The organism is Streptomyces sp. NPDC045846, assembly GCF_056431605.1.
On record NZ_JBWKKJ010000005.1, the window covers coordinates 111,335 to 223,724 of the forward strand.

100 protein-coding genes and 2 pseudogenes (2 of these 102 cut by a window edge) are annotated in these 112,390 nt (G+C 71.1%); 51 read left to right on the forward strand and 51 right to left on the reverse strand.

Annotated features, from left to right (window positions below):
• On the reverse strand, positions 1 to 332 hold the 5' portion of the coding sequence (locus AC07F3_RS15570) for an STAS domain-containing protein (RefSeq protein WP_479114262.1). 73 nt of this gene lie to the left of the window's left edge; 332 of the gene's 405 nt are visible here — the first part of the coding sequence; the start codon lies at positions 330 to 332; its stop codon lies beyond the left edge, outside the window.
• Positions 333 to 467: 135 nt separating this feature from the next.
• Here AC07F3_RS15570 and AC07F3_RS15575 point away from each other — a divergent pair, with 135 nt between their 5' ends.
• Positions 468 to 785: a helix-turn-helix transcriptional regulator gene (locus AC07F3_RS15575; protein WP_479114264.1), complete on the forward strand. Its 318-nt coding sequence runs from the start codon at positions 468 to 470 to the stop codon at positions 783 to 785.
• Between the two features lie 232 nt (positions 786 to 1,017).
• Here the strand turns inward: AC07F3_RS15575 and AC07F3_RS15580 are convergent, their stop codons facing one another.
• The 5 genes from AC07F3_RS15580 to AC07F3_RS15600 all read right to left on the reverse strand — a co-directional run bounded on the left by AC07F3_RS15580 (position 1,018) and on the right by AC07F3_RS15600 (position 6,999).
• Positions 1,018 to 1,860: an alpha/beta fold hydrolase gene (locus tag AC07F3_RS15580; RefSeq protein ID WP_479114266.1), complete on the reverse strand. Its 843-nt coding sequence runs from the start codon at positions 1,858 to 1,860 to the stop codon at positions 1,018 to 1,020.
• 302 nt (positions 1,861 to 2,162) lie between these two features.
• On the reverse strand, positions 2,163 to 3,353 hold the full coding sequence (locus tag AC07F3_RS15585; RefSeq protein ID WP_479114268.1) for a cytochrome P450 family protein: 1,191 nt from the start codon (positions 3,351 to 3,353) through the stop codon (positions 2,163 to 2,165).
• 159 nt (positions 3,354 to 3,512) lie between these two features.
• Entirely contained in the window at positions 3,513 to 4,442 is a 930-nt protein-coding gene (locus AC07F3_RS15590) for an alpha/beta fold hydrolase (RefSeq protein WP_479114269.1), read from the reverse strand.
• A 92-nt stretch (positions 4,443 to 4,534) separates the two neighbouring features.
• On the reverse strand, positions 4,535 to 5,431 hold the full coding sequence (locus AC07F3_RS15595; protein ID WP_479114271.1) for a sporulation protein: 897 nt from the start codon (positions 5,429 to 5,431) through the stop codon (positions 4,535 to 4,537).
• Positions 5,432 to 5,595: 164 nt separating this feature from the next.
• Positions 5,596 to 6,999, reverse strand: a complete 1,404-nt coding sequence (locus AC07F3_RS15600) for a sporulation protein (protein WP_479114273.1) — start codon at positions 6,997 to 6,999, stop codon at positions 5,596 to 5,598.
• A 921-nt stretch (positions 7,000 to 7,920) separates the two neighbouring features.
• On the opposite strand from AC07F3_RS15600, the gene AC07F3_RS15605 reads away from it, so the two are divergent.
• Complete coding sequence (locus tag AC07F3_RS15605) at positions 7,921 to 8,142, forward strand: hypothetical protein (RefSeq protein WP_479114274.1); 222 nt, start codon at positions 7,921 to 7,923, stop codon at positions 8,140 to 8,142.
• 145 nt (positions 8,143 to 8,287) lie between these two features.
• Here AC07F3_RS15605 and AC07F3_RS15610 read toward each other — a convergent pair whose 3' ends face one another.
• Positions 8,288 to 8,989, reverse strand: coding sequence for a metal-dependent hydrolase (locus tag AC07F3_RS15610; RefSeq protein WP_479114276.1), 702 nt, complete (start codon positions 8,987 to 8,989; stop codon positions 8,288 to 8,290).
• A 61-nt stretch (positions 8,990 to 9,050) separates the two neighbouring features.
• Positions 9,051 to 9,554, reverse strand: coding sequence for an LURP-one-related/scramblase family protein (locus AC07F3_RS15615; protein ID WP_469836334.1), 504 nt, complete (start codon positions 9,552 to 9,554; stop codon positions 9,051 to 9,053).
• A gap of 372 nt (positions 9,555 to 9,926) precedes the next feature.
• Between AC07F3_RS15615 and AC07F3_RS15620 the strand changes: the two genes are divergently transcribed.
• Complete coding sequence (locus AC07F3_RS15620) at positions 9,927 to 11,297, forward strand: hypothetical protein (RefSeq protein ID WP_479114278.1); 1,371 nt, start codon at positions 9,927 to 9,929, stop codon at positions 11,295 to 11,297.
• Positions 11,298 to 11,485: 188 nt separating this feature from the next.
• Here AC07F3_RS15620 and AC07F3_RS15625 read toward each other — a convergent pair whose 3' ends face one another.
• Positions 11,486 to 12,475 carry a PI-PLC domain-containing protein gene (locus AC07F3_RS15625; protein WP_479114280.1) on the reverse strand — a complete coding sequence of 330 codons (990 nt, stop codon included), beginning with the start codon at positions 12,473 to 12,475 and terminating at the stop codon, positions 11,486 to 11,488.
• Positions 12,476 to 12,955: 480 nt separating this feature from the next.
• Between AC07F3_RS15625 and AC07F3_RS15630 the strand changes: the two genes are divergently transcribed.
• Complete coding sequence (locus AC07F3_RS15630) at positions 12,956 to 13,495, forward strand: ArsR/SmtB family transcription factor (protein WP_479114282.1); 540 nt, start codon at positions 12,956 to 12,958, stop codon at positions 13,493 to 13,495.
• The gene (locus AC07F3_RS15635) at positions 13,492 to 14,766 is read left to right on the forward strand and encodes an MFS transporter (protein ID WP_479114283.1); all 1,275 of its coding nucleotides are present in this window, start codon (positions 13,492 to 13,494) and stop codon (positions 14,764 to 14,766) included. Before AC07F3_RS15630 ends, AC07F3_RS15635 begins: the two co-directional genes overlap by 4 nt.
• Before the next feature lie 119 nt (positions 14,767 to 14,885).
• Here the strand turns inward: AC07F3_RS15635 and AC07F3_RS15640 are convergent, their stop codons facing one another.
• The 5 genes from AC07F3_RS15640 to AC07F3_RS15660 form a co-directional block, all read right to left on the reverse strand.
• Complete coding sequence (locus tag AC07F3_RS15640) at positions 14,886 to 15,131, reverse strand: hypothetical protein (RefSeq protein ID WP_479114284.1); 246 nt, start codon at positions 15,129 to 15,131, stop codon at positions 14,886 to 14,888.
• 88 nt (positions 15,132 to 15,219) lie between these two features.
• On the reverse strand, positions 15,220 to 15,516 hold the full coding sequence (locus tag AC07F3_RS15645) for a DUF3817 domain-containing protein (protein WP_479114285.1): 297 nt from the start codon (positions 15,514 to 15,516) through the stop codon (positions 15,220 to 15,222).
• Positions 15,513 to 15,992, reverse strand: a complete 480-nt coding sequence (locus AC07F3_RS15650; RefSeq protein ID WP_479114287.1) for a DUF2269 family protein — start codon at positions 15,990 to 15,992, stop codon at positions 15,513 to 15,515. The genes AC07F3_RS15645 and AC07F3_RS15650 overlap by 4 nt, the downstream gene beginning before the upstream one ends.
• Position 15,993: 1 nt before the next feature.
• Positions 15,994 to 16,314: a hypothetical protein gene (locus AC07F3_RS15655; protein WP_479114289.1), complete on the reverse strand. Its 321-nt coding sequence runs from the start codon at positions 16,312 to 16,314 to the stop codon at positions 15,994 to 15,996.
• Between the two features lie 61 nt (positions 16,315 to 16,375).
• On the reverse strand, positions 16,376 to 17,053 hold the full coding sequence (locus tag AC07F3_RS15660; RefSeq protein ID WP_479114291.1) for a DJ-1/PfpI family protein: 678 nt from the start codon (positions 17,051 to 17,053) through the stop codon (positions 16,376 to 16,378).
• Positions 17,054 to 17,262: 209 nt separating this feature from the next.
• Here AC07F3_RS15660 and AC07F3_RS15665 point away from each other — a divergent pair, with 209 nt between their 5' ends.
• The 5 genes from AC07F3_RS15665 to AC07F3_RS15685 all read left to right on the forward strand — a co-directional run bounded on the left by AC07F3_RS15665 (position 17,263) and on the right by AC07F3_RS15685 (position 23,536).
• Positions 17,263 to 18,201: a GlxA family transcriptional regulator gene (locus tag AC07F3_RS15665; protein WP_479114293.1), complete on the forward strand. Its 939-nt coding sequence runs from the start codon at positions 17,263 to 17,265 to the stop codon at positions 18,199 to 18,201.
• Positions 18,202 to 18,470: 269 nt separating this feature from the next.
• On the forward strand, positions 18,471 to 19,277 hold the full coding sequence (locus AC07F3_RS15670) for a VOC family protein (RefSeq protein WP_479114295.1): 807 nt from the start codon (positions 18,471 to 18,473) through the stop codon (positions 19,275 to 19,277).
• Between the two features lie 249 nt (positions 19,278 to 19,526).
• Entirely contained in the window at positions 19,527 to 20,522 is a 996-nt protein-coding gene (locus AC07F3_RS15675) for a phospholipase D-like domain-containing protein (protein ID WP_479114297.1), read from the forward strand.
• 1,756 nt (positions 20,523 to 22,278) lie between these two features.
• Positions 22,279 to 22,440 (forward strand): hypothetical protein, encoded by a 162-nt coding sequence (locus AC07F3_RS15680; RefSeq protein ID WP_479114299.1) that lies wholly within the window; start codon positions 22,279 to 22,281, stop codon positions 22,438 to 22,440.
• 16 nt (positions 22,441 to 22,456) lie between these two features.
• Positions 22,457 to 23,536, forward strand: a complete 1,080-nt coding sequence (locus AC07F3_RS15685) for a mechanosensitive ion channel family protein (RefSeq protein WP_479114301.1) — start codon at positions 22,457 to 22,459, stop codon at positions 23,534 to 23,536.
• 60 nt (positions 23,537 to 23,596) lie between these two features.
• Here the strand turns inward: AC07F3_RS15685 and AC07F3_RS15690 are convergent, their stop codons facing one another.
• Positions 23,597 to 24,607, reverse strand: coding sequence for a hypothetical protein (locus AC07F3_RS15690; protein ID WP_479114930.1), 1,011 nt, complete (start codon positions 24,605 to 24,607; stop codon positions 23,597 to 23,599).
• A 116-nt stretch (positions 24,608 to 24,723) separates the two neighbouring features.
• On the opposite strand from AC07F3_RS15690, the gene AC07F3_RS15695 reads away from it, so the two are divergent.
• Both AC07F3_RS15695 and AC07F3_RS15700 read left to right on the forward strand, forming a co-directional pair.
• The gene (locus tag AC07F3_RS15695) at positions 24,724 to 25,380 is read left to right on the forward strand and encodes a TetR/AcrR family transcriptional regulator (RefSeq protein WP_479114303.1); all 657 of its coding nucleotides are present in this window, start codon (positions 24,724 to 24,726) and stop codon (positions 25,378 to 25,380) included.
• A gap of 592 nt (positions 25,381 to 25,972) precedes the next feature.
• Positions 25,973 to 27,058, forward strand: coding sequence for an ABC-2 transporter permease (locus AC07F3_RS15700; protein WP_479114305.1), 1,086 nt, complete (start codon positions 25,973 to 25,975; stop codon positions 27,056 to 27,058).
• A gap of 146 nt (positions 27,059 to 27,204) precedes the next feature.
• Here the strand turns inward: AC07F3_RS15700 and AC07F3_RS15705 are convergent, their stop codons facing one another.
• Positions 27,205 to 27,711, reverse strand: coding sequence for an ArsI/CadI family heavy metal resistance metalloenzyme (locus tag AC07F3_RS15705; protein ID WP_479114307.1), 507 nt, complete (start codon positions 27,709 to 27,711; stop codon positions 27,205 to 27,207).
• A gap of 89 nt (positions 27,712 to 27,800) precedes the next feature.
• Between AC07F3_RS15705 and AC07F3_RS15710 the strand changes: the two genes are divergently transcribed.
• Genes AC07F3_RS15710 through AC07F3_RS15725 form a run of 4 tightly spaced genes read left to right on the forward strand, consistent with a single transcriptional unit; the run spans position 27,801 to position 29,870 of the window.
• A complete protein-coding gene (locus AC07F3_RS15710; RefSeq protein WP_479114309.1) occupies positions 27,801 to 28,178 on the forward strand; it encodes an ArsR/SmtB family transcription factor in 378 nt (125 codons plus the stop codon).
• Positions 28,175 to 28,951, forward strand: a complete 777-nt coding sequence (locus AC07F3_RS15715) for an aquaporin (protein ID WP_479114311.1) — start codon at positions 28,175 to 28,177, stop codon at positions 28,949 to 28,951. Before AC07F3_RS15710 ends, AC07F3_RS15715 begins: the two co-directional genes overlap by 4 nt.
• Positions 28,948 to 29,367 carry an arsenate reductase ArsC gene (locus AC07F3_RS15720; RefSeq protein WP_479114313.1) on the forward strand — a complete coding sequence of 140 codons (420 nt, stop codon included), beginning with the start codon at positions 28,948 to 28,950 and terminating at the stop codon, positions 29,365 to 29,367. Before AC07F3_RS15715 ends, AC07F3_RS15720 begins: the two co-directional genes overlap by 4 nt.
• Positions 29,368 to 29,396: 29 nt before the next feature.
• The gene (locus tag AC07F3_RS15725) at positions 29,397 to 29,870 is read left to right on the forward strand and encodes an N-acetyltransferase family protein (protein WP_479114932.1); all 474 of its coding nucleotides are present in this window, start codon (positions 29,397 to 29,399) and stop codon (positions 29,868 to 29,870) included.
• A 238-nt stretch (positions 29,871 to 30,108) separates the two neighbouring features.
• Here the strand turns inward: AC07F3_RS15725 and AC07F3_RS15730 are convergent, their stop codons facing one another.
• Positions 30,109 to 30,666, reverse strand: coding sequence for a hemerythrin domain-containing protein (locus AC07F3_RS15730; protein ID WP_479114315.1), 558 nt, complete (start codon positions 30,664 to 30,666; stop codon positions 30,109 to 30,111).
• A gap of 184 nt (positions 30,667 to 30,850) precedes the next feature.
• On the opposite strand from AC07F3_RS15730, the pseudogene AC07F3_RS15735 reads away from it, so the two are divergent.
• Positions 30,851 to 31,097, forward strand: a pseudogene (locus tag AC07F3_RS15735) (CBS domain-containing protein); the annotation flags it as partial.
• Positions 31,098 to 31,152: 55 nt separating this feature from the next.
• Here AC07F3_RS15735 and AC07F3_RS15740 read toward each other — a convergent pair.
• Positions 31,153 to 31,530, reverse strand: a complete 378-nt coding sequence (locus AC07F3_RS15740; RefSeq protein ID WP_479114317.1) for a MerR family transcriptional regulator — start codon at positions 31,528 to 31,530, stop codon at positions 31,153 to 31,155.
• A 116-nt stretch (positions 31,531 to 31,646) separates the two neighbouring features.
• On the opposite strand from AC07F3_RS15740, the gene AC07F3_RS15745 reads away from it, so the two are divergent.
• Both AC07F3_RS15745 and AC07F3_RS15750 read left to right on the forward strand, forming a co-directional pair.
• A complete protein-coding gene (locus tag AC07F3_RS15745) occupies positions 31,647 to 32,720 on the forward strand; it encodes an alkene reductase (RefSeq protein WP_479114319.1) in 1,074 nt (357 codons plus the stop codon).
• A gap of 153 nt (positions 32,721 to 32,873) precedes the next feature.
• A complete protein-coding gene (locus AC07F3_RS15750) occupies positions 32,874 to 33,833 on the forward strand; it encodes a hypothetical protein (RefSeq protein ID WP_479114321.1) in 960 nt (319 codons plus the stop codon).
• Between the two features lie 67 nt (positions 33,834 to 33,900).
• Here AC07F3_RS15750 and AC07F3_RS15755 read toward each other — a convergent pair whose 3' ends face one another.
• The gene (locus AC07F3_RS15755) at positions 33,901 to 34,437 is read right to left on the reverse strand and encodes a hypothetical protein (protein WP_479114323.1); all 537 of its coding nucleotides are present in this window, start codon (positions 34,435 to 34,437) and stop codon (positions 33,901 to 33,903) included.
• Positions 34,438 to 34,948: 511 nt separating this feature from the next.
• On the opposite strand from AC07F3_RS15755, the gene gyrB reads away from it, so the two are divergent.
• Both gyrB and AC07F3_RS15765 read left to right on the forward strand, forming a co-directional pair.
• Positions 34,949 to 36,979, forward strand: a complete 2,031-nt coding sequence (gyrB, locus tag AC07F3_RS15760; protein ID WP_479114325.1) for a DNA topoisomerase (ATP-hydrolyzing) subunit B — start codon at positions 34,949 to 34,951, stop codon at positions 36,977 to 36,979.
• A gap of 57 nt (positions 36,980 to 37,036) precedes the next feature.
• Positions 37,037 to 39,115 carry a DNA gyrase/topoisomerase IV subunit B gene (locus AC07F3_RS15765; protein ID WP_479114327.1) on the forward strand — a complete coding sequence of 693 codons (2,079 nt, stop codon included), beginning with the start codon at positions 37,037 to 37,039 and terminating at the stop codon, positions 39,113 to 39,115.
• Positions 39,116 to 39,220: 105 nt separating this feature from the next.
• On the opposite strand, the gene AC07F3_RS15770 is transcribed toward AC07F3_RS15765, so the two are convergent.
• Positions 39,221 to 39,397, reverse strand: coding sequence for a DUF6381 family protein (locus AC07F3_RS15770; RefSeq protein ID WP_479114329.1), 177 nt, complete (start codon positions 39,395 to 39,397; stop codon positions 39,221 to 39,223).
• Positions 39,398 to 39,515: 118 nt separating this feature from the next.
• Between AC07F3_RS15770 and AC07F3_RS15775 the strand changes: the two genes are divergently transcribed.
• Both AC07F3_RS15775 and AC07F3_RS15780 read left to right on the forward strand, forming a co-directional pair.
• A complete protein-coding gene (locus AC07F3_RS15775) occupies positions 39,516 to 40,244 on the forward strand; it encodes a nitroreductase (protein WP_479114331.1) in 729 nt (242 codons plus the stop codon).
• A gap of 285 nt (positions 40,245 to 40,529) precedes the next feature.
• Positions 40,530 to 40,850, forward strand: coding sequence for a hypothetical protein (locus AC07F3_RS15780; protein ID WP_479114333.1), 321 nt, complete (start codon positions 40,530 to 40,532; stop codon positions 40,848 to 40,850).
• Positions 40,851 to 40,859: 9 nt separating this feature from the next.
• Here the strand turns inward: AC07F3_RS15780 and AC07F3_RS15785 are convergent, their stop codons facing one another.
• Both AC07F3_RS15785 and AC07F3_RS15790 read right to left on the reverse strand, forming a co-directional pair.
• Positions 40,860 to 41,810, reverse strand: coding sequence for a hypothetical protein (locus AC07F3_RS15785; protein WP_479114335.1), 951 nt, complete (start codon positions 41,808 to 41,810; stop codon positions 40,860 to 40,862).
• Positions 41,811 to 42,349: 539 nt separating this feature from the next.
• Positions 42,350 to 42,952, reverse strand: a complete 603-nt coding sequence (locus AC07F3_RS15790) for a helix-turn-helix domain-containing protein (protein WP_479114336.1) — start codon at positions 42,950 to 42,952, stop codon at positions 42,350 to 42,352.
• 143 nt (positions 42,953 to 43,095) lie between these two features.
• Here AC07F3_RS15790 and AC07F3_RS15795 point away from each other — a divergent pair, with 143 nt between their 5' ends.
• Positions 43,096 to 44,085: an alpha/beta fold hydrolase gene (locus AC07F3_RS15795; protein WP_479114338.1), complete on the forward strand. Its 990-nt coding sequence runs from the start codon at positions 43,096 to 43,098 to the stop codon at positions 44,083 to 44,085.
• A 123-nt stretch (positions 44,086 to 44,208) separates the two neighbouring features.
• Here the strand turns inward: AC07F3_RS15795 and AC07F3_RS15800 are convergent, their stop codons facing one another.
• Positions 44,209 to 45,879 (reverse strand): serine/threonine-protein kinase, encoded by a 1,671-nt coding sequence (locus AC07F3_RS15800; RefSeq protein ID WP_479114340.1) that lies wholly within the window; start codon positions 45,877 to 45,879, stop codon positions 44,209 to 44,211.
• 241 nt (positions 45,880 to 46,120) lie between these two features.
• On the opposite strand from AC07F3_RS15800, the gene AC07F3_RS15805 reads away from it, so the two are divergent.
• Positions 46,121 to 47,104 (forward strand): phosphotransferase family protein, encoded by a 984-nt coding sequence (locus AC07F3_RS15805; RefSeq protein WP_479114342.1) that lies wholly within the window; start codon positions 46,121 to 46,123, stop codon positions 47,102 to 47,104.
• A gap of 937 nt (positions 47,105 to 48,041) precedes the next feature.
• Complete coding sequence (locus AC07F3_RS15810) at positions 48,042 to 49,757, forward strand: peptidase S8 (protein ID WP_479114344.1); 1,716 nt, start codon at positions 48,042 to 48,044, stop codon at positions 49,755 to 49,757.
• A 166-nt stretch (positions 49,758 to 49,923) separates the two neighbouring features.
• Here AC07F3_RS15810 and AC07F3_RS15815 read toward each other — a convergent pair whose 3' ends face one another.
• Positions 49,924 to 50,790, reverse strand: coding sequence for a tetratricopeptide repeat protein (locus tag AC07F3_RS15815; RefSeq protein ID WP_479114346.1), 867 nt, complete (start codon positions 50,788 to 50,790; stop codon positions 49,924 to 49,926).
• Positions 50,791 to 50,929: 139 nt separating this feature from the next.
• Entirely contained in the window at positions 50,930 to 52,366 is a 1,437-nt protein-coding gene (locus AC07F3_RS15820; RefSeq protein ID WP_479114348.1) for an FAD-dependent monooxygenase, read from the reverse strand.
• A 114-nt stretch (positions 52,367 to 52,480) separates the two neighbouring features.
• On the opposite strand from AC07F3_RS15820, the gene AC07F3_RS15825 reads away from it, so the two are divergent.
• Positions 52,481 to 53,446 carry an Lrp/AsnC family transcriptional regulator gene (locus AC07F3_RS15825; protein ID WP_479114350.1) on the forward strand — a complete coding sequence of 322 codons (966 nt, stop codon included), beginning with the start codon at positions 52,481 to 52,483 and terminating at the stop codon, positions 53,444 to 53,446.
• Between the two features lie 215 nt (positions 53,447 to 53,661).
• Here AC07F3_RS15825 and AC07F3_RS15830 read toward each other — a convergent pair whose 3' ends face one another.
• Both AC07F3_RS15830 and AC07F3_RS15835 read right to left on the reverse strand, forming a co-directional pair.
• The gene (locus AC07F3_RS15830) at positions 53,662 to 55,482 is read right to left on the reverse strand and encodes an Ig-like domain-containing protein (protein WP_479114352.1); all 1,821 of its coding nucleotides are present in this window, start codon (positions 55,480 to 55,482) and stop codon (positions 53,662 to 53,664) included.
• A 101-nt stretch (positions 55,483 to 55,583) separates the two neighbouring features.
• On the reverse strand, positions 55,584 to 56,660 hold the full coding sequence (locus AC07F3_RS15835; RefSeq protein ID WP_479114354.1) for a hypothetical protein: 1,077 nt from the start codon (positions 56,658 to 56,660) through the stop codon (positions 55,584 to 55,586).
• Positions 56,661 to 57,218: 558 nt separating this feature from the next.
• On the opposite strand from AC07F3_RS15835, the gene AC07F3_RS15840 reads away from it, so the two are divergent.
• Positions 57,219 to 57,758: a GNAT family N-acetyltransferase gene (locus tag AC07F3_RS15840; protein ID WP_479114356.1), complete on the forward strand. Its 540-nt coding sequence runs from the start codon at positions 57,219 to 57,221 to the stop codon at positions 57,756 to 57,758.
• Positions 57,759 to 57,815: 57 nt separating this feature from the next.
• Here the strand turns inward: AC07F3_RS15840 and AC07F3_RS15845 are convergent, their stop codons facing one another.
• Positions 57,816 to 58,172 (reverse strand): winged helix-turn-helix transcriptional regulator, encoded by a 357-nt coding sequence (locus AC07F3_RS15845; RefSeq protein ID WP_479114358.1) that lies wholly within the window; start codon positions 58,170 to 58,172, stop codon positions 57,816 to 57,818.
• 88 nt (positions 58,173 to 58,260) lie between these two features.
• Here AC07F3_RS15845 and AC07F3_RS15850 point away from each other — a divergent pair, with 88 nt between their 5' ends.
• Positions 58,261 to 59,070, forward strand: coding sequence for a polysaccharide deacetylase family protein (locus AC07F3_RS15850; protein WP_479114360.1), 810 nt, complete (start codon positions 58,261 to 58,263; stop codon positions 59,068 to 59,070).
• A gap of 11 nt (positions 59,071 to 59,081) precedes the next feature.
• Positions 59,082 to 60,008, forward strand: a complete 927-nt coding sequence (locus tag AC07F3_RS15855; RefSeq protein ID WP_479114362.1) for an NmrA family NAD(P)-binding protein — start codon at positions 59,082 to 59,084, stop codon at positions 60,006 to 60,008.
• Positions 60,009 to 60,125: 117 nt separating this feature from the next.
• Here AC07F3_RS15855 and AC07F3_RS15860 read toward each other — a convergent pair whose 3' ends face one another.
• From AC07F3_RS15860 to AC07F3_RS15885, 6 genes are all read right to left on the reverse strand, one after another.
• Positions 60,126 to 60,494: a hypothetical protein gene (locus AC07F3_RS15860; protein ID WP_479114364.1), complete on the reverse strand. Its 369-nt coding sequence runs from the start codon at positions 60,492 to 60,494 to the stop codon at positions 60,126 to 60,128.
• The gene (locus AC07F3_RS15865) at positions 60,494 to 60,898 is read right to left on the reverse strand and encodes a DUF2690 domain-containing protein (RefSeq protein ID WP_479114366.1); all 405 of its coding nucleotides are present in this window, start codon (positions 60,896 to 60,898) and stop codon (positions 60,494 to 60,496) included. The genes AC07F3_RS15860 and AC07F3_RS15865 overlap by 1 nt, the downstream gene beginning before the upstream one ends.
• 79 nt (positions 60,899 to 60,977) lie before the next feature.
• The gene (locus AC07F3_RS15870; protein WP_479114368.1) at positions 60,978 to 61,493 is read right to left on the reverse strand and encodes a hypothetical protein; all 516 of its coding nucleotides are present in this window, start codon (positions 61,491 to 61,493) and stop codon (positions 60,978 to 60,980) included.
• A 187-nt stretch (positions 61,494 to 61,680) separates the two neighbouring features.
• The gene (locus AC07F3_RS15875) at positions 61,681 to 62,418 is read right to left on the reverse strand and encodes an aggregation-promoting factor C-terminal-like domain-containing protein (protein WP_479114370.1); all 738 of its coding nucleotides are present in this window, start codon (positions 62,416 to 62,418) and stop codon (positions 61,681 to 61,683) included.
• Positions 62,419 to 62,564: 146 nt separating this feature from the next.
• Entirely contained in the window at positions 62,565 to 62,963 is a 399-nt protein-coding gene (locus tag AC07F3_RS15880) for a hypothetical protein (RefSeq protein ID WP_479114372.1), read from the reverse strand.
• A gap of 78 nt (positions 62,964 to 63,041) precedes the next feature.
• Positions 63,042 to 63,458 carry a DUF2690 domain-containing protein gene (locus AC07F3_RS15885; RefSeq protein WP_479114374.1) on the reverse strand — a complete coding sequence of 139 codons (417 nt, stop codon included), beginning with the start codon at positions 63,456 to 63,458 and terminating at the stop codon, positions 63,042 to 63,044.
• Positions 63,459 to 63,711: 253 nt separating this feature from the next.
• On the opposite strand from AC07F3_RS15885, the gene AC07F3_RS15890 reads away from it, so the two are divergent.
• The 3 genes and pseudogenes from AC07F3_RS15890 to AC07F3_RS15900 all read left to right on the forward strand — a co-directional run bounded on the left by AC07F3_RS15890 (position 63,712) and on the right by AC07F3_RS15900 (position 66,418).
• Positions 63,712 to 64,905, forward strand: coding sequence for a sensor histidine kinase (locus tag AC07F3_RS15890; protein ID WP_479114376.1), 1,194 nt, complete (start codon positions 63,712 to 63,714; stop codon positions 64,903 to 64,905).
• Positions 64,906 to 64,926: 21 nt separating this feature from the next.
• Positions 64,927 to 65,586, forward strand: a pseudogene (locus tag AC07F3_RS15895) (response regulator); the annotation flags it as partial.
• Between the two features lie 370 nt (positions 65,587 to 65,956).
• A complete protein-coding gene (locus tag AC07F3_RS15900; protein WP_479114378.1) occupies positions 65,957 to 66,418 on the forward strand; it encodes a nuclear transport factor 2 family protein in 462 nt (153 codons plus the stop codon).
• 64 nt (positions 66,419 to 66,482) lie between these two features.
• On the opposite strand, the gene AC07F3_RS15905 is transcribed toward AC07F3_RS15900, so the two are convergent.
• The 5 genes from AC07F3_RS15905 to AC07F3_RS15925 all read right to left on the reverse strand — a co-directional run bounded on the left by AC07F3_RS15905 (position 66,483) and on the right by AC07F3_RS15925 (position 68,202).
• Positions 66,483 to 66,809, reverse strand: a complete 327-nt coding sequence (locus tag AC07F3_RS15905; RefSeq protein WP_479114380.1) for a DUF1048 domain-containing protein — start codon at positions 66,807 to 66,809, stop codon at positions 66,483 to 66,485.
• Position 66,810: 1 nt separating this feature from the next.
• Positions 66,811 to 67,167, reverse strand: coding sequence for a DUF1048 domain-containing protein (locus AC07F3_RS15910; RefSeq protein WP_479114382.1), 357 nt, complete (start codon positions 67,165 to 67,167; stop codon positions 66,811 to 66,813).
• Positions 67,164 to 67,490 carry a PadR family transcriptional regulator gene (locus AC07F3_RS15915; RefSeq protein ID WP_479114384.1) on the reverse strand — a complete coding sequence of 109 codons (327 nt, stop codon included), beginning with the start codon at positions 67,488 to 67,490 and terminating at the stop codon, positions 67,164 to 67,166. The genes AC07F3_RS15910 and AC07F3_RS15915 overlap by 4 nt, the downstream gene beginning before the upstream one ends.
• A gap of 260 nt (positions 67,491 to 67,750) precedes the next feature.
• Positions 67,751 to 67,954 carry a hypothetical protein gene (locus AC07F3_RS15920; protein ID WP_479114385.1) on the reverse strand — a complete coding sequence of 68 codons (204 nt, stop codon included), beginning with the start codon at positions 67,952 to 67,954 and terminating at the stop codon, positions 67,751 to 67,753.
• A gap of 26 nt (positions 67,955 to 67,980) precedes the next feature.
• The gene (locus tag AC07F3_RS15925) at positions 67,981 to 68,202 is read right to left on the reverse strand and encodes a LexA family protein (RefSeq protein ID WP_479114387.1); all 222 of its coding nucleotides are present in this window, start codon (positions 68,200 to 68,202) and stop codon (positions 67,981 to 67,983) included.
• Positions 68,203 to 68,882: 680 nt separating this feature from the next.
• On the opposite strand from AC07F3_RS15925, the gene AC07F3_RS15930 reads away from it, so the two are divergent.
• Positions 68,883 to 69,104: a hypothetical protein gene (locus AC07F3_RS15930; RefSeq protein ID WP_479114389.1), complete on the forward strand. Its 222-nt coding sequence runs from the start codon at positions 68,883 to 68,885 to the stop codon at positions 69,102 to 69,104.
• Between the two features lie 159 nt (positions 69,105 to 69,263).
• Here the strand turns inward: AC07F3_RS15930 and AC07F3_RS15935 are convergent, their stop codons facing one another.
• The 6 genes from AC07F3_RS15935 to AC07F3_RS15960 form a co-directional block, all read right to left on the reverse strand.
• The gene (locus AC07F3_RS15935; RefSeq protein ID WP_479114391.1) at positions 69,264 to 69,698 is read right to left on the reverse strand and encodes a hypothetical protein; all 435 of its coding nucleotides are present in this window, start codon (positions 69,696 to 69,698) and stop codon (positions 69,264 to 69,266) included.
• Between the two features lie 156 nt (positions 69,699 to 69,854).
• A complete protein-coding gene (locus AC07F3_RS15940; protein ID WP_479114393.1) occupies positions 69,855 to 70,406 on the reverse strand; it encodes a hypothetical protein in 552 nt (183 codons plus the stop codon).
• A 258-nt stretch (positions 70,407 to 70,664) separates the two neighbouring features.
• Positions 70,665 to 71,093: an ASCH domain-containing protein gene (locus AC07F3_RS15945; protein WP_479114395.1), complete on the reverse strand. Its 429-nt coding sequence runs from the start codon at positions 71,091 to 71,093 to the stop codon at positions 70,665 to 70,667.
• 187 nt (positions 71,094 to 71,280) lie between these two features.
• Entirely contained in the window at positions 71,281 to 71,634 is a 354-nt protein-coding gene (locus tag AC07F3_RS15950; RefSeq protein ID WP_479114397.1) for a hypothetical protein, read from the reverse strand.
• Between the two features lie 358 nt (positions 71,635 to 71,992).
• Positions 71,993 to 72,514: an ester cyclase gene (locus AC07F3_RS15955; protein WP_479114399.1), complete on the reverse strand. Its 522-nt coding sequence runs from the start codon at positions 72,512 to 72,514 to the stop codon at positions 71,993 to 71,995.
• 2 nt (positions 72,515 to 72,516) lie between these two features.
• On the reverse strand, positions 72,517 to 75,459 hold the full coding sequence (locus tag AC07F3_RS15960) for an AfsR/SARP family transcriptional regulator (protein WP_479114401.1): 2,943 nt from the start codon (positions 75,457 to 75,459) through the stop codon (positions 72,517 to 72,519).
• Between the two features lie 98 nt (positions 75,460 to 75,557).
• Here AC07F3_RS15960 and AC07F3_RS15965 point away from each other — a divergent pair, with 98 nt between their 5' ends.
• The 7 genes from AC07F3_RS15965 to AC07F3_RS15995 all read left to right on the forward strand — a co-directional run bounded on the left by AC07F3_RS15965 (position 75,558) and on the right by AC07F3_RS15995 (position 85,105).
• Positions 75,558 to 76,058: a hypothetical protein gene (locus tag AC07F3_RS15965; RefSeq protein WP_479114403.1), complete on the forward strand. Its 501-nt coding sequence runs from the start codon at positions 75,558 to 75,560 to the stop codon at positions 76,056 to 76,058.
• Between the two features lie 437 nt (positions 76,059 to 76,495).
• Positions 76,496 to 77,767, forward strand: coding sequence for a phenylacetate--CoA ligase family protein (locus AC07F3_RS15970; RefSeq protein WP_479114405.1), 1,272 nt, complete (start codon positions 76,496 to 76,498; stop codon positions 77,765 to 77,767).
• Positions 77,764 to 79,074, forward strand: a complete 1,311-nt coding sequence (locus tag AC07F3_RS15975; protein ID WP_479114407.1) for an MFS transporter — start codon at positions 77,764 to 77,766, stop codon at positions 79,072 to 79,074. The genes AC07F3_RS15970 and AC07F3_RS15975 overlap by 4 nt, the downstream gene beginning before the upstream one ends.
• Positions 79,071 to 80,207 carry an N-acetyltransferase family protein gene (locus AC07F3_RS15980; protein ID WP_479114409.1) on the forward strand — a complete coding sequence of 379 codons (1,137 nt, stop codon included), beginning with the start codon at positions 79,071 to 79,073 and terminating at the stop codon, positions 80,205 to 80,207. Before AC07F3_RS15975 ends, AC07F3_RS15980 begins: the two co-directional genes overlap by 4 nt.
• The gene (locus tag AC07F3_RS15985) at positions 80,204 to 81,361 is read left to right on the forward strand and encodes a LuxE/PaaK family acyltransferase (RefSeq protein ID WP_479114411.1); all 1,158 of its coding nucleotides are present in this window, start codon (positions 80,204 to 80,206) and stop codon (positions 81,359 to 81,361) included. The genes AC07F3_RS15980 and AC07F3_RS15985 overlap by 4 nt, the downstream gene beginning before the upstream one ends.
• Positions 81,358 to 83,865 carry an acyl-CoA reductase gene (locus AC07F3_RS15990; RefSeq protein ID WP_479114413.1) on the forward strand — a complete coding sequence of 836 codons (2,508 nt, stop codon included), beginning with the start codon at positions 81,358 to 81,360 and terminating at the stop codon, positions 83,863 to 83,865. The genes AC07F3_RS15985 and AC07F3_RS15990 overlap by 4 nt, the downstream gene beginning before the upstream one ends.
• 412 nt (positions 83,866 to 84,277) lie before the next feature.
• The gene (locus AC07F3_RS15995) at positions 84,278 to 85,105 is read left to right on the forward strand and encodes an ArsR/SmtB family transcription factor (protein ID WP_479114415.1); all 828 of its coding nucleotides are present in this window, start codon (positions 84,278 to 84,280) and stop codon (positions 85,103 to 85,105) included.
• 43 nt (positions 85,106 to 85,148) lie between these two features.
• Here AC07F3_RS15995 and AC07F3_RS16000 read toward each other — a convergent pair whose 3' ends face one another.
• Both AC07F3_RS16000 and AC07F3_RS16005 read right to left on the reverse strand, forming a co-directional pair.
• Positions 85,149 to 85,811, reverse strand: coding sequence for a double zinc ribbon domain-containing protein (locus tag AC07F3_RS16000; RefSeq protein WP_479114417.1), 663 nt, complete (start codon positions 85,809 to 85,811; stop codon positions 85,149 to 85,151).
• Between the two features lie 828 nt (positions 85,812 to 86,639).
• Entirely contained in the window at positions 86,640 to 86,777 is a 138-nt protein-coding gene (locus AC07F3_RS16005) for a hypothetical protein (protein ID WP_479114419.1), read from the reverse strand.
• Between the two features lie 366 nt (positions 86,778 to 87,143).
• Between AC07F3_RS16005 and AC07F3_RS16010 the strand changes: the two genes are divergently transcribed.
• The 8 genes from AC07F3_RS16010 to AC07F3_RS16045 all read left to right on the forward strand — a co-directional run bounded on the left by AC07F3_RS16010 (position 87,144) and on the right by AC07F3_RS16045 (position 106,775).
• Complete coding sequence (locus tag AC07F3_RS16010; protein WP_479114420.1) at positions 87,144 to 90,149, forward strand: lantibiotic dehydratase; 3,006 nt, start codon at positions 87,144 to 87,146, stop codon at positions 90,147 to 90,149.
• Positions 90,146 to 91,453 carry a lanthionine synthetase C family protein gene (locus AC07F3_RS16015; protein WP_479114422.1) on the forward strand — a complete coding sequence of 436 codons (1,308 nt, stop codon included), beginning with the start codon at positions 90,146 to 90,148 and terminating at the stop codon, positions 91,451 to 91,453. The genes AC07F3_RS16010 and AC07F3_RS16015 overlap by 4 nt, the downstream gene beginning before the upstream one ends.
• A 507-nt stretch (positions 91,454 to 91,960) precedes the next feature.
• Positions 91,961 to 98,800, forward strand: coding sequence for an SDR family NAD(P)-dependent oxidoreductase (locus AC07F3_RS16020; RefSeq protein ID WP_479114424.1), 6,840 nt, complete (start codon positions 91,961 to 91,963; stop codon positions 98,798 to 98,800).
• A gap of 1 nt (position 98,801) precedes the next feature.
• Positions 98,802 to 103,292 carry a beta-ketoacyl synthase N-terminal-like domain-containing protein gene (locus AC07F3_RS16025; RefSeq protein WP_479114426.1) on the forward strand — a complete coding sequence of 1,497 codons (4,491 nt, stop codon included), beginning with the start codon at positions 98,802 to 98,804 and terminating at the stop codon, positions 103,290 to 103,292.
• Positions 103,289 to 103,642 (forward strand): phosphopantetheine-binding protein, encoded by a 354-nt coding sequence (locus AC07F3_RS16030; RefSeq protein WP_479114428.1) that lies wholly within the window; start codon positions 103,289 to 103,291, stop codon positions 103,640 to 103,642. The genes AC07F3_RS16025 and AC07F3_RS16030 overlap by 4 nt, the downstream gene beginning before the upstream one ends.
• A complete protein-coding gene (locus tag AC07F3_RS16035; protein WP_479114430.1) occupies positions 103,633 to 104,484 on the forward strand; it encodes an alpha/beta fold hydrolase in 852 nt (283 codons plus the stop codon). The genes AC07F3_RS16030 and AC07F3_RS16035 overlap by 10 nt, the downstream gene beginning before the upstream one ends.
• Entirely contained in the window at positions 104,481 to 105,671 is a 1,191-nt protein-coding gene (locus AC07F3_RS16040) for a glycosyltransferase (RefSeq protein WP_479114432.1), read from the forward strand. The genes AC07F3_RS16035 and AC07F3_RS16040 overlap by 4 nt, the downstream gene beginning before the upstream one ends.
• Before the next feature lie 45 nt (positions 105,672 to 105,716).
• Complete coding sequence (locus tag AC07F3_RS16045) at positions 105,717 to 106,775, forward strand: methyltransferase domain-containing protein (RefSeq protein ID WP_479114434.1); 1,059 nt, start codon at positions 105,717 to 105,719, stop codon at positions 106,773 to 106,775.
• 39 nt (positions 106,776 to 106,814) lie between these two features.
• On the opposite strand, the gene AC07F3_RS16050 is transcribed toward AC07F3_RS16045, so the two are convergent.
• The 3 genes from AC07F3_RS16050 to AC07F3_RS16060 form a co-directional block, all read right to left on the reverse strand.
• Positions 106,815 to 107,432 carry a hypothetical protein gene (locus AC07F3_RS16050; RefSeq protein WP_479114436.1) on the reverse strand — a complete coding sequence of 206 codons (618 nt, stop codon included), beginning with the start codon at positions 107,430 to 107,432 and terminating at the stop codon, positions 106,815 to 106,817.
• Positions 107,433 to 107,624: 192 nt separating this feature from the next.
• Positions 107,625 to 109,112 carry a sensor histidine kinase gene (locus tag AC07F3_RS16055; RefSeq protein WP_479114437.1) on the reverse strand — a complete coding sequence of 496 codons (1,488 nt, stop codon included), beginning with the start codon at positions 109,110 to 109,112 and terminating at the stop codon, positions 107,625 to 107,627.
• Positions 109,105 to 109,782: a response regulator transcription factor gene (locus tag AC07F3_RS16060; RefSeq protein WP_479114439.1), complete on the reverse strand. Its 678-nt coding sequence runs from the start codon at positions 109,780 to 109,782 to the stop codon at positions 109,105 to 109,107. Before AC07F3_RS16060 ends, AC07F3_RS16055 begins: the two co-directional genes overlap by 8 nt.
• Positions 109,783 to 109,917: 135 nt before the next feature.
• On the opposite strand from AC07F3_RS16060, the gene AC07F3_RS16065 reads away from it, so the two are divergent.
• Entirely contained in the window at positions 109,918 to 110,496 is a 579-nt protein-coding gene (locus AC07F3_RS16065; RefSeq protein ID WP_479114441.1) for a hypothetical protein, read from the forward strand.
• A gap of 152 nt (positions 110,497 to 110,648) precedes the next feature.
• On the opposite strand, the gene AC07F3_RS16070 is transcribed toward AC07F3_RS16065, so the two are convergent.
• Positions 110,649 to 111,713: an aldo/keto reductase gene (locus AC07F3_RS16070; protein ID WP_479114443.1), complete on the reverse strand. Its 1,065-nt coding sequence runs from the start codon at positions 111,711 to 111,713 to the stop codon at positions 110,649 to 110,651.
• A gap of 285 nt (positions 111,714 to 111,998) precedes the next feature.
• On the opposite strand from AC07F3_RS16070, the gene AC07F3_RS16075 reads away from it, so the two are divergent.
• A protein-coding gene (locus AC07F3_RS16075; protein WP_479114445.1) for a TetR/AcrR family transcriptional regulator crosses the window boundary here: on the forward strand, positions 111,999 to 112,390 show its 5' portion. It continues 172 nt past the right edge of the window; the window shows 392 of its 564 coding nt (coding positions 1–392); its start codon is at positions 111,999 to 112,001; the stop codon falls past the right edge of the window.

The window sequence follows — 112,390 nt, forward strand, 5'->3', positions numbered from 1 at the left end:
GTGCGGGTCATCGCGAGCAGCCTCGCCACCTCCGGGCCTGCACCCTGAATGCTGATCGTTTTGCCTTGCGACAGCGCGCGGTGGCGCAGGCGCAGCAAGGTGTTGAGGCCGGAGCAGTCGCAGAAGGTGACGCCCCGCAGGTCGATGGTCAGCCCTGACGCCGACCGGTCGAGTGCTCCGCGCAGGGCCGCGTAAAGGGTCTGCGCGCCGTCGAGGTCCAGTTCTCCGGCGACCAGGACCAGGCCGTCCCTGGCCACACGATGCACTACCGGCCCGGTCGGCGTGCGCGGCGGGGTGCCGGCGGCCTGCGAGGCCATCTCTGGATCTTTCACGGCAGGCTCCCCACAAGGACTCCACCTGGTTGCGGTCCCTCCAAATGTCCCCCCACGAATCCTCACACGTCAAGTCTTACCGGAAATCTGCTTCATCCTTTTGATTGCGTGAATCAAAATGCCTATGGTGGGCGGATGGCGGGAGTACCTGAAGCGCACACAGGCTGGACCTTTCTCACCAACCATGCCCGCGTGTTGGCGACCATCGCGGGGGATTGCACGGTGCGCATACGTGACATCGCGGCGCACTGCAGACTGACGGAACGGTCCGTGCAGAACATCATTTCCGACCTGGAGCGCGGCGGTTACCTCACGCACACCCGCGAAGGCCGCTCCAACATCTACCAGGTCGCTCCCGACAACCCCCTGCGCCACCCGGCCGACAAGGCCACCGTCGCCGACCTCCTCTCCGTGCTCGCCCAGCACGACAGCATGCGCCCCGACGGCTCGTAGGCCTCCGGGCGAACTCGTCGCCCCCCCAACCCAGCCTGTGCCGCTGTCGCGCCGGGCCGCGAGCGGCACTGGGCGAAGCTCGCGCGGCACCCGGCCCAACCTCGCCGCACGAGTGTCTACGCGGCGCCCGAACAGGCCGAAGGGCGCGGCCTTTTCGGGCGCCAGCGGTGCATGCCTGCCGCTCTCCGGCCTCTGATCAGTGCGTGCGTTGCGGCGCGGCGCCCACCACCCCCTATGCGAGCGCGAGCATCGCCTCGGTGACCTCGGACGCCGCCGTATCGGGGATCGCGGTTGCGGCATCCTTGAGGACCAGGAGGCTCGCTCCGGGGATTTCGCGTGCGATGGCCTCACCGTTGCCCAGGGGGAAGAACGGGTCGCGGTCGCCGTGGACGACGAGCGTGGGGATGTCGATCTCGGGCAGCCGTTCGCGCCAGCGTGGTGCGCAGTCGAGCCTGGAGAACACCAGGCCGATCTGGTTGGCCATGTGGACCGGGGCCGCGGTGCCGGGCGTGCGGTCCCAGACGCGTGCGGCGATGGCGCGCGCGGTGACGGGGTCGTTGCCGAGCACCTCCGCTCCGGCCGCGGCGAACTCCGCGACCGCCTCGCGGTCGGTCCAGTCGGGCAGGGGACACGCGAACAGGCGGCTCATCGTCGCCTGGTCGTGATCGGGGAGGTCATCGTCGGGCGGCCCAGGCGCGACCGCCCGGGTGCCGACCAGCGTGAGGGCCGAGAAGGCGCCCGGGTGGTCGAGCACGGCCACTTGGGCGACCATCCCGCCGACGCCGATCCCCGCGATGTGCGCAGGGCGCCCGCCGAGCGCGTCCACCAGGGCCGCGGCGTCGGCGGCGAGGTCGCGCAGGGTGTAGGCGGGCGCCTCCGGATCTGTCGTCGTCGACTCCCCGCTGTCGCGCAGGTCGTAGCGCACCACACGGCGTCCGCCGGTGGCGAGGCGCCGGCACAGCGCGTCGGGCCAGGAGAGCATCGTCGTCCCGCCCGCGAGCAGGACGAGCGGCGCATCCTCGGGACCGAACGACTCGACACCCACGTCGATCCCGTTGGCGTGGACGATGGTCATCGAATCACCGCAAGACGTCGTGGGCACGGTGCGTCGCGGTCGATACGGACAAGTGCTCCCGCGATCCGGGCCTGGGCGTCGGTGCCCGAGCTGCCGGGGGAGGCCGAGTTGGCTGCGATGTTTCGGGTCATGACAGGGGAGACCCTCACCGCCGTCAGAACTCATCGCCCGGGGCATCAAGCGTGCGGCGCCGGTGAACCCGATCTTGGTGAACCGGGTGCCGCCGCCCACAGGGAATTCGTAACGGACCGGGCGCCTGGCGGGCCCGTCGCTGTTGTCTCGCTGCCAGCCCTCCCGGAGCTTCAGACGGCCCCGTGTGTCAGGACGGGGAGGGCCGCCAGGCCGCGGAGAAGACGAGTGCGTCGCCACGTGAGTTGGTCAGGTGGTACGGCGAGGCGGATTGCGGGAAAGCGGGTCAGAATCGCTCGCAGGGCGATCTCGGCCTCGGCCTTCGCCAACGGCGCGCCCACGCAACGGTGGATGCCGTGGCCGAAGCTGAGGTGGGCTGCGGCGTCCCGGTCCCGGGCGAGGCGGTCGGGCGAGGGGAACCGTTCGGGGTCGCGGTTGGCCGCCCCCAGGGCCACGAGCACCGGGGCGCCCGCCGGGATCTCGGTGCCGCCCAGGGTGAATGCCTCCGTGGCGAATCGGAAGGTCGCCATGCTCACGGGGGAGTCGAACCGCAGCAGTTCATCCAGGGCACCCGCGACGTCGTCCACGTTGCGGCGCAGGTGATCCAGCTCGGCGGGGTGGCGGAGCAGTGCCAAGACCGCGTTGCCGATGAAATTGGTCGTGGTCTCGTGCCCGGCGACCAGCAGGAGTACCGCGAGGGAGAGCAGTTCGTCCTCGCTGAGACGGTCGTCGCCGTCGCGGGCCGAGATGAGGCGGTCGAGCAGGGAGTCGCCGGGCCGTGCGCGCTTGGCTTCGATCAGGGCGGTCATGTGCTCGGCCAGGGCGTGCGACGCCGCGTCGATGAGGTCCGGGTTTCCCGCGGCGAACAGTTCACCGGACCGGCGCTGGACCGCCGGGCGTTCGTCCTCCGGTACGCCGAGCAGCTCGCAGATCACGATGACGGGCAGCGGGACCGCGAGGGCGGCGACGAGGTCGACCTGTTCTCCCTCGTGCCACCGATCGAGCAGTTCGTCGGTGACGCGGGTGATGAAGGGGCGAAGCCTTGCGACGGCCCCGGTGGTGAAGGCGTTGGTCACCAGCTTGCGCAACCGGGTGTGTTGGGGCGGGTCACTGGCCAGCATGGTGTGCGCGACCGCCGGGTGCAGGCGGCGCCGGGACTCCCGGTCGGCGAATAACGCGGCCGTGTCCTTGGAGAGCCGGGTTTCGCCGAGGGCCTCCCGTGCTTCCGCATAGCCGGTGACCACGTAGCTGGGCGGCTTCCCGGCGCCTATGGACAGGGGCTGCACGGGGCACCCGGATCGCAGAGCGGCGAGCGTGGGATAGGGGTCCTGGAGGAAGGACGGGTCCTGGGTCGGATCGGTCATGGTCTCAGGCTCCGATGTGTTCTGGCTGGTCCTCGTCAGCGACACACCCACCATGTTCTCGGTACGCCTCCCGTCCGGCGTCAGCGTCCTTCCCCGCAAGGGTCGTTGGAGCGGTGTCGACCGGCGGGGAATCTCGTACCGGTCGACGCCTCGTATGCCTCACGTTCGGGATGACAGAAGAGCCTGGAGGCTCTCGCCGCCCGAAGGCTGGGCCGGGGTGTGGATGGCCCGGTTCCAGAAGTGGATCAAGGCTTGGGCGGTTGCGGCGGGATTCTCCACGTTGGGTGAGTGCGAGCTGCCGGGGATCACGGCGTGTCGGGCGCGGAGGCGCGTCGCCATGTCGAGCTGCCAGGGGATGGGCCACGCGTAGTCCTCTTGGCCGCAGACGACCAGCAGGGGCAGCGACAGTTGAGCGAGTTCGTTCACCCGGTCCGGCTCCGTCATGAGTTGACGGCCTGTCGTCATCAGTTGATCCGGGTCGGTGTTGAGCCAGCGCTGACGCAGGAAGTCCGCGACGTCGTCGGCGGGGGGTTCTCTCGTCTCGAGCTTCTGCATCTCCTGCCACAACTGCTCCTTTCCGAGAACCGGCAGCAGCTGGATGAGGAGTTCGATCCGTTTGCGCTGTGCGGGCTGGACCGCGGCGGGGCCGGAACTCATCAGGGTGAGCGTGGCCCATGGGCTAGAGGGTGTGGTGTCCAGTACGGCTGCCCGGGCGATGTGGCCGCCCATGGAATGCCCCACGAGGTGCAGCGGGACCGGCCAGGAGGCCTGCGAGATGGCTGCTCCCAACGCTGCTACATCGGCGGCCAGTTCAGGTTGGGCGTAGGCTTCCCTGCTCTGCGGCCCCGGGCTCTCGTGCTGCCCGCGTCCGTCGACGGCGACGGCGCGCATGCCTGCCGCACTCAGCGGCGCGAGCAGGGGCAGGAAGTCCTCCTTGCTGCCGATGAAGCCGGGCAGCATGAGCACGGTGCCCCTGTGGGGCACGCCGTCGGGTGGAGTGCAGTCCAGCGCCGCGAAGGAACCTCGGCTCGTGTCCATGGTGCACGCGCGGGTGCCCGACGGCAGTGTGAGGCTGGGGGGTCGGCTCATGGCGAGAGACTAGGGGACGCCGAGTGCGCGGCAGCAACTCGCCTTGGCGACATCGGCCTTGCGTGGGGTTTTTGGAGGTGCCGAGGGCCTTCTCAGACCGTAAGACCGAGGTCCTCGCGTGCGCGGGTGAGGAAGGCGCGGGCGGGGCGCGCGTCGGCGTGGGGCCGAAGGGCGAGGAGTAGGTCGCGTACGTAGCCGCGGGCGCGGCTTGAGTCGACGAGCCGGAGAATGTCGATCGCCCGATGTCCCGCCGCCAGGCTCGCGTCCAGGTCTCCGTTCTGCAGATGGGCGGTGGCGACGACGGCCTGCCGCATCCCGACCGAACGGGTGAAGGTGTCGGGAGCCATGGTGGTGGCCTGCGTGTTCCACGCGAGGCAGGCCCGGGGATTGCCGAGGTCGCGGTACATCTCGGCCGCGTCGGATGCCAGCCGGGGGCGGGTGAGGAAATCGATCCACTCCGGAGCCTCGTCCTGTCGCGATGCGCGCTCAAGGAGGCGTTCCGAGGCGGCGAGCGCGGTGGCGGCGGAACGAGGGTCGGCGGCCCGTGCGTGGGCGCGGGCCTCGACGAGACGGGTGAAGGCGAGGACGCGGGCGTTCACGCGGCTTCCGCCCGCCTCTACCGAGCCCTCTGCCATGTCGAGGGCTGTGGAGGGGCAATCGCGGAGGGTGGCCAGCAAGGCCATCGTCGCGAGTATGTAGCAGCTCAGGTCGGCGTCGTCCGCCTGCCGGGACCAGGCCAGCGCGCGGTCGAAGTGGTAGAAGGCGGTTCCGTGCCGACCGACGTCGAGGGCGGCCCAGCCCGCGAGTCGCGCCAACTCGGCGCAGACGGCACACAGTTCGGTCTCGGTCTGCGAGGTGAGCTGACGGCTGAACAGCGGCAGTGCCCGCGTGTCGAGCAGATGGACGGCGAGCCGTGCTTGTGCGCTTCCGCCCCCGTGGCGAGAGTCGCCGTGACGGATGGCGTCGGCGGCCCGTCGCAGGGCCGCCACTTCGCTACGGCCCGCCTGATGTACGGGACCTGAGCCTGCGTCGGGCGCGCCGGCCAGGGCTGAAGCGACCACGGAGCCACCAGCTCCCGAAAGCAGTGTGCGACGATCCATGATGCCCATCTCCTGTCGGATCGCTGGTCTTCGTATGAGCACGCCGGGTCAGGTCAGGCGGCCGCCAACGACCGTCCCAGTTCCCGTACTTCGTCGATATAGGTCATCACTGGCTTCTCCTGCTGCCAGGGTTTGAGGGAAGCGGTGAAGATTTTGAGGTAGTCGACTCCGCGCACGCTTTGCAGCCGCGAGAACAGCCGCAGGGACTCTTTGCCCAGCCGCAGGCTGTGGTCGAGATCTCCGGATTGCGCGTGGGCGGTCGCGAGTACGGACAGGCGGATTCCGCGCGACCGCGCGTAGGCGTCACCGGGCATTTCCCCCAGCGCGTGCCACGTGAACGTGGCACGGGGAATCCTCAGATCACGGAAGATCTCGGCGGCGTCGGTAATGATCCGTTGCCTGGTGAAGAAGTCGATCCACGGGCGTTCCCCCTGGCCTTCCGTCATGCCGCGTTCCTGGAGGCGCTCGGCGAGGGAGAGGCACTCCGATGCCGTTCGCCCGTTTCCCTCCCTCGCGTGCGCCCGCGCCTCGATCAGCTTGGCGAATCCCAGCACCCTGGGGTCCGCGGAAGGAACGCGCTCGTACGCGCCCTGTGCCATGTCGATCGCCTCGGAGGTGAAGCCCCGCATCATTGCCTGCATGGCCATGGTGGTGAGAATGTACGAGCCCAGGTGCACATTGCCACCGACCTTGGCCAGGCGCAGGGCCTGAATGTAGTGACGTTGCGCCGTCTGGTGCTTTCCGGCGTCGAACGCCGTCCACCCGGCCAGCCTGGCCATTTCGCTGGTGACGGAGAACAGTTCCCGTCCGTCGCGTTCGGTGTAGCGGCCGCTGAGCAGCGGTGTGACCCGTTCGTACAGGTAGGTGGTGAGGGACTGGGACTTCCAGGCAGCACCTCCGAACCGGGAGTCCCACAGCCGTGCCGCGTCGGCTGCCGCATGCAACTCCTCGATGTGCGACCGCCCGATCGTGGGGCGATCCGGGAAGGCGGTCAGTGGTTCGGTCGGGCTGACCAGCCACCGTGTCACCGGCTCGGAGAACGCAGAGGCGACGAAAGGCGAGGAGGTGAGAAAGTCCCGGCGGTTCAAGGTGCTCCAATACGACGTGGCTTCGGTGAGCGCGTCCTGTTGGTCTCTGGGGAAACGGAGGCCGGAATCCTGATCGAGTCGCCCCGACCATTCCATGCCGATTTCTTCCAGGCCGACCGGCCTGCCCAAGGATTCGGAGAGTACGGCGCATATGTGGCGCGGCACGGGCCAGCGCGGGCGTACGCCGCGACGGCACCAGTTCGCCACGGACGTGTGCGTGTAGTCGCTGACGAGTCCCTGCGAAAGGCAGATCTGATTCAGCCGGTACGCGAGCCGTTTGTGACTGATCCCTGATGCGATGATCAGGTTCTCCAGCCGGGTGTTCCGCTGACGCTTGGGTACCGTCGTTGTTGTCGTCGCGCCCGCCACGTCCGCCACCGTCCTTGGGTCGGCTGTGTCTGAACGCCAGGATAGCCAGCGGGAGTTGGCGTGAGCGTCCGCCGCGATATATGAGCCCCCCTGCGAGCCCTGCCCCGGTGCCGGACGCCTCTGGTCCCCTGAAGGAACATCGCGGTGCGGAGCGCTGGTCAGGTCGGGTCGGGCACCGCGCGGGGTCGCGGAAAGGGGATGCTCGAATGTCAGGAATCCACGGTGTACGCAACCGTGTCGCGGGAAACAGGACGGGGCATTCCGATTGCTCCCGAGACCGGTGGGACCGCGCGGTCCGGCGGGTCGTCGCGCTGTTGTGCACCTACGTCCCGCTGGTGCAGCAGTTACCGTTCCTGCCCCAGCTGGCGGCCGATGTGCTGGCCATTCTCGGCGTGGTGCTCGTGCTCCTTCCCCGCGGCCCGGGCCGTGCGCCGGGCGGGGACGAGGAGAGGGCTCCTCAGGCACGCGGACCGCGTAGCCCGGTCCGGTAGCGACGCCGGGCCTGAGCGGCCGCTCGCCGGTGCCCGGCGCTGATTCGAGGAAGGGCTCGCCGCAGCCATGGAAGTGGCGGGAGCCCAGCCGGTCTCCCCGACCCGGACCCAGCTCCTCGCCGCGCTGGACGAGGGCGGGACGACGGTGTACGCGCCGGCCCGCCACATGGGCGTCACCCGGGATCGCCCTCCAGGCCGTGCACGCGCCGGCCGCCGCCGGACTCCCCGCACAGGTCCTGGACCCCGGCCCGGCGCGGCAGGGGCCGATCCGGCGTCCCCCGGAGAGCGAGCGGTCTCACAAGCGCTTCGGTTCCTGCGAGATGGTGAGTACGGGCCGCCATCCGGGTGGAGTCTGGCCCTCGCGTATCTGGGCGCCGTCCCTGGAGGGGATCTCCTGACGTCTGCTGTTCATCGTGAGGGAAGGAATTCCATGCGTATTGGTACCGCACTGGCCGCCACCGCTCTGGCCGCCACCGCCCTGCTGGGTGCCTCCGGCACCGCCTTCGCGCACGACCACGACGACGACCACGGCAACGGCTTCTCCAGCCACGGCCTGGTCGGCAACTTCAGCATGGTCGGCGGCTCGGACGGCGTGGTGGACGCCAACGTGGACGGCTTCCAGAGGGAGGGCTCGTTCGGCGACTTCCACTGACGGCTGCGCGTCAGCCCGGGTACGGCCCCGTCGTCGCGGCGTTCACGCGGCGGACGGGGTCGCACCCCTGCCACGGCTCCATCGCGGACAGCGCGCCGCGTCGGCCCCGGTGCACGGCTGGGGGCCGACGGCCATGGGCGCTCGTTCAGCTCAGGGGGTTGGGCGCGAGGACGGTCAGCCACAGCAGCACGATGGTGGCGATGCCCATCAGGGGAGTGAGTATCTCGGTCTCCACCTTGTTCCCGCTGCGCTTGATCAGCACGATCTCGTACCGGGTCTTGAGCGGCCACAGCCAGGGTGCGCCGCGCTTGGTGATGGAGTCCCCGAGCAGGTGGGCCAGACAGCCCAGGCCGATGGCGTAGGGAAGCCAACTGGGAGTGGAGGGGATGAACTTGGCGATCGCCGCCGTGCCCAGGGCGGCCATGGCCACGATGGTGCCCCAGGCGTGGAAGCCGTGGCCGGGCGGGCACAGGTTGAGCGCCCGTACGGCCAGAGCGAGCAGGAAGAAGGTGACGCCGAGTGTGAACGGGCGTCCCCAGTAGGTGATCCCGGCCCAACTTCCGAGCACCACCGCGGCGATGAAGAACAGGGAGTGGGTGGCGTGGCGGTGGCCCCCCGAAATCCAGGCGACGAAGCGGCAGAGCAGGCGGGAGACCGGGCCGAGGAAGTTGGCGATCGTCCCGTCGTGATGGTCGAGGTCGGGCAGCAGAGCGGCACCGGCGCACAGCACGGTGCCCATGAGGATCTCCTGCGGCGCCAGATGGGTGTGGAGCACCATCGGCGGCAGGTAGGGCGCGGCGCCCGCGAAGAGCAGCGCGCCGCTGACGGCATGGGAATGGCCCATCATGGTGTGGTTGTTCTCCCCCGGTTCGGCGCCGTCGAAGGGGCGCGCGTCACATGGTGGTGCGTCAGATGTTGGTGAGGCGTTCGCCCTTGCGGTCCTCCATGATGTGGTCCACACACACGGCCAGAATGATCAGCAGTGTCGCGTCGCGCTCGCTCATCACGTCGACGGCGTAGGCGTCGCGGATGGTGAACCAGCGGCGGGAGATGTGGCCCAGAGTGGTGCCGTCGTGCTGGATGTCGAACTCGCGGTCCCAGAGGTTGCCCGTGATGCGCAGCCGGCGGCCGTCCTTCAAGCGGATCTTGAAGCGGTCCCCGAACAGCCGGAACGCCCGCTTGCTGATCACGCCGACGGCCTCGCCGTCCTGCTTGATCAGGATGGTGTGATGCAGGGTGAGGGCCTTCTTGACGATGCTGGCGACCTGGTTGCCCTGGGGGTCCACGAAGTCGAACGTGGTCCGCAGGCGCAGCAGCTTGCGATTGACCTTGAACAGCTTGTCCCGGTGCTCGGTCTCCACCCAGGCTTCCTCGTGGAAAGCCAGCATCCGGTCGCGTACCAGATAGCGCATGGAGTGCCCCCGTTCAGGCCGTTCGTGATGCTCGGTGCTGCCGTCGCGCGAGGGCCCCGGCGGGAAGAGAGCGTGGGTCCTCGCCCGGCATCATAGTTGCATGCTTGCGCAATCCAAGCCTTGGGGTGTCCCGGGCGGGGAGGCCTGAACGGTGGGCGGTGGCGCGCGGATTGGGGGCGGACTCCCTGGCCGCGGAGGCGGGTGCGGCAGACGGGCATCCGCTCAGAAAGTTGCTATATTGCGCAACTATAAAACTGTCAGGTGGAGGCAGAAGGTCTCCTCCTTCCTCGAACGCACCCCAGGGACAGGTGTCTGACCTCGTACGTCCGCGTACGAGCACCACCTTCCCGAGGAACCCGAAGGGACACCCCCATGTCCACCCACCCGCGGGCCGCAGGACCGAAGCTGGCGACAGCTCTGGCCGGGTTGCTGTTCGCGTTCGCCGCCGTTCTGGTTGCCTCTCCCGCGCACGCGGCGAGCGGCACCGGCGCCGTGGCCGACGCGCTGAAGAAGGGCCCCGTGTACGTCGATCCGCGGGTCGAGAGCCAGCTGCCGAAGTCCGACGCGGATGCGCTCGCGAAAAAGATCAAGGACGCGGGCAAGCCGGTGTTCGTCGCGGTTCTCCCGCAAGGCGCCGAATTCCCCCAGGCCACCGTCCTGAAAGACGTGCGCTCGCTCACCGGTCTCAGCGGGGTCTACGCGATCCGCCTCGGCGACGGCTTCAACGCCGGCGCCGACCGGCAGGTCATGCCCAGGAACGCCGTCGAGAACCTGGTGGGCGCCGTCAGGCGGGACGGCGCGCACGACGCCACGTCGGAGTTGAACAGCTTCGTCGACCAGGCTCTGAGCCAGGCCAAGGGCAAGGCGCCCAGCACCTGGGCGGGTGCCCACGAAGACGGATCGGCGACCACCCTGTGGATGGTCGTGGGCGGCGTGCTCGTGCTGGGCGCGGGCGCCGGGTACGCCGTGCTGAGGCGGTCGCGCAAGAAGCGCGAGGAAGCCGAGCGCGCCGAACTGGACGCGCTGCGCGCCGTGGTGGACGAGGACATCACCGCGTACGGGGAAGAACTCGACCGGCTCGCGTTCGCGCCGTCCGAACCCGGCGCGACCGACGCGATGCGCGCGGACTACGAGCAGGCCCTCGACGCGTACGACAGGGCGAAGGGGCAGATGGCGGCGGCCCGGACACCCCAGGACGTCCAGCCGGTGACCGAGACGCTGGCCGACGGCCGCTTCGCGCTGGCCACCCTCGCCGCCCGGCGCAAGGGTGAACCCCTGCCCGAACGCCGGGTGCCGTGCTTCTTCGACCCGCGGCACGGTCCGTCGGTCGCCGATGTCCAGTGGGCCCCCGCCGGCGGCACGCCGCGTTCGGTCCCCGCCTGCGCCGACGACGCGGCGCGCGTGGGAAGGGGCCAGGACCCCGAGGCCCGCATGGTCCCCACCGACGAGGGGCCCCAGCCGTACTGGAACGCGGGTCCCGCGTACGCCCCGTGGGCCGGTGGCTACTTCGGCGGCGCGGGCGGCCTGCTCGGTGGCCTGCTCGTGGGGACCGCGCTCGGCAGCCTGATCAGCGCGCCGAGTGCCTTCGCCGAGTCCGGCACCATGGGAGCGGAAAGCCTGCCCGGCGGCGGCGAGTTCAGTGGCACCGACTTCAACCCCGGCGACTTCTCCGGCAGTTTCGGCGGAGGCTCGGGCGGCGACCTCGGCGGAGACTCAGGAGGCGGCTTCACCGGCGACTGGTAGAGACAGTACGGCCCTTTCCCGCGGCCGTACGGGAGTCGCTGGCGGCCGGTGCGTTCTGCCCGACGCGGCGGCCATCGACGCGGAGCGGGCCCGCCCGGTCGAGCGTCGTGAGCTCACGCGAGGAGGGCCGTCGGCCGGTATCCGGCCGACGGCCCGCGGAGCTCAGGCGGCCAGGCCCTGGCGGCCCATTACCTGAAGAGGCGGTCGGAGCTGGTGGCCATGCGATGGGTGAAGCTGTGCTTGTTCACCCAGTCGCGCACGAGGTTGATGGCGTTGGCACACTGCCAGCTGGTGTCGTACTCGCGCACGCCCGTGAAGGCGCCGTAGCCCGCGATGATGCCGTCCACACCCGCGTCGCCGAGCAGTTTGTCGACGTACCAGGGGTCGTTGTAGGTGGTCGTCCAGGAGAACGTCGCCGCGAGCCTTCCAGCGCCACGGTCTCCCGCGCCCTTCTTGAGTTCCGCGCAGGTGTTCCAGGTGGCCTCGGTGCAGTTGCCGAAGCCGTCGGTGATGTCGGTGTCGCCGTAGTCCATCGCCCGGTGGCCCGCCGGGAATCCCGAACCGGACCGGTTGAACGCGTTCTGGGCCTGGTCACGGGTCCCGGTCGTGGTGATGCCTTCCAGCGGGCCCAGCTTGCCTTCGAGGCTCTGCCACCCCCGGCCGCCGACATCGGGGGTGCTGCCGCCGTGGTACTCGTAGAAGCCGTAGAGCACCTGGATGCCCGCGGCTGTCAGCCGTTGGGCCTTGTCCCGCAGCCCGGCGACGCTGCACGTGCGGTTGGGGGTCTCCCCGCAGTAGTTCGGGTCCTTGATGTCCAGCCAGACGAGCGCGAGCCGACGCCCGGCGTTGGCGTTGGAGACGATGCGGTCGATCATGCTGTCGAAGCTGGGGCCGTAGCGGTTGTCACCGGCCGATGAGCAGTCGTGATAGGCGCGCCATTCGTTCGGGTTCCACCAGGCGCACACATCGATCTCGATGCCGTTCGCTCCATGGCTGAGCGCGGCGTCCACACCGTCGAGGGTGTCGACGCGGTGCGCGATGGCGTAGATCGCGTGGCGCTGGTCGGCCGCCGCGGCCGGTGTCGTACTCAGTGCGGTCGCGCCGACGATCCCGCACAGCGCTGCCATGAGCGCCCATAACAGGCGCGGGCGGGCGCCCTGTCGAAGCTGAGTGGTCAAGAAGGTACTCCTCGATGTCGGTGTCCTGGGGCGGACAGCTGAAGTCCCTCCGCCGCATGCGGTGTGCCGGGCGCTTGACGCGGGGGACCGCGTGCGCCCTGTCTCAGGGCCAGATGCCGTCGATGGAGAGGGCCTTGAAGATCTCAGCTTGCGGGGAGATCCACTCCGAACGCCACAGTGCGGGGCGAATTCAGGACGCTGGAACGCGGCGGACGCTGGTGGCCTGCGGAAACGTGAGGGTCCTGGAACGGTGAAGCGGGACGCGGCGGTCGTGGCGGCGTGCGGCACGGCGCGGGCTTCGCGGGCGCCCGGGGACGCCTCGATGCTCGGTCGGGCGATCCGCCCGACTCCCTCAACTCCCGTGGCACGGAGGGCTCCTCGATGCGGATTCCGCTGTTCCGCAGTCCCGGCCGTGCGGTCTCCCGACTCCCCGAACAAATACCCTTGCCAAATGGTCAAGAACTGTTGACCATTGTGGCCATGTCAACCGACGATCTTCCCGAGGCGCTCCACGTCACCACGGACGAGCAGCTGCGCGCCGTCTCCAATCTCACGCGGCACCGGATCATGGCCGTACTCCGCTTCGAGCCCGCGACGATCACACAGGTCGCCGAGCGGGTGGGCCTCGCGAAGGGGAGTTCCAGCTATCACGTGCGGCTGCTCGAACGAGCCGGCCTGGTGAAGGTGGTACGCACGCGGAAGGTCCGCGGGGTCACCGAGCGGTACTACGCCATGGCCGCGCGGGCCATCGTGCTGCCGGACCCGGGCGAGGGAGGGCCGGACGTCCTGATGCGGCACGCGGTGGCGGACCTGGAGTCCGCCCCCGTGGGGAGCGAGCGCCACATACGGATGGCGCATCTGCGGCTCACGGAGGAGCAGTTCGCGGAGCTGGGGGCGCGCCTCCACGCACTGGCGGAGGAGTACCGCGAGCTGTCCGATCCCTCGCTGCCGGACGCGTCGCTCGTCTTCGCGCTGTTCCATCCGGCAGTGCGTCAGCAGGCTGAGGGGGACGTCAAGTGACCTCGGAATGCGACAAGTTGCCGACCGGATTCGGGCGGCTGTGGACCGCTCAGACGGTGTCCTCGCTCGGTGACGGGGTGACGCATGCCGCGCTGCCGCTGCTCGCGCTGACGCTGACGCGGGACCCGCTGGCGCTCGCCGCCGTCACGGCCGTCGGAACACTGCCGTGGCTGCTCTTCGGGGTGCTGGGCGGTGCGCTGGTGGACCGCTGGGACCGGCGGCGCACGATGTGGGTCACGGACGCGGCGCGTGCGGTGTTGCTCGCGATACCGACGGCGGCGGCCGCGCTCGACGTGCTGAGCATCCCCCTGCTCGCGGCCGTCGCCTTCCTTCTCGGCCTCGGCCAACTCCTCTTCGACACGGCCGCGACGGCTTATCTGCCGGATCTGCTCGGCCGGGACCGGGTGCTCCTGGAGCGCGCCAACTCCCGCCTGCGCGGCACCCAGACGGCGGCGTCCGGCTTCGCGGGGCCGCCCGCGGGCAGTGCGCTGCTGGCGCTCGGGCGGGCGTTCCCGCTGTTCGCCGACGCCGCCTCGTTCGCGGTCTCCGCGCTGCTCGTACGGTCGCTGCCCGCAGCGCCCCGGCCCGTGCCGCAGGTCCGTGACTCGCTGCTGCGTCAGGCGCGGGCCGGCGCCTCGTACGTGTTCCAGGACCGGTTGCTGCTCGGGCTGGCATTGCGTCCGGCGGTCGGGAACATCGCCTTCCTCGCCGTGGAGACCGTACTGGCCCTCTTCGCACACGATCGCCTCGGCACGGACACCTTCGGCTTCGGCCTGCTCCTCACCGCGGAGGCCACGGGAGGGCTGCTCGGCGCGAGCATCGCCTCCTTCCTCGGCCGACGCCTCGGCACCGGCACGGCACTGACCTGCACGGCCGCCGTCGAGGGCCTCGCCATCCTGGGCCTTGCCGCCGCCCCGAACCCGTACGCCGCCGGTGTCGCGCTCGCCGTGTGCGGAGCGGGCATGGGCGCCACGATGGTGCTGGGCCCTTCGCTCCGGCAGGCCATCGTTCCCGCCGAACTGATGGGCCGGGTCGCGTCCACCTCCCGCATGCTCGCCATGTGCGCCGCCCCGTTCGGCGCGTTCCTCGGCGGCTGGCTGGCCTCCGTCTATGACGTCCGCACGACGCTCTACACCGCGGCCGGGCTGCTCCTCACCATGACCGCCGTCACGTCGACGATGACCAGCAACCGCCGGGTCGAGGCGGCGCTGAGTGCCGTCGCCCCGGCTCGGCCAGAAGCCCAGGGCCCGGTTCCGGAAGGGGTCGTCTAGGCCTCCGTGACGACTGTCGCGTGATTGCCGGGCGATCCGACCGCTCCCTGTGCGGGACCGCTCACCCCGGCAAAGGGGGTGACCTCACTGCGCGTTGGTGCCGGCGGACCGCATGCTGGTCAGTGCATCGGGAAGTACGACGAGAGGTCACAGGCGGCCTTGCCGTGGTTGGTGACCGTGATGACGTACTGGTCGGGGTCGTTGTCGAGTTCCTTCGCGCCGACCGCGATCTGATCGCTCGCGCACAGGTGCTTGTACGCGTAGGAGTCGCTGGTCGCCTCCTTGCCGCCACCGGTTCCGGTGTAACCCGTGGCAGCGGAGCCTCCTGTCGTGCAGGTACCGCTGCCTACCTCTGTACACGGCACTGGGGAGATCGAGGCTGCCTCGCCACCGTCACAACCCCTGAAGCCCTTGGGTGACCCGAACCGGAGACTCCGGTGCCAACTCGGGGCGCTACATGGACGGTTCGACGTCCTTGCCGTACCGGTCAACCGCCTCGGTACGCGATAGCCGACCGAGGGCGAGGAGACCGCCGATGCCGGGAATGACGGCCATGGCCTTGGCGGAAACGGGCGCGTCCTTGAGACGCCAGGTGGCGACCACCACGACCAGGTAGGCGCAGCCGTGGAGAGGGCCCGCCAGTGAGGAGACCGATGCGAGGTGCGCGGTGAACAGGTTGGTCAACAGGACGATCAGGGAAGTGAGTTCGACTTGTGCCGCGATGCGCAGCGGGCGAGGAAGCACGGTCACGCTCCTGTGGTGGAGCCGGGGCGGACGACCATCAGGACGGTCACCGTCGCCCACAGCAGATTGAAGAGGCCCGCCAACAGGGCAAGGCGTCTGGCGGAAGGCAGGGCGGGGGCGGGCTCCCGGCCGGGCGCCGGTGTCCGCACCGCGGAGAGAACGCTGTCCTGGGCGGGCAGGATCAGCAGCGCCAGGATCGCCGCCGCCGCGGCCGTCAGCACGATGGAAGTGATCAGCCAGCCACTGCCGAGGACACCGAGGCTGCTCGCCGTGGCGAATCCGAGGACGGGAACCGCCAGACCCACCGCCGCGTAGACACGGCAGATGCGGTGCAGCATCCGCAGCGTCGAGAGCGCCTCAAGGTCGTCCGGAGCGCCGTCCGCGCGCCGTAGCGCGGCGGGAAACAGGCTCGCGGCGACGGCCACCGGCCCGACGGCCAGAACGGCGGCCAGGACGTGCAGGGAGAGGAAGAGTTTCGTCACGTCAGCGCTCTCCGGCCGCCCGTACCGCCCTGCGCTCGCCCGTGACCTTGGACGCCGGGAGCCGCCCGGCCCGGGAGGTGCCCGTCAAGGTGTCTCCGGTGACCGTGACGGCGAAAGCGAGATTCAGGCGCACGGGCTTGGTGACGGTCTGCTTCCAGGTGAGCAGGTCGCCGTCGAGTGCGACATCCGTGAGAGGGACTTCCTCTCCCGTGCCGCGGGCGACTCCGGTCAGTGCGCCGTTCTGGCCGGCGATTTCGATGACGGCTGCGATCTTGCCAATGGGGGTGGCTACGGACAGGTCCCAAGTGCCTTCGACGAGCATGGTGTTGCCGACTCCTGACATAGCGGTACGGGGGGAAGGGGGACAGGGGAGTGGCGCGGGGTCAGAAGGCGGCGGGCACCGGGCCCCGCTCGCGCCAGACGGTGCCGCGGCGTTCATGGGCGAACAGGTCCTCGACGGCGTGGGCGATCCGCGGGCCCACTTCGCGCTCCAGCAGATACAGGGCTAGGTCCAGTCCAGAGGTGACACCGGCGCCGGTGACGAGGTCGCCGTCATCGACGACGCGGGCGTCGACCGCATGGGCGCCGGTGGCGTCCAGCATGTCCCGGCCCAGGTGATGGGTGGTGGCATGGCGGCCTTCCAGCAGTCCGGCCATGGCCAGTACGAGCGAGCCGCCGCACACCGTTGCGACCGTCACCTCGGGGTTGTCCATCGCGGCCTTCAGCAGCGCGGGCAGCCCGGTGGAGAGGGTGCGGCCCAGCAACACCGGGATGGACGCGTCCTGTTGTCCTTCTGAGGGATCGAGGACCTCGCCGGGTTCCCCGATGCGGCCCGCGGCGCCGGGGACGAGGACCAGCCCCGCACGCGCGGGGTCGAGCGTGCCCGTGGCGCGCAGTACGAGGCCCCCGGTGCCGCTGACCACTTCGCGCGGCCCCTCGGCGGAAACGAGCTCCACGCTCACCGCGCCGCCGGAGGCGATACCACCGGCGTGCAGGACCTCGTAGGGGGCGATGGCGTCGAGCGGATCGAAGCCGTCGAAGAGGACGATCTGGGCGTACATGAAGAGTTCCTCCGCGTGCGAGCGGCCCTGCCTGTGCCGGGCTCGCCCCTGACGCTAGGCGCCCGGCATTTCTCGGCCCAGTGGCATTAATGACACGCTTCAACGGATTATTGCCATGCGGCCCTGTCAGGCGTTTGACCTGGGCAGACAAGGACCTGGCAGCTCCTGGACGAGGGGCTGGTCGCCTGGCGGGGCGGTATCTTCTGGCCATGCACACTGTCGCTGTTCTGGCGCTGGACGGGGTGATCCCGTTCGACCTGTCGACCCCGATCGAAGTCTTCTCCCGTACTCGACTGCCGGACGGGCGCCCCGGATACCAGATCCGCGTATGCGCGGAGAAGCCGGAGATCGACACGGGGGTGTTCACCCTGCGCGCGCCCTGGGGCCTGGAGGGGCTCCAGGGCGCGGACACGATCATCGTGCCCGGCATCAACACCCCTACGGACCCGCTCGCCCCGGCCGTTCGCGAGGCGCTGCGCAGGGCGGCGGAGGCCGGTACGCGCATCGCCTCCGTCTGTGTGGGCACCTTCGCCCTGGCCGCCACGGGCCTCCTGGACGGCATGCGTGCCACCACGCACTGGGTGGCGGCCGACGCGCTGGCCGCCATCCATCCGGATATCACGGTCGATCCGGGGGTCCTGTACGTCGACAACGGTCAGTTCCTCACCTCCGCGGGCGCTGCCGCCGGTCTGGACCTGTGTCTGCACATGATCCGGAGCGATTACGGCTCGGCCGTCGCCGCCGACGCCGCCCGGATGTCCGTCATGCCCCTGGAACGGGAGGGTGGGCAGGCGCAGTTCATCGTCCGCGACCACGCGCCCACACCGCGCGGCTCCCTCCTCGAACCCGTGCTCAACTGGTTGCAGGACAACCTGGGTGCCGAGCTCACGCTCGCCGACATCGCCGCCCAGGCCGGAACCAGCACCCGGACGCTGATACGCCGCTTCCGCGAACAGACCGGCACGACCCCGCTCCAGTGGCTTCATCGGGCCCGGATCCGACAGGCCCAGCACCTCCTCGAAACCACTCAGCACTCCGTCGAGCGCATCGGCTCCCAGGTCGGCTTCGGCTCACCGACCGCCTTCCGGGACCGCTTCAAACGCACGACGGGAGTCAGCCCGCACGCCTACCGACGATCGTTCAGCTGAACCGGGGTGGAAGGATCTCGACTCCCCTTCATGCTCGGTGGGGGTGCTTGTGGCGTGCGAGGGGGCGCGGACCTGGGCCGGGCGCGCCCGGCGCACGGGGAGGCCGGCCACCGTCGGACGCGCGGCCGCGAGCCCGGATCCCTCCTGGTGCACACGACCCGGACCAGTGCTTGACTGGCTTCGACGTCACAGCAGGGGATGGATCACGGGCCGAGCTTCTTCGCACGCCGCACCGGGACCCCCGCTCGATCAGTCCATGGAGGCTGCTCATGCCCACAGTCACCGGTCCGTACGCACCTGGGACCCCTTGCTGGGTCGATCTGATGGTCCCCGACCAGGAAGCGGCCCTCGATTTCTACCGTGATCTCTTCGGCTGGCAGGGAGAGGTCGGAGCGCCCGAGACCGGGGGTTACGCGGTCTGCACGCTGAAGGGCCAACCGGTCGCCGGGATCATGGCCGCGATGAACCCGGACGGCAGCAAGCCGGACCCGATGCCGCCGACGGTGTGGACCACGTACCTCGCGACGGCCGACCTGGCGGCGACGGAGAAGAAGTGTGCCGCCAATGGCGGCCAGGTGATGGTGCCGGGCATGGACGTGATGACGCTCGGCAGCATGGCCGTCATGAGTGACCCGACCGGGGCCGTCTTCGGCCTCTGGCAGGCCAAGGACTTCCGCGGCGCCGGCATCGTGAACGAGCCCGGCGCGTTCATCTGGAGCGAACTCAACACCGCGGACACGGATGTCGCCGCGTCCTTCTACTCCAACACGCTGGGCCTCACCGCCGCGCCGTTCGAGGGCGGGGGCGGTTACCTCGCGCTGAGCGCGGAGGGCAGGACCGTGGGCGGCATGCAGGCACTCTCCGCACTCGACGGCCTCCCGCCGGGCACGCCCTCGCACTGGCTGACGTACTTCTCGGTCGATGACACCGACAGTACGGTCGACGCGTTGATCAGGGCGGGTGGCAACATCCTCAAGGCGCCGTTCGACATGATGGCGGGCCGGATGGCCGTCGTGCAGGACCCGCAGGGCGGCGTGTTCGCAGTCATCAACGCGACGAGCCCCGAGTCGGCCTGACCCGCGCGCTTCAACCGTCGGCTTCTGACTGACCGCCGCCGTGCCCCACAGAGGTGGGGCACGGCGGCGGTCTGCGTGGTGAGCAGCTGAGCGCGGGGGAGTCTCGGCGCGCGCCATCGAAAAGGCATTGTCGTGGCTATGCCAAAAGTTAACCTCCGCTGTCTACCCGCGTAAACCCCGGCGGTCGCACCATGGGGTCCTGCACACGCCCTGGACCACCAACTACGGTGCACACAGACGGAGTTCGGCATGCCGCTGCCTCATTCTGCCCGCCGGGCCGCCCTCTCGGCGGGCGCCCTGCTGCTGTCCTCGATGGTCGCCTTGGCCGCCCCGGGCGCCGCCCGGGCCGCGACTGCCGCCAACCCTCTGGTCTTCCCCGACCAGAACCACACCGCCGTGTACGACTTCATCAACTCGGCCACCAAATCGGTGGACATGACCATGTACGAACTGCGTGACACCAGCGCCGTCAACGCCCTGGTGAGCCGCAAGAAGGCCGGAGTGCGAGTCCGTGTCATCCTCGACGCCCAGCACACGTCCGTGAACGGAGCGGCCTACCGAGCCCTCCAATCCGCAGGTGTCGGGGTGGTGTACTCGTCGCCCGATTACGTCTACACCCACCAGAAGACCATCACCGTGGACGGCACCCAATCGCTCATCCTCACGGGAAACCTGGACTCGACGTACTACGCGAGCAGCCGGGACTACGGAGTCTTCGACACCGACGCCGCCGATGTGGCTGCCATAGAGGGGACCTTCAGCGCGGACTACACCCACAGCGCGATCACTCCCTCGGACGGCGACCACCTCGTCTGGTCACCCACCGACTCGCAGACGCGCCTGCTGGACCTGATCAACGGCGCTCAGCACTCCCTGGACCTGGAGCAGCTGGAGTTCGGTGACCAAACGCTCGTCGACGCCGTGGTGGCGGCCGAGAACCGAGGCGTCGCCGTCCGGGTGGTCGGCATGAACCCCGACAGTTACGGCAGCTACTTCGACCAGGTGACGCAGGCCGGTGGCGCGGTCGTCACCTTTTCCTCCACTACCGGCCTCTACATCCACGCCAAGGCGATCGTCGCCGACTACGGCACCCCGACGGCCAAGGTCTTCGCCGGTTCGGAGAACTTCTCCGACAACTCGCTCAGCAACAACCGCGAACTCGGCCTGATCGTCAACAGCCCCGACGTCCTCAACGGCATCGAAGCGCCGTTCGCCACCGACTTCGCCAATGGAACGCCGTACTGAGCAGGCGCTCCCGCAACGTCATGGAAGCGCATGCCGAGGGCGTCCGACCAGCGGCGGGGCGCATCCGACCGCGGGAGCCACGGCCGCCCGGGGCCGCGGGCTCGGAGGGGGTTGGGTCAGGGGCATCGGCTGAAGGAAGCCGCCAAACGGTGGGAACGGTCCGCTTCCGGGGGTAACGAGGGTGTTGTCGTTCCGGGCTTGGGTCCGGCCGACCGCCTCGCCGTCGGACGCGAGGAAATCTATCCTGGCCGAGGTAGACATTGGGTTGTGACGTCACTATGGTTTCTCTTGTCATCGAGGTCTGACAAGGCCCGGCAGAGACGAACTGCCGGGCAGCAGGAACCGCGTTCGCAGCACGGTGCGGTGGTGGAGTTCCGAAGCCAGAGAGGTTGCAGGACGGCGACGGGGCTGACGACCGGACCGGGTGGCCCGCAGTGTCGAGGGGCCGCCACGAGGAGTACCGCTGTTGGGCGGTGGTCTTCGGTTGGTGCGGTTCGCGGTTCGCGGTACGGCAGTACCAGCAGTTCGCAGTTCCCGTTTTGGCAAGTGATTGGTTCAGAGGGAAGAACGGAGGAGTTGGACGCCATCAGGATCGCCCGGACCAGCAGAGATCGGTCCGGGTACCGCAGGACATCGATAGCGAGGTGGTCTCCGGTCACGCATCCGCGATCCCCGCAGTCCCGCCACTGTTCAGGCCGGACTCGCGGAAAGAGAAGGTCGGCGCACTATGACGGCCGACCGATGGTGTAGCAGTTCCTTCGGGGCCCTGGTGTCATCCGGCGCCAGGGCCCCTCGACGCGTCCGGCCGTTCGCTTACGTGTCCCGTCCGTGGGGTTGGAGCAGGCAGGGCGCCTGAAGTCTTCGTGGTGCGGGCTCGCGTTCGGCCGGTCGTCCCCCAACGCCCGTGCGGGTGGCGCCCATTGTCGCAGGTTGTCGCGGCGCCCACCCGAGCGACCGCAGGCCATGGGCTTCCCAGAACCTCGAACGTCCCCGGTGGTCGCGCTTCCCCGCCGCGAGCACCCGGTCTCTGTCCTTCGCCCGCTCATCGCTCCCGACTGGGAACGCATCGACGGGTTCTGTGAGGGGGGTCGCACCGGCTACGGCGGCGAGGATACCGACCTCGCCTTGAGCGCGCGGCGTTGGGCGACGGCTGGAGGTGGTCAGTCCTCGCCTCGTACGAAGTTTTCGTCGGGACCGTCGTTCGGGCGGGGTTCGGAGCCGCTCTCCGCCACGGGTGGGAGACAGGTGCGTATGCCCTTGTTCCGGGAGCGCTGGGCTTTCGCCCAACCGGTCTCAGCCACTTTCAGGGCCCTGTGCTCGGCCGTACGCGTGATCACGGCGCCTCATCTTCTCTCTGCTGTGGGGATACCTGGCTCGGTAGACCACACCGCCGGACGGCCGACCGTCGGCGGCGCGCGAGCCGGGTTCCCGCCGCCGTCTCCCCGAAACGCCCGGCGCGCGTGCTCGGCTCCCCCGCGTTGTTCCCGTGCGGCGGCCCGGCCCGAGAGTCCGATGGTGAGGAGAAGTCCACTGGTCCAGATGAGCGTGGCCACGACGTTGGCGCGCGTGGATTCGCTGATTGCCCGAACGTTGAGCAGGGCCAGCGCCGCGAGGAAGAGGACTGCGAACAGCCTGGGCGACGTCTTGGCCCTGCTGGGTCTGGAGCGACGTATGACGGGTATGCGCCTTCCGGGCGCACCCCGCGGACGCACTGCGGGCTGTCCCCGTGCGGGTACGACGGCGAAAGGAGCCGGCCATGCGGGACGCCCCGTCCCGGGCGGAAGGCGAGCGCCGGGACGACAGCGAAGAACAGCACAAGGCGTGGGGCGGCGAGCAGGGGACGGCCCGAAGGCTGCGCGTGTGTACGGCAGTTCAGCGCATGACGGCGGCCGCTCCAGCACCCGTCGACGAACGCTGAGGAAGGAAAGGTGTGCATGGAGATCGTGTTGCGTCCACTGTTGGTGTCCGGAAGCGTCATCCTCGCAACCTTCGCCGTGGGGTGGGCGGCAGACTTCGCGCTGCGCCAGATCGCCTCCCGGCATCCGGCGGTCCTCCTGTGGCCACGCCTGCGCCGCTGCCGCGTCCCTTTGCAAGTCGCCGCCTGTACCGCCCTGTTGCTGAGCAGCTACAGGACCGCGGGGGTGGGCCGGGGGCATCACGCCGGTATCGATCGAGCCCTGACCCTGTTGTTGATCGCTTCCGTGGGCTGGCTGATCGTGCGCATCGCCGGGGCGATCGTCGAGTCCGGATACGCTCACTACGCGTCGGTGTCGCACGATGCGGCCCGTGTACGCAGGGTGCAGACGCAGGTCACGCTCATCCAGCGGGTGGTGATCGCCGTCGTGGCGGCGGTCACGGGCGCCGTCATGCTGATGCAGTTCCGGGCGATGCAGACACTGGGCACCTCGGTGCTCGCCTCGGCGGGCGTGATCGCGGCGGTGGCCGGTATCGCCGCGCAGTCCACGCTCGGCAACCTCTTCGCGGGACTGCAGATCGCCTTCGGCGACATGGTCCGGCTCGGCGACACCGTGGTGGTCGAGGGGGAGTGGGGGACGGTCGAGGAGATAACGCTGACCTATCTGGTGGTCAGGACGTGGGACGAGCGCCGCATCACCATGCCGGTCTCGTACTTCACCAACCGTCCCTTCCAGAACTGGTCCCGCGGCGGCGCCCAGATGACCGGCACCGTCTACTTCCACCTGGACCATGCCACGCCGGTCACTCTGCTGCGCCAGGAACTGCACCGGGTGCTGAAGAACTGCGACGCGTGGGACGGACGGGCGTGGAACCTCGTGGTCACGGACACCACGCCCACCACGATCCAGGTCCGGGCCCTGGTCACGGCCCGCGACGCCGACGACCTGTGGACCGTGCGCTGTGTCGTCCGGGAGAAGCTGATCGGCTGGTTGCAGGAGCAGCACCCGTACGCGCTCCCGAAGATCAGCCACACACCGGCGCCACCCGAACCGGCGGACGCCCCGGAGCCGTTGCCCGACCGTGCCGCACGCCGCTGACGTGTCCGTTCCGGGAGGAGTCCGCCGCCCGGGGCCGAGGCCGCGGTCGCCGTGGGCCTGTCAGCTCCGATACCGCTGGGCCACGGCCGCGAAGGCGGCCTTGGGTTCCCACTCCATCTCGGGATAGGTCTGCCCCCGGCGCCCTTCGAGGAGTTTGACGATGCCCAGACCGGCCCGGTCGAGGTCGTCCCTCGGGTCGCCGTCCGGACGGTGCGGGTAGCCGGGCAGCGAGAACAAGAACACGAACGCGCTGTCCACGCCCTCGGTCTCGAAGATGTCCAGCAGTTCGCTGAGATAGGCGGCCTGGCCCGACTCGTCACGTTCGTATACGCCGTTCAGGCGCGCGGGGGCCTTGGTTTCGGGGTCGTATTCGACCACCTCCAGGACCCGCCCTCCGCGGTCTCCGGCGCCACGGTAGGCCGCGGTGCCGAACCCGGTGATGGCGAGCGGCTTGGGGCCCTGGGCCAGGGTGCGCACCGCCTCGCGGAACCGGTCCGCGACCTCGGCGGAGCGGATCAGTTCGAATGTCGCGAAGTCGAAAGGCGTCCAGTCGACTTGCTCGAACTGGATGGACGCGTAGGTGAGTCTGCCCTGGAAACTGGTGCGGATCACGGCCGCGGCATCGCGGAGGAAGGCGTTGACGCGGTCGCCGAGTCGGCGCATTTCGTCGGCCCGGCGCTCGGGTCGGCCCATCAGCTGCTCGACCCGCTCCTCGGGGCTCCCTCCGGTCAAAAACCCGCGGTTCATCACGCTCAGCTCGACCCCGGCGACGAAGACGACCGAGGCGCCGTGCTGCCGGAGCCGTTCCGCCCGCTCGGCGCAGTCCCGGAAGAGCGTGAGGATCTGCTGCTGATCCAGCTCCAGCGGATAGGGCGAGAACCAGACCTCCAGGCCGAGTTCCGCTGCGGCTTCCGCGGCCAGCTCCAGTCGGTCCGGGTCGCCGCCGATGATCTGGACGGCGTTGCAGTGCAGGTCGTCGCGGATGATCGCGAGTTCGCGCCGGACCACCCCCGGGTCGAAGTGCTCGCGGGATGTCCGACCGTGCAGGACGAATCCGGTGTCGTACGTCATTCCTCTGGCGCGCATGGCGGGGTCCTCTCCCTCGGTCTCGGTCCGGTCGAGACTGGCAGGAAAAGTACGTGCACGCAAGATTGCGCCCACGCAGTTCTGTGTGGAACGCTGAGACCGTGACGACACCACCAGCGGGACTGCGGGAGCGGAAGAAGCGGGCCACACGCGCGGCCCTGCGCGAGGCGGCGCTGCGCCTGGCCCTGGAGCGCGGGCCGGACCGGGTGCGGGTCGAGGACATCGCGGAGGCGGCCGGGGTCTCGCCCCGCACCTACAACAACTACTTCGCCAGCCGCGAGCAGGCCATCGTCTCCGCTGTCACCGCGGACCGGGAGGCGCGGATCGCGGCGGCGGTCGCGGCCCGGCCCGCGGGAGTGCGTCTCGCCGACGCCGTCACCGACGCGGTGGTCCAGCAGTACACGAACACCGGCGAGCAGGACCCCGCGGCGCTGCTGCTGATCGTCACCCGGACCGCGCTGCGCGACGCGTTCCTCGATACCACCGCAGGCATCGAGCCCCCTCTCACCGAGGCGATCGCCGAACGCCTGGCTGATCCCGGAGTGCACACCGCCCGTGTGCTCGCCGCGAGCGTGGCCGCGGCGGTGCGCATCGCGTTGGAAAGCTGGCTCCGTCCGGCAGGGAGCGCGGAGGCCGGAGCCGGCCTGGCGGGCGGCGGATTCGTCGTGCCCTCCGGCTCTCTGCCCGACCAACTCCGCTCGGCGCTGGCCCCGCTCGCGCCCGCCTTCGACGCCGCTGAGCGCCGTAACCGGGGGTGAGGCCCGGCTTGGGTGTCGGTCGGGGCGGGCGGTCGGACGTCAAGCGCGGGAACAGGCCGTCGCCGAGTGCGCTGTTCCCCGAGCCGTTGTGGCCGCAGTGTCCGAGCGAGGAACAAGGCTGTGCTGCCCGCAGGCGCCGGGTGTGCTCCGCCTGCGTGGCTGACCGGTGGCCGCCTGGGAAGGGTTGCAAGCGGCCGTGCGTACGCCGTGCAGCGGTACGTGCGATCACTTTCCGGTAACCGCTCGATGATGCCGGAGGAGGCGCCGACCGCGCTTGCCCGGGAGTTTGTTCCGCGGATCAGGGCCGGCCTCGGCCGGTATTCGGGTGGTGAGGGCTGCGATAGGTCGGGCAAATTCGGGCAATGATGCTTATATCGGAATTCTGGTTTCTTTCTCGGATAACTCGGTAGCGGCGTGACCGGGGAAGCGGAGAGGGGGAACGGACTTGCCGATCGCCGTGATACGAGTGCCCCCCCGAGCGAGCCCGCTTCCGGGACCACTGGCCCTGTGCGCAGGGCCGAAGGTCCTGAGATGGGTCATGGCGCACGGGGAAGGCGCACGGAAAACGTCCCAAGCCCCGGAGTAGCCGCCCATGCCCCTGGAAGACGACGACGTCAGCACACCGCACGGCGCGCACGCCAGGAAGCGCGGAGTGGCCGGGGCATGGGCCGATTTCCGGGACTCCCCGTTCCTGCCGGCGGTCGTGCTGGTCTTCATCCTGGCCGCTGCCGCCGGTCTGTTCGCGGGGTCCTACACGTATGCCATGGCCAATCCGACGCCGCGGCACATTCCCACCGCTCTGGTCGCGGCGCCCGACTCGGCCGACGCGAAGAAATTCGTGGCGGGAATGGACCAGGCGCTCAACACCTCTCTCGCCCTGCGGCCGTACGAGAACGAGCGCGCGGCCCGGCGGGCCATGGAGGAGCAGACCGTCTTCGCGGTGCTCGACGTCCGCCCCGACGGCGTGCGCATGGAGGTGGCGGGCGCGGCCGGTGCCTCCGTGGCTCAGGTGCTCACGCAGGCCGCGCCCCAGGTGGCCAAGGCGATCGGCGTGCCGGTGACGATCACGGACGTCAAACCGCTCCAGCAGGGCGACCCGCGTGGCCTGGCGCTGTTCTACATCTCGCTGGCCGCCGTGGTGCTGGGCTTCGTCGGGTCCATTCAGCTCAGCGTGCACGCCCGGAGCCTGAATCCGCTGGAGCGGATCGCGTTCACGGTGGCCTATTCGCTGCTCGGCGGGTTCACCATTGCCGCCGTGGTCGACTGGGGACTCGGCGCGGTGAGCCTGCCGTTCTTCGAGTCCTGGTTGATCCTCGCTTTCACGATGTTCACGTCCGGGATGGTGTTCACCATGTTCAACACCCTCATCGGGCGCTGGGCGATGCTGCCCACGTGGGGTCTCATGGTCCTGCTCGGCAACCCCTCGTCGGGCGGCGCGGTGTCCTGGCCGTTGCTGCCGTCGGTGCTCGGCCACGTCGGGCGCTGGCTGCCACCGGGTGCGTCGGTGAACGCGCAGCACACCGCCGTGTACTTCTCGGACGCTCAGCACGCCTTCCCGTTCCTCGTGCTGGCCGGATGGTCCCTGCTGTCCTGCGCGGTGTTCTGGTTCTGGCGCCACCGCCACCCGGGAGGCCGTGATCGACGCCCCCCGGCGCACGGGGCAGCGGCCGCCGCCTGACGCTGAAGAGGGGCAGCCGCGACAGCACGGCGAGCGCCGGAGGGCACAGCGCCTCGCGATGTGGCGCGTGGAGGCCGGGGCAGCGATCGTCTTCCCTGTTGGACCGGCGGGTTGAAGCGGATCGAGCCGGGCTGGACACGTTCAGCTCAGCTGGCGCAGCCGCACCCGGAGGCGGCCTTCGCCTCCGCCGGGCTCTGCTCGGGATCGAGGGCCTGCTCCGCGGGAGTGCAGCAGGCGGTGGTGCCGCAGCAGGCGTCCGGGGCGGCGTCATCCTTCTCCAGGGTGTCGGCGTCGGCCTTGACCACGTACACCTCCCACGGCTCCTTGCCCGGACCGGTCACCCACACCTTGTCCTGCAGCGCGTAGCAGCAGGAGGTGTCGTTCTCCTCGAACGTGGCCAGGCCCGATTCCTTCAGCCGGGTCGTGGCGGCACTGACGTCCTCGGTACTGGCGACCTCGACACCGAGATGGTCCAGGCGGGTCTCCTCGCCCGCATCGCCCTCGATGAGGACCAGCTTCAGCGGGGGCTCGGTGATCGCGAAGTTGGCGTAGCCCTCGCGCCGCTTGGCGGGCTCGGCGCCGAACAGCCTTGAGTAGAAGGCGATCGAGCCTTCCAGGTCGGCGACGCGCAGGGCGAGCTGGACTCGGGACATGGCGGTCTCCCATCCGGGACGACGCTGTATCGACGGCTGTCGATACAGCCGAGGTTGTCAGCTGGATAGACATCCGTCAACATAGAAGAATGTCGAAACAAGCTGATCTGCCGGTGCTCGGCCAGGACGGGGCGTGCTGCGCCCCGATGGTCCGCGAACCGCTGGGCGAGGTGGAGGCGGCCGAGCTGTCGCGGATGTTCAAGGCCCTGGCCGACCCGGTCCGGCTGCGGCTGCTGTCCCTGATCGCCTCCCACGAGGGCGGGGAGGCGTGCGTGTGCGACCTGGTCGGCCCGTTCGACGTCTCCCAGCCGACCATCTCCCACCACCTGAAGGTGCTGCGCGAGGCCGGGCTGGTCGGCTCCGAGCGGCGGGGGACCTGGGTGTACTACTGGGTGCTTCCCGAGGCCCTGGCCAAGCTGTCCGCTCTCCTTGAAACCCCCGCCGTGCCCGCGAAGGCGTCCGCGTGAGCGCGCCGGCGCCGCTGGCGCGGCGGGCGGCGGCCGAGGCCGTCGGCACCGCGGCGCTGGTGGCGGTGGTGGTCGGCTCCGGCATCCAGGCGACCGAGCTGAGCCGCGACGTCGGCGTACAGCTGCTGGCCAACTCGCTGGCGACCGTCTTCGGCCTGGGCGTGCTCATCGCCCTGCTCGGCTCGGTCTCCGGGGCGCACTTCAACCCCGTCGTGACGCTGGCCGCCTGGTTCACCGGGCGCCGCGACGGCGACGGGCCGAGCCCCCTGGAGGTGGCCGTGTACGTGCCCGCGCAGATCGCCGGGGCGATCTGCGGCGCGGTCCTCGCCGACGCCATGTTCGGCCGACCGCTGGTGCAGTGGTCGACGCACGACCGCTCCGCCGGGCACCTATGGCTGGGCGAAGTGGTCGCCACCGCGGGACTGGTCTGGCTGATCTTCGGTCTGGCGCGCGTCGGCCGCGCGCACCTGGCACCGGTCGCCGTCGCCTCCTACATCGGCGCCGCCTACTGGTTCACCTCCTCCACCAGCTTCGCCAATCCGGCGGTGACGATCGGCCGGGCGTTCACCGACACCTTCGCCGGCATCGCCCCCGCCTCCGTGGCTCCGTTCCTCGCCGCCCAGCTCGTCGGCGCCGTCGGCGGTCCGGTCCTGGTCGCCGTCACCTTCGGCCGTCCAACACCCGTGACCGGGGACGAGGTTGTCGTCCCGCACGGCGAGCAGCGGCTCGCCGCGCCCGCCCGCCCCGCAGAAGAAAGCGCCGTGTCCTCATGAGCACTCCCGCCGCCCCGTCCGTGCTGTTCGTCTGCGTGCACAACGCCGGGCGCTCCCAGATGGCCGCCGCCTTCCTCACTCACCTCGCGGGCGACCGGGTCCAGGTCCGCTCCGCCGGCTCCGCCCCCGCCGACGCCGTGAACCCCGCCGTGGTGGAGGCCATGAAGGAGAGCGGCATCGACATCTCCGCGGAGACCCCGAAGGTCCTCACCGTCGAGGCGGTGCAGGCCTCCGACGTGGTCATCACGATGGGCTGCGGGGACGCCTGCCCCTACTTCCCGGGCAAGCGCTACCTGGACTGGAAGCTGGACGACCCCGCCGGACAGGGAGTCCAGGCCGTCCGGCCGATCCGCGACGAGATCGAGCGGCGTATCCGCGTCCTGCTCACCGAACTCGGCATCGAGCCGAAGCGGTGAGCACGACCATCGGCGTACGCGTCGCGGCGATGCAGCCCAAGCACGCCTCTGCTGTGCTCTCGATCTACCAACTCGGCATCGACGAGCACAACGCCACCTTCGAGACCGCGGCTCCGACCTGGGAGGTCTTCGACGCGGCCAAGCTGTGCGAGCACCGCCTCGTGGCCCTGGACGACGCCGACCAGGTGGTGGGATGGGCAGCGGTGGTGCCGGTGTCCGACCGGTGCGCGTACGCCGGGGTCGTCGAGCACTCCGTCTACGTCCATCCCGGCGCCCGCGGCCGCGGTGTCGGCTCGGCCCTCCTGACGGCCCTGATCGACTCCACCGAGACCGCGGGCATCTGGACGATCCAGTCCGGCATCTTCCCCGAGAACAGCGCGAGCCTGGCCCTGCACGAGCGGGCCGGGTTCCGCGTCATCGGCACCCGCGAGCGCATCGGCCGGCACGACGGCCAGTGGCGCGACGTGGTCCTGGTCGAACGCCGCAGCCCGGTCGTCGGCTGAACTGCCGGGCGGACTGCCTCACTTCAACACCCTTGCCCCGCGCCCTGGCGCCCTGCTGCTTGCGGACGTCGCCCCGGGCGACAGCGACCGCGGTGTCGGTGCCGCCGAAGCGGAGATCGACGAGGTCGAGGATGAGCCGGGTGCCCTTGAGGAAGCCGTCGAACAGCGCCTGGTGGGCGCGGTCGATCGCGTGGGCTCCGCGGTAGCCCCCACCCCTCACCGGGTCGGTGGTGAACGGCTACTTGCCGCGGCCGGTGACGAAGTCGCGGGCCCGGTCGACCAGGCCGACGCCCGGCGCCAGAAGCTTGTTGGCGGGGGGAGTGCTCGGGGTGCTGGGGTGAGGGCGGGTCGGGGCAAGCTTCTTCGCGGTGCGGACCTTGTCTCCCAGCTCTTCCAGATCGCTCGGGTTGCAGACGGTGCGAAGCCGGGCGAAGAGGACGGTCTCCTCTTCCTTGATGTGAGCTTCCACCTCGGTGCGGAGCTTGACGATGACATGGTTGAACTCGGGGTCGTCGGCGCTGAGCCCCTCCAGGGTCTTCAGGAGCTCTTCCACCCGTCCGTGATCGGCGATCTCCTTGTCGGCCAGGGCGTCACCGCCCGGCAGGTACTGGCGCACGGCGGGGTACAGATGCTGCTCTTCGGCCACCGAGTGCCGGACGAGCTCGATGGTGAGCTGGTCAGCCAGCTGCTTGCGCTCGCTGCTGGCCGGAGGGGCTTTCTCGATCTGCGCGAAGAACTCGTGGACTTCCTGGTGATCCGTGCTCAGTTCGTTGATGACATCTCCGCCGTGGCCCATGGCTCCCCTTTTCCGCACGTGCCGACCGCTCTGGCCGACCACGGCAACGGGTTCCCGACGACGGAGGCCGCTAACGGTCCGCGCGTCGAGTTGGGCCGGACGAGACGGGGCCGTCGGATCGATGTGCGGGGGAGGTCGTTGTGCGGCTGGGGCAAAGGGCACCCATCCAGTGCCCGGGTTCAGCCGCAGCAGCCTGGTGAAGGTCCTGGGAGCGGGCAGGGGCCCAGCCTCCGTCAAGGCGGGCGACCTCGCTCAGGGTGAGGCCGTCACCATCGGAGCCGACGACGACGCCGACGAGATCCTGCGCACCGTGACCGAGCACAAGGTGCGTCGGCTGCCCGTCATCGACGGACACGCACTGGCGGATGTCGCCCGCGCCCTGCCCGACCCCCAAGGTCGGCGACCTTCTGCGAGCCCTGTCGGCCGACTGACACTGCGCGGCCCATGCGAGCGGCACCCGTAGGGGACGGAGCCCGGGCCCACCGGTCAGACGGTCGAGGGCGCTCCCAGCTGTTCCCGGTACGCTCGGGCGCCGGCCATCACCTCGTCGAGTGCGTCCCTGGTACGCAGGAGTTCGGCGATGTGAGTGGAGAGCCGTTCGCGCTCCACAGCCATCCGTTCCAACGCCGAGTCGGAGTTCTCCTCGCTGGGGGCCTCGACACACGGCAACAGCTCCGCGATGGTCCGGCTGGACAGGCCCGCGGCGTACAACCGCTGGATGAACGCGACCCGTTCGACCTCGTCGTTCGTGTAGTGCCGCTGCCCGCTGGGGCTGCGGGTGCTGGTGAGCAGCCCCTGCTCCTCGTAGTACCGCACGGACCGGACACTGACTCCGGCCCGTGACGCGAGCTCCCCGATGCGCACAGAGCCTCCCCGATGTGTTCCGCGCCACAGGCACTTGCCTCTGACGTCAATGTCAGGTTTTAGCGTAACTGCCGTACCCGAAGGGCGGGTACGGCGGATCGCGAAGGAGTCCTGACGTGACGACCCTCTTCACCAGCTACCAACTCGGCGGCCTCACGCTGCCCAACCGGGTGGTCATGGCGCCGATGACCCGGGTCCGGGCCGCCGTCGGTGGTCTTGCGACGCCGTCGATGGCCACCTACTACGCCCAGCGGGCCACCGCCGGGCTCATAGTGAGCGAGGGTGTGCAGCCCAGCTTGATCGGGCAGTCCAACCCGGGCACACCGGGCCTGCACACCGACGAGCAGGTGGAATCGTGGCGCCCCGTCACCGCGGCCGTCCACGCCAACGGCGGACGGATCTTCGCCCAGATCATGCACGGCGGCCGTGTCTCCCATCCCGACACCACCGGTCTGCAACCGGTCGGGCCCTCCGCGGTGGCCGCCGTCGGCGATGTGTTCACCCCCACCGGACCCCAACCCGCTCCGATGCCACGCGCGCTGGAGACCGCCGAAGTGCCTGAGCACGCGCAGTCTTACGCCCAGGCCGCCCGCCGCGCGGTCGACGCGGGCTTCGACGGAGTGGAACTGCACGGCGCGAACGGCTACCTCATCTCGCAGTTCCTCTCGTCCAACGCCAACCTGCGGACCGACCGCTACGGGGGTCCGATCACCAACCGCATCAGGTTCGCCGTCGAGGCGGTCTCCGCCACCGTCCGGGCCGTCGGCGGCGCCAGGACCGGAATCCGGCTCTCACCAGGTGCGACGTTCTGGGGAGTCGAGGAAACCGATGTCCGCGAGCTCTACACCGCGCTGCTCACCGAACTGGCCCCGCTCGGGCTTGCGTACGTTCACCTGGAGGCGACGGCCGACGAAGAGACACTCGTGGCCCTGCGCCGGGCCTGGCCGGGGACCCTCATCATGAACCCCGCGCTCCCCATGGGCCCCAAGCAGGTCGGGCGGGACGACGCCGACCACTGGCTCGGTCTGGGAGCCGAACTCATCAGCTTCGGCCGCGCCTTCATCTCCAACCCCGACCTGGTCGAGCGCCTGCGGTCCGGCCTTCCGATCGCCCCTGTCGATGAGGCCACGTACTACCAGGGAGGTGACTCCGGCTACCTGACCTACTCGGCCCACCAGTACGCGGCTTGACACCAAGGGGGCGGGGGGCCGCAGGGTGGAGGGGGAGTCCGCCCAGCGGGGGAGCGGGGTGCGTCCCGGGGCTGATGTGGAGGGGTGCCTGGCGCCGAAGGATGGGTCTCAACGGAGGGAGACCTGGTGGAGCGTTGGGATCGCGTCGGGCGCATGGCGGCGTATGGGGCCGCGGCGGCCCTCGTGCCGTATCTGGTGATCAAGGTGTCATGGGTGGTCGGTTCACTTCTGGGGCTGCTGCCGGTCGGGCGGGGGTTCAGCCTCGGCGGTTGGCTGGTCCTCAACACCGTGACGATCGGGATGGCGGCGGCGGGAATCATGCTCGGGCTGGCGCTGGTGCGACCGTGGGGGATGCGGATCCCGGGCCGACTGGTGGTCCTCGTCGCGTGGATCGGCTCGGGGTTCTTGGTGTCGATGCTGCCGTTCGTGGTCGTCAGCGCACTCCTCGACTCCGGGACGGGCGGCCCCGCCGACTCGGGCACGTCGGGGGGCGACGCCGCGATGCCGGGCTGGGAGTCGGTGCTCCTCCAGTGCAGCTTCACAGGGACCGGGATCGCGCTGGCCGTCGCGCTTCCCGCCTATCTGTGGCGGCGCTGGCCCCAGGCGCTGCGCCGGCCGGAGCGGCCCCGCGTCCGCGCATCCTCGCCACCGTCCTGGCCCGTGGTGACCAGCACCGTGACGGGCGCGGTCTGGCTCTACTGGGCGGCCGGTGGCTCGCTGGGCATCGCGCACGGCGACGGGCGGGCGGCCGACTGGCAGGTGCTCGTCGGAGTCGGCGGATGCTGGGCATTTGTCGCGTCCGCCGCCGTCCTGGCTCTCGTCCGCCGATCGTCAAGGCTGCCGTATCCGCTTCTGCTCGGGCTGGCGTGGCTGGGGTCTGGCTCGATGTTTGCGTGGAGCGGCTGGAGACTGCCGGCCACCATGTATGTGGCGCTGGTACACCCGTCCGGCATCGCCTACCCCGAGAACGTCGCGATGGCCGTGGCCCTGCACCTCACGGCGGTGCTGACGGGGGCGGCCATCATGCGGACACTGATACGCGGCGACCGTACCCGGGTGCGCAGGCCCGGCAGCGCGCGGCGGACCCCTGCCCCCTGGTGGACGGCGGGGTAGGGCGCGCGACACGGGCGATGGCCCCGCCCCGGGGCGTCGTTACTGGCGGGTCGGGAGAGGCCGGAGTTCAGCCCTCTTCTGCCCGGGACAGCGCCTCGGTGATCAGACGGGTGGCGAAGTCCGGGTCGTCGGTGAGGCGGTTGATGTGCTCCGCGAGCAGGAAGGCGGTGGCTTCGAGAGGAGTCAGTTCCTCCTTGGTCCAGTCTCCGTACTGTTTGCGCCACAGGTTGGGGCTCAGTCCGGTGCCCGCGGCGACGAGCAGGCCGGCCATGGTGGGGATGGCTTCGGGGCGGGCGCTCTTGGGCATCATGCGCATCGCGGCCACGAGGTTGGGCACCACGTACTCGATGACGTCCTTGCCGTGATCCTCGTACGCCGCCCGCAGCCACTGCATGAACATGTAGATGAGCGTGCACGCGCCGTCCACCAGGTCATCAGCGCCCCGGGGTCCCAGAGAGGCCATGTACTGGGCGATCAGCGCCTGTTGGTCCGGATCGGTCCCCTTCTTGCCCTCGCGGATCTGCTTGAGCCGGGAGTCGATCACCATGAGCGCTCCCCCCACGTCTCCGGCGGGAGCATGCTGCGGATCACAGGGTGACGGCACGGGATTCCTCCTCATGTGACCGCGGCGGGAATCGCGGTACCCCGGCACGCTAGACCGTGCGCGAGGCGGGTGTCCGGCAAATCCCGGCGCCTGCCCCCTTGGAGGGATCCTCCGCATGGGTGGGAGCACCGAACGACCGCGGGCGGAGGCCAGGGAGGGGTGTAGGACACGCGCTGCGGGAGGTTGAAAAATTGTCGGTCGAGCCCGCTCCTGAGACACCCGCAGAACGGCCGTGAGGCCATCCTGGGCCGGATTGGGCGGATCCAGGTGGGGGGATTAATGAGAGCGCGAGTTCGGGCGCCAGGGGCCGTTCCAGCGGTCTTCTCGCCCTGGTCCTCATTTCATCCTTGGGTAGAGTTCAAGCGTGTCCCGGTCGCGTGGGTGGTCCGGGGCCTGGCCTGGCAGGCGGGCTTTCGGCTGTCCGTCTGCGGCTCCTCAATCGCCAGTGACCCATCGCTGCCGTACGCGTAAGCGGCAGCGATGTTCGTCGTGCCCGAAAGCGAGTGTTGCCTTGAGTGAATCCGGTGTTCCGGCCGGCGTCGAAACCCTCGATCCCCTTCGGGACGAGCAGCCCTCTGGTTCCTACGACGCACGCGACATCACTGTCTTGGACGGCTTGGACGCGGTCCGCAGGCGTCCGGGCATGTACATCGGCTCGACCGGTGAGCGGGGCCTGCACCACATGGTGCAGGAGATCGTGGACAACTCCGTCGACGAGGCCCTGGCCGGCGTCGCGGACCGGATCGACGTGACGATCCTGGCCGACGGCGGTGTGCGGGTCGTCGACAACGGCCGTGGCATTCCGGTCGGCCTGCACCCCGCCACAGGGCGGCCGGCGATCGAGGTCGTCCTGACCGTGCTGCACGCGGGCGGCAAGTTCGGGGGTGGGGGGTACGCCGTCTCGGGCGGTCTGCACGGGGTGGGCCTGTCGGTGGTCAATGCCCTGTCGACGAGGCTGACGGCAGAGGTGCGCGCCGACGGTTACCGGTGGAGCCAGAGTTATGAACACGGGCTGCCGAGCGGTCCACTGGTCCGGCACGAGGAGTCCTCGCAAACCGGCACGTCCATCACGTTCTGGGCGGACGGCGACATCTTCGAGACCACCGACTACTCCTTCGAGACGCTCTCGCGGCGTTTCCAGGAGATGGCCTTCCTGAACAAGGGCCTGACCCTGACCCTGGTCGATGAGCGGACGGCCGCGCCAACGGGCCCGGCCGGGGCGGCCGTTGAGGAGAGCCCGGCACCCAGGGCGGTCGAATACCGCTATGACGGCGGCATCGTCGACTTCGTGGCGTACCTCAACGCGCGCAAGGGCGAGCCCGTGCACCCCACCGTCATCGACATCGAGGCCGAGGACGCCGGGCGGCTGCTGTCGGTGGAGATCGCCCTGCAGTGGAACGGTCAGTACAGCGAGAGCGTGTACTCCTACGCGAACGCGATCCACACCCATGACGGCGGAACCCACGAGGAGGGATTCCGGACCGCTCTCACCACGATCGTCAACCGCTACGGGCGCGAGAAGCGGCTGCTGCGGGAGAAGGACGACAATCTTTCCGGCGAGGACATCCGCGAAGGTCTGACGGCGATCATCTCGGTGAAGCTGGGCGAGCCGCAGTTCGAGGGCCAGACGAAGACCAAGCTCGGCAACACGGAGGCCAAGACCTTCGTTCAGCGCGTGGTGCACGAGCATCTGTCGGACTGGTTCGACCGGCATCCGGTCGAGGCGGCCGACATCGTGCGCAAGGCCATCTCCGCCGCGACCGCACGCGTCGCGGCCCGCAAGGCGCGTGATCTGACGCGTCGCAAGGGGCTGCTGGAGTCGGCGTCGCTGCCCGGCAAGCTGTCCGACTGCCAGTCCAAAGACCCCGCCAAATGCGAGATCTTCATCGTCGAGGGGGACTCCGCCGGGGGCAGCGCCAAGTCCGGCCGCGACCCCGAGTTCCAGGCCATCCTGCCGATCCGCGGCAAGATCCTGAACGTCGAGAAGGCACGGATGGACAAGATCCTCCAGAACACCGAGATCCAGGCCCTCATCTCCGGGTTCGGGACCGGTGTGCACGAGGAGTTCGACATCGGGAAGCTCCGCTATCACAAGATCATTCTGATGGCGGACGCCGATGTCGACGGCCAGCACATCAGCACCCTGCTGCTGACGTTCCTGTTCCGTTTCATGCGCCCCCTCATCGAGGGAGGTCATGTCTACCTGTCCCGCCCTCCCCTCTACAAGATCAAGTGGAGCCGGGACGACTTCGAGTACGCCTACTCCGACCGCGAGCGCGACGTGTTGGTGGCAGCCGGGCGTGAGGCCGGCAAGCGGGTCAAGGAGGACTCGATCCAGCGGTTCAAGGGCCTGGGCGAGATGAACGCGGAGGAACTGCGCGTCACCACCATGGACGCCGACCACCGGGTCCTTGGCCGGGTCACCCTTGATGACGCGGCCCTCGCCGACGACCTCTTCTCCGTGCTCATGGGCGAGGACGTCGAAGCCCGGCGCTCCTTCATCCAGCGCAACGCCAAGGACGTCCGCTTCCTCGACATCTGACGCAGTCCGCCACCACCGGGCCGCCGCGGCGGCCCCATTCCCCCAGGAGTCATGCGCGTGAGAACGTCACCCCGCCACGAGGGCACCGAGAACTACACCGCCCGCCATCTCATGGTCCTGGAGGGCCTGGAGGCCGTCCGCAAACGGCCCGGGATGTACATCGGGTCCACGGACAGCCGCGGCCTGATGCACTGCCTCTGGGAGATCATCGACAACTCCGTCGACGAGGCCCTGGCAGGCCACGGCGACCGGATCGAAGTCACCCTGCACGACGACGAATCCATCGAAGTCACCGACCGGGGCCGCGGCATCCCGGTCGACATCGAACCGCGCACCGGCCTGTCCGGAGTCGAGGTCGCCTACACCAGACTGCACGCCGGCGGGAAGTTCGGTGGCGGGTCCTACGCGGCGTCCGGTGGTCTGCACGGTGTGGGCGCCTCCGTGGTGAACGCGCTGTCGGCCCGCCTCGACATGGAGGTCGACCGGCACGGCCACACCCACGCGATCAGCTTCCGCCGCGGCACCCCCGGCACCTTCACCGGCGATGTGTTCACCCCGGCGTCGGGGCTGCGCCGGACCGCGAAGACGCCTGTGGCCAGGACCGGGACCCGGGTGAGGTTCTGGCCGGATCGCCAGATCTTCCTGAAGGATGCGAGGTTGTCGCTGGAGACGTTGTATCAGCGGGCGCGGCAGACGGCTTTTCTGGTGCCGGGTCTGACGATCGTGGTGCGGGACGAGCGGGGTCTGGAGGGGGAGGGCAAGACCGAGGAGACGTTCCGTTTCGACGGGGGGATCAGTGAGTTCTGCGAGTATCTGGCGCAGGACAAGGCGGTCAGTGATGTGGTGCGGCTGTCGGGGTCGGGGACGTTCAAGGAGACGGTGCCGGTTCTGGACGAGCGCGGGCACATGACGCCGACGGAGGTGACCCGGGAGCTGGGCGTGGACATCGCGCTGCGCTGGGGGACGGGGTATGACACCACGCTCAGGTCGTTCGTGAACATCATCGCCACGCCCAAGGGCGGTACGCATGTGAGCGGGTTCGAGCGGTCGGTGACGCGGACGGTCAATGAGGTGCTGCGGTCGGCGAAGCTGTTGCGGGTGGCCGAGGACGATGTGGTCAAGGACGATGCGCTGGAGGGGCTCACGGCGGTGGTCACGGTGCGTCTGGCGGAGCCGCAGTTCGAGGGCCAGACCAAGGAGGTGCTGGGTACCTCGGCGGCGAACCGGATCGTGGCGAATGTGGTGGCGCGGGAGCTGAAGGAGTTCTTGACGTCGACGAAGCGTGATGCGAAGGCGCAGGCCAGGGCTGTTCTCGACAAGATTGTCGCGGCGGCGCGGACGCGGATCGCGGCGCGGCAGCACAAGGAGGCCCAGCGCCGCAAGACGGCTCTGGAGTCGTCGTCGCTGCCGGCGAAGCTGGCGGACTGCCGCAGTGACGACGTGGAGCGCAGTGAGCTGTTCATCGTGGAGGGCGACTCCGCGCTGGGCACGGCCAAGCTGGCCCGCAATTCCGAGTTCCAGGCGCTGCTGCCGATCCGCGGCAAGATCCTCAACGTTCAGAAGGCGTCCGTGTCGGACATGCTGAAGAACGCCGAGTGCGGCGCGATCATCCAGGTCATAGGGGCAGGTTCGGGCCGTACCTTCGATCTCGATGCCGCCCGCTACGGCAAGATCGTCCTGCTGGTCGACGCCGACGTGGACGGCGCGCACATCCGTATTCTGCTGCTGACCCTCTTCCAGCGCTACATGCGCCCGATGGTCGAGGCGGGCCGGGTCTTCGCCGCCGTGCCCCCGCTGCACCGCATCGAACTCGTCCAGCCCAAAAAGGGCCAGGACAAGTACGTCTACACCTACTCCGACAACGAACTGCGCACCACGCTGCTGGAGTTCCAGCGCAAGGGCGTGCGGTACAAGGACGCCATCCAGCGGTACAAGGGCCTGGGCGAGATGGACGCCGACCAGCTGGCCGAGACGACCATGGACCCCCGCTTCCGTACCCTGCGCCGGATCAACATCGGTGACCTGGAGGCCTCCGAGCAGGTCTTCGACCTCCTGATGGGCAACGAAGTCGCGCCCCGCAAGGAGTTCATCACCAGCTCCGCCGCCACCCTGGACCGCTCACGCATCGACGCGTGACGCTCACCGGCGTCCTGTCCTGCGCTGCCGGGCCCGGTCCGTGCCGGGGGCGAAGGGGTCGGTTTCTCACGCTAAGTCCGGCAGGTGCGGCCGGGCGTGGGCCCGTCAGTCACCGTCGGAGTTGTGGCGACGCTCGTTCTCCTCTCGGAGATGGCGGGCCTTGTCCTGGAAGACCTGCCGTATTTCGGGGTCTTGGGCGCGCAGGGCGGCGGCGTCGAGCTCCTTCACCTGGGCAAGCACGTGTTCGGCGCTGCGGTCTCCGAGTCCGTCCGTGGTGCTCATGGCTACTCCAGGGGGCATCGGGGGAGGGGTTCCCTCAGCGAACCAGGCGGACGGATGTGGTGCACGTTGAGCGACTACTGGCGGTGACGGCCATGTCCGAGGCGAGAGGAGGAGTGGCGTGGATGTGTACAAAGCCGTGGGCAGTCGCCGGGCGGTGCGGGCGTTCAGCGATGAGCCGGTGCCCAAGGGCGTACTCGAACGCGTACTGGCGGCAGCGGCGCGGGCTCCGTCGAGTGGGAACCTCCAGCCGTGGCAGGTGTACGTCGTGGCCGGAGAGCCCCTGGCCGAGCTGAAGAAGCGTGCGAGGGCCAGGGCGCTGGCGCGGGACCCGGGTGACGAGCGGCAGTACCCGATGTATCCGGCCGAAATGACCTCACCGTACAAGGACCGCTTTTCCGCCGCGGCAGCCCAGCGGTACGACGCGCTGGGGATCGAACGCGACGACCCCGACCGGCCGATGAAGATCGCTGCCCTGAACTCGGAGGCGTTCGGAGCGCCGGTCGTGCTGTTCTGCTACCTCGACCGGTCGATGGGGCCCGGACAGTGGACGGATGCGGGGATGTACCTGCAAACGGTCATGCTGCTGCTGCGAGCCGAAGGGCTGCACAGCTGCCCCCAGGTCATGTGGACGATGTTTCGCGAGACGGTCAGCCGGACGGTCGGAGCCGACGACGGCCTGACGTTGGTCTGCGGCGTCGCGGTGGGATTCGAGAAGCAGGGCGTACCACGGGTGCGCACCGCGCGGGCGGACATGGCGGAAACGGTGAGGTTCATCGGGCTGGAGGATCCGGTGCCCCGCTCGACTCGCGCCCAGCCGACGTCGGCACCGGACACGCGTTGGCCCTGACGCCGATGGGAGGGCGGCGTCAGGGCCGATGAACACGAACCGCCAGGAGGCGGGAGGGAGTTCCACGTGTTGCTGTACTCAACGCCCGGGCCGCCCCGAGGTTACGGGCGCTGTCAGTACGGTGAAGCGACAGGGCACCCGGTGGGGCGGAGGCGGACACACCGAGGGCCGGGCGCTTTCGCAGGCTTTCGGCTGGGCTTGTGGAGAGCGCCAGCGTATGAGTGTGAACCGCGACTCCGATGGCGGCCCAGCCCGCCCCGTCGGTGACATGACCGATTCGGGCGGATGAAGAAGCCACAGGTCGACCCTTTCGGGCCGCCCCAGGCATACGCCTGCTCCGAGCTGTGCCGGATGGTGTGCGCTCACCTCCCTAAGACCAGGCTGACCGCCACGCTGCAAGGCGTCCGGCGCGACGAACCGCAGGTCTTCGGCAGCGTCACCTTGGCGCCGGACCGGATCGAGGTCGCGGGTGACGGCCTTTCATGGGAACTCGTGGAGGACCTGGGCGTACGCGAGGGGTCGTTCCAGGTGACCGGCGGACGCGCGGTACCGCATGCCCACGGGCCCGGATCCGTGACGCGGAACCGGGCCCTGGCCACCGAGTAACGCGGTGGGTCACTCAGATCGTGTCGGTTGCTGCCCGCTGTCCGACTTGCGGAGCAGCACCGCCACCGCCAGCCCGGCGGTGACCACCGCGCACAACACCGCGAGCGTGGTCGCGCCCGTGAACGAGCTGCCCAGGCTGTCCTTCAGGAGGTGTACGGAGGCGAACCTCGCGCCCACCGCATGAACCACCGCGGTGGCGACGGCCGCGGCCGCGCCGAGCGCCCAGACCCAGACGGGGTCGTGCAGGGGCAGGAGGCAGGCCAGGATCAGACAGATCGCAGCGATGCCCATGGAGGCGTACGCCGCCCTGTTCCCGGACTGCGCGGCCGTGATGTCGGTCGGCAGGTGGATCACGCCGATCATCAGCAGAGCGGCCGCCGCAGGCCAGCGAAGTACGGACCGCAGAGCGGGCATTCTCGCTGCCCCAGCGGTCGCCGCGGGTGCCTCGGGGGCAGGCCTGCCGACCGCCGGCGCGGATGAGGGCGGCGGAGGGGCACCCGCCGGGGCCATCGCCGCCTTGGGCACGTCCTGGTTCTGCGGTGCGGGGGCCTGCGGACCGAAGGGCCTCGGAGGCGGCTCCTGATGCGGCGCCTCGCGCTCTACGGGGGACGCGTCAGCCCCTGGGCGGAAGCTGGCGATCAGCTCGGCCACCTCTTCGATGGGCCGTTCCGCCGCGGCCGCGCGCAGAGCCGTATCGGCTTCGTCGTCCGTGTGCGGGGGCTTCTTGAGGAGCGAGATCAGCTGGCGCACGTCGTCCAGCGGGCGCGAGACGGCAGCCATGTGGAGCGCCTTATCGCCTGGCCGTGGTCGTTCGCCGGTCTGGTTGAGGAGGTGCGCCAAGGAGGCGACCTCGTCCAGCGGCCGGGACATGGCCGCAGTCTGGAGCAGAGTGAGATGGGTCGTGTCGCCCGTGTCGATCGGATTTGGTTCGTCCGATATGGGGCTGGGAGCAGATGCCATGAAAGGTTTCCTTTGCCGAAGTTGCTTGAGAGACCACTGCGGCAGCCCGTATGTGCTGTCTGGTACACACATCTGAGTTCCATCACAACGGAGCGATGCCACCCCTGCCATTTCTGCCGGACGCCGCCCGGCGCGTGCCCGGCCCCCTGCGACCACCGCCCCGGGGCACGTCAGACTTGGACGTAACCCGCTTCGGCACTGCTCCGACAACGGGTTTCGCAGCCTTCGGGCCCGGCTCCGGCAGGGGCTGGCCGTGCCTCGGCGATGGGCCCAGATCCACGGCCGAGGCTCCTCCACTCGGGTGGCGGGGCGGACAGCGGGTGGCAATCCGGCGAGCGCTCACATGCTCACGGACGCGCCCGCCCCGGCCTCTCTGCCCAGCAGCCCCGGCCGCGGTTCGCATGCGGACTCGTTCAGGGCGTACCGCGGAACACCACTCGGTCGGAGTGAATCGCGAGACTGGGGCAGCACCGCCTTGTGCCGCCTTGTGGTGGGTCCGTTTTTGATCGTGGCTCGGCGTACCGCGATGGCGCAGTCGGCTACCGGCCCGGGGGACTACCGGCCAGATGGAGACGCTGCCGCAGACGCTCGCCCTGCGGCCCGAACATGACCAGGTACTCGACGGGTCCGCCGGGACCGGCGTTCGCCACGCCGTGCGCGGTGCGGGTGTCGAACTCGGCCGTTTCGCCGGCGGAGAGGAAGAGATCCTGGTCGCCGAGCGCCAGCCATAGCCGCCCGTACAGCACGCACAGCCACTCATACCCGTCGTGCGCGACCTGTCGTGGCCGTTCCGGCACTTCGTCCACGGGCGGCAGGACGTGCTTGTGGGCGTGCAGGCCTCCGACGTAGCGGGTCAGCGGCAGGACCGTCTTGTCGTCGCCCCGAACTCGCGGTGCGGGCGGGCGTGGTCGGGTGGGTGCTGTGCCTGCCAGTTCGTCCAGGGAGAGGCCGTATGCCGTCGCCAGCTGCAACAGCACCTCCAGGGTCGGCTTCCTTCGGCCGGTCTCGATCCGCGACAGCGTGCTGAGGGAGATGCCGGTGGCGCGGCTCACGTCGGAGAGGGTGTCGTTCCGGTGCTCCCGAGCCTCCCTCAGCCGCGATGCCATCGCGGCCAGCGTGTCGGCTACAGCGTCGTCCTTCACCGGTCGATCGTCCCTTCCCGACGGACTCCTTTGAGGCCGTGTCCTGCCACTTTGCCAGATGGGCAAGGATTTTCGCGGCGGTCGGCCGCTCCAGCGCATCATCGGTGTGCGCCCGCAGTTCCCCGGAAGTCGAGGAGAGAGCCATGTCCCAGCCCATGCCGTTCGCCGGTCGGCACCGCACCGTCGAGACGCCCGCCGCACGGCTGCACGTGGTCGAGCAGGGCAGCGGTCCGCTGGTCCTGCTCGTGCACGGCTTCCCCGAGTTCTGGTACTCCTGGCGCCATCAGCTCCCGGCCCTCGCGGCGGCGGGGTTCCGGGCGGTCGCGCTCGACGTGCGCGGGTACGGCCGCTCCTCCAAGCCCGCGGCTCCGCATGAGTACCGGATGCTTGACCTGGTCGAGGACAACGTCGCTCTGGTACGTGCCCTGGGCGAGGACCGGGCGGTGATCATCGGCCACGACTGGGGATCCGCCATCGCCTCCACGTCGGCCCTGCTCCACCCCGATGTCTTCCGCGCGGTCGGACTGCTGAGCGTCCCCTACGCCCCGCCCGGCGGCCCGCGCCCTACTGAGGTCTTCACCCGGCTCGGAGGCCATGAGGAGGAGTTCTACGTGTCCTACTTCCAGGAGCCGGGCCGGGCCGAGGCGGAAATGGAACCCGATGTACGGGGCTGGCTCGCGGGCTTCTTCGCCGCTCTGTCCGCCGACACCATGCCGGGACCGGGCGAGCCCGATCCGCACTTCGTGAAGCGAACCACGGGTCGGCTCCGCGACCGCTTCCCGAACGGCCCGCGCCCTGCCTGGCTGAGCGAGCACGAACTCGACCTGTACGCCGAGGAGTTCGAGCGCACCGGGATGGCCGGGGCCCTCAACCGCTACCGCACCATGGATCGGGACTGGGAGGATCTCGCTCCGTACCGGGGAGCCCCGATCAAGCAGCCGTCCCTCTTCATCGGTGGCGACTTGGACGCCTCCACGACGTGGATGGCCGATGCGATCGACGCCTTCCCGGCGACGATGCCGGGGCTGGTCTCCGCGCACATCCTCAACGGCTGCGGCCACTGGATCCAGCAGGAACAGCCGAACGAGGTCAACCGTCACCTGACCGCCTGGCTCGCCTCGCTCCAGGACTGACCCTAGAAAGTCACCGGACGGCGCGTGCGGTGGTGGATGCAAGCTCCCTACCTGGCCCTGGCCCCCGGCCCGCGTGCTGCGCCCGATCCCCTCGGTGCTCTGCCGCGCTGCCTGTTCCCAGTGTCAGAGTGACAGGGTGCGCCAACCCTGGGTGATCTGGTCGCGCGCGGCGGCCGCGTCCGGGAGGTGACCCTGGTACGAGCCCAGCAGGTCCACCAGGGCCGCGCCGTCCGCCGGGCGGCCTGCGGGATCGGTGGTCAGGGCCCTCTCGACGACGGCCGCCAGCGCCGGGTCGAGCGCATGCACCGCCGCGAGGGCGGCTGCCTCGGGCCCTGTGTCGACGATCCGGCGGATCACCGCGCCCGTACTGGTCGCCTGGAACGGGCTGGCCCCGTGTGCCGCGCACACCACGCAGCAAGCCCAGGCCCAGATGTCCGCGGCCGGACCGGTCGGCTCGTCGCCGAACTGCTCCGGAGCCATGTACGTCAGGGTTCCCGGGCCGCCGCCCGTGCGCGTGAGGCGGGTGCCGTCAACGATCGCCGCGATGCCGAAGTCGAGCAGCCGGGGCCCGGCACTGGTCAGCATGATGTTGGCGGGCTTGAGGTCCCGGTGGACCAGGCCGAGCCGGTGCACCCCCGACAGGGCGAGCGCCAGCGCGAGTGCGAGGGCCCGCAGAGCCTCGGGGGAGCGGATGGGGCCGTGTTCGCGCAGGTGCACGTCGAGCGGCCGTCCGTCCAGCAACTCCATGGCCAAGTAGGGCCGTCCGGCATCCACCCCCGCGTCGAGCACCCGGGCGGTGTAGGCGCCGGACACCATCGAGAGGACTTCCGCCTCGCGCTCGAAACGGCGCAACAGCTCGGCGTGGTCCAGGAGTTCGGGGTGGATGGTCTTCAGGGCCACCTGAGTCGCCGCGCCCTCACGCCGCGCGAGGTACACCGTGCCCATGCCGCCGGCCCCGATGCGGCCGAGCAGCTGGTACCCGGCGATGGTCCTCGGCTCGCCCGGATGCAGGTCGTGGAACGCGACCTGCGGCGCCGCATGGTCGGCCGGGTGGGCTTGCGTCGGCACATAGGCAGCCGGTTGAGCGGGCGGGAAGGCGGGGACGGGCGGGGTGGGGGCCGGTTGTGCGGCTGGAGACGTCTGCGCGTACGGGCTGGGCGGGCCGTACGCGGGGTGGTGCGCGGGTGGGGGCGGTGTCACGGCGGCAGCGGGCCGCAGCCGTCGGCCGGCCACGAGCGCGGTCAGCTGGAAGAGCAAGGCGGCCACGACCACCCCGAGAGGGACCATCAGGCCCACGACGGCGCGCAGGACGAGCAGGATGGTCAGTCGGCGGCGTACCGTGCTGGTCCCCCAAGTCCCCTTGGCTCCAACGGTGTTCAGCAGGTTCCGCTGCGTCAGGTACCAGGACAGCAGGCAGAGCAGCAGGATCGGGATGCCGATGATCAGGAGCGAGAACCGTGCCATCGCGTCGGAGAGGCCGAGCGTCTGGGACAGGGGGCCGACGTCACCCCACGCGACCGGCTGGGAGAGGGTGTCGAAACCGCTGACCATGCCGCTGTCCAGCAGGAGCACCAGGCAGACGCCGCCCACCAGGCCGAGCGCCAGTTCTCCGACGGCCGCCGCCGAGAGGCTCACCGGGGCATTCCCGTCGGAGGCCTCCAACGTCCGCTGCTGTGCGGCCCGTTGGGATCGAAGGAGCATGGGGAGTGAGGCGAGTCGCACCACCAGTGCCAGTACGGCGACGACCATGAGGCCCGAGCCCAGCGTCGTCACCGCGACATCGAAGTCCGTCACGTTTCCCCCGTGCGTCCCCTGTACGACTCGTCGGCCGAGCCGGAGGAAGTATAGGGGCCTGAGGATCATGGAAGAAGAGAGCCAGGGGAGCTTGTGGCCGGGAGGCCGCGACGGTGGGGCCGGTCTAGGCGAGGCGGTGTCGAACACGTCGGGAGAATTCGCCGGAGCCGGGGCCCTCTCCAACTCGGCCGTGGCCCGCCCCCCGCGCCTGTCCGACCGGGCGGGCCGATAGCCTCCGTCCGTGATCAAAGGTGAGGGCGAGGGCCGTGTCGGTGGCGGGCCTGAGGTGCGGGGCTGGGGTGCCACGCGGTCGTGGGTGGCCAAGCGGCTCGCCGCCGGGGAGCGTATCGACGAGGTCACCCGGCTGCGGGGCGGCTGGACCTCGGAGATGCGCCGGCTGGGCATCGTCGGGCCGGACGGTCGCCGTGACTTGGTGTTGCGGTCGTTCGTGAAGCCCTTCTATGTCCGTCACGCCGAGGGCCTGCTGACACGCGAGGCCGAGATCCTGCGCCTGCTGGGTGAGACGGATGTGCCCGCGGCCGTGCTCGTGGATGTGGACGCCACGGCGACCTCTTGCGACCATCCGTCCTTGCTGATGTCCCTGCTGCACGGGAGCGTCCGCGTGGACGGCGACCGAGTTGAGCGGCGCGCCGACCTGCTGGCCGACCAGTTGGTTCGTATCCACCAGGTCGAGGTCACCACGGAGGCGAGGCCGCGGAGCTGGCAGCCCTGGACCTCCCCGGAGCGAGTGACGCCTCCCGAGTCCACGGCGCGGCCGGAGTTGTGGCAGCGGGCTGTCGATGTCATCCGGCAGTCGCCGCCCGCCTACCAGGCTCGCTTCCTTCACCGGGACTTTCATCCCGGCAATGTTCTCTTCGATGGTGACGGCGACTCCATCCGGATCAGCGGCGTCGTCGACTGGGTGGAGACCTCGTGGGGTCCCGCCGATCTGGATGTGGCCCACTGCGCGACGGCCCTGGCCCTGCTCCACGGCGTGCCCCTGGGCATGAGCTTCGCGGACCGGTATGTCGCGGCCGGAGGCCTGCTCGCGGATGAGGCCGCGGCGCACCTGTACTGGCGGCTGCTCGACGCGTTGGCCTTCGCTCCGGACGCCGAGAAGGTGGCCGTCCCATGGCGCGAGCTGGGCCGTTCGGATCTGACTCCTGCCCTGCTGGCCGACCGGCTCGAAGAGTATGTCCTGGCCCTCTTTGAGCGCTACGTGTGAATTCCGGTGTCGGCGGCAGAGATCGCCCCGAAGAATCCCTGGCGCCCGCTCCGTACCTTTCGTAGGCCCCAGGCGGAGGGGTTTGACCGCGTGTGGCGCTTTCGGACTCACCCGTCCTGGAGCTGATGAGGCGTCAGCGAAAATTCCGCGAGTCGGAAGTCAACGCCCGATGAGCCGCTCGGATACCCCAGCCGCGTCGGGTGCCGTCCGCGACGCCACGGCTGTGAAATCCGCCCGGACTCCGACAAGTTGACGTCCAAAGCCCGCACGGCGCTCGACGGAAAGTGAGGGTTGGGCGTTACGGCGGGGCGGACGAGGGCCTGCTCTCTTCCGTCCGCAATCCGGCAAAGCGATCAGGTGAGCCCCAACTGTCCCATTGCTAAGCAGGGTTGGGTGGCTCGGGGCTGGCATCGTGGTCAATGAGTGGTCAAGATCAGACCATGCATTTCTGTTTGCCGGGCCAGGCGGAGGCCAATTCCCGTACAGCCGCAAGTAATGGCCCGCCTGACATTTACCTGTTCTGGCCCTGATCTGTCCGTCCCGTTCACATCCCCGTAACGAGTTGGGTGAACGAACCGCAGGTCGCACCTGTTGACCGGTGCTCGTCAAGTCTGGTTTGCTTCCGCCCGGCGAACGGTGCCACCACAGCCCGTGGTGACAGTTCGTTAGTTGAATGAGGTTCGCGTTTCGGTCCGGGGGCTTACTTCCCTGTCTGCGGAGAGATCAATTCCCCGCGAAATGGCCACCGCACGCCCAGGAGAATCCCCTGTGCGATTCGCGGCGCTCCTTTTCGCTGCTCTCTTCACGCGGATATTTCGGCGGGGTGGCGAGTGTCTGTTCAGGGCGTGACCCGGCATGCCGTTCGCCGCAGTCCAGCCGAGCGGTCACGTCCGTCGATCGACGCGTCGTGACCGGTACGAGAGAGGCACCCCCACCCATGGGTATCCCCCATATATCAAGAGCCGCGCAGCGGACCGCCCTGACCGGGCTCGTCTCGCTGGCCTTCGCCACCACCGGCCTGGTCGCGGCCGGTTCGGTCCAGGCCGCCGAGGCGTCGGCCTCGACCACCCCCCACGTCAAGCGGCTGTGCTCGCAGCCCACCAAGCACCGCGTGATGGCCTGCAAGGCGCTCGCCCGCACCGACATCGTTCAGCCGCACGCGCTCACGGTCAACGCGGTCTCCCCGCTCGCCGTGCCGTCCGGCTACGGCCCGTCCGACCTGCTGAGCGCGTACAACCTGCCCGCGAACGGCGGCGCGGGCGCGACGATCGCCATCGTCGACGCCCAGGACGACCCGAACGCCGAGTCCGACCTGGCCGCCTACCGCAGCCAGTACGGCCTGCCCTCCTGCACCACGGCCAACGGCTGCTTCAGCAAGATCGACCAGAGCGGCGGCACCAACTACCCGACTGCGGACGCCGGTTGGGCGGGCGAGATCTCCCTGGACCTCGACATGGTCTCGGCGATCGCCCCCAACGCGCACATCCTGCTGGTCGAGTCCAGCACGGCCAACATGAGCGACCTCGGCACCGCCGTCAACACCGCCGTCGCCCGGGGCGCCAAGTACGTGTCCAACAGCTACGGCGGCGCGGAGGACTCCTCCGACCTCACCGCGGACAACCAGTACTTCAAGCACCCGGGTGTCGCGATCACCGTCTCGGCGGGCGACTCCGCGTACGGCGCCGAGTACCCGGCGGCCTCCCAGTACGTGACCTCCGTCGGCGGCACCGCCCTGAAGCGCGACTCCAGCGCCCGCGGCTGGTCCGAGTCGGTGTGGCACACCAACAGCACCGAGGGCACCGGCTCCGGCTGCTCGGCGTACGACGCCAAGCCCAGCTGGCAGACCGACAGCGGCTGCTCGAAGCGCACCATCTCCGACGTGTCGGCCGTCGCCGACCCGGCCACCGGTGTCGCGGTGTACGACAGCTACCAGGCCAGCGGCTGGAACGTGTACGGCGGCACCAGCGCCTCCGCGCCGATCATCGCGGGCGTCTACGCGCTGGCCGGCACGCCCGGCACCGGTGACTACCCGTCGAAGTACCCGTACGCGCACACCAGCGCGCTCAACGACGTCACCACCGGCAGCAACGGCACCTGCTCGCCGAGCTACCTGTGCACCGCGGGCACCGGCTACGACGGCCCGACCGGCCTCGGTACCCCGAACGGCACCACGGCCTTCGCCACCGGTGGCAGCACCGGCGGTGGTACCGGTGGTGGCAGCGCGCTGACCAACGGCACCTTCGAGTCGGGCGACCTGAGCGGCTGGACCGCCACCGGCTCCGCCACCGCCAGCACCGACGCCGCCCACACCGGCAGCTACGGCGCCCTGGTCGGCTCGTCGAGCCCGACCAACACCTCCTCCATCGCCCAGACCTTCACCGCGCCGGCCGGTAGCTCCAAGGTGTCCTTCGCCTACGACATGACCTGCCCCGACACGGTCACCTACGACTGGGCCACCGCCACGCTGAAGGACAACACGACGGGCACCACCGCCACGGTCCTGCCCAAGACCTGCACCAACGGCGCCGGCTGGAAGACCGTCTCCGGCTCCCTGACCGCGGGCCACAGCTACACCCTCACGCTCACCAGCAAGGACGACGACTACGCGGGTGACGAGACGTACACCTACTACGACGACGTGACCGTCTCCTGACTCCAGGCCGACGGGTGACGCCACCGGCGCACGCGGGCCCCTCTCCCACTGAAGGTGGGGGGAGGGGCCCGTTGTCCGTGGCATGCTCTTCGGACTCGTCCGCCCCGGCATCTGGAAGTTTGCGAGTGCGCGACGAGCCGCTGACGTCCGAGGCCGCTAAGAAACGCTAATGCGCCGGCTCCAGGTCGCTCCAGGTGCGTCCGGCGGCTGCCGCCCACGCCTCCAGCAGCTGTCGCGCCTCTGCCTCGGGGGCGGCCAGCCAGACCTTCTGCGATCCACCGTGGGAAGGCGTGCTGGAGGTGTCCCAGTCGACGCGGCCCGTGCTGCAACAAGCGCACAGCATGTGGAAGCTGCTCGCCGCCTCGGCGCCGAAGTCCCGGGCGAAGAAGGAATCCACCAGCGCCTCCACGTCGGAGGCCGCAGCCGCGTTCACGCTGACTCGCAGCGTGGGCAGATCAGAGGTCTCCAGGAGCAGCAACTCGTCGAAGACCGAGACGCTTTGACCGTTGAACGTCCGCTCGCCGGTCGGCTCTCCGTCGTGCACGACGATCTCCCCGAAGCGGCGGCCGGCGGTCGCCGGTACGTTCATCACGCGCCCCCGCGTGGGGCAGAGGCGCTGGATCCACACCACCTCCCGCTCTCCGCCGGTGTCCAGCCGCACGCAGGCCGGCCCGAAGGAGGCGTTGATCTCCCCCTCGCCCTCCGGCATGGGGATGCCGAAGCCCTCCCAGGCGTCGCGGGCGGTCGCCCAGTCGCCCTGGATGGTGGCGGCGATGCCCAGGTTCCAGAATGCCGGGTCCTGCTTGCCGCGTGGCGAGCGGGCCGCGGCCCCGCGGCCCAGCTCGTAGGCCTTCGCCCAGTTCCGCAGAAACTTATGGGCCAGAGCCGCGTCGTACCACCACACCGCGCTGGGCTCCTCGTCCGGATAGTGCGCGAGGACCTGCTCGTACAGCTCGGCGGAACGCAGCCATTCCTGCGCCTCCCACGCCTCCCGCGCCTTTGTGAGGATCTCCCTCGCCTCGGACTTCTCCACGTGCCGTGCCCCTCCCTGAGATGAGGTCAGGAGTCTCGCACGTGTGCCATGACCGGCCGACAACGACCCAGCTCATCCGACCTTGCACCCGGAGGCCACGCCGGCGTGGGGCTCGCCGAGCCGTACGCGGGAGTCCGCCTCAGCGGGGCTCGCCGAACCATCGCTCAAGTGCCGGTTCCGGGTTGTCCGTGCCGGCCCAGCACACATAGCCGTCCGGCCGGATGAGCATGGGTTCGGTGTCGGCGCCCTGGCCCGCCCGGTCCACCCGGTCCGACCAGGCGTCGACGGCCTTGGCAAAGGTGTCGGCGGGGTCGAGCAGAATGCCGCGCCCGGACCGCAGCAGTTCGTGCACGCGGATCGCGCCGAGGTCCAGGTCCGGTACGGGTCGGCCGACGAGTGGGTGGGTCTCGGTGCCGGGCATGGGATAGCGGACGGCCATCCCGGACATCAGGTCGGCCAGATGGTTCTGGACGTCGGGCAGTTGGGCCAGGGTCGTGAAGGTGTCCCGGGCGGCCAGCACCTCGGGATCGCGGGTTCCGGCCCAGTCCATCAGCAGGCTCTGGGCGCGGACGTTGCGCAGTACGGCGGCTCCGGCCGGGTGCCGTTCCGCGTGATACGTGTCCAGCAGGTCCTGCGGTGCCCAGCCGTGTACGGCGGCGGCGAGCTTCCAACCGAGGTTGAACGCGTCCTGCATTCCGGTGTTCATGCCCTGGGCGCCGAGCGGAAGATGCACGTGGGCGGCGTCGCCCGCGAGGAACACCCGCCCGTGCCGGTACTGCTCGACCTGCCGGGACGCGTTGGTGATGCGTCGGGCGTAGCGCAGTTCGCGCAGGTGCACGCGCGATCCGAACACGGTGCTCAGGCCCTGGCGTATTTCGTCCTCGGTGACCGGGACCTCCCTGGGCAGCGACCGGCCCGGCCCGCCGAGGACCAGGCGGCGCAGCGGCCTGCCCTGGGGATCGGTGCCGAGCGGGAACAGCGCCGCCCAGTGCCCGTCCTCGTTCCAGGTGTGCGACGTGGCCGGGTCGGCGCCGTCCAGCCGCACATCGGCGGCGACGACCGTCAACGTACCGGGCTGACCGGGGAAGGCGGCCCGCAGGAGTGACCGCACGGTGCTGTGGGCACCGTCGGCGGCGGCGAGGTAGCGGGAGCGGATGGTGGCGCCGTCGGCGAAGGTCGCGGTGACGCAGTCGTCGTCCTGTTCGAGGCCGACCAGTTCGTGGTTGCGGCGGGCGTGGAGGCCCCGTGCGGCGAGGTGCTGCTCGAAGAACCCCTCGATCACCACCTGCGGCACGGCCCGCCAGGGCAGACGGTGCCGGTCGGGGTCGTGCGGGAGCGGGACACCGGCGAAGTGGCCGGTGGTCACGGGATGGTTGCCGGTGGCCAACAAGGGCTCCAGCAGGCCGCGTTGGTCGAGGCCCTCCAGGGTGCGGGACTGCACGCCGCCTGCTTTGGACAGGTCGCTGCGCCGGGCCAGCTTGTCGACCAGGGCGGCCGACGCTCCTGTCAGTACGAGCTCGTTGGCCAGCGTCATTCCGGTCGGGCCGGCGCCGACGATGAGTACATCGGTGTCCATGGACTCCCCTTGGCTGTGTCGTTCGGGACGGAACCAACATGGCGCGGACCGAAATGCCGCAGCCAGAAAGGGAGTTGATGGTGCCAGATTTCGACATCGCGTACGCTCGGCTCGATGGAATCCGACTTCGACGAGCTGGATCGACGGCTCGCCCATGCCCTGCAGATCGACGGCCGCGCCCCGTTCAGCGCCATCGCCGAAGCCCTGGGCGTGTCCGACCGCACCATCGCCCGCCGGTACGCCCGGTTGCGGTCGGCCGGGATGGTGCGCGTGTTGTGCGGGGTGGACGCCCTCGCGCTGGGCGCCGTCCTGTGGTTCCTGCGGGTGCGATGTGCGCCCGCCGCCTCCCTCCCGGTCGCCGAGGCGCTGGCCGGACGCCCCGACACGTCCTGGGTGAGCCTCACGTCCGGCGGGACCGAGGTGACCTGCGTGGTCCGTGCCGAGAGCGAGGCCGCCAGCGAGGCCCTGCTCTTGGCCAAACTGCCGCGCACCCCGCGCGTGGAGGGCGTGACCGCGCACTCCGTGCTGCACGCCTTCTACGGAGGGCCGGACAACCTGGTGGGCAAGCTCGGGTCGTTGGACGCGCAGGCGATCGAGCGGCTGCGCCCGCCCCCGATGCCGCACCGGCCGGGACCGGTGCGGCTCGACGACGGCGACCGCAAGCTCCTCGCCGTGCTCGCCACCGACGGCCGGGCCGGGCTGGAGCAGTTGGCCGTGGCGACCGGCTGGTCGCCGTCGACGGTCCGGCGGCGGATGACGGAGCTGCGCGAACGGGGCGTGCTCTATCTCGACATCGACGTCGACTGGCGTTTGTTCGGCATGCGCGCCCGAGCCCTGCTCTGGCTCTCGGTCGTCCCCGCACACCTGGAGGAGACCGGTCAGGCCCTGGCCGGACATCCGGAGATCGCGTTCGCCGCCGCCACGACCGGCCCGACCAACCTGTACGCGAGCGTGGTGTGCGCGGACCAACGGGAGCTGTACCGGTACCTGACCACCCGGGTCGCCGCGCTCCCCGCCATCACCCACCTCGAAACCGCACCGGTGATCAGGAACGTCAAGCAGGCGGCGAACCGGGCGTAACAGCCGAGCAGCCCCCGCTGGTCCGGCGCCGCGCAGACATGGGGTGGCACCCATGTCTGCGCGCCTGGGATCGCCTGCGGCGCGCGACCTGCGGTGGTCGTCACCGAATCCGCGCGCTGTCCGGGCCGGTGGCATCAGGCAACGGAAGCCTCGTCACCGTCATGGCCGGGGCGATCGTGCAGGCGACTGACGGTGTTCGTCCGGATTGCGGCTCTTCAGCGGCATTGCCCTGCGGCCGGACCGTGCACCACATTGCCGCTCTGGCCCAACACGGGCGTGTTGCCGAGGCAGTTCAGGGGCCCCTGGACCTGGTTGTCCTCGAACTCTGGCACGGACTGGTGAGCCAGCAGGCCGCTGCCGTTGTTGTCCGTAAGGGTCACGGGCGCCTTGAACGTGTTGCCGGACACCTCCATGCCTCCCGTGTTGCCGGTGAGGCTCACCGGGGCCTCGAACGTGTTGCCCGCGCAGCCCGGTGTGGCGTCCAGGCCGGAACCGATCAGCACGAACCCGGTGGTGCCGTTGACGCTGAGAGGGCTGGACAGCGTCGACTGGCAGAGGGTGAGAGCGGCCACGCCGTTGGCCGTCACCGGGCCGTTGATCCGGGCGCCCGTGGCGGCCAGGGCGCCACCCGGCTTCACGACGACCGGCCCGTCCTGCTGTCCCGAGGGGGCGATGCACACCGACTGGCCGGAGTCGACCGTCAGCCTGCCGTGGTGGCCGGTGATGCACGGCTCGCTGAACCCGACGCTCACAGGGGTGGGCCGCGCCGTGCCGCTCGCCGTGAAGTTCGGGTCGCCGCTGTAGGTCGCGGTGAGGGGGTGGTCCCCCGGCTGGAACTTGGTGGTGGTGAAGCTCGCCCGGGCGCCGTCCAGGGGCACGGTAGCCAGCGGGGTCATGCCGTCCGAGAAGGTGACCGAGCCCGTCGGGGTGCCCGCGGCCGGGTTGGCCGGGGTGACGGCCGCGGTCAGGGTGACGGCGTGGCCGAACGTCGGAGCGGCCGAGTCCGCGGTGAGCCGGACCGAAGTCCCGTACTGGAACGAGACGACGGCTCTGCCATTGCCGTGGTTGACGCCTTGAAGGAGGGAGACGTCTCCGGCCGCCGGGAAGGCGTAACTGCTGCCGCCGCCACCTCCTGCACCGGGGAAGTAGCCCGGGTTCCCGCCGCCGGAGCCGCCGCCACCGCCGTGCCAGCCACCGCCGCCGCCCCCGCCGCCGGGGCCACCCGCGCCCCCGTTGCCTCCGGTACCGCCGCTGCCGGGGTTGGGCTCGCTGGTGATGGGGTCGAGATCGATGCCCGGCGTGCCGGGGCCCCCGTACAGCGTGTTGGGATTGCCGTGGCCGCCCACGGCCTGGCCGGCACCGCCGCCGGCCAGGCCGGAGCCCAGCGGTCCGTTGCTCTGACCACCGTCCTGACCGGTCTCGCCGCCACCGGCGCCGCCCCGCAACTCGGGTCCGCCATTGCCGGCGCCCCCGCCGCCACCGGCCACCAGGATGCGTTCGGAGTCCCCGAAGGCACCGTCCCGCACGTCCGAACCGCCACCGCCCGAGCCCCCGCCGCCGTGCGCGCCGCCCCCGCCGCGCCCGTGGCCGTTGCCGCCGGGACGGGCGAACTCACCGTGCCGGGACGAGCCGGGGACGCCGGCCGCGCCCAGCGTCAACTGGAGGGTCTGGCCCGGGATGACGGGCAGAGTCGCGCGGGTCTCGCCGCCCAGGCCGCCGGGCGCTCCGGCGATCACCGGGTGCGGGACTATGTAGCCGGCCGCGCTGCCGCCTTCGGCACCGAACAAGTCGATGGTGGCGGCGGTCACACCATCCGGAACGGTGAAGGTGTCCGTGCCGACGGAGCTGTAGGTGCAGGTGGGGTGCGGCGCGATGGTGAAGACACCGCCTGTGCCGCAGGGGGCGGACGTGCTCGCCGGGTCGGCGGCCGCGGCGGAGGGTGCCATCGCGGCGGCGACGAGCCCAATGGTCCCGGCCATCGAGATCATCCTGGATCCGAGGATCGTCCGGCGCGGGTTCGGGATGCTGTTGCTCATGGGAGTCGAGTGCTTTCTCCGCGGCTCCGTGCGGAGTCGGCGGGGGAGGGGGGACGCGCAGGCGGGAAGACCCCGCCTGCGCATCGGGGTCAACCGGTCGCTCAGACGCCGTCGTTGGCGCAGAGGGCCCAGACGTCGGAGTAGGTGCTGGACGAGCCGGCTCCGCCGGTGTGGGTGTAGGCGGTCCAGTACGAGGCCGAGGTGGACCCGTCGCCGACCGGATTGCCACTGCTGTCGCTGGGGAAGCTGCCGTTGAGGTGGTCGCCGCCCGACCCCGGTCCGGTGAAGTCGGTGGTCGTGACGCTGCCGCCACTGATGGCAGCACCGCCGCCGACCAGGCTTCCGTCGGTGCCGCAGCCCACGGTCGCGGTCTGCCCCGACGTCGCCGAGGTCGGACCGCTCACCTCGCTGTAGTGGACCTTCACGGTCACTCCGCTGACATTGATGCCGCTGCCGCTGCAGATCGCGTACGCGAACGTGGTGTTGGTGGTGCCGCCCCCACCGCCGTTGGAGCCGACGGCCGTCCAGGAGTCGGGGTTGGTCTCGTTGTCGGCCGCGGCCTTGAGGCCGTAGTCGTGCGCGGAGTTGTTGAAGGTGGGGAAGCTCGCGATCGGCTTGAGGCTGCCGACGTCCGCGGGAGTGGTCCGAGCGCCACCGCCGAGCAGGACGGTGTTGGCCGGGCAGGTGGCCGTCACCGCGAGCGGTGTCGCAGCGGTGGTCGGTCCGGCGGCCTTGTTCATGATGGTCTGGGTGTGGTTGATCAGGTTGCTGCTGAAGCACACCGCGTACGGCGTCGACGAGAACGAGCTGTTCACGGCGCCGCCGCTGCCGCCGATCCCGAGCCAGTGGGTGTTGTCGGTGCCCACCACGCCGGTCGAGCCGGTGTATTCGGTGGTGCCGTCGGGGCTGGGCCCGGTGCCGTTCACGTGGTTGCCGTTGGAGGACGTACCGGTACCGATGGCCTGGTCGATCCCGCCGCCGGAGACGAGACCGCTGCCGCAGTCCGCGTGGGTCGATATCTCCGAGAACGTGCTGGTGGGGCCGAGGGTGGCGCCGGGGGTCCGCACCGTCACGCTCACGGTGTTGGCGTACGCGACGCCCGGTACCGCGAGGGCCACCACGGCGCCCACAGCCAGCGCCTTGCCCACGGCGAAGCGCCGCAGAGATCTTGAGTCCATTCGAATTCTCCCTGGTTGGTTCAGTGTTGAGGCAGCGCTGATCCCGACGCGATGGACGCGGCTCGGCAGCGTGCTTGGGATTCGGTGTCCGGGGAGGCCTTCCGTGACGGAGCGGCTGTCACGGGAGCGGGCGCCGAAGGGTGGGGCAGCGGTGGTCGACGGGGTGCCCGTCGACTGTGAGGTGGTGCTGTGAGGAGGTGTTTCGTGAGGGGGCGGCCGACGTGGATCGGGTGGTGGCGGGTTGCCCGCTGCGTCACCGGGTCGGGCGCCCTGCGGATGTAGCCGCCGTCGGCACGAATGCGGAGTGAGGGGGAAGGTGGATGACGCCGCCCCGCAACGTCACGGTCCAGGATCCTGAACCGGCCGCCAACCCTGCTCACCGTGAACCGCAGGTGCGGACTCTAGCAGACGTATTGAGCCGCAACCACAGCCCCGCCAAGCGATCTCATCCCGCAGATGCGACTGTCGATCGGACCACGCGCAGCTGTCATATCCCGTCAATTTGGACACACTTGGGCGTCCGGATCGCTAGCGCGGGCCTGCGATAGGTTGCCCGCCATGACTGGACTCGGACCCGTCTCCTGGCCACCTGCCCCGATAAGGACCGAACGGCTCGTGCTCCGCGAGCCCCAGGCCGTGGACCGCGCGACCTTCATCGAGCTGCTCGCCTCGTCGGAGGTGCACACCTACCTCGGCGGCCCCCGCCCCCGCGACGAGCTCGACCACGAGATGCCGGAGGTGCCCGCGCGATGGCCCGGAAGCTTCGTCGTTGAACTCGACGGGTCGATGATCGGCCAGATCCTGCTCAGGAAAGCCGCAACGCACCGGTGCCCGGCTGCCGTGGGGAAGGCCGACCTGGGCTACCTGTTCCTGCCGCACGCCTGGGGTTTCGGGTACGCCGCCGAAGCCTGCCGAGCGGCGCTCGACTGGCTCGACGGCGTCCTGACCGGCGAGCCCGTGGTGCTCGCGACCCAGACCGCCAACGCGGCGTCGATGCGCCTCGCGGCGAAACTGGGGTTCACCGAGGTGGAGCGGTTCCAGGCCTGGGGCGCGGAGCAGTGGCTCGGCCTGAGGTCACCGGTCGTGCCGTCCGGCTGATCGCGGGCGCCTGCCTGGGCTGGGGGTGCTGATCCGTCAGGAGGAGTGCGGGCCGCGTCATCGACAGTCCGTCTCGGACTCCTGGAATCCCACCACATCCGCTCCGTGCTCGTGAGCCCACTGCGTCAGCACGCCGATCGGTTTCACCAGCGTCCGGCCCAGGTCGGTCAGCGCGTACCAGATCTTCCCCGCCTCGGCGCGGCGGTCGACCAGGCCGTATCCCTGCAAGCGCCGCAGCGTCTGGGTCAGCACCTTCCGCGAGATGCCGCCGATCAGATCGACCAACTCGCCGTGCCTGCACGGTTGTCGGCTCAACGCGAACAGCACGACCACCGCCCACTTGTCGGCGATGATCTCGATCGCCAGCCGAGCGGGGCAGTCGGCGAGGAGGACGCTGCCTGGATACTCACGCATGCCCCGACGGTAGCCCCCTGCCAGGAACCTGGAGGTACCCACCGCCTCACTAGCGTCCACGACGGAAGCTACCGAGCAGGGGGACCGAATGAAGGCAGAAATCGACTGGCCGGGCGGGCGGAAGGTCGCCGCGCTCGTCACCGTCGCACTGGAGCTGTGGTCACCCGGGCACGGGCCCTCCTACGCGCCGATGGCCGCGGCGTGGCCGCTGCCCGGCGTCGACGACACGCACCGCACGTCGTGGGTGAACTACGGCGTCACCACGGGTATTTGGCGGCTGCTCGACGTCCTCGGTGACCTGCCCGCCACCGTGGGTGTGAGTGGGCTGGTGGCCGAGCGGCACCCCGAGACCGTCAGGGCCGCGCACGAGGCGGGGCACGAGATCGCCGCTCACTCCTGGGCCCAGGACGTGGTGCCCGCGCTGCTCGACGCCGATGCCGAGCGGGCCAACATCCGGCGCTGCACCGACATCCTTCGCCGTGTCACCGGAGTCCGACCGACGGGATGGATGAGCCCCCGCGCCACCGGGTCGAGGCACACGGTCGACCTGCTCGCCGAGGCAGGCTACCGCTGGACCGGCGACCACAGTGACCACGACCTCCCGCAGCTCCTCCCTACCGCGCGCGGGCCAGTCGTCTCCCTCATGCACAGCGACCACTCCGACGTACGGGACGCCACAGCCGGGGCGTACGCCTACCGCGACCTGCACCGCGAGCTGCTGGACCAGCTGCTCGCCGCCCCCGGGCCAGGTGTTTTCCGCCTGACCGTCCACGCCCACGTCGGAGGCCGACCACTCCTCGCGGGCATGGTCGGCCAGATCCTCGACCACCTCCGTGACTCCGGCGACGTCTGGGTGGCCACCCACGCCCAGGTGGCCGACCACGTCCTGACCCATTAGGGAGGAACGCCATGACCCGCATCCTCGTCGTCGGCGGCACCGGAGCCATGGGCAGGCATGTGATCCGGCGCCTGTTGGCCACCACCGACGCCACCATCACCGTGCCCACCCGCCACCCCGAGGCCGCCCACGCCACCAGGCTCGCCGCCGCCGCGCCCGGCCGCGTGCGCCTTGTCCGCTCCGACCCGGCGGCGCTCGACGCCTTGATGGGGCAGGCCGACCGCGTGTTCGCCAACACCGACTTCTTCGCCACGGGGAGCGCGGTGGGGGAGTATCGGCAAGGGCTGCACCTGCTGGCCGCGGCGGAGCGGGCCGGAGTCGAGCGTTTCATTTGGTCCTCGTTGGACAGCGCGGTGTCGCTGACCGGCCGTCCCGTCCCGCACTTCGACAGCAAGGCCGCCGTCGCCGCGCACATCGGCCTGATGCGCTCGGAGGAGATGCTCCGCAAGGAGACCGACGGCTGGTACACGGACCACGTGTCGGTCCTGACCACGGCGCCGTACTTCGAAAACCTGCGGGACCGGCTCACTCCCCGACCGGACGGCCGGGGCGGACTGACCTTCGGACTGCCCCTCGGCACCGCCCGCTACCCGCTCGTCGCCCTCGACGACATCGCCTGGTTCGCCTGCCACATGTTCGACAACTGGCAGTCCTGGGGCGCCCGCGACCTGGCGGTGATCGGGGACAGCCTCACCGGCGACGAGATCGCCGCCGCCTTCACCCGGGTCACGGGCACCCCCAGCACCTACCTCCCGATGCCGCACAGCGAACTGCACGCAGCCGTCCCCGACTTCGGCCATGACTACGCGGCCATGTTCCGGTTCTTCGCCGAGCGCGATCTCTACGTCCAGGACCGGGACCTCACCCTCCTTCGCCGTCTGCACCCCGGCCTGATGACCTTCGAGGGCTGGCTGCGCCACACCGGATGGACGGGATGAGCACCACCGGGCCACGTCCGAACGCGGGTATGCGCGACAAGGGCCGCCCCGCCCCGATCAGGGTCGGGCTGGACAGCGACGAACGAGCCCGCCCGCACAGCCTCGCCGTGGGCGTCGTCAGCCCCGGCACTGGGCGGAATCGGTGATCCGGAGTTTGTCCACCGTGCCGAAGGACGGGGCATGAAGGGTTGCCCCGGGCTGGACGCAGGTGGTTCGGCCGTTGGTGAAGTGCAGCAGCGCGCCGTCGTCATGGCGCGTATTGACGACGTACTCGGCGCCCCGGCTGCGGGTCAGCGTCTGCCAGCCCGAGGTGATGTCCTTGAACTTCCCGACCCCGTTCTCCCCGACATAGAAGCAGACGTACGGATAGCCGCAGTCGAACCCCGATGTGGGGGCCGCCGAGGCGGGGGAGGCGGGAGCCATGAGGACAGCGGCGGCTGCCACTGCTCCGGCCGCCGCCACGATGCCGCGTACCTGAAAGCCCATCAGTAGTCCCCGGTGCATTCGGTGTTGCCGGACCAGTAGCCGCAGGCCCACGCCTTGACGTCCTTGTCGTTGATCATGACGCTGTAGAACTTGCCGCTCCCGTACGTCGTGTACTTCTTGCCCTGGCTGTTCTTGATCTCGATCTTCGAGCCGGACGGGACGCTGATCTTGAAACGGCCCCAGGCCGCCCGGCACGACGGGCTGTAGCGCAGCTCCATCGCGTCGATGGGCGCCTGATTTCCGGCCACGGTGCGGGCGTCGTTGGCACACGTCGTGGCGGCGGGGCTCTTGCCGTTGCAGGTGGCGCCCAGGCAACTGGTGGCCGCCGAGGCGTTGGGCGCGGCCACCAGGCCGGTCGCCAGCAGCGCTCCGGTGCCCAGCAGTACGGCGATGCGGTGCTTCATGACGTACCTCTCGGACGGTGGGGAGAGAGTGGTTCCCGGTGGGGCGCCGCGGCGCCCCACCGGGTGTGGGGCGGTGCGATCAGCTGCTGGCCGCGGCGGTGCAAGCGGCACTGCCACCGCACCAGGCGATGTCCCAGTGGTTGCTCTCGCGTGCGTAGACGTTGCCCGCGGAGGACCGGTAGCGGGCGGCTCCGTCGCCGCGGGTCGTGATGTGGGTGAAGTTGTGAGTGATGTAGTTGCTGATGCAGGTGTTGGGGTTGATGTCGGACTTGTAGCCGTTGTAGTGGCTGTAGGTGCCGGAGGCGTGTCCCACCTCGGTGCCGCCGGTGACGTTGATGGCGCAGTTGCTGGCGCTCTTGAGGGTTTTGAGGCCGGTCACGGTGGCCTGGTTGATCTGGTCGAACGACGTGCACGAGGAGTTCGAGCGGGTGGTGCAGTTGCCGCTGGACGACCAGGTGACCCCGGCGGCCCGCAACTGGGACGCGGCCGCCGACTGGGAGAGTTTGGTGACGGCGAAGGCGTTGCCGGGCAGCGCCAGTACGACGGCCGCGCCGAGGGCGCCGGCGGTCAGGGACAGGCTGCGTACGCTGGGCATGGGTGACTTCCTTCCGTGGCAAGGCTGAGGAGAGGGAATTTTCCCCGAGGGGTCGCACAGGAGGTTACGAGCGGGACGCGAGGGGCGCACCGGCCGATCCGGCCGTCTTGGCGCTGCGCAACGCGCCCTCGGTGGGCGACCGGCTCCCGGGGTCCGCACACGGGACGTTCCATGTCCCGTGGCGCGCTCAGTACCAGTGCGGGGAGCGGGACTTCCACGTGCTGTAGGCGTTGCAGGGGGTCCCGTACCGGTCGCCGATGTATTTCAGGCCCCACTTGATCTGGGTGGCCGGGTTGGTCCTCCAGTCGGCGCCTGCGGTCGACATCTTGGTCCCGGGCAGAGCCTGCGGGATGCCGTAGGCGCCGCTGCTCGGATTGGTGGCGTACACCTTCCAGTTGCTCTCGCCGACCCAGAGGCTGTTCAGGCAGTCGAACTGCGCGGAGACGCTCCATCCGTGGGCGGAGAACTGATTCTGCGCGATGACGCGGACCGTGCGCGCCACACCCATCGAGGACATCGTCGCGGCCCCGGCGACGCCGTCGGCGCTGAGCCCATGGGCGCTCTGCCAGTGCTGGACCGCAGCCTTCGTCCCGGCACCGAAGGACCCGTCGGCCGTCACGCCGGCCTTGGCCTGTACGGCTTGGACCTGGCGGTGCAGGGCCAGTTCGCTGCGCTCCCCGTACGTGCCGTCCTCGTCCAGGCCGTTGTCCCGCTGGAAGCCCTTGAGTGCGGTGTGCGTGGCCGGGCCGTCGGCTCCGTCGACGCCGCTCTGCGCCAGGTAGCCCAGGCCCGCCAGGTTGGCCTGCTCGGCGCGCACCTGGTCGAGGGCGTACGCGTGCGAGGCGCTCAGGGCGGGGACGACCAGCGCCGCCGTGGTCACCGCGGTGACGAGGGCCGGTATTCGAACAGGGGAAATCGCTCTCACTCAGGGCTCCTTGAGGAAATGGCAGCGGGTGTCTGTGGGTGCGCGGGTGTGCGCGCCCGATTCGTCCGGCGCGGCCGGGCCGCGGGCTACGGGACGTGGCGACACCCCGCTCCCGGTGTCGGTCAGGTTGCTGGGGTGCCGCGGTCTCACTCGTAGTGGCACTCCGGCATGCCCGCCGGCGGGTCGTGCGGGGTGTTGACGTTGCCGCCCCACGACCACAGGTCGTAGCGCGTGCCGAGCCGGGGGTCGGTGACGCGGCTCATGCGGTACCACACGTCGGTGTGGTATCCGCCGGAGTTGACGTCCGCACCGTGGTAGTAGCAGTCGATCTGTACGGGGTCCTTCGCCGTGGTGACGCCCACCCGCTGGAGAATGGTCGAGGGGCCGACCCGCAGGCTGCTGTTGGCGTCGATGGAACTCGCGTAGGAGTACGCCGCGTTGGCGGGTGCGGCGAACGCGCTCCCGGAGGCCGCGAGGGCCAGCAGAAGACCTGCTCCGGCCGCGCCGGCCAGCGCTCGGCCGCGCTGAACGAAGGGCATGGGCATGCTTCCAACTCCTGTCTCATTCGAATGAGGTACGGCTGCACACTGCTGGGGCGGCGGCGAACGGCCCGCCGGGACCGGTCAGTAGCGCGGGGTGGCGTCCCAGCTCCTGCCGCCGTTGTAGGTGTAGATCGCGTTGGAGGTGACGTCCTTGTCGTTGACCATGCGGGTGTACACGTTGACGCTGCCCGACTTGGGAACGGACGCCGTGTAGCGGTTGCCCCGGTCGTTGTTGACCTCGATGGAGCCGGGGCCCCGGCTCGACTGGAGGCGGGCCCAGGCGGCCCGGCAGGACGGGCTGTAGCGCAACTGGATGTTGCCGCTGCCGTTGCCGACCTCGACGGTCTTCGCGTCGTTGGCACAGCTGGTCTTGGTGGGGTCGAGGCCGTTGCAGCTGCTGCCGTAGCAGCTGGTCGCGGCCGATGCCGGAGCCGCGGCCACGACTCCGCCCCCCAGGAGGGCCGTCGTGGCCAGGAGCGCGCCGACTATGCGTTTCACGGGTTCGTCCTCTCCGTCGCGGATCCAACGGCCCGAAGACTAGGAGGGGGCGGCCCGCAGGGACGTCCACTGCCGGTTGGAACTCTTCTCGTCCCCGTGTACACCGGGCAGTTGACCCGCGCGGCGGCCTCGACCGCACGGTTGAGACCGGGTGCAACCAGAGGGTGACACGGTCCGCCGGGCCCGCGGCCGGCCGCGCAGATCAACCGCAGGTTGGACGACTGTCGCGCCGCATCCTGCTTACGTTCCTGCGATGGGACCGACACCGCGCCTGCGCCAGGCGCTCTTCGACAGTGCGCTGTGCCTCGGCGTCGCCGTGAGCGGCTGCGTGGCGGGTACGGAGTACCAACCGCCGGGCTGGAACGCGTTCGACGCGCGGGCGTATCTGCTCACCTGTCTCGTCGCGCTGCCCATTGCCGTGCGACGCGCCCTGCCGGTGACCACGCTGGTCGGCTGCTGCCTCGCGTATTCGCTGTTCCTGGCGGTCGGGTACCAGCCGTCGGTGAACTGGTGGGCGGTGGTCGTCGCCCTGGTGGGCGTGGCCGCACGGCGTTCCGCGCGGGTGGCCGCGGCGGGTGCCGCGCTCGCTGCCGCGGTCGTGTTGCAGAGCGGGTTCGCTGGTCATCTCGGGCTGCCGTTGACCGTCGGCCAAGCGGTGCTCGTCCCCTCCGTCTGCCTCCTGTTCGGCCGCGGCCAGCGTGAACTCGCTCTGCGCAACAGCGAGTTGAGGAGGCTGACCGAGGCGCTGGCGCACGAGCAGCGCGAGCAGGCCCGGCGCGCGGTGATCGACGAGCGGCTGCGCATCGCGCGTGAGCTCCACGATGTGGTGGCCCACCACATGTCGGTGATCTCGGTCCAGGCCGGGCTCGCGGAGTACGTCTTCGCCTCTGACCCGCTCACCGCCCGCTCGGCGCTCTCCACGATCGCGGGCGCCAGCCGCGAGGCCCTGCACGACCTGCGGCGGCTGCTCACGGTGCTCCGGGTCGACAGCGAAGCGCACGACGACTCGGCCGCGCCGCTGGGCCCGCTGCCGGAACTCAGCCGCGTGGGGGAACTCGCCCAGCGGATCGAGGCAGCAGGGGTGACCGTCGAAATCCAGACGACAGGGGTGGCGCGCAGGTTGGATCCGGGTCTGGAGGTGTGCGCCTACCGGGTCCTCCAGGAGGCCCTCACCAATGTGGTCAAACATGCGGAATCGGCACACGTGAAGGTGCATATCGCTTACGGGGAAGACCAGTTGAGCATCCTGGTGCGCGACGATGGAGGCACGGGGAAACCGGCCATCGCCTCCCGAGGGTCGGGGCATGGCTTGATCGGCATGAGAGAACGCGTGAGGATCTGCGGCGGCAGGCTGTCCACCGGGCCGCTGAGTGAAGGGGGATTCGAGGTCCGCCTCTCCCTTCCGACCAGCTCGGCGCCCCCGGAAGACGTAGGAGTCTGTCCGTGACGGCATTCGAGGGGGACGACCGTGACCAATGTGCTAGTTGTCGACGACCAGGACCTCATCCGGGCGGGCATAGCCGCTCTGCTGCGTGCCGCGCCCGGATTCGCCGCGGTCACGGAGGCCGCGGACGGCGAATCGGCGGTGGCCGCGGCGCGGGCCCACCGCCCCGACGTGATCCTCATGGACATCCGGCTGCCGGGTATCGACGGCATCACGGCGGCCGAACGCATCCTGGCCGCACACCCCGTGGTACCTCCGCGCATCATCGTCCTGACGACCTTCGATGTCGACGAGTACGTGTACGCGGCTCTACGTGCTGGGGCGAGCGGATTCCTCCTCAAGGACACCCCGCCAGAACGGCTGATCTCCGCCGTCGCAACCATCGCGGCAGGGGACATGCTCTTCGCTCCGGTGGTGACCCGGCGTCTCATCGAGGCCTACACCCTGCGCTCCGACGAGCCCCGTCCCGAGCACGCCGGGTTGTCCCGGCTCACCAGTCGCGAGCAGGACGTGCTCCAACTGGTGGCCAGGGGGCTCACCAACGACGAGATCGCCACGGAACTCGTCGTCAGCGAAGCCACCGTCAAGACCCACTTGCACCGCACGATGACCAAGCTGAGTTTGCGCAGCCGGGCTCAGGCGGTCGCCGTCGCCTACGAGGCGGGCCTGGTGGTGCCGGGAGGGGGCCGAAGCCGTCGTGAACCCGGAGACGGGCCGGAGGCGAACGGCCTCGTCCCGAGCCCTGGCGCGCCCTCGCTCCAGTCGGCGGCCGAAGACGCGGTCACAGCGCCCCCTGCCGCCAGAGGCACGGCAGCACCGTCGAAAGCGGCCCCGCAGGAAGCGGGGACCCGCGCGAACAGCCCACGCCGCGGCCCCACTTACTCCGGCCAGTCGTCCCTGAAGGACTTTCCGAACCCGTTCTCCGGGATCGCACCCGCGCAGTGAGCGGACGCAGCGGCAGCATCGGCGGGGCGAGGCACGAAGAGCGTCCCTCTCCGTGTCGAGCCCGTCGGCCTGTCCGGGTTTCGTCGCGCGCGCCGGCAGCATCGCTGGGATGATGTGGACCCCTGCGCCCGACTCCGACTACCGGGAGGCCGTCGTGTCCCGAACTCCCCAGGAAATCTTCGAGAGTTACGCCTACGCCGGACTGACTCGCGACGCCGATGCGCTCGCCGCGCACTTCACCCAGGACGGTGTCTTCGAGGCGCCGCTCATGCCTGCCGACGCGGCCTTCCCCCGGAGGCTGGTCGGTCGCGAGGAGATCCGCAGCGCGATGGCGGCGTACTACGCACAACAGGCGAAGGACGACCGCTCACCGCTCCCTGAGAAGTCCGCGTACGTACTGCACACCACCGCCGATCCTGACATCTTCATCGTCGAGATCGACGTGGTCTTCAACGAGGGCGAAGGCAGCCCCGCCGAGGGCCAGAGCGTTTCGCTGGTGCAGATCTTCCGAGTCCACGACGGGAAGATCGCTCGCCTGCGCGACTACTTCGCGCCTGAGCTGATGAGTTGAGGACGACCACCCGCCCGTTCCCTGGGCCGAGGCCGATCAGTGCGGGCCTCGCGGAAATGGTGGGCTATTTTCCGGCCGTGCCGGGTTCCTCGCCCATGGACTTCTGGTAGATGTCCGCGTAGGTGGGGGAGTCCTTGACGAGGTCGTCGCAGAACGCGGCGACGTCGCTGCCGATGAGCGCCAGAACTCCCTTTCCCTCGCCCGCGCCCTCCTCGAAGAAGTCGACGATTCCGGGGAGCAGGGGCCCGTCGGGCAGGTCGACCGGTCCGACCTTGAACAGGTACTTCTGCATCTCCTTGTAGACGATCTGGTAGTCCGGCGGGAGCGCCTTCACCCGGGCCATGTGCGCCCGCCACTGCTTCTTGCCCTCGATGATGTCCTGGATGCTCACGTCAGCCTCCCAGCCGGCTCAATTTCCTGGCGACGTTCCTGTTCAACTGCTCGCGCCACCGGTCGCGATACGTCCGCGCGCCTTCTCCGCCGGCCAGTGCCGTGCAGAAGCCGGGGATGTCATCGCCGAGCACCTCCTGGACGCTCTGCCCGTCCGAGGCCGCTTCTTCGAGCAGCCCCAGCGCGGCGTCGAGGATCGGCATCAGGTTGCGGCCGGTGAAGTCCGAGTGGGGGGAGAGGTGGACCTTGATCTGTTCCCACGCCGCCCGGTAGTCGTCCGGCAGGACTTCGGCCCGGGCTTCGAACGCCTTCCAGTCCCTGGTGAGATCGCTGCCCGTGATGGTCTCCCAGAAGTTCATCTCCCGCCCTCCTTGAGCTTGTTGATGCGTGATGAGACGTACTGCCACTTCGCCCAGAACTTCACGAGTTCCTCGCGTCCGTCATCATTGAGCGCGTAGAACTTGCGCGGCGGACCGACCCCCGACGGCCGTTTCGTCACCTGGACGAGCCCGTTCCTCTCCAGCCGCAGCAGGATGGTGTACACCGTCCCCTCGATGACGTCGGTGAAGCCGAGCTCGTTCAGTCGGCGGGTGATGGCGTACCCGTAGGTTTCCTCGCTGCCGATGATTTCGAGTACGCATCCTTCGAGCGTGCCCTTGAGCATCTCCGTCAGGTCTTCCATCGCGGGTCCTCTTCAGTCCTCTCAGCGCTCTGTACTGCGTGCCACCGAGTACCGACTATACGGTATCACCGAGTAGTGGGGGGAAGGCAGGAATTGCGCGTCGAACACTGCGCCCGCCTCCACCTCGTGCCTTGCGGTTGGAGCCGCCGCTCGCAGCGCCTGGTCATCTCCGCGGGTTGGCTGCCCCAGCCCCGACGGTGGGGATCCGCACGTTCACCGGCACGAGGCGAGCCTGTTTCTTCGCGATGTCGACGCCCTGGCTACGTCCGCTGTTCGCCGCTGTCTCGTGTCCAGACCGCGATGGTCTGCCAATTGCCGTCAGGGAGTTGTCGGGTCAGGGTGATGCTCGCCGTGGGGTGGTTGCCGTAGCTCCCGATGTGGGCGCGCCATACGCGTTCGGCGGTGGTCGGGTCGGCCCAGTCGCCCGTCACGGCCGGGCCGCCCGGCACGAAACGCAGAGTCACCCGGTATGCCGCCGGTCTTTCCCCGTTCATGGCCACTGCCCGCAGTGCGGGCAGTGGCCGTTGGTCTCGACCACCACCCCGGCCTCCCGCATCCGGCGCAGCTGGGAGGCGATCGAGCCGCTGCTGGGGAGGATGGTCGCCTTGCCGACCTCTCGCGCGGACGGGGCCTCGCCGTTTTCAGCCACCCGTCGATGGGTGCGCCGCAGGATCTCCCCCTGGCGTGGGGTCCGCCCGCCAAGCTCGCTCATGCCGCTCTCGTCTCCTGTTCTTGGGCGGCGCGTGCCTGCCGACGCAGCTCCGTACGCGCAGCCGGAGAGCGGCCTGTCCTGCTCCAGTGCGGGTGACCTGCGATCCGGCAGGACAGGGCCCGCAGTCGCCGACGCAGCACCGTACGGAACGGCGCGCAGGCCAGCGCTTCGTACGTGCGGTTCCATTCGTGCTGCAGCTGGACAAGGTCCTGGGGAAAAGTTCGCGCCATGACTGGAATTAGAGCACGTGTGCGAATATGTGTGCACGCTCAGACACGCCCGCAATTTCGCGGGTGCGACGGGGGTGCAGGTCTGGTGCCGGGCAGAGGAGCGGACGTCTGCCACCCGTTCCACAGAGAGGCAGGCGCGGCGAGGCGTTGGTTGGGCCGGTCCTCTGTGCGCGGGTGCCGCGTTACGGCCTGGCGGATGGCCAGTGGATTCGTGACGCCGTGGCGATGCGGGCCGAGAGGCACGTCCACGGCAATCGTGATCGCCCTGTGAACCGGCTGACGAGGAGTCCTGGTCGCTGAGTCCAATTTGTCTGATTCGCCGCCGCGCGAGTCTGTCCGATCCACCGCGCGAGCCCGAGGGGGGGCGCGCTCTCGGTGATCACGGCATCGACGTGCGGGCAGGGAGGAAATCCTGTTGCTGGATGCGTGCGGGGGCGGCATGGTCCGTCCATGCCTTCTCTTCATGGTTTCAGCTATGACGTGCGCCCCGACGGAACCGTCCTGATCCTGCACCACAACCGGGCCGCCGGTACGCTGCGCGGCAGCCGGGCCGAGCAGTTTCTCGCCGAGTGCGAGGCCGGTGATCCTCAGCTGGTCATGGCGCGTTGGACGGGGAACTACAAGCGCGGCAACGAACGCGCGGCACGCAACCACCCGCGCAACCGGAGCTGACCCGGTCCCGGCGCGCCGACACCCTCCGGTGGAGCCCCTCTCGGGCAACTTCCCGGCGGCGGGCGCTTCCTGCACACCGCTAGGCACCGCCGTACCGGACTTGCCTGCCGCTCGCCCTGTAGGAGACGAGAGGGGGCGCCGTTCTCCCCGCTGGTGACGTCAGCGCGAGGAGTCCTGGCGTACCTTGACGCCGCCGACCAGCGAGTACGCGCGCACCGAAACCACCGCGCCACCGGGCTCGCCCTCCAGGCCACGGCTGCGTCCGCCGAGCAGGGAGAACCCGCTGACCTCGACCGTCGTGCCCGCCGGAACTGTCAGGTCGACCCCGCCGAACACGGAGAAGGCGTCGACCTCGGCAGAGGCGCCCTCGGGATAGGCCAGCTCCGCGCCGCCGACCAGGGCCGCCTTCACCAAGTGGGTCGAACCGGCCGGGAGGGTCGCTTCGGTGTGGTCGAGCTTGGCTCCGCCGACGGCGGCGACGTGCACGGTGCGCTCACGTGCCTGGAAGGCGCCGCGGTGCTTGAGGCCGCCGAGCAGGGACAGGCTCCACTCGGTGCGACGGGCGGGGGACTCGGTGTTCTTCGTGATCTCCATGTCCCCAAAATTACGTCCGCGTCCTGACTCGCCATCAGTGCCTGCGCGCACCGACTCCGCATGACAAACGTCATCGTCCGCGGATGACGCGGTCCGGCAAGGAGTGGCTCCGCCACCCGCGGCGCACTCCCGTGCCGATGGTGCCTCGCCCGGGTCTCAAGCGGGCCGAGCGAGCTCGCGGAGCTCCGCAAGCCCCGCGGCTCCCACGAAGGTGAAGGGGCTCGTGTTCGGGCTCATGGCCTGGCTCCGGCGCGGGACCAATCCTTCGCCCAGCTTGGTGTGTTCCACGGTCGCGGTCTCGGCAAGCCACGTCACCTGGCCCGGGCTCCAGTTTCGGCGAAGGCCTTCGATCGCGGCCAGCAGCGCGGGGATTCCCCACACGATGAACGTGAACCGGTGGGTTCGTGTGGAGACCTCGATCTGCCTCCTGACACCCCAAGAAGTGTCGCGCACCGCGCAGATGACGGGCAGGAAGATGCTGAACTGACCGGTGGCGCGATTGAAGAAGTGTGAGCAGAAGACGAGCCGGTAGTTCGTCACGTGCAGCTGCCCGCCGATCGCCTCCGACCCGTGCATTCCGATCGTCCACATCGCCTGGTCGTAGGGGAAGCGTGTGAGCCCGGCCTCGGCGACCCGCACCACGGCGTTCGCCTTCTTGACGAGCCGCACTTCCTCGCCTGTCAGAAGCCTGTTCGAGCGCAGTGCCATACCCATCGTTCCCCCTGGTTCCCGCACGGTTCCGGAGGCTCATCCTGCCTGCTGGGTCTGGGACCCTCAACATTCGGTCGTTGGCCGGTTCCGTCGAACTGGGCGGCGTGCAGCGGCAGTTGCCGGGGGACTGGCCTGTCGCGGGTGTGGTGTACGACCCTCACGGCTACGCCGCCCGTACAGGTGGTTGCCCTGCCGGGGTGGCTGACCACCGCGCGATGGGCCGGGCCGATCCCTGGCCCAAGAGCAGAGCAGACGTCACTGATCGGACGAGCCGGTCTCGATCACCCGGAAACGTTGGGCGACGACGAGCGTGTCACCGTCGATGACGGGCGTGCGGCCCAGGTACTCGCTCACACCCTCACTCTGGAAGAACTCCTCGTGGGCCGATCGCCACTCGGCCGCATCGGAGTAACCGCGCCCCTCGGCCCGCGCGAAGTCGTCGTCGACGTCCTTCATCGGTACGACCCGGACGTCGACGAGCTCGATCGTCACATCTCGCCGACCCGCCGAATCGAGCACCGAGTACCGCTGGCCTGCCCGCGGGACTGCTTCTCCGGCGTGCTCGTAGATCTCCAGAAGGCCCGTGAGCGCGGTCTTCTCACCGCTCCGGATCGCGGCAAGACCGCGGTCGCGTTCCGGGCCCGGAAAGGCGAGTTCAAGCGTCGGAAGGTCGTCATGTGCCATCGGGTGAGCGTACGAAGCCCAGTCGCGTTGATCAAGGGGCGTCGGGCTGTCGACGTCGCGGGTGTGGGGCGTGCGGGTATGGGCGAGAAGCACCGCGGGACACCGCGACGGGGAACGGCTGTGGGCACCGTGCGGTCCACGGTGCCCACAGGTGTCGCTCCACGGAACAGCGATGTCCTTGCGACGGTCAGATGGCCCAGCAGTCCGCGAAGTGGGGAGTGCCGCCCGGGACGATGTTGCACGACGTCCACTGGTCGATCGTGCGGCCGTTGTGGCGGCCCACGTTGTGGATGGACACCGTGCCGCGCCACCACCAGCCGTTGACCCGGGTCCATGAGTTCGGGGTCGCGACCCAGTCGGTGTGGACCTTGTTGCCGTACTGGTTCGTTCCCCACACCTGGATGTTGTCGGAATAGTTGGTGTGGACGGTCACTTGGAGCTCCCCGCTCGCTGAGGCACTGGCCGGCATGCCCACCGCCGCCACGCCCAGCCCCGCCAGGGCCGAACCGGCCACCAGCATCCTCTTCAGGGTCGACTTCATCGGTCCTCCGTTTGTTTTCCACCTGGTCGCAGGCGTGCGTCGGTCATGGAGTGACGGCGCAGGCCCTTGGTGAACTGCCCCTCACGGTAGGGCTGTGTTGTCGTCCCGTCGTCACACGAGTGTGGTATTCGACATGTCAACTCCTGGGTGACACGGGCCACTTGCTGCAACCAGGGGTGTAGGGAGGGGCCGGGTGGCGGGGTCTGGCGCGGTCTTCGCGCTGCCCGGTGGGGCCTGGGTGCCGACGGGTAGTCGCGGCGGCGGACGCTTTCGCGTTGGTGTCACCGTTGTTCTGCGCGGTACGCCCTGAAAGGCGCCGCGCCACCTGCTTCGCGCGGTACGACTAGAGGGCGCCGTGTCACTGCTCGGCTCGGCGGGCGCGCTTCAGGGCGAGCCGCATGCGCAGGACGTACCCGGGTGTCGGGGGCATCCACCCGAGTTGCATGGCCTGGCCGAGGTCGTCGCGGTTGGCCCAGTGCTCGATCAGGCGCCCGTCGGCCGCGCGGCACCAGTGGGTCTGCGTGACGGCGAAGGTCCTTCCCGTCGCGGGAAAGGCCCCGCTGGGCCGGGCGTTCTCGTCGTACGTGACGAACGTGCCGGTGTGGCGCCCCGACATGGTGGTGTACAGGACCATGAGGTCGCTCTCGGTCACGGCATGGTCGATCGTCCAGCGCATCTCGGTGAAGGCGGAGCGCAGCCACAGCGCACTGGCGTGGAAGGCCTTCGGTCCGCAGCCTCGGGCCGCCGGTGGCTCGGCCCGGCTCTCCCGGTTGACGGCCTCGGGGTGGACGAGCGCCTCGAATTCGTCCAGGCCGCCGTCCCCCATCATCTGCACACAGCGGATCGCGAGGTCGCGTGGGGTGAGCGGAGAATCGGTCATGGTCAGGGTCTCCTCGCAGGCATCGGCGTGGTTCTCCGAGTCTCACCGGACGGCATGTCAATCGGCTTACGGCCGTCGTCGCGGGGGCGCGGGCAGGGAGGCCACGGTGTCGATGAACAGCGTGACCATCTCGTCCCATGCGAGGGAGTGCTCTCCACGGTGGGCGGTTCCGCGAGGAGTTCGTCCACCCGCTTCTCCAGGACGGGTCCGGCGAATCGCCGGTAGCGGCGTGGATCCGTGCCGCCGCGTTCGGCGTGGCCGATGACCGCGGCATGCAGCTGGGCCGCGGCTCGGGGGAGTCCGAGGACGGCCAAAGCGAAGGCTCCGGCGTGGAGTGCGGCGAGTTCGTCGGAGCGGTTCGGTTGCTGCTCGAACGTGACGACCGCGCGTGCCAGAAGGTCGAGGGCCCGGCGCGCCCCGGGTTCGGGTCCCGCCGGATCGGCCAGCAGGTACCAGGCGAGCTGGAGGTCGGAGATCGCGGCCCCCGAGGTGAAGCCGCACCGCTCGGCGATGTCGCGCGCGCTGGTCAGGGTTTCGACGGTGCTCGGCATGTCCCCGTCCTGGAAGTGGACCAGGGCGATGCCCCACAGCGCCGACGCACGCAGGAATCCCGGCGGATTTCGTTGGTCGCACGCGGACTTGAAGGCCAGTGCGGCATCCCGCAGGCGCTCGCCGGCCTCCAGGTCCGCCAACGCGTTGCAGCGACGCATGTGCGCCTCCAGGAGGAGCTGGTCGTGGGCCGGGTCGGCGTCGTCGAGCAGCCCGAGGGCGGCGTCCGCGGCATCGAGCGCGGCCTCGGCGGCGCCGGCGTGACCAGCGGTGAGCGACAGCCCGATCAACGCGGTCGCCCGGTCGGCGGCGGGTGCGTCGGAACACGTGTCGAGGGCCTGGCGCAGCAGCCGTCCGCCCTCGGACACCTGCCCCGTGTGGACCCACAGATAGCGCAGGGCGCCGATGGTCCGCAGCGCCTCGGCGGGGGCGTGCTCCAGGTCGTGGGCGATGCCGGTGTGGATGTTGGCCAGCTCGCCCGTCAGCGCGCGTACGGCCTCGCTGAAGCCGGGCCCGGTGAGCAATGCCGTCTGGCCGGTGACGAAGGAGCGCGCCCACCGGGCGTGGCCGCGCAGCGTGGTGGCGCGGTCGGGATCCAGGCCGCGGCAGTACTTGCGGACCGTCTCCAGAAGGCGGTAGCGCACCTGGGGTGAGGACATGTCCGCGGTGAGTACGGACCGGTCGACCAGCGCCGCGAGTCCGGCGAACACCGCGCCGTCTGCGTCGTCCGGGCCCATCGCCGCGGCAGCCTGCCAGGTGAAGCCGTCCTCGAACGGCCACAGGCGCAGCAGCAACTGGCGTTCCGCATGCGGCAGTTGGTCCACGCTCCAGGCGATGGCGGCCACCAGCGAGTCGTGCTGTGACGTCGTGCCGCGGGCGGTGGTGCCGAGGCCGTGCAACCGGTCCTGTACCTGCGCGGCGATGTCGGCGAGGCCGAACGACCGGGCCCAGGCGGCGGCCAGTTCGATCGCCAGCGGCAGTCCGTCGAGCGATCGGCAGATGGAGGCGGCCGCCGTGGTGTCGTGCGGGGCGGGTTCCCAGCCCGTGCGTACCGCCCGCACCCGGTCGAACAGCAGCTCCACCGCCGACCCGGTCCCGGCGTCGAGCGGCAGCGGTGCCAGTGCGACCACCCGTTCCCCGTCGATGCCCAGGGCCCTGCGGCTGGTCGCCAGGATCCGCAGCTGGGGACAGTCCGCCAGCAGGGGCAGGACGACGTCGGCGACCGCGTCCACCAGGTGCTCGCAGTTGTCGAGGACGAGCAGTCGCCGCTGTTCGCGAAGGACCCGGGTGAGGGCGGTGAGCGGATCGCCGGACGGCTGCGTCACTCCGAGCGCCCGGGCGATCGCGGGTGCGACCGCCTCGGCCCCGCGGACGTCGGCCAGCCGCACCAGGTGGGCGTCGGTGCGGTCGGCGGCATGCTCGACCGCGAGCCGCGTCTTGCCGACCCCCGCCGGACCGGTGACCGTCACCAGGCGCGCCGCGCCGAGTGCCGTGGCCAGGTGTGCCAGGTCCTGCGCGCGGCCGATCAGCCGGGTCAAGGGGCGGAGAACGGTCGATCGCCGCACCGGCTCGGCCGGGCGCGCTTCCTGTGGCCGCGCCTCGTGGGTGGTCCGGGGCGCGTTCGTCAGGACCGCTGTCGGCATCGTCAGCAGGCCGGGATCGTGTGTGAGCACGCGCTGTTCCAGCGCCCGCAGAGCCGGGCCCGGTTCGGTGCCCAACTCCTCGACGAGCAGCCCTCGTACCCGCCGCAGTTCCTCCAGCGCGTTCCCCTGTCGGCCGCTGCGATACAGGCCCAGGGCGAGCAGCTCCCAACGCCGTTCGCGGTACGGCGCCTCGATCACCGCCTGGCGCAGCGCCGCGACCGCCTGCGCGGTGTCGCCGCAGGCCAGCCGCGCGGCCTGGAGCTCTTCCGCCGCGATCTCCCGAAGTTCCACCATCCGCGCGCGCACTCCGGCGACGTGCAGGGACTCACCCAGCTCCTCCCAGGGGCGGCCGCGCCACAAGGCCAGGGCGGACTCCAGGGTCCGCACCGCTCCGGCGGCATCGGCACCGGTCAGCTGCCTGGTGCCGAGCCGCAGTCGCTGCTCGAACAGGCCGCAGTCGGTCGCCCCTGCTTCCAGGGTCAGCCGGTAGCCCCGCGGGGTCGATTGCAGGCAGCCGCGTTCTCGCGGGCCGAGTGCGGCGCGCAGCCGGTGCACCACGACCCGGATGGCGCCCGTGAGTTCGGCGGTCAGTTCGGCGTCCCAGACCGCCTCGGCCAGCACCGTGAGCGAGACCGGCGTGCCCGCCCCCGCCGCGAGCATCGCGAGGAGCCGGCGCGGCACGGGCCCGCCGAGCCCGACCGAGACGCCCTCGATCTCCACGTCGATCGGGCCCAGGACCCGGCAGAGGATCACCAACTCACCGTAGCTGTAAGCCGGTTGAAACCCCAGTCGGACACGGTGAGGCACGTCGAACCCGACGCGCATCGACCCCTCTCGAAGGAGACCGCGACATGAGCCGAACCCGCAAACTCGCCCTGGCCGCCACGGCGCTGACGCTCTCCGCGGGCCTCGCGGTGACCGCCGCGCCCGCCCAGGCCAGCACGGACGCCGCGGCGTCACAGCCCTCCATCAGCTCGGTGTCCTTCAGCGGGACCCACGGCCCGGGGGTGGCCTCGCCGACGATCACCGTCAACGGCTCCGGATTCGGCGCCACCGCGCCCGCGGGGACCAACAACAACGTCACCAGCTGCGGGACCTACTCGGCCAACGGCAACGTGTACGGCAGCCAGCTCTACTTCACCGACGACAACAACTTCGAAGCCGGTCACAGCGACGCCGCCGGCGCGAACTGCATCGGCATCACCGTCGTCTCCTGGAGCGCCAACCAGGTCGTGCTGCGCTTCGGGAGTTCGTACGGCAGCTTCGCGCACTGGTACCTCAGCAACGGCGACGGCTATGCGGTGTCCGTCAACAACGGCATTTTCGGCGGCACGGTCACCGGCCTGAGCTGACCCTGTCGGCCCGGGGAGTCACGAGCGCGCCCCCAGGAGCCGGGGCGCGTGGCTGACGGGCGGTGCGCTGTCCGTGCCGTGCTGTCGTGCCCCTCCCCGGGCCGTCGGCACGTCCGCGCTCGTGCTGGGTGCCTCCGGGAGGGTCGACGAGTTGACCTTCGAAAGTTCACTGTTCATGCAATGTGACCCACGTATCCAAGGACATTGTTTTTGGCCAGTAGGGGTCTCGAAGGCGACACCCGATTTGGTGCTGTGTCAACTGTGTTCCATGATGTGGACCAGCGGGGGGCGGGGATCGATGCTGCCCGGGGTGCGTCAAGTGCGCGTGCCCCAAGGAATGTTGAACGGTGAAGCAGGCGGGTTCCGGGGGCGACCCGGTCTGCTGGCTCACCCATCCCCGCCTCTCTTGTCTCCACCTCTCCTTAGGAAAACGCCGCATGCCCGTCCATCAGGTTTCGGACCTCATACGTTTCGCCCGCGACCACTCTCCCTTCTACGCGGATCTCTACGCGGACCTGCCGCCCGAGGTCGACCGCATCGCCGACCTTCCGGTGGTGGACCAGACCGCGTTCTGGGCCGCCAACACCCTGCACGACAACCGCGTCCTGACCGCTCCGCTCGGGGAGGCCGTCGTCTTCAAGACCGGTGGCACGACGGGCGCGCCGAAGTTCTCCTGCTACACCCGGGAGGAGTGGCAGGAGTTCGTCACCGCGTTCGGCGCCGGGCTCGTCGACGCGGGCCTGCGTCCGGGCCACCGGGTGGCCGACCTCTTCTACGCCGGCGAGCTCTACGCCAGCTTCCTGTTCATCCTGGACTCGCTCGCGCACGCTCCCGTCGCCAACGTACGGCTGCCCATCGGCGGCGGCGCGCCGCTCGAGTCGACGGTTCCCACCCTGGAGGACTTCGCCGCGCAGGTCGTGGCGGGCACCCCCACCACGCTGTGCCGCCTCGCCGAACACCTGGTGTCCCTGGGCCGTCAACTGCCCGCCGTGGAGCTGCTGTTCTTCGGCGGCGAGGCCCTCTTCGACGACCAGCGCCGACTGCTCGCGGCCGCCTTCCCCAACGCCGAACCGCGCTCGCTCGGCTACGCCAGCGTGGACGGCGGCCTCCTCGGCCGCCCGGTGGCGGGGCCGGATCCCCGCACCCACCGCGCGTTCACCCCGCACACCGTCGTCGAGATCCTCGACGAGACGACCGGCGAGCCGATCCGTGAGACCGGCCGGGCTGGACGCGTCGTCGTCACCCAGCTCTTCCGCCGCCTCATGCCGGTCATCCGCTACCCGGCCGGTGACCGCGCGGAGTGGACCGACGTCGAAGGCGGAGTCTTCCGCATCCTCGGCCGCGCCGAGGAAGGCGTGCGCGTGGGCCCCGTGTCGCTGTACGCGCAGGATGCCCAGGCCGCCGTCGCCGAGGCCGACACCGAGGGCCGCGTCATGGGCATGCAACTCGTCGTACGCCGCTGGGAGGGGCGCGACGGACTCGTGCTGCGCCTGGCCACCGCCCCCGGCGACGACGACCCGGCGGGTCTCGAAGTGCTCGCCAAGGCCGTGGTCACCGAGCTGAACGACGCCCGCCCGCTCTACCCGGACAGCGTCGCCTCCGGGTTCGTCCACCCGCTGCGCGTCGAATGGGCGCGCCACCGCGACCTGGTGGTCAACCCCCGCTCCGGCAAGCTCGTCCGCGTGATCGACGAGAGGCCGACCGCATGACCACCCCGACGATCACCGACCGCCGCCTCCCGCTCGTCCTGCGCAACCGCGCCTTCGGCACGGTATGGCTGGGCCAGGTGTTCACCCAGGCCGCGGTCCGCATGTTCCAGGTGGGCATCTCCTGGTGGCTCATCGCCTACGCCGCGTCCAGCGCGGGCGGCCTGGCCTCCGGGCTGTTCATGGCGGTCAGCACGGTGCCCGCCGTCGCGCTGGCGCCCCTGGTCGCCCACACCATCGCCCGCTGGGCCCACCGTTCGCTGCTGCGCGCCGCCGCGGGGGGTGCGGGAGCGATCGCGACCGCTCTCGCGGTGTGGGCCTGCGCGAGCGACCTGCCCATCGCGGCGGCGTACGCGGCGACCCTCGCCCTCGCCACCTGCCAGGCGTTCTTCGACCCCTGTCTGACCACCTCCGTGCCCGAGCTCGTGGACGACGAGGACATCGAGGCCGCGACCGGCTTCGAACTGTCCACCCAGTCCCTGGCGAGCCTGGGCGGCGCGCTGCTCGGCGCCCTCGTCGTGGACAGGGCCGGGGTGGCCGGACTCGCCGTCGGCTGCGCCGGCGCCTACGCGGCCGCGGCCCTGCTCATCGCGACCGCACGTTTCCGTACAGCCGATTCCGCTGCCGACGCCGCCGCGGACGCGCCCGGGGGAGAGGCGCCGCGGCGGACGCTGCGTCAGATCCTGGGCGCGCTGCCCTATGTGCGCGCGATCCTGCTCTGCTTCGCCGCGGCCAACCTCTTCACCACCGCCGTCTTCGTCGTGATGCCGCTGTACACGGCCTCGGTGCTGCACGGCGACGGCGGCACGGTGGCCCTCCTGGAGGCATCGCTCGGTGCGGGCACGCTCATCGGCTCGTTCACCGGCGCACGCGTACCGGGGCGGCCCACCGTGGTCGGCTCCCTCTGCCTCGCCATGATGGCCTTCGTGCTCGCCGTGCCCGGCCTGGTCGCCGCGCGGCCGGTCATCGCGGGCTCGCTGCTGGTGACCGGCTGGTGTGTGGGGGTGATCGGCGTCCGCTTCGTGGCCCTGTTCCAGCGGCTCGTACCCGCCGCCGACAAGCCCGCGTTCTTCGCCGTCATGCAGGCCGTTCTCGGCGCGACCTTCCCGGTCGCCTCGCTGCTCTTCGGCCTCCTCGGCGACCACCTGTCCGCCCAGACGCTGTGCCTGATCCAGGCCGCCGGTCTGGTGCCCGCTGCCGTGTTCCTCGGCCTCCTGGGCGACCGTCCGACGACGGCCACCGAACTTGACGGTCCGTCAACTGACCGCGACGCCAAGCCGGAACCGGCCGCCGCCGGAGGCACGCGATGACCGCCACCATCGAGCGGGCCACCCCCGCCGACATCGCCGACCTGCGGCAGCTCTACTACGCCGTGTACGGGCCGCACTACCCCACCGCCCTCGGTACGGACCCCGCCGAGATGTCCCGGCTCATCCAGGACCCGCACACCCTCTGGCTCGTGGCCCGCTGTGCCCGCAGCGGTGCGCTCGCCGGGTCGGCCGCGGTCCACGGCGAGGCGGGCAGCCGCATCGGCCGTCTCGAAGGGCTCGCGGTCCACCCCGACCAGCGCGGCACGGGGCTCGCCGGACAGCTCACCGAGGCTTTGTGCGCCCGCACGCTCGGCGCCGGGAAGCTCGACTCGGTGTACGCCACGGTCCGCACGGTCAGCGCCGGACCGCAGCGCGTCGTGGCCCGCAACGGTTTCCGCCCGCTGGGCATCCTGCCCAACGCCGTGGATCTCAGCAGCCGCGAAAGCCTCGCGCTCTACGCGCGTCACTCACCGGGCGTGTTCGACCGCCGGGTGCCCGTCGCCGAGGTGCCCGCCTCGCTCGCGCCCCTGCTGCGCACCGTCGAGGACAGCCTCGAGATCAGCTATGCGGACACCCGGCCGACCGCGCCGCGGCCCGCGCCCACCGGGGCCGTACCGGCTCCGCTGGAGATCGTCGAGGCCCCGGCGTTCGTCCGCCGCCGCTTCCACGAGCGCTTTCCCGAACCGGGCCGCTGGTTCTACCCGTTGCACACGCCCAACATCCTGCTCACCCCGGACGACGGCGGTTTCGAGGTGTACGCGTACCTCAACCGCACCGGCGGGTACTGTGCGCTGGTCACCGCCCACCCCGACCCGGCGTTCGCCGCGGGCTGGCTGGAGTCGGTCACCCGGACCCTGACCCGGGCCGGCGCCGGATACGTCGAGGCGCTGGTGCCGCTGGAACATCACGCCGCGCTCTCGGCGTTCGGCGCCCAGGGCTTCATCGCCGGGGCGCTGTATCCCGCGATGCGCCGGGACGGCGACGGCTTCCACGACTACGTCGTGATGTCCCGGACCACCGAGCACATCGACTTCCGCGGTGTAGTCGTCGAGCCACCGCTGCAACCCTTCCTCGATTCCTATGTGTCGGCCTGGGCGTCGACCTATCTGCCCTCACGTGAGGTTGCCTCATGACCCCCTCGAACCCCCATCTCGCCCCCGTCGACGTCCCGGACGCCACGGCGCTGGCCCAGGTCCAACAGCTCTGCGACCTGACCGAGCCGTACGCCTGCGGACCGGCCGAGGACGAGCTGTTCGCCGCCGCCATGGCGCAGAGCAACGCCTGGCACCGCGAGCGGTCCGGTTTCTTCCGGAGCCTGTACGACGCCGAGCGCCAGGACACTCCGTACGGCGCGCCGCTGGTGCACGCGAACTTCTTCAAGCGCCACGAGGTGCTTTCCATCCCCCGGGACGACGTCCATCTGCATCTGACCTCGTCGGGCACCACCGGCCAGAAGTCGCAGATGTTCTTCGACGAGTGGACCATCCGCTCCGCCCAGCGCATGGTCGCCCGCATCTTCGAGCGCAACGGCTGGATCACCCCCGACCAGCCGGTCAACTACCTGCTCTACAGCTACGAGCCCGCCCGCGACCTCAAACTGGGCACCGCGTTCACCGACAACTACCTGTGCGACTTCGCACCGGCACGCCAGGTCGAGTACGCCCTGCGCGCCACCGGCAACGGGCACGAGTTCGACCCCTTCGGCTGTGTCGCCGCGCTGCGCCGCTTCGCCGAGGACGACGCTCCCGTACGCATCCTCGGTTTCCCCGCCTTCCTCTGGTTCACCCTGGAGCGGATGCGGGCGATGGGCGTGGCGCCGCTCCAGCTCCCCGAGGACTCCCTGATCATCCTCGGCGGCGGCTGGAAGGGCCACACCGACCAGCAGATCGGAAAGCACGAGCTGTACGCCCGCGTCACCGAACAACTCGGCATCCCCTCCGAGCGGATCCGCGACACCTTCGGCTCGGTGGAGCACTGCGTCCCGTACATCGAGTGCGCGCACCACAACCTCCACGCGCCCGTCTGGTCCCGGGTGTTCATCCGCTCCACCCGCACCCTGGAGCCCCTCGGATACGGCGAGCGGGGCTATCTGCACCTGGTGTCCCCGTACATCACCTCCGTACCGGCGCAGAGCGTCGTCATGGGCGACCTCGCCTCGCTGCACCGCGGCGAGGAGTGCGGCTGCGAACTGGACACCGACTGGTTCACCATCCACGGCCGCGCCGGGGTGAGCCGCAACAAGAGCTGTGCCGTGGCCGCCGCCGAACTGATGAAGGGAATGTCATGACCGACGCCATCAACCACCACTACTGGCAGGGTGCCTTCATCGACGACGGCGAGGCAGCACGGCGCCTCGCCACCCTGCCCGCCACCGTCGAGGCCGCGCTCGCCACCCCGCTGGACAGCGAGACCGTCCTGGCCGCCTGCGACGCACTCGCGAACGCCCTGCGCGACCCCGGCCACCCCGTACGGGAACGGCTGGCTCCGCACCTGCCCGGCGGGGCCGAGGACACCGAGGGTCTGCTCGCCGAACTCGCCGCCTTCCTCGGCCGCGACGCGCTCACCCGCAAGCTGCGTCGCGAGCTCGGCGGCACCGCCCCGCAGTGGCTCAGCCGCCCCGACGCCAAGGAGACGGTGTACGAGGCGTGGGCGCCCGTCGGCCTGGTCGCCCACATCGCCCCCGGCAACGCGGCCACCGTCGCCCCGCTCAGCCTCATCGAGGGGCTGCTCGCGGGCAACATCAACATCCTCAAGACCAGCAGCGCCGACACCCTCCTCGCCCAGCATCTGCTCGCCGAACTCGCCGCATGCGACCCCAGCGGCACCCTCGCCGAGCGCATCATCGTGCTGCGCTTCTCCTCCGCGCGCGCGGACTGGCTGCGCCTGATGTGCGCCCCCGCCGACGCCGTCGCCGTGTGGGGAGGCGAGGCCGCGGTGGAGGGGGTGGCCGCCCATGTCCCGGCCGGCTGCCGTCTGGTGGAGTGGGGACACAAGATCTCCTTCGCGTACCTGACCCGGGACGCGTGGGCCGACGAGGCGACCCTGGCCGCGCTGGCCGAGGACATCTGCGTCTTCGAGCAGCAGGCGTGCTCAAGCCCCCAGGTCGTCTACCTCGACACCGAGGCCACGGACGAACTGCACGCCTTCGCCGATCGCCTCGCCGCCGCGCTGGACGCCCAACCAGCGCCTGTGGAGGGCGAGTTGGACCCCGCCGAGTACGCCGAGCTCACCACCACCGAGCACCTCGCCCGCCTGGAGGAACACCTCGGTCTGACCCGCGTCCTGGCCGCCCCCGACGGCAGCTGGCGCGTCATGGCCGACACCCGCCCGGCGCTCACCGCGTCCCCGCTGCACCGCAGCGTCTGGGTCAAGCCGCTGCCGCGCAAGAACGTCATCGCCACGCTGCGACCGATGCGCCGGTATCTCCAGACCGCGGGGATCGCGGGCACCCGCGCCGACATCGCCGAACTCGCCGCGGCCGTCCTGGCCGCCGGCGCCACCCGGGTCACCCCGGTCGGCGCCATGACCTCCGGCTACGTGGGCGAGCCGCACGACGGTGTGTACGCCCTCCAGCGCTACAGCCGCCGCGTCGCCGTCCAGGCCGACGCCCGCTTCTCCACCACCGCGTGCCTCGACGACCTCGTCCGGCGGCCCGCCTTCCCGGCGCCGACCGGGCCACTGCTCGACAAGGCGGGCGTCCAGGAGCTCAACCGGGAGGTCGAACGGCGCGACGCCGAGCTGTACTTCCGCAGCGGAGGCAGCACCGGCACGCCCGCCCTGTCCCTGTTCAGCTACGACGACTACGACGCGCAGATGCACGCCGCCGCCCGTGGCCTGCTCGCGGCCGGCTACGACCCGGCCGTGGACCGCACCGCCAACCTCTTCTACTGCGGCGGCATGTACGGCGGGTTCATCAGCTTCTTCTCCATCCTCGAACGCCTCGGCGGCGTGCAGATGCCGATGGCCGCCGGGGCCGACCACCGCGCCACCGCGGAGATGATCGTCGCGTACGAGGTCGACACCCTCTTCGGCATGCCCTCCTACCTGTGGCAGCTGCTGCACGAGGAAGCGGACCTGCTGCGCTCCTACGGCGGCATACGCAAGGTCTTCTACGGGGGCGAGCACTTCACCGAGGAGCAGCGCCGCACCCTCACCGAGACGTTCGGCATCGAGGTGGTCCACTCCATCACCTACGGCAGCACCGACCTGGGCCCGCTCGGCTACCAGTGCGTCGAGAGCGGCGGCAGCGTCCACCACCTCCACGCCGATCTGCACACGCTGGAGATCGTCGCCGTCGACGCCGACCGGCCGGTGGCGCCGGGGGAGACCGGCAGGCTCGTCTTCACCACCCGGGCCCGCCGAGGACAGCACCTCGACCGCTACGTCATCGGCGACCTCGGCCGTCTCCTGCCCGGCGACTGCCCCTGCGGCAATCGCTCCCCGCGCTTCGAACTGCTCGGCCGTCTCGGCGAAGTGATGCGCGTGGCGACGTACTTCCTCAACTACCGGCGGTTCGTAGCCATCGCCGAGGAGCACCTGCGCTACAGCGGTGAGCTCCAGGCCGTCCTGACGGCCGGGCCCGCGAGGGAATGCCTCACCCTCCGCATGGAGAGCTCTAAGGCACCCGACCCGGAGGTTGCGCGCGCCGCGTTCCTCGCCGAGTACCCGGAGGTGCGCTCGGCCGTGGACGAACGGCTGCTGGACTTCGCGGTCGAGGTGCGGGACGGCGCCGAGCTGGACCGTACGGCGACGAGCGGGAAGCTGCGGGCGGTCGTGGACCGCAGGCGGTAGGCACGGGAGCGGATGCGGGGCCGCCGTCGCTTCCCGCGTCACGGGGCGCCCCCGGGAACTCGTCCCAGTTCTCGGGGGCGCCGCCTCCTCGGCTGCCGGGGACGGCCCCAGCGCGCCCAGGTCCCCGCCGACCGGGATGAGCGCCACCGCTGGCTGCCCCGGCCGGGATCGCCTTCCCTGGCGGGCGGCCGCGCCTCCAGGACGGCCCCCGGCCGTTGGCCGCAGGTGAGGACCGGCCAGGGCACCGTGGCGTGGGCCCGACCCCCGTCCGGGCCCCGCCGTGGTGCGTACGCATCTTTTCGGTTGCCCGCCTCCAGCGGTAGCTTTCGACATGCACGCGCAAAAGCCCTGATGGGGACGTCAAGCGCACGGGGGGCCAACCTTGATACGGATTCACCTCGGGTCCGAGGGCTTGGGCAGCGTCCGCGTCTGCTCCCTGCCGGACTTCGGTGCCGAACTGACGGCAGCCGGTGGCGCCTACGCCCACGGCAGGCTCTCTCAGGGGCCGCTGGTGCAGCTCTACTCGCGCAGCCTCCAGCCGGAACTCGCCGAGGGTGTCGACAGCCTGTACCTTGCCCACCTGTTCGCCCGCCGCAGCCCCACGCCCTTCACCAAAGCCCTGGCCGAGGGCGACGAGCGGGCCCGCGGCGTCTTGGCGAACGCCATCGTCCAGCTGCGCGACACCGCCGTCGAGCCGCACCGCTCGGGCATCCGGTCCGCGGTCGCGACCCGGGCCGCCAGTCTGTCCCAGATCTACGTCGGCGGCGGCGCCTCCGCGATGCTCAAGCAGCTTGGCCACGGCATCCGGCTGCGTCGCGGTGTCCTGGAATTACCGACGGTCTTCGAGGCCGACTTCGAACTCGGCCGGGGTTCGCTGCACATCCAGGCGGTGGCCCTGAGCCAACGGGTCACCCTGGCCGAGCCCGAGAGCGGCGACCTGATCGTCCGGGTCCCGGCGGGCTCTGCCCCGCGCACCGAACCGGGGCACACGGCGGCGCTTCAGTCCCTGCTCGGCACGGGCAGGGCGGAGGCGCTGGAGAATATCGTCATGTCGGGGGGCGTCACGGGGCGCCAACTGGCCTCCCTGCTCGGTGTGTCGAACGCCGCGGCGAGTCGGCACGCCTCCGTCCTGCGCCGTGCCGGTCTGATCCGGACGCTGCGCAGGGGACAGGCCGTCGAGCACGTCGCGACACCGCTGGGCTACCGGCTGGCGCAGCCGGAAGCACCTACTGGGCTGTGATCGTGGGGCCTTTCGCCGCGGGCGGGGGCCCGGGCGACCGCGTTCAGCGCTTGGTGCCGCAGGACGGGCAGAAGGCCGTGCTGTCCGGGACCACGGCTTGGCAGGAGGCGCAGTGCGTCTGCTGGGCGAGGCGGTGGCCGCAGGCGCCGCAGAACGGCGCGCCGCGGGTTTCGGCCCGGCACTGCGGACACACCAACTGCCGTGCGGTGGCGGGGTCGTAGTCCTCTCCCTGGGTGCGTCCCCGCGCGTAGGCCTGGCCCGCCGCCATGTCGTTGATGCCCTGCCTGCGGGCCGCCTCCGCCTCCGCCGCCGTGTCGGGGGCGCAGTGCAGGCACAGGCCGTGTTCGGGATTCCAGCACCGTCCGCACACGTAACCGCTGCACCGCCCGCAGCGGTTGAAGTGCCCGCGCGCCGTGTCGACCGCCCGCTGGAAGGCCGCGTCGCGGGCGCCGCCCCAGCTGGCGCCCGCGAGACCGTCGGCGGCGCTGGACACGCCGTTGCTGGCCCGCCCGCCGATCACGCTCCAGGCCGCGGAGACCCCGCGGGACAGCCAGCCCGCCATGCGGCCCGCGGTGAAGTTCTCGAACGGCGACCGCCAGGTGTCGAAGCAGCGTGAGCAGTGGAACTCGAACTGGAAGCCCGCTCCGGTGCCGTGCTGCTCGCACAAGTCACGGTAGTTGTGGGAGAAGTAGATCTCGGAACTCATGGCACTCGCCCCCGAGTGGTCGTGACCGGACCCGCTGTGAGACGCGGGGGCGCGGGCCCCGGTTTCACCGGGACCGCGCCCCGTGGAGAACCGACACCGGGCGATCAAATCGCGTCAGGACCCGGCAAGTTCGGTCATGGGGCGGCCTGCTGCGCCCGTCGCCCCATATCCAGCCCGCCGCGCCGCCGCCTGGAAGCGGCTGGCCGTGCCGAGTTCCTCGTGGAGGCGGCTGATGCGGCGCGCCGCATCAGCCGTAGCGACCAGCCCAACTGACGCGCGTTGCCGCGCCCTTGAGGCCGCTGGCGAGCAGGGTGAGCATCAGGGCGGGCGGTCCTCCTCGCTGAGCGGGTCCTCGGCGGTGGCGTCGAGCGGAGTGGCCGTGCGCCAGCACAGCCTCCGCGGGTGGCCTCCGCCGCCGGGATTTCGAAAAAGGGCGCAGGGGCATGGTGAAATGCGAGCGGGCGAAGCATGTCCGTCGGATGCTCGCGCGCGCATTGAGCAGACAAAATTGAGCAGACAAATGGGCATGGCGAAATCTCGCGGGGCCACGTAATTCCCCAGGGGATCCGCATGGTTGTGGCCGCCGTGCCGAAAAGTGTCATCGACGGATTTCGCCGCGTCAACGGCGCTGTCGATGCTGGGGAGATCGTGCCCGGCCGTTCCGGTTTCTCGTGCTCGAAAGGGCACCTTTCTTTGCCCTCGACGCTGCTCCACGCGTCGATGGTCCGGAGCACAAAGGAGGCACGGCATCCGGAACGGGCCGCGCAGACGGGCCGGACCCGGCAGGACAGCTGTCCTGCCGGAACCGGCCCCTTCAGGCGGTCTGGATCAGCAGAGTGCGCAGGTCGTGCAGGTGCGGAAGCAGGACTCCCCGCCGGAAATGGCCGCGCCGCTCTCGGACTCGACGTCCTGGAGGGCGGTCTCGGTGAGGTCGATGTCGAAGAGGTCCGTCATGTTTTCGGACATGGAAATTCCTCCCTGTGGAACCTGTTGATTCGCCAGCATTCGGCGACTTGAGCGGAATCTAGGCAGGCACCGAAAGCGAAGTCAAGGGGTTACGGGAGAGGTGCGTCATGGCTAGTGTGACGGTATTCCCGGCGTAAGAAACCGGGAATTGGGGAGTCCGTTTCAGGGGGCATCAAGTAAGGGGGCGTGGCAGAGATGCGGCGTGGCCAAGGCGTGGATCCGGTGTTTCGGTGCGCGGATGGAGTGCTGCTGAGGGCGCCGATTCTGGCCCGGTCGAGCATCCGCGCCACGTGGGGGGACGAGGCACGCGACCGGCCGCAGGCGACCGGGGCGGAGCCCCGTGAACTCCGCGCCCACTTGCGGGAGATGCTCTCCGACGCGAGGTTCCGGGAGGCGCTGGACGTCTCCAGTCCCTCGCTCGCGCGTACCGTCGACGCGGTCCTCGCGGATGCGCCGGTGGCCGCCTCCGATCTCCGCAAGGCCCATCGGGCCGTGACCCGCTATCTGCTCAGGGCCTCCTCGCGGCCCACCCCTTTCGGCCTCCTCGCGGGCGTGCTGTGGGGCTCGTTCGGCGCGGCCACCAAGGGGGAGCTCACCGGCGCGGGGCACCGGGCGGTGCGTCCCGACGCCGGTTGGCTGGCAGGGCTGATCGCGCAGTGGGAGCGCGACCCGGCCATCCACATGGGGTTGAGCGTGGTGGTGAATGGCCTGTGCTTCGTGCGCGGCGGACGCCTGGTCCTGCCGTTCGCCCCGGCCGCGACCGCCGTCGGCTCCGACACCTCCTCGGGGGGCGGCCGTCCCACGTCGCGGACGCTGCGTCACACGCCGGTGGTGCGTGCCGTGGCGGAGGCGGCGGCCCGTCCTGTGCGCTGCGGCGACCTGGTCCGAGACGTCGAAGCACGCTTCCCCGGCGCGCCCGAAGGCGCCGTCGCGGGCCTCGTCGCGCAACTGATCGGGGCCGAGGTGCTGCTGACGGAGCTGCGCCCGCCGCTGGACTCGCCCGACCCGCTGGCCCACGTCGAGGCGCTGCTCCCGGCCGCCACGCCCGCCGCCCGGTGGATCGCCGACCTGCGCGCCCCCCTGGCCGACTACCGCCGCACCCCGCTGGGGAAGGGAAGGACGGCCTGGCGCACGGCACTTGCGTGTGCGGCGGCAGGCCCCGCGCCGGTCTCGGGCTCCGGCCCGGCCCCGAGCGCGGAAGCTCTCGCGGGAGGCTCGGGCCCCTCGGCGCACGCCGTCCAGGTGGACCTGCGCCTGGAGGGCAGCGCGGTGCTCTCCCACGCGGTGGCCAAGGAACTGGAGCGCGCGGGCACCGCGCTGTGGCGCCTGTCGCCGCCGGGAGAGGGCCGACTGGCCGCCTACCACCAGGAATTCGTGGAACGGTACGGTCTCGGGCGCTACGTGTCCGTCAAGGAACTCCTCGACCCCGACATCGGGCTCGGGGCACCGGCCGGATACCGCCTGCCCCCGAGCCATCGCCCCGAACCGGGGCCCGCACCCCTCGGGGCCGTGCGCCGACGCCTGCTGCTGGGGCTCGCGGCCGAGGCCCAGGCGCGTGGAACGCGCGAGGTCGTCCTGGACGAGGACCTGCTGAGCAGGTTCGAGGAAGCAGACCGGGACGAATCCGCCGACACCGTGCGGCCGCCCGCCCTCGAACTCGTCGTACGCGTGGCCGCGGAGTCCGCCGCCGCGGTGGACCGGGGCGACTTCACGCTCGTCCTGGGCGGCGCGGCCACCGCGTCCGGCGGCCTCATGGGCCGCTTCGCCCATCTCTTCCCGCCCGCGCAGAGCGAGGAGATGCGGCACACCGTGCGGGCCGCGCGCGAGACCACCGGACGGCTGCCCGTCCAGGTCCACCACCAGGCCTCGCACCACCGGCACGCCAACGTCGCCCAGGTGCCGACCTGGCTGGAGGGCCGCCTGGTCGTAGGCGCCCACCCGGGCCCGGCCGCGCCGGGCGTCACGGACCTCACGCTCGACGACATCGCGGTCTGCGCCGACTCCGAGGGCTTCCGGATCTCGTCCGTGGAGCTCGGGCGCGAGCTGGCCCCGTCGGCCCTCCACGTGCTCAACCGCGAACTGGCCGCGCCCAACGCGGTGCGTTTCCTCATCGAAGCCGCGGCGTTCAGCCGCAGGCAGGTGCGGCTGTGGGAGTGGGGCCCCGCGGAAGACCTGCCGTTCCTGCCCGCCGTACGCACCGGCCGCACCGTCCTGAGCCCGGCCCGCTGGCGACTGGACGCGGCCGGCCCGTCCCTCGACGAGTGGCGCGCCCTGTGGCAGGTGCCCGACCACGTCCAGCTCACCATCGGCGACCACCGCATCCCGCTCAACCTCGCGGTCCCGGCGCACCAGGAGATCCTGCGGCGTGAGTGCGAGCGCACGAGCGTGGCCGTGGTGCACGAGCTGCCTCTGGACCACGCCACCGACAGCGGCTGGTTGCACGGCCCCGGCGGCGCCCATGAGGTCGAGGCCGTGGTGACCCTGATACCCCGCCAGCCGGCGCCCGCGGCCCCCGCACGCACCACCCGCCCCGCCGTGCGGCGCGGCACCGGCGAAATCCCGCCGGGTGGCCCCTGGCTGTACGCGACCCTCTACGCCTCCGCGGAGCGCCAGGACGAGCTCCTGACCGGGCCGTTGCGCCACTTCCTGACCGAGCTGCACACCGCGCCCGTCGGACCGGGCGGCATCGACCGCTGGTTCTTCATCCGGTACGCGGATCCGGACCCGCATCTGCGGCTACGACTGCACGGAGACCCGGCGTTCCTGAACGGCGTCGTCCTGCCCCGCCTGCACGACCTGGCCGGGCAACTCGCCGCAGGAGGGCTCGCCCGGGGCCTGCGCCTGGACAGCTACGCACCCGAGACCGAACGCTACGGTGGCCCAGTCCTGCTCGACGCCGCCGAGGAGGTCTTCCACGCCGACAGCCGCCTGGTGCTGGAGCGGCTGGCGGCCCCCGCGCACGACCCGATCCTGTCCACGGCGTACGACGTGACCGAGCTGATGCGGGCCTTCCACCGGGGCTACGGCGGCGACTGGCGGCGCCGCCTCACCGCGACGTACCCCAAGCGCGAGCAGCACCACACGGCGTTCGCGGCACGACGGCGGGAAGCGCTCGCCCGGATCACGCCGGACGGCCTGCCGGACCCGGTGGCGCTGCCACACCACACGGCGCTGGAAGGCTTCGGACGGCTCGTGCGCGCGGAGGAGGAGCGCGGCACGCTGAGCGTCTCGCCGGACGCGGCGCTCGCCTCCCTCGTCCACATGCACTGCAACCGCCGCCTGGGCACGGACCGAACGGCCGAGGCGCAGGCCCTGGCCGTGGCCCGTGGCGCGGTCCAGGCGCACCTCGACCGGGAAAGGGCCCGCGCATGACCGAGAACCTCCCCGCGCGTCTCGCCGAGCGCCTGGCCGATCCGGCCGCCCTGGCCGGGCGCGTGATGGCCGCCGAGACGCCCGAACTGGCCGAGACCCGCTCCCTGTGGCATCCCCAGTCCCTCGCGGACGGCCACGCCGGAGTGGGGCTGTTCTTCGCGGCACTGGCCCACGACGAGCCCAGCTGCGCGAAGGCCGCGCACGCCCATCTGTCGGCGGCGGTCACCGGGGTCCGCAGACCGGCGAGGGAGGGGCTGTACGCGGGGCTGCCCGCCGTCGCCTTCGCCGCCCGGACCGCCATCACCCGGCCCGGCGAGTACGCGGCTCTGCTCGCCCAACTGGACGCCCAGGCAGCCCTGTTGGCACGCAGACTGGTCGAGGAGGACGCGCCGCGGGTGGCGCGTGGGGTGGCCGGGGCGAGGATGTACGGCTACGACGTGGTCGCCGGGCTCTCCGGCCTCGGCCGTCTGCTCCTGGCAGCCGGGCCCGAACACCGGTCCACCACGGAACTGCTCCTCACCCACCTCGTCGCGCTCACCCGCCCGGTCACGCTGCCGGACGGCCGGCTCGTGCCGGGCTGGTGGACCGGCGACCCCGTCCTGATCGGCGAACCCGACGGGCTCCCCGGCGGCCACTTCAACGCCGGCCTCGCGCACGGCATACCGGGTCCGCTCGCGCTGCTGTCCCTCGCCCACCGCGCGGGCGTGCGGGTGCCGGGCCAGGAGCAGGCCATCCGTGCCATCGCCGCGTGGCTGCTCGCCCGCCGCAGCCCCGACGGCACCGGCTGGCCCAACATCGTCCCGCTGCCCGCCGAGGTGGCAGCCGCCTCCGGTAAGCACCCCGGCCTGGCCGAGGCCCGCACCGGCTGGTGCTACGGCACGCCCGGGGTGGCCCGCGCCCTGCAACTGGCCGCCCTGGCGCTGAAGGAGCCCGAGTGGAACCGCCAGGCGGTGGCCGCGGTGGCCGCCGTCTGCGACAGGCCGGGCGGAGCCGCCGCCTTCGGTGATCCCACGCTCTGCCACGGCTTGGCGGGATTCACCACGATCGTGACTCTGATGGCACGCGAGCCCGGCGGGACCGAACTGGCCGCGCACATACCGGAGTTGACGCTGGCCCTCGCGAAGGCCGCCGACCTGGCGCACCCCTTCCTCTGGCCCGCCTCGGCCCCGGCCGGCTCTGCCGTCGTGCATCGCCCAGGCTTCCTCGACGGCGCCGCGGGCGCCGCCCTCGCCCTGAACTTCGCGACGAACCCGGACGCACGGTTCGGCGAACTGCCCTGGCAGGCGGCGCTGCTGCTCTGTTGAGGGCGCCGGAGGGTGGTGCTTCCGGCACAGCCGGGCATGCTCCGACGATTGCAATATGACGGCACGTCAGATATGACGGGACGTCACTAGAGACGGGAAGGGCTCATGGGGAATCGGGGCGTCCGGTTCGGTGCGGCGGCGCGAGGTGGAGGCGGAAGGCACCCTGGCAGCCGCTCCTCGCGATCGGTAAGGTCGGCCCCCGCGTGATCCCGCGCCCCGCACTTCTCGGCAGTGTTACGAGTACCGGCACCGGCACGCCCCCGCACCCGCGCACGACCTTGCACCTCCCGGATTCAGTACACGTCCCCGCACAGGCAGCGCACACCTACCCGCTTCAGCCCACGTCCCCGTATCGCCAGCGCAAGGCCCCGCATCAGCGCACGTCCCGGCAGTGGTACGAGCTTCGCCCGCGGCCCGGCGCCGCCCGATGGTGTCCGCCGCGGCCGTCCCGGGCTCACTGCTGCCGTAACCCCCCTCGCAGCACCACCGGTTTGATTCGGAGTGTTCATGACGCCCGTAGCGCCGAACCCTGAACTTGTCATCGGATTGAGCCCGTTGGGACTGCCCGACCCGCGCCCGGTCGCCGCGGTGAGCCGGGCCGGCGGACTCGGAGTGCTGGAGCTCGGGGCGGGTGACCGCCGGGCCAGGGAAGCGCTCGCGCGGGTGCGGCGCTGGACGCGGGGCACGTTCGCCGTCCGCGTCGGGCCGTCCTGCGCGCTGACGCCGGAGGAGGTCGCCGATGAGTGCGGCGGCGCCCTCCCCCCGGTCGTGGTGCTCGCGGCCGACGCCGACTGGAAGGCTCGCCAACTCGGCGACTCCTGCCGGGTGTTGGCGGAGGTGGGCGGCCGGGAAGAGGCGCGCCGGGCGGCGATGGACGGTGCGTACGGGCTCATAGCGCGCGGCAGCGAGTGCGGCGGTCGCGGCGGTGATCTGAGCACGTTCGTGCTGCTCCAGGCGCTGCTCGCCGACCCTGAGTGCGACCTGCCCGTGTGGGCCTGCGGCGGCATCGGCCCGCGCACGGCGGCAGCCGCGGTGGTCGGCGGTGCGGCCGGGGTCGTCCTCGACACTCAGCTCGCCCTGCTCGCGGAGTCCGGAATCGGGGACGAGGCGGCGGCCGCGCTGCGCACGATGGACGGGTCCGAGACGAGTGTCGTCGACGGCGTCCGGGCGCTGCGAAATGCCCGCACGGGACTCGAACTCCCCGTCGGCCAGGACGCGTTCCTCGCCGCCCGGTTCGCCGAGCGGTGGGGGGCCGTGGCCGGGGCCGTGCGCGGGGTGCGCGAGGCCATGGTGGCCGCCGTCGGCGACCCGGCCGGTGTGCGGGCCCTGGCGGCGGGCTCCGCCATGGCGAAGGCCCTCGGCACCCGCCTGCCCCTCGTGCAGGGCCCGATGACCCGGGTCAGCGACCGGGCGGGGTTCGCCGCGGCCGTGGCGCGCGAAGGGGCGCTTCCGATGCTGGCCCTCGCGCTGTCCGACGGCGAGCAGAGCCGCACCCTTCTGGAACAGGCCCGCCGTGAACTGGGCGAAAAGCCCTGGGGCGTGGGCATCCTCGGCTTCGCGGACAGCGGGATCAGGGCCGAACAGCTGGCGGCCGTACGAGCGGTCCGTCCCACCCACGCGATCATCGCCGGGGGCCGCCCCTCCCAGGCGGCCGACCTGGAGGCGTCGGGCATCAAGACGTTCCTGCATGTGCCGTCGGCCGCGCTGCTCACGCAGTTCATTGACATGGGCATGCGCAGATTTGTCTTCGAAGGGGCCGAATGCGGCGGACATGTCGGACCGCGCAACAGCTTTCCGCTCTGGGAGGCCCAGTTGGCGGTCGTCGAGCGGTACGTGGCGCGCACGCCCGGCGCGGCGGGCGACTTCGAGGTGCTGCTCGCGGGCGGCATCCACGACGAACGCTCCTCGGCCATGGCCGCCGCGCTCGCCGCCCCGCTCACCGCACGCGGCGTCGCGGTCGGCGCCCTGATGGGGACCGCGTATCTCTTCACTGCGGAGGCGGTGGAGTGCGGCGCGATCCAGCCGGCCTTCCAGCGCCAGGTGATCGCCGCCGGGGCCACCGCCCTCCTGGAGAGCGCCCCGGGCCATGCCACGCGCTGCGTCGCCAGCCCGTACACCGCCGACTACGCCGCCGCCCGCGCGCGCCTGCACGCCGACGGCACCCCCGACCGCCAGGCCTGGGAGGAACTGGAACGCCTGAACCTCGGGCGGCTGCGGATCGCCAGCAAGGGCGTGGAGCGCGAGGGCGACGAGCTGCGGCCCGTATCCGAGCAACGCCAGCGCGACGCCGGGATGTTCATGGCCGGGGAAGTGGCCGTGCTGCGCTCGGCGACCACGACCGTCAGCGCGCTGCACGACGCGGTGAGCCGGGGCGCCGCGGCCTTCACCGAGCGGCGGGCGGCCGAACTGGCCGAGACACTGGGCGCCGCCGAGGACACCGCCGAAGAGCCCGCCCCGCGGCCGCTCGACATCGCCGTGGTCGGCATGGCCTGCATGTTCCCCCAGGCCCCTGATCTGGCGACGTACTGGTCGAACACCGTCGGCGGCGTCGACGCGGTCACCGAAGTCCCCGCCGACCGGTGGGACCAGGAGATCTACCACGACGCCACGGGCGAGCGCGCCGGAACCACCGCCTCGCGGTGGGGAGGCTTCCTGCCGCCGATCCCCTTCGACCCGTTCGCGTACGGCATCCCGCCCGCCTCGCTCGGCAGCATCGAACCCGTACAACTGCTCGCCCTCGAAGCGGCCCGACGGGCGCTGGAGGACGCCGGGTACGGCGAGCGGGCCTTCGACCGTTTCCGTACGTCCGTGGTCTTCGGGGCCGAATCCGGCAGCGACCTTTCGGGCGCGACGACCCTGCGCACCGTCCTGCCCGCCTACCTGGGGGAGATACCGCCCGCCGTCGAGGAGCAGCTGCCCCAGCTCACCGAGGACTCCTTCCCCGGCATGCTCGCCAACGTCATCGCGGGCCGGATCGCCAACCGCCTCGACCTCGGCGGCGCCAACTACACCGTCGACGCGGCCTGCGCCTCCTCGCTCGCCGCGCTGGACGTGGCCTGCAAGGAACTCGCCTCCGGTACCAGCGAGATGGTGCTCTGCGGCGGCGCGGACCTGCACAACGGCATCAACGACTACCTGCTCTTCTCCTCCGTGCGCGCCCTCTCCCCGAGCGGGCGCTCCCGTACGTTCGACGCCTCCGCCGACGGCACGGTGCTCGGTGAGGGTGTGGCCTGCGTGGCGCTGAAGCGGCTGGCCGACGCCGAGCGGGACGGCGACCGCGTGTACGCGGTGGTCAAGGGGATCGGCAGCGCGAGCGACGGGCGCTCCCTCGGGCTTACCGCGCCCCGGCCCGAGGGCCAGCGCGCGGCGCTGGAACGGGCCTACCGGGCGGCCGGAATCTCGCCCGCCCGGGTCGGTCTGGTCGAGGCGCACGGCACCGGGACCGTGGTCGGCGACCGTACCGAACTGACCACGCTGACGGCCGTGTTCACCGAGGCGGGCGCGGCGCCGGGCGGCTGCGTGCTCGGCTCCGTCAAGTCCCAGCTGGGCCACACCAAGTGCGCGGCGGGCCTGGCGGGCCTGATCAAGGCGGCCATGGCCCTGTATACGGGAATCACACCACCCACCCTCCACATCCAGGAGCCGAACGCCGCCTGGGACCCCGCCGCCAGCCCGTTCGCCTTCCAAGCCGAGGCCCGGCCGTGGGCGGCCCCGGCGGCCGAACGGGTCGCGGGGGTCAGCGCGTTCGGCTTCGGCGGGACCAACTTCCACGCCGTGCTCACGGCCCACGACGCCGGGGCGCCCCCGGCCCAGGGGCACGAGGTGTGGCCCGCCGAACTGTTCCTGTTCCGTGGCGCGGACGGCGCGGCGGCCGGACGGGAGGCGCAGTGGCTCCTTGCCGAGCTGGACGGCCCGGGCGCACGCCTGCGGCTACGGGACGCCGCGCTGGTGGCGGCCCGGCGCGCCGCGACCCGGCCGGGCCCGGTACGGATCGCGGTCGTCGCCGAGAGCGTGGACGACCTGCGGGGGCTGCTGCGGAAGGCGGCGGACGGGGAGCGGGGGAGAGGGGTGTACACCGCGGACGGGGACGAGTCGGGCCGGCTTCCCGGCGGGTCCGCGGCAGAGGGGCGGGGGAGGGGCGGGAACGAGTCCGGTGGGCCCGAAGCCGACCGGCCCAGGGTCGCCTTTCTCTTCCCCGGTCAGGGCAGCCAGCGCCCCGGCATGCTCGGCGAGCTCCTTGTCGCCTTCCCGGAGGCCGCGCACCTGGTGCGGCAGGGCGGCGCGTACGCGTCCGCGCTCTATCCGCCCCAGGCGTTCGAGCCCGGTGCGGCCGAGCGCAGGCAGGAGGCGCTCAAGGACACGAGCATGGCCCAACCAGCCCTCGGAATAGTCAACTTGACGGCCTCCCAGGTCCTGGAGTGGGCAGGCGTACATCCCGACATGGCGGGCGGGCACTCCTACGGGGAGCTGGTGGCCCTGGCGGCCGCCGGAGCGCTGACCCCGCACGCGCTGCTCGACCTGAGCGCCCACCGGGCCGGGGCGATCCTGGCTTCGCTCGGTGACGACCCCGGCGCGATGGCCGCGGTCACGGCCGCCCCCGCCGACGTCGAGCGCGTCCTCGCCGCAGCCGGGCTGAGCGACAGGGTCGTGGCCGCCAACCGCAACGGCCCCCGCCAGACCATCGTCTCCGGCCCCACCGCCCTGGTGGAGGAGGCGCTGGAGCGACTGCGCGGCGCGGGGCACAGCGTGCGGCGCATACCGGTCGCCTGCGCCTTCCACAGCCCGCTGGTGGCGGGCGCGGGCGAGCGGTTCGCCCCGGTCCTGGCCCGGCACTCGGTCAGGGCGCCGGACTTCCCGGTCTGGGCCAACCGCACGGCCGCGGTCTATCCGGACCGGCCCGACGGCGTCCGGGCCGAACTGGCCGCGCAGATCGGGTCCCCGGTGCGCTTCGCCGAACAGGTCGAGGCGATGTACGCGGCCGGGGCACGCGTCTTCGTCGAAGCGGGCCCGGGCACGGTCCTGACCGGCCTCGTCGGCCAGATCCTGGGGGACCGCCCGCACCGGGCGGTCGCCTGCGAGCCGCGCCCCGGAGCCGGGCTGCGCGGACTGCTGGAGTGTCTGGCGCGGCTCGCGGTCGTGGGCGTGCCGGTACGCGCCGGACGGCTCCTCCAAGGCCGGGGCGCGGTGACGGAGCGACCGGAGCCGCCCGGCTGGACCGTCGACGGCCAACTCGTCCGCACCCGCTCCGGGGAGTTGCTGCCCGGGGCCCTGAAACCGGCCCGACGGGTCAGTCTGGAGACGAGCACAGTGACACCTGACCGTGGCCCCCGGCACGACGACCGCGACCTCATCGCGGACTTTTTGCGCACGAGCCGCGAACTGGTCGCGGCTCAACGGGACGTCCTGCTCACCCACTTGGGGGCCGCGGCCGGAGCCGCCTCCTCGCCGCAGGTGCCCGCTCTCCCGCCTCGTACGGAACCGGCCCCGGCGGTCGTGGTCGAGTCGGCTCCGCAGGCCACGGACACGCCGGTCGTCGTCGACGTCGAGCAGGCCGTGCTGAGCGTCATCAGCGAACGGACCGGCTACCCGGCCGACATGATCGAACCCGATCTGGACCTCGAAGCGGACCTGAGCATCGACTCCATCAAACGGACCGAGATCGTCGGCGAGCTGGCCCGCCGCCTCGCGGGGACCCGGACCTTCGACGACACGGAGATGGAGGAGCTGTCCCGGGCCCGGACGGTCGCCGCGATCACGGCATGGATCACGGAGCACGAGAGTCCGGCCGAGCCGGAAACGGCGACGGCCATGCCTGCGTCGGCCGGCACGGCCGCGCCCGAGCCCGGGAGCGAGCCCGTCCCGGGGGTGGCTCCGCGCCGCTGCCTCCTGGAACGGACGCCCCTTGGCCTGCCGGTCATCCCGTCGGTCCCCGACCTGCACGGCAGGCGCTTCGTCCTGCTCGGCGTCGGCGCCACCGCCGACGAGCTCGCTGCCCGGCTGGTCGGCAGGGGCGCGCAGGTCGTCACGCACGACACCGACCGGCGGCTCGATCCGGCCGACGGGCCCCTCGACGGGGTCTTTCACCTGGGGGCCGTGGCCCCCGAGGACGCGCCTGACGGCGGCGCGGCGCTGCTGCCCGGAGCCTTCGAGGTCTTCCGGTCCGCCCTGCGCCTCGCACCCCGTCGGCTGATCTGCGGCAGGACCGCCCCCGGCAGTGGAGAGGACGCGGGGGCGGGACTGCACGGCCTGTTCCGGACCATCGACCGGGAGTACGCCGACGTCGCCGCCCGCGTCGTAGACCTCGATCCGGCGGTCACCGCCGCCCGGCAGGCCGACTTCCTGCTGGCGGAGCTGTATGCCGAGGACCGCGCCCCCGTCGTCGTGCGCACCGAGGCGGGCCGGTACGGGTACACGCTCGTGGAGCGCGGCCTCGGCGGCCTGGCGCGCACCGGGGCGGGGCCCGCCGGGGTCGGAGCCGCCGAGGCCGCCGCGCTCGGGCTCGACCGGGACTCCGTGGTCGTGCTCGCCGGAGGGGCACGCGGGATCACCGCCGACTTCGCCCTTGCGCTCGCGGCGGCCTCCCACTGCCGGATCGAACTCCTCGGCCGGACCGCGCTGCCCGCCGGACCCGAGGACCCGGAGCTCGCGGACGCCGCCGACTCGACCGCGCTGCGAGCACTGCTCGCCGGACGGGGCGAGCTGACCCCCGCGACGATCGAGCGCGAGGTCAAGAACGTGCTCGCGGCCCGTGAAGTCGCCCACACCCTCGACCGGTTGGGGCAGCTCGGCAGCCCGGCCGCGTACCGCGTCGCCGACATGTGCGACGCGGCGGCCGTGGCCCAGGCCGTCAAGGAGATCCAGGCGGAGCAGGGCCGCATCGATGTGGTGGTGTACGCGGCGGGCGTGATCGAGGACCGGCTCATGGAGGAGAAGGACCCCGAGTCGTTCTGGCGGGTGTACGCCACGAAGGTGGACGGCGCCCGCGCGCTGCTCGACGCCGCGGCCCAGTTGCCCCACGGCCCCCGGACGGCCGTGTTGTTCGGCAGTGTCTCCGCCGTACTCGGCAACCGGGGACAGAGCGACTACGCCGCCGCCAACGACGCGCTCGCGCACGTCGGCGAGCAGTGGGCGCGGCGCACCGGTCGGCGCGCGCTGACCGTGCACTGGGGGCCGTGGGCGCCGTCCGGAGCGCACGGCGGCATGGTCACCCCGCACCTCGCCCGCGAGTACGCCCGGCGCGGAGTGGCGCTCATCGACCGCGAGGAGGGCGCGCTGGCCCTGCTGCGGGAGCTGGCCTGGGGCGACGAGTCGGCCACGTCCGTCGTCTACACGGCATCGGCCCTGTGACATGGCCGACCGGACACCGGCCCCGGCCGGTTTGAGGGAGCGTCAGATTCCGGTCGCCATCGTCGGCATGGCCGTCCTGCTGCCCGGCGCCAAGGATCTCGACGCCTACTGGCACAACCTCGTGGGCGGTGTGGACGCCGTGCGCGAGGTGCCCGAGGGACGCTGGGACCCGGTCTACTACCGGCCCGGCGACCCGGGCGGCGGCGCGGACCGGATCTACTGCCGGCGCGGTGGCTTCGTCGACGGCCTCGCCGAGGTCGACGCCGCCCGCCACGGCATCATGCCCCACTCGGTCGCGGGCACCGAACCCGACCAGCTCATCGCGCTCTCCGTCGCGGCCCGGGCGATCGCGGACGCGGGCGGTGAGGAGCGGCTGCCCGAGCGCGGCCGGGTCGGGGTGGTTCTGGGCCGGGGCGGATACCTCACTCCGGGACTCGTCCGCCTCGACCAACGAGTGCGCACCGCCCATCAGTTGACGCGCACCCTGGGCGAGCTGATGCCCCATCTCGCCCCGGACCAGCTCGACCGGGTCCGGGCCGCGTTCACCGAAACGCTGGGACCCGAGCATCCGGAAGCGGCCATCGGACTCGTCCCCAATCTCGCGGCGTCCCGCATCGCCAACCGGCTCGACCTGCGCGGCCCCGCGTACACCGTGGACGCGGCCTGCGCGTCCTCGCTGATCGCGGTCGACCAGGCGGTGGGCGAACTCGCCGCGGGCCGCTGCGACATGATGCTCGCGGGCGGGGTGCACCACTGCCACGACATCACCCTGTGGAGCGTCTTCACCCAGCTGCGCGCCCTCTCGCCGAGTCAGCGCAGCCGCCCCTTCCACGCGGCGGCCGACGGCATCCTCATCGGAGAGGGCACGGGTGTCGTCGTCCTCAAGCGGCTCGCGGACGCCGAACGCGACGGCGACCGCGTGTACGCGGTGATCCGGGGCACCGGCGTCGCGGGCGACGGCCGCGCCGCGGGGCTGATGAACCCCGATCCCGGCGGCCAGACCCGTGCGGTCCGGCAGGCCTGGCGAGCCGCGGGCCTCGACCCGCGTGCCCCCGGCTCCCTCGGCCTCCTGGAGGCGCACGGCACCGGCACTCCCGCGGGCGATGCGGCCGAACTGGCCACACTGGCCGAGGTGTTCGGACCGGCCATGGAGGGGGCGGCCACGGCCGTCATCGGCTCGGTGAAATCGATGATCGGCCACTGCATGCCCGCCGCGGGCGTCGCCGGTCTGGTGAAAGCGGCCCTCGCCGTGCATCACGCGACCTTGCTGCCGACCCTGCACTGCGACGAACCGCACCCCGCGCTCGCCCGCACCCGGTTCCGTCCGGCGGCACTCGCCCGGCCGTGGCAGGATCCGCTGCGCCGGGCGGCCGTCAACGCGTTCGGGTTCGGCGGGATCAACGCCCACGTCGTCCTGGAACAGGCCCCGGGCGCCGTGCCCGCTCCATGCCGGACGGCCGTGCGCGAACCGGAGCGGGTGCTGCGCCTGAGCGCGGGCAGTGCCGAGGGCCTGGCGCGGCTCCTGGACGCGGACGACACGACGGTACGGGCACGCGGTGACACCTCGTACGCGCGGGACACCGTGCAGGTCTCGCCAGCGCGCCTCGGCATCGTCGATCCGACCGCCAAGCGGCTGGCGCTCGCGCGGCGGGCGGTGGCCCAGGGCCGTCCGTGGCGCGGCCGCAGCGATGTGTGGTTCGCCCCGCATCCGCTCCTGGGACCTGCGGGCGGGGGCAAGGTGGCATTCGTCTTCCCCGGACTGGAAGCCGAGTTCGCCCCCCGGGTGGATGAGGTGGCCGAGCACTACGGGCTGCGGCTGCCGGGCCGTGCGTACACCGAGGCGAGCGACGTCGCCCGGCACGGACTCGGCGTGCTCCGCGTCGGCAGGGTTCTCGACGAGGCCCTGCGCGCGCTCGGCGTCCGGCCCGACGGGGTCGCCGGACACAGCGTCGGCGAATGGGCGGCGATGATCGCGGGCGGCATGTTCGCGGCCGACGAGGCGGACGCCTTCTTCGCCTCTTTCGACCCCGACACGCTGCGGGTGCCGGGGCTCGCGTTCGCGGCGATCGGCGCCCCGGCGGCCCGGGTGAGCGAGGCGCTCGCCGACTGGCCGGACCTCGTCCTCTCGCACGACAACTCGCCCGGCCAGTCGATGGTGTGCGGCCCGGAACAGCCGGTCGAGGAGTTCGTGGCGAAGCTCCGCGCCGAACACGTGATCTGCCAACTGCTCCCGTTCCGCTCCGGCTTCCACACGCCGATGCTCGCCCCCTATCTGGCCCCCATGAAGCGGGGTGTGGACGCGGCGGAGATCCTTCCGCAGCGGATCCCGGTCTGGTCCGGCACCACGGCGGCCCCGTTCCCCGCCGACCCCGACGGGGTCCGCGCCCTGTTCGTCCGCCACCTCCTGGAGCCGGTACGGTTCCGGCCGCTCGTCGACGCCCTGTACGCGGCGGGCTTCCGCGCCTTCGTCCAGGTGGGCACGGGCCGGCTGACCTCGCTGCTCGACGACACCCTCAAGGACCGCGACCACCTCACGCTCGCCGCCAACTCACCCCGACGCGGCGGACTCGCACAACTGCTGCGGGTGGAGACGGCGTTGTGGACCGAGGGGTACGCGCTCACGCCCGCCCGGCCGGACGGGCCGCGCTCTTCCGCCGCCCCGACCCCCCTCGACCTGACCGCCGCGCTGATCCCTCTCGCCCCCCACCGCGTGGAAGAGTTACGCGACGAGCTGCGCGTCCGTTCAGAAGAGGCGCCGCCCCAACGCAACGCCTCAGCAAGGCTGTTGAGTGAATCCGTCACCCGGCTCCACCCCGTCGCCGCGGAGCTCGACGCGCTGATGCGGGAGACGGTGGACAGCGTCACGGCCGTATTGGAGGGAGCCCGAACTCCAAAGGCGGCGGCCCCCGCGGCGGCGGCACTGGCCGAATCCGACATCGCCGCCCCGCCCGCCGAGCAGCGCACCCGACTGCGCGTCTCCACCGCCTCCATGCCCTACCTCCTGGACCACTGCTTCTTCCCGCAACGGCCCGGCTGGCCCGACCCCGCCGACCGGCATCCGGTCGTCCCCGCCACCACCGTCCTGCACCACCTGATGGCCGCAGCCGAGCGCGCGGCACCTGGACAGCGCGCGGTGGCCGTGCACGATGTGCGGCTGGAGAAGTGGGTCAGCGCCATGCCGGAAGTGGAGGTGACCCTCACCGCCCGGCCGCAGGGTTCCGGTCAGTGGGCGGTCGCGTTCGGGCCGTACGCCCGCGCGACCGTGCAGCTCGCCCCTGCCTACCCGGCCCCGTCGCACGCACCGCCTCTGGACGCGGCCGACGAACGCGCGCCCGACATGGCGGCGGCCCAGCTCTACGAGGACCGGTGGATGTTCCACGGACCCGCCTTCCGCGGCGTCACGGCACTGCGCGGGATCGGGCCCGGACACGTCCGCGGCACCCTCACCACGCCGTCCGCGCCGGGCGGGCTCCTCGACAACGTGGGCCAACTCCTCGGCTACTGGCTGATGTCGACCCACCCCACCCGGACCGTGATCTTCCCGGTCGGCATCGAGCGGGTCGTCTTCCACGGACCGCCCCCGCCTCCCGGCACCCGCCTGGACTGCCATGCCGTCATCACCTCGCTCACGGAGGACACCCTCCTCGCGGACGCCCGGCTCACCCAGCCCGACGGGACGGTGTGGGCGGAGCTCTATGGCTGGCGCGACCGGCGGTTCTCCGGGCTCGACGCGCGCAGGTCCGGCGGCTACCCGGAACACCGCGCCCTCGCCGAGGCGCAGCCCGGCGGCTGGTGCCTGCTGCGCGACGCATGGCCGGACCTGGCCTCGCGCGACCTGCTGATGCGCATGCAACTGGGCCGGGCCGAACGGGAGGCCTACGAGGCGCGCCCGCCGCGCGGACGGCGCCAGTGGCTGCTCGGCCGGATCGCCGCCAAGGACGCGGTCCGGCGGTGGCTGTGGGAGTGCGGCGAGGGCGCGGTGTTCCCGGCCGAGATCGAGATCGTGAACGAGGAGTCGGGGCGGCCCCGGGCGGTGGGGCTGCACGGACGCACGCTTCCGCCGCTGGACCTGTCCCTCGCCCACCGCGGGGACCTCGCGGTCGCCCTCGTCCGCCCACCGGAAGACGGCCCGTACGCGAACGGCGTCGGCATCGACGTCGAAGAAGTCGCCGACCGCACCCCCCAGACCCACCGCGTCGCCCTCGGCCCCCGCGAACTCGCCCTCCTCGGCGGGCTCGTCGCCGCCGAGTCCGGGCGTACCGAGGCGCTGTGGTTCACCCGGTTCTGGGCGGCCAAGGAGGCGGCCGCCAAGGCGGAGGGCACCGGGTTCGGCGGGCGGCCGCACGCCTTCGAGGTCACCGCGGCGGCTCCCGACGCCCTCACCGTCACCGTCGACGGTCGCCACCACCACATTCGTTGCACCCACGTCGACCCCACCCATGTCGTGGCCTGGACCACGTCTGCGACGACCCTCAAGGAGAGCACTCAGTGACCACCAGCGAACGGCCCCCCGGCGCCACCCCCCTCGCACCGCCGGACGGGGAGAGGATCCTGGCCGAGATCGCCGGGCTGATCGTGGAGGTGCTCGGGGACTACGCCCCCGACCCCGCCGACATCCGCCCCGAGACCCTGTTCGGCGACGACCTGGAACTGGAGAGCATCGACCTGGTCGTGCTGTCCGGCCACCTCCAGGAGCGGTACGGCGACCAGGTCAACTTCGCCGAGTTCGTTGCCTCCCTGGAGATCGACGAGGTCATCGAGCTGTCCGTCGGACGGCTCGTCGACCACGTCCTGCACCGCCTCGGCGCCGCCCCGCGATCGGGAGCGGCCCCATGGTCATGATCCGCGCGAACGGCATCGGCCTGCACGTCCAGCGGATGCGCCCGCCCCGTCAACCGCCGCACGCGACCGTGGTGTTCGTCCACGGCGCCTTCATCGACAGCCTCGCCAGCTACTACTTCACCCTCGGCCCCCGCTTCGCGGAGGCCGGGTTCGACGCCGTCATGTACGACCTGCGCGGCCACGGCCGCAGCGAACGCCCGCCCCGTGGGTACGCCTTGGAGCACTTCACCGCCGACCTCGACGCGCTGCTCGACGAACTGGACATCACCGACCCCGTCCACCTCGTCGGCAACTCCTTCGGCGGCACGGTCGCCCTCGACTTCGTCGTCCACCGGCCAAAGCGCGTCGCCACCGTCACCGTGGTCGAGTCGGGCCCCGCCAGCCGCGCCTGGTCGCACACGATGACGTCCGCCCTGCGCCACGCCGGGGACATGGGGGACGACGAGGCGCTGGTGTGGTTCACCGAGCAGTACGGGACGCTCTCCTCGACCCGCACCGGCGACGCCCGCCACGACGCGCACATCCGCCGGCTCGGCCGGGCCGCTGCCCGGCTCGTACGCTCCACCACCATCGCCGAGGACATGCCCACCGGGCGGGTGCTCACCGACGAACAGCTCGGCGGGGTCAGTTGCCCGGTGCTCCTGGTCAACGGGCAGGAGGGCCTGGTGGCCGCCGAATCCGCCCGGCTGCGGTCACTGCTGCCGCACTGCTCGGTCGCGGTGGTCCCCGGGCAGAAGCACTCCGTCCTGGTCGAGGCCTCCGACGAGGTGGGGCGGCTCGCCCTGGACTGGGTGCGCGAGCACGCCGCGGCCGCGCCCAGTGGGCCGGGGCCGGTCCGGTGAGCCGCTTCCTGTTCGTCGTGCCGCCGCTGACCGGTCACATCAACCCCGCGGCCGCCGTCGCCGCCGAACTGACCGCGCGCGGCCACGAGGTGGCATGGGCGGGTCGGCCCGGGATCATCGGGCGGCTGGTCGGGGAGCGGCCCCGGGTGTACGTGTGCGCCGGGCCCGACCACCTCGCGGGACGGCCGCCCCAATTGCGCGGGCTCGCGGCGCTGAAGTTCCTGTGGGCCGACTTCCTCGGCCCGCTCGCCGAGGCGATGGCACCCGGGGTGGCGGCGGCGATCACCGCCTTCGGACCGGACGTGGTGGTGGCCGATCAGCAGACCGTCGCGGGCGCCCTGGTGGCGGAGCGGCTCGGGGTGCCGTTCGCGACGTCGTCGACCACGTCGGCCGAACTCACCGAGAGCATGGCCGCCATGCCGGGCGTGCGCGGCTGGCTCCTTGGGCTGCTGCGGGAGCTGCGCGAACGCATCGGCGATCCCGCCGCCACCCACGACCCGCGCTTCTCCCCGGCGCTCACCCTCGCCTTCACCACCCCCGAGCTGACCGGCCCGTACACCGCGCCGGAGACAGACCTGCGCTTCGTCGGACCGGCGCTGGCCGCCCGGCGTTCCGCCGCCGGGGACTTTCCCTGGCAGTGGCTGGACCTAGCGCCGGGGACGCCCTCGGTCCTGGTCACGCTGGGTACGGCGAACATCGACGCGGGCGGACGTTTCCTCGCCGAGAGCGTCGCGGCGGTCCGCGCCCGTGCCGGACGGCTGCGGGCGGTGGTGTGCGACCCCGGCGGACTGCTCGGGGCACAGCCACCGGGGCCCGATGTGCTGGTCAGGGCGGACCTGCCGCAGGTCGCCGTCCTGGAGCGGATGACGGCGGTCGTCTGCCATGCGGGACACAACACGGTCACCGAGGCGCTGTGGCACGGCGTGCCCCTGGTGGTCGCCCCGATCAGGGACGACCAGCCGGTCGTGGCGGCCCAAGTGGTCGGTGCCGGGGCCGGGTTGAGGGTGAAGTTCGCGCGGGCGGGCCGCGAGCAGATCGGCGCGGCCCTGGACGCGGTGGTGACCGAGCCGGGCTACCGGGACGCGGCCCGCCGCGTCCGGGACGCCTTCCGTGCCGCCGGCGGCGAGGCGGCCGCCGCCACGCATCTGGAAAAGCTGGCCGCGCCCCTCGCCGAACGCCCGCGATGACGCCCCCGCCCCGCCCCGACAGAGCCCCCACAGAGAGGCACGCACATGCCCGACAGTGAACGGATCGCCCGGCTCCGCCCCTCGTACCAGGCCGAACTGGCCCGCGGCACGGCCCGCTTCTTCCTGCCCGCCCGCACCGACTGCCCCTGGTGCGGGGGCTCACAGCTGCGAGGCAAGTTCCGCACCACGGACCTCATCCAGGGCAAGCCGGGCGAGTTCGTCCTCGACCAGTGCCGCGGCTGCGGTCACGTCTTCCAGAACCCGAGGCTGAGCCAGGAGGGCCTGGACTTCTACTACCGGGACTTCTACGACGGGCTCGGCGCCGAGACGACCGCCAAGATGTTCGAGGGCAACGGCAGCAAGAAACGCTTCCGCCGCAGCGCCCGGGCCCTGCGGCGCGTCGCCCTGCCCCGCCGCTGGCTGGACGTCGGCACCTCACTGGGCCACTTCTGCGCCACCGCCAAGGAGGTGCTGCCCGACACCGACTTCGACGGGCTCGACATGAGCGAGGGCGTCGAGCGGGCCGCCAAGGAGGGCCGCGTCCAGGACGCCTACCGGGGGTTGTTCGTGGACCTCGCCGACGACATGGCGGGCCGCTACGACGCGGTCAGCATGTTCCACTACCTGGAGCACACCCTCGACCCGCACCGTGAACTCGTCGCCGCCCACACGGCGTTGAAGCCCGGCGGTCACCTCCTGATAGAGGTCCCCGACCCGGAGTCGCTGTCGGGACGGCTGCTCGGCCGGCTCTGGCTGCCCTGGTTCCAGCCCCAGCACCTGAACATGGTCCCGATGGGCAACCTGTGCCGACGGCTGCGCGAACTCGGCTTCACCATCGAGGTGGCCGAGCGCCGCGACGCCCACATCCCGGCCGACCTGGTGTGCGCCGGCTGGTTCCTGCTCGGCCGGCTGCTGCCGCGCGACGACGCACCCTGGCGGCCCCGCCGCCCGGGCCGCGCCGCCCGCGCCCTTCGCCTCGCACTGGTATGGGCGGCGCTGCCGGTGCTGATCGCGGTGTACGTCCTCGATCAGCTGGTCAACCCGCTGGCGCGGCGGACCCGCTTCTCCAACGCGTACCGGGTGATCGCCCGCCGCGCCGGGTGAACGTCGAAGCCGCAGGCCCACCGGCTCCTGTCGACTGCCTCAGCGGGCGCCGTCGTGACGCAACCGCGGCAGCAGCTGTTTGAACGCGTCCGACGGGAAGTAGCGCAACTCGCCGTTCTTGACGGTGGCGTTGAGCGGATCCAGCCGCCCGCCGTGCAACCAGAACACGTCCTGGCTCAGCACGGCCCCTTGCTCCGCGAAGCCCCGGACGGCGGACACCAGGGGATCGAGCAGGCCCAGGTCGTCCCCGCTGAGGATCGGGACGGCGTAGAAGCGGTTGTTGCTCGGCATCGCGACCAGCGCGCCGTGCGGCAGCTTGTGCCCCAGCACCTCCTCCAGACGCAGGACGTGCGCGGCGCCAGGCAGGCCGTCCTGGCCGGTCACGACGTACAGGGCGGGTCCGCCGTTCCCGCCCGCCACGTTCTCGATCGCCAGGCGGTCGCGCGCCATGTTGCCCAGCGCGCGGACGAGCAGATCGGGGGGCGTGGCGTTCCAGCGCGGTGCGAAGTGGGCGGGGACGGCGTGGGCGGTGCCGAGCGCCCCCATCGCCACCAGGAGCGCGGCCAGGCCCCCGCCGAGCTGCGCGGTGATCGAGTCCGGGCCGAGATCGGCGACCGGGGTGACCACCAGCCGGAGCCGGGAGTCGAGCTCCTGCACGGGGATTTCGGCAAGCCGGCTGCACGGACTGTGATCGGGACACCCCTCGCCGGAGACCGTGTCGCGCCGCTTCCCTCGCCCGAACAGTGCCATTGCTCTCCCCTGTCGTCGACAACACCATGCGTGTCCTGGATGACGCGGGCGTCGTGGTCTGCGGTTCCGCCCAGGGCGGCCATGGGCCCGAACCCCCGGTCAGCCGACCTGAGTTGGGGGTTGGCCTCGGCGGGTGGGAGCCGGTACGACCTCGGAGGTGTCCAGTGGGAGGCGGGCCAGGAGATGGGCTCCCGGTCCCGCGTCCTCGACGGTGAGGGAGCCGCCCAGTTGGGTGGCGATGTCGCGGGCGATGGCCAGGCCGAGACCGGAGCCGCCCTGGTCGCGGCTGCGGGCGTCGTCGAGCCGGGTGAAGCGCTCGAAGACCCGCTCTCGGTCGGCGGGCGGGATGCCCGGGCCGTCGTCACTGACTTCCAACACCGCTGTGCCCCGGGCCCCGTCCACGCGCAGGGAGAGCAGCACGCGGTGATCGGCGTGCCGTTGTGCGTTGTCGAGCAGATTGGTGACGAGCCGGGCAAGCCGCAGCGTGCTGCCGCGCACCGTGACGTGCGGTGCGATCTCGGTGTCGACCGGGACCCGGTCCAGCTTGCGTGTACGGGCCGCTTCCCGGACGACCTCCGTGAGGTCGACCGCGTCGGAAGGGGGCGCCTGCTCGGTGTCGAGCCGGGCGAGCAGCAACAGGTCGGAGGCCAGGTCCTGGAGCCGTACGGTGTCCTCCAGGGCCCCGCTGACGAGTTCGCCCCACAGGTCGGGGTCGGGATGTGCCTGGGCCACCTCGAGTTGCGTACGGAGCACGGTGATCGGGCTGCGCAGTTCGTGCGAGGCGTCCGCGATGAACTGGCGCTGGCGGACCACGGACGCTTCGAGACGGTCAAGCGTGGTGTTCATCGTGGCTGCCAGCCGGGCGATCTCGTCCTGACTCGGCGGCACGGGTACCCGGCGGCGCAGATCGCGGTCGCTGATCTCGGCGACCTCGGCCCGGATCGCCTCGACGGGACGCAGGGCCCAGCCCGTGACCCGCCAGGTGACCAGGGCGACGGTGAGGACGAGCAGCGGCACGGCGAAGATGAGCGAGGCCCGGATGAACTCGTCCGCCGCGTCGGCCTCCCGCAGTGACGTGCCCGCGTACACGGTGACGAGGCCCTTGCTGGTGGCGGTGGTGACCTGGACGACGCGCTGACGGTGCTCCTCACGCACGGGCCCGCCCTTCCACGTGCCTCGTACGGTGCCCGCTGCGGTGGGGCGCGCGGGGGAGAGGGCGGGGCGGCCGGTCAGGTTGGGGCTGGCCGCGAGCACCCGGCCGTGGGCGTCGACGACCTGGAGGAAATCGGTGCCGCGGTCGGGTGTCAGGACGGCGTCGAGCCGGCCCTCGGCCGCGAGCCCGGCGGTGACGACGGCTTGTCGTTCGGCGTCGGTCTGGGCGTTGCGCAGCAGGTTGTTCTCCAGCAGCCCGAGCAACCCGAAGGAGGCGACGCCGAGCGCCAGCGCGACGACGACGGAGGCGCCCAGCGTGGCGCGGGCCCGCACGGAGCGGGGCCGCAGCCGCCGGGCGAGACGGCGCAGCACGGCGACGACCCGGTGAACGACGGTGCTGGGCGCGGTGGCGGCGTGTGCGTCCTGCTCAGCCACCGTCGGCCGCCAGCCGGTAGCCGGCGCCGCGCACGGTCTCCACCGCCGCCCGCCCGAAGGGCGCGTCGATCTTGCGGCGCAACGCGCTGACGTGGACCTCGACGACGTTGAGGTCGCCTTCGTAGGCGGCGTCCCACACCTGTTCAAGGATCTCCCGCTTGGGGACGACCTCACCGGCACGCCGGGCCAGATGTACGAGCACGGCGAACTCGCGGGAGGTCAGCCGGGCCTCGGCCCCACCCCGGGTGCAGCGCTGCTTGGCCGGGTCGATCACCAGGTCGCCGAACTCCATGATCTGCGGGCTGCGCCGCCCCGTGCGCCGCACGAGCGCGCGCAGCCGGGCCACGAGGACGACGTACGAGAACGGCTTGGACAGGAAGTCGTCGGCTCCGGTGTCGAGGGCCTCGGCCTCGTCGTACTCGCCGTCCTTCGCGGTCAGCATCAAGATGCCCGACTCGCAGCCCGCGGCACGCAGCCGGGCGCAGACGCGGTAGCCGTTGATCCCGGGCAGCATGATGTCGAGCACGATGACGTCGTAGTCGTGCTCGCCCGCGAGCCACAGGCCCTGCGGCCCGTCGTGGGCGACGTCCACCGAGAAGCCCTCGGCCTGAAGCCCCCGTTGTAGGGCCGCGGCCAGCCGCCGCTCGTCCTCGACCACCAGTACGCGCATGGGGTCAAGGTTCTCAGGTCGCGTCGCCCGCTTGCTGAAGGGTTCTTCAGGTCGCTTCAGCAAAGCTTCAGCATGCTCCCCGCATGCTCGGCCCGAGCCGGGCGCGTGGTCCGGTGGAACACGAGGAGCAGCCAGATGAATCAGTCCAGTCCCCAGCCTCCCGAGTACCCCGTGGGTCCGGGCGAGGAGGCTGCCGGGCCGACCGGCAAGGCGCCGGGGCGCCGCGGCCGGTTCGCCCGGCTGACCCGGCAGGGGCGCACCCGCTGGGTGGCGCTCGGGCTCGTGGTGCTGATCGGCGGCGGTGCGGCGGCCGCGGCGGTGGCGGAGCACCACCACGAGGAGCGCGGCGGCGGCCGGTACGCCGCCGAGGGCCGGAGCCATCGCGGCGGTCCGGAGAGGGACGGCCGAGGCGGTGCGAAGCAGGCGCGGGAGGCCGGGCGGGACGGCTGGGGTTCCCTGCCGGGCGGATCGGTGCAGGCCCCGGCGCCGCTTCCCGCGCTTCCGGCCGCGCAGGCCGTGGACAAGGCGACGGGTGCCGTTTCCGGCGGCAAGGTCGAATCGCTGTCGGTGGTCGCCCAGCAGGGTGGCGGCAGCGCCTGGCAGGCCGTGGTCCTCGGCCCGGACGGGGTCCGGCACCTGGTGACGCTGGCCGGCGCCGATGGAACGGTCACGAGTAACACCGTCGCCGAGCAGGGCCCGAAGACGATCCGCTGACCGCGCCGTCGCGAGCCGCTCGGCATCCGTCCACCGCTGTCCGGACGGATGCCGAGCGGAGCCGGGTCAACGACCTTGGCCTGGCGCCCACTTGAGGGCGGGCGCGCCTTCGAGCGAGTGGCGGGCCGCGGAGGGGACCGCGCCGCTACCCGTCAACGGCGGGCCTGGATCTTCAGATCTCCGCGGGTCAGCACGCGGATGTGGTCACTGGCGAGCATGGCGTGGGGGAAGCCGGGATCGATCGCGCTGACCTCGTCCAGGCGCGCCTTCTGGGCCGGGGTGAGGTCGACATCGAGGGCTCCCAGGTTCTCCCGCAGCTGCTCGACAGTTCGCGCCCCGATGATGGGCGCCGTCACCTCCGGGTTGTGCAAGGTCCACGCCAGTCCGACCTGTGCGGGGGTCCGGCCCAGTTCCGCCGCGACCTCCTTCACGACGTCCACGATGGCGAGGCTGCGCTCGGTCACCGCGCCCAGAGCCTGGTTGAAGCTCTTGCGGGTGCTCCCGGCCTGGTCGGACGCCGGCGCGGTGATGTCCTGGCGGCCGTACTTTCCGGTGAGGATCCCGCCCGCCAAGGGGGACCACAGCACGGTTCCCAGACCCAGCTCCTGGGCCATCGGCAGGAGATCACGCTCGCCTGTGCGTTCCACCAGGTTGTACTCCAGCTGCAGTGCCGTGAGGGGAGCCCAGCCGCGCAGGTCGGCGATCGTCTGCATGCGCGCGATCTGCCAGGCCGGGGTGTTGGAGATGGCGACGTAGAGGATCTTGCCCTGGCGTACCAGGTCGTCCAGGCCACGCAGAATCTCCTCCACGGGTGTGGTGGAGTCCCATACGTGCAGGTAGAGCACATCGATGTAGTCGGTGTTCAGCCGCCGCAGGCTGGTCTCGACGGCTCCGAACAGGCTCTTTCGGCCGGCGCCGCCGGAGTTGGGGTCATCGGGGCGACGCAGCGTCGTGTACTTGGTGGCGAGGACCAGACTGTCGCGCCGGTCGCGTGTGAACTCGCCGAGCATGCGCTCGGAGGTGCCGTTGGTGTAGGTGACCGCGGTGTCGATGAAGTTCCCACCCCGCTCGACGTAGTGGTCGAACAGTTTCCGCGCCTCGTCCTGCTCCGCGCCCCAGCCCAAGTCGTTGCCGAAGGTGGCCGCGCCGAGCGCGAGGGGTGAGACCCGCAGGCCGGAACGTCCCAGCTGCCGGTAGGTGTCGAGCGTGAGCGCCATCGTGTTCTCCTGTGCGGTGGTGGTTCTTGGCGTGTGTGGTGCGCGCGGGCAGGTCGCGGGCCCGTGGATGTGCACCAGCGGTCGAGCCCCTTCGGGGAGCGGGGCGGCATCGCCGTCGGCGCACCGCGTTTCCCCGGTGGTGAGCGCCGCAGGCAGGGCAAGCCCCTTCGGCGTGGGAGAAGCACCCGTAACCGGGGACCTCCCCACTTGCCTCACCGTACACTGAACCGGGGACCTCCCCGAAACGTTTTCCCAGACTTGTCCGCACTCACGATCGCGAAGGTCATGACACCTCCACGCAGCACCCTGCGCGCCGACGCGCAGCGCAACCGCGAGCAGCTGATCGCCACGGCCGCCGAAGCCTTCGCATCCGGACGGGCCATCTCGCTGGACGCGATCGCCAAGCGCGCGGGAGTGGGCAATGCCACCCTGTACCGGCACTTCCCCACCCGGGAGGATCTGGTCGAAGAGGTCTACCGGGACCAGATCCGCCCCCTGCGCGATGCCGCGCGCACCCTGCTGGCCACCGAGTCGCCCGCACAGGCGCTCCACGCGTGGATGCTCCGGTTCGCCGACTGGGCCGGTGAACGGCGCGGCATCTGCGAGGCCCTGGTCGCCATGAGCGCTTCCGGCCGCTTCGGCACCGGGCCGGTGTGCGACGAGGTACAGCAGGTCCT

What these genes read in the sequence shown, in the direction of transcription:
- AC07F3_RS15965 (WP_479114403.1), top strand. Translation starts at nt 75,558, where the DNA reads ATGAGCCGAACCCGCAAACTCGCCCTGGCCGCCACGGCGCTGACGCTC.
- AC07F3_RS15880 (WP_479114372.1), bottom strand. Translation starts at nt 62,963, where the DNA reads ATGCCCATGCCCTTCGTTCAGCGCGGCCGAGCGCTGGCCGGCGCGGCC.
- AC07F3_RS16070 (WP_479114443.1), bottom strand. Translation starts at nt 111,713, where the DNA reads ATGGCGCTCACGCTCGACACCTACCGGCAGCTGGGACGTTCCGGCCTG.
- AC07F3_RS16035 (WP_479114430.1), top strand. Translation starts at nt 103,633, where the DNA reads ATGGTCATGATCCGCGCGAACGGCATCGGCCTGCACGTCCAGCGGATG.
- AC07F3_RS15865 (WP_479114366.1), bottom strand. Translation starts at nt 60,898, where the DNA reads ATGAAGCACCGCATCGCCGTACTGCTGGGCACCGGAGCGCTGCTGGCG.
- AC07F3_RS16010 (WP_479114420.1), top strand. Translation starts at nt 87,144, where the DNA reads ATGCTCTCCGACGCGAGGTTCCGGGAGGCGCTGGACGTCTCCAGTCCC.
- AC07F3_RS15825 (WP_479114350.1), top strand. Translation starts at nt 52,481, where the DNA reads ATGGAATCCGACTTCGACGAGCTGGATCGACGGCTCGCCCATGCCCTG.
- AC07F3_RS15970 (WP_479114405.1), top strand. Translation starts at nt 76,496, where the DNA reads ATGCCCGTCCATCAGGTTTCGGACCTCATACGTTTCGCCCGCGACCAC.
- AC07F3_RS15675 (WP_479114297.1), top strand. Translation starts at nt 19,527, where the DNA reads ATGCCGCTGCCTCATTCTGCCCGCCGGGCCGCCCTCTCGGCGGGCGCC.
- AC07F3_RS15770 (WP_479114329.1), bottom strand. Translation starts at nt 39,397, where the DNA reads ATGAGCACCACGGACGGACTCGGAGACCGCAGCGCCGAACACGTGCTT.
- AC07F3_RS15860 (WP_479114364.1), bottom strand. Translation starts at nt 60,494, where the DNA reads ATGGGCTTTCAGGTACGCGGCATCGTGGCGGCGGCCGGAGCAGTGGCA.
- AC07F3_RS15980 (WP_479114409.1), top strand. Translation starts at nt 79,071, where the DNA reads ATGACCGCCACCATCGAGCGGGCCACCCCCGCCGACATCGCCGACCTG.
- AC07F3_RS15580 (WP_479114266.1), bottom strand. Translation starts at nt 1,860, where the DNA reads ATGACCATCGTCCACGCCAACGGGATCGACGTGGGTGTCGAGTCGTTC.
- AC07F3_RS16060 (WP_479114439.1), bottom strand. Translation starts at nt 109,782, where the DNA reads ATGCGCGTACTGGTGGTCGAGGACGAGCGGCGGCTGGCCGCGGCCCTA.
- AC07F3_RS16020 (WP_479114424.1), top strand. Translation starts at nt 91,961, where the DNA reads ATGACGCCCGTAGCGCCGAACCCTGAACTTGTCATCGGATTGAGCCCG.
- AC07F3_RS15840 (WP_479114356.1), top strand. Translation starts at nt 57,219, where the DNA reads ATGACTGGACTCGGACCCGTCTCCTGGCCACCTGCCCCGATAAGGACC.
- AC07F3_RS15655 (WP_479114289.1), bottom strand. Translation starts at nt 16,314, where the DNA reads ATGCTCGTCGAAGGCACTTGGGACCTGTCCGTAGCCACCCCCATTGGC.
- AC07F3_RS15940 (WP_479114393.1), bottom strand. Translation starts at nt 70,406, where the DNA reads ATGGCACTGCGCTCGAACAGGCTTCTGACAGGCGAGGAAGTGCGGCTC.
- AC07F3_RS15730 (WP_479114315.1), bottom strand. Translation starts at nt 30,666, where the DNA reads ATGGGCCACGGCGGAGATGTCATCAACGAACTGAGCACGGATCACCAG.
- AC07F3_RS15605 (WP_479114274.1), top strand. Translation starts at nt 7,921, where the DNA reads ATGCGTATTGGTACCGCACTGGCCGCCACCGCTCTGGCCGCCACCGCC.
- AC07F3_RS15690 (WP_479114930.1), bottom strand. Translation starts at nt 24,607, where the DNA reads ATGACGTACGACACCGGATTCGTCCTGCACGGTCGGACATCCCGCGAG.
- AC07F3_RS15845 (WP_479114358.1), bottom strand. Translation starts at nt 58,172, where the DNA reads ATGCGTGAGTATCCAGGCAGCGTCCTCCTCGCCGACTGCCCCGCTCGG.
- AC07F3_RS15830 (WP_479114352.1), bottom strand. Translation starts at nt 55,482, where the DNA reads ATGAGCAACAGCATCCCGAACCCGCGCCGGACGATCCTCGGATCCAGG.
- AC07F3_RS15810 (WP_479114344.1), top strand. Translation starts at nt 48,042, where the DNA reads ATGGGTATCCCCCATATATCAAGAGCCGCGCAGCGGACCGCCCTGACC.
- AC07F3_RS15720 (WP_479114313.1), top strand. Translation starts at nt 28,948, where the DNA reads ATGAGCACTCCCGCCGCCCCGTCCGTGCTGTTCGTCTGCGTGCACAAC.
- AC07F3_RS15710 (WP_479114309.1), top strand. Translation starts at nt 27,801, where the DNA reads ATGTCGAAACAAGCTGATCTGCCGGTGCTCGGCCAGGACGGGGCGTGC.
- AC07F3_RS15750 (WP_479114321.1), top strand. Translation starts at nt 32,874, where the DNA reads ATGGCGGCGTATGGGGCCGCGGCGGCCCTCGTGCCGTATCTGGTGATC.
- AC07F3_RS15585 (WP_479114268.1), bottom strand. Translation starts at nt 3,353, where the DNA reads ATGACCGATCCGACCCAGGACCCGTCCTTCCTCCAGGACCCCTATCCC.
- AC07F3_RS15785 (WP_479114335.1), bottom strand. Translation starts at nt 41,810, where the DNA reads ATGGCATCTGCTCCCAGCCCCATATCGGACGAACCAAATCCGATCGAC.
- AC07F3_RS16015 (WP_479114422.1), top strand. Translation starts at nt 90,146, where the DNA reads ATGACCGAGAACCTCCCCGCGCGTCTCGCCGAGCGCCTGGCCGATCCG.
- AC07F3_RS16005 (WP_479114419.1), bottom strand. Translation starts at nt 86,777, where the DNA reads ATGTCCGAAAACATGACGGACCTCTTCGACATCGACCTCACCGAGACC.
- AC07F3_RS16000 (WP_479114417.1), bottom strand. Translation starts at nt 85,811, where the DNA reads ATGAGTTCCGAGATCTACTTCTCCCACAACTACCGTGACTTGTGCGAG.
- AC07F3_RS15850 (WP_479114360.1), top strand. Translation starts at nt 58,261, where the DNA reads ATGAAGGCAGAAATCGACTGGCCGGGCGGGCGGAAGGTCGCCGCGCTC.
- AC07F3_RS15610 (WP_479114276.1), bottom strand. Translation starts at nt 8,989, where the DNA reads ATGATGGGCCATTCCCATGCCGTCAGCGGCGCGCTGCTCTTCGCGGGC.
- AC07F3_RS15820 (WP_479114348.1), bottom strand. Translation starts at nt 52,366, where the DNA reads ATGGACACCGATGTACTCATCGTCGGCGCCGGCCCGACCGGAATGACG.
- AC07F3_RS15620 (WP_479114278.1), top strand. Translation starts at nt 9,927, where the DNA reads ATGTCCACCCACCCGCGGGCCGCAGGACCGAAGCTGGCGACAGCTCTG.
- AC07F3_RS15975 (WP_479114407.1), top strand. Translation starts at nt 77,764, where the DNA reads ATGACCACCCCGACGATCACCGACCGCCGCCTCCCGCTCGTCCTGCGC.
- AC07F3_RS16045 (WP_479114434.1), top strand. Translation starts at nt 105,717, where the DNA reads ATGCCCGACAGTGAACGGATCGCCCGGCTCCGCCCCTCGTACCAGGCC.
- AC07F3_RS15705 (WP_479114307.1), bottom strand. Translation starts at nt 27,711, where the DNA reads ATGTCCCGAGTCCAGCTCGCCCTGCGCGTCGCCGACCTGGAAGGCTCG.
- AC07F3_RS15780 (WP_479114333.1), top strand. Translation starts at nt 40,530, where the DNA reads ATGAAGAAGCCACAGGTCGACCCTTTCGGGCCGCCCCAGGCATACGCC.
- AC07F3_RS15680 (WP_479114299.1), top strand. Translation starts at nt 22,279, where the DNA reads ATGCGGGACGCCCCGTCCCGGGCGGAAGGCGAGCGCCGGGACGACAGC.
- AC07F3_RS15685 (WP_479114301.1), top strand. Translation starts at nt 22,457, where the DNA reads ATGGAGATCGTGTTGCGTCCACTGTTGGTGTCCGGAAGCGTCATCCTC.
- AC07F3_RS15725 (WP_479114932.1), top strand. Translation starts at nt 29,397, where the DNA reads ATGCAGCCCAAGCACGCCTCTGCTGTGCTCTCGATCTACCAACTCGGC.
- AC07F3_RS15890 (WP_479114376.1), top strand. Translation starts at nt 63,712, where the DNA reads ATGGGACCGACACCGCGCCTGCGCCAGGCGCTCTTCGACAGTGCGCTG.
- AC07F3_RS15900 (WP_479114378.1), top strand. Translation starts at nt 65,957, where the DNA reads ATGATGTGGACCCCTGCGCCCGACTCCGACTACCGGGAGGCCGTCGTG.
- AC07F3_RS15930 (WP_479114389.1), top strand. Translation starts at nt 68,883, where the DNA reads ATGCCTTCTCTTCATGGTTTCAGCTATGACGTGCGCCCCGACGGAACC.
- AC07F3_RS15955 (WP_479114399.1), bottom strand. Translation starts at nt 72,514, where the DNA reads ATGACCGATTCTCCGCTCACCCCACGCGACCTCGCGATCCGCTGTGTG.
- AC07F3_RS15660 (WP_479114291.1), bottom strand. Translation starts at nt 17,053, where the DNA reads ATGTACGCCCAGATCGTCCTCTTCGACGGCTTCGATCCGCTCGACGCC.
- AC07F3_RS15615 (WP_469836334.1), bottom strand. Translation starts at nt 9,554, where the DNA reads ATGCGCTATCTGGTACGCGACCGGATGCTGGCTTTCCACGAGGAAGCC.
- AC07F3_RS15795 (WP_479114338.1), top strand. Translation starts at nt 43,096, where the DNA reads ATGTCCCAGCCCATGCCGTTCGCCGGTCGGCACCGCACCGTCGAGACG.
- AC07F3_RS15575 (WP_479114264.1), top strand. Translation starts at nt 468, where the DNA reads ATGGCGGGAGTACCTGAAGCGCACACAGGCTGGACCTTTCTCACCAAC.
- AC07F3_RS15985 (WP_479114411.1), top strand. Translation starts at nt 80,204, where the DNA reads ATGACCCCCTCGAACCCCCATCTCGCCCCCGTCGACGTCCCGGACGCC.
- AC07F3_RS15910 (WP_479114382.1), bottom strand. Translation starts at nt 67,167, where the DNA reads ATGAACTTCTGGGAGACCATCACGGGCAGCGATCTCACCAGGGACTGG.
- AC07F3_RS15925 (WP_479114387.1), bottom strand. Translation starts at nt 68,202, where the DNA reads ATGAGCGAGCTTGGCGGGCGGACCCCACGCCAGGGGGAGATCCTGCGG.
- AC07F3_RS15990 (WP_479114413.1), top strand. Translation starts at nt 81,358, where the DNA reads ATGACCGACGCCATCAACCACCACTACTGGCAGGGTGCCTTCATCGAC.
- AC07F3_RS15945 (WP_479114395.1), bottom strand. Translation starts at nt 71,093, where the DNA reads ATGGCACATGACGACCTTCCGACGCTTGAACTCGCCTTTCCGGGCCCG.
- AC07F3_RS15670 (WP_479114295.1), top strand. Translation starts at nt 18,471, where the DNA reads ATGCCCACAGTCACCGGTCCGTACGCACCTGGGACCCCTTGCTGGGTC.
- AC07F3_RS15665 (WP_479114293.1), top strand. Translation starts at nt 17,263, where the DNA reads ATGCACACTGTCGCTGTTCTGGCGCTGGACGGGGTGATCCCGTTCGAC.
- AC07F3_RS15630 (WP_479114282.1), top strand. Translation starts at nt 12,956, where the DNA reads ATGTCAACCGACGATCTTCCCGAGGCGCTCCACGTCACCACGGACGAG.
- AC07F3_RS15835 (WP_479114354.1), bottom strand. Translation starts at nt 56,660, where the DNA reads ATGGACTCAAGATCTCTGCGGCGCTTCGCCGTGGGCAAGGCGCTGGCT.
- AC07F3_RS15700 (WP_479114305.1), top strand. Translation starts at nt 25,973, where the DNA reads ATGCCCCTGGAAGACGACGACGTCAGCACACCGCACGGCGCGCACGCC.
- AC07F3_RS15950 (WP_479114397.1), bottom strand. Translation starts at nt 71,634, where the DNA reads ATGAAGTCGACCCTGAAGAGGATGCTGGTGGCCGGTTCGGCCCTGGCG.
- AC07F3_RS15590 (WP_479114269.1), bottom strand. Translation starts at nt 4,442, where the DNA reads ATGAGCCGACCCCCCAGCCTCACACTGCCGTCGGGCACCCGCGCGTGC.
- AC07F3_RS15935 (WP_479114391.1), bottom strand. Translation starts at nt 69,698, where the DNA reads ATGGAGATCACGAAGAACACCGAGTCCCCCGCCCGTCGCACCGAGTGG.
- AC07F3_RS15855 (WP_479114362.1), top strand. Translation starts at nt 59,082, where the DNA reads ATGACCCGCATCCTCGTCGTCGGCGGCACCGGAGCCATGGGCAGGCAT.
- AC07F3_RS15870 (WP_479114368.1), bottom strand. Translation starts at nt 61,493, where the DNA reads ATGCCCAGCGTACGCAGCCTGTCCCTGACCGCCGGCGCCCTCGGCGCG.
- AC07F3_RS15915 (WP_479114384.1), bottom strand. Translation starts at nt 67,490, where the DNA reads ATGGAAGACCTGACGGAGATGCTCAAGGGCACGCTCGAAGGATGCGTA.
- AC07F3_RS16025 (WP_479114426.1), top strand. Translation starts at nt 98,802, where the DNA reads ATGGCCGACCGGACACCGGCCCCGGCCGGTTTGAGGGAGCGTCAGATT.
- AC07F3_RS16065 (WP_479114441.1), top strand. Translation starts at nt 109,918, where the DNA reads ATGAATCAGTCCAGTCCCCAGCCTCCCGAGTACCCCGTGGGTCCGGGC.